The organism is Phycicoccus sp. M110.8, assembly GCF_032464895.1.
GTDB lineage: Bacteria > Actinomycetota > Actinomycetes > Actinomycetales > Dermatophilaceae > Pedococcus.
Map to the genome: position 1 here is coordinate 510,136 of NZ_JAWDIC010000001.1, position 115,343 is coordinate 625,478.

The following is a 115,343-nucleotide window of genomic DNA, read 5'->3' on the forward strand; positions in this document are numbered from 1 at the left end:
CAGGACGCGGCGGCGTGCCGCGTGTCGTCCTGCCACTGGCCCTCCAGGGGTCGATCGCGAACGGACGACGCGACCCCGGCATCCCGTCGCGTCGTGGCCCCCTGCAGCCGCGACCCACTGTAGCTGTCCGCATTTCGGGCGACCTGTCTCATGCATCGGGACCTCACTACGATCGAGCGTGCACCGCCCGTCCCCCGCGGACCCTTCGTCCGCACCGAGGAGGTCCCGTGTTCCGCAAGGTCCTGGTCGCCAACCGTGGCGAGATCGCCGTCCGAGCCTTCCGAGCCGCCACCGAGCTGGGCGCCAAGACGGTGGCCGTCTTCCCCTACGAGGACCGCAAGTCCGAGCACGTGCTCAAGGCCGACGAGGCATACCGGATCGGCGAGCAGGGGCACCCGGTCCGGGCCTACCTCGACCCGGCCGAGATCGTCCGGGTCGCCCTCGAGGCGGGCGCGGACGCGGTCTACCCCGGCTACGGCTTCCTCTCCGAGAACCCCGACCTGGCCCAGGCGTGCGCGGACGCCGGCATCACCTTCGTCGGGCCGCCCTCCCCCGTCCTGCACCTCACGGGCAACAAGGCCCGCGCCATCGCCGCCGCGAAGAAGGCCGGGCTGCCGACCCTGCGCAGCGCGCCGCCGAGCACCGACGTCGAGGAGCTGGTCCGCGGCGCCGAGGAGATCGGCTTCCCCGTGTTCGCCAAGGCCGTGGCCGGCGGCGGCGGCCGCGGCATGCGCCGGGTCGAGCGTCGCGAGGACCTGCGCGAGGCGCTCGAGGCCTGCATGCGCGAGGCCGAGTCCGCGTTCGGCGACCCCACCGTCTTCCTCGAGGAGGCGGTGGTCAGCCCGCGGCACATCGAGGTCCAGGTGCTCAGCGACGGCACCGGCTCGGGTCCCGACGGGGGCGTCATCCACCTCTTCGAGCGCGACTGCTCCGTGCAGCGACGCCACCAGAAGGTCGTGGAGATCGCGCCTGCCCCCAACCTCGACCCGGAGCTGCGGGAGCGGATGTGCGCCCACGCGGTCGCCTTCGCCCGGGAGATCGGCTACGTCAACGCCGGCACGGTCGAGTTCCTGCTCGCCCCCGACGGGCGCTACGTCTTCATCGAGATGAACCCCCGGATCCAGGTCGAGCACACGGTCACCGAGGAGATCACCGACGTCGACCTCGTGAGCAGCCAGATGCGGATCGCCAGCGGCGAGACCCTGGCCGACCTCGGCCTCGCGCAGGCCGACCTGCGCATCCGCGGCGCCGCCCTCCAGTGCCGCATCACCACCGAGGACCCGGCGAACGGCTTCCGGCCCGACACCGGCCACATCACGACCTACCGCTCCGCGGGCGGCGCCGGCGTGCGCCTCGACGGCGGCACGGTCTTCGTGGGTGCCGAGATCGGGGCCCACTTCGACTCGATGCTGGTCAAGCTCACCTGCCGCGGCCGGGACTTCCCGACGGCGGTACGCCGCGCCCGCCGCGCGCTCGCGGAGTTCCGCATCCGCGGCGTGTCGACGAACATCCCCTTCCTCCAGGCCCTGCTCGAGGAGCCCGACTTCCAGGCCGGGCGACTGTCCACGGCATTCATCGACGAGCGGCCCGACCTGCGCACGGCCCGCGTGCCGGCCGACCGCGGCACCAAGCTGCTCACCTACCTCGCGGACGTCACCGTCAACCAGCCGCACGGCCCGGGTCGCACCCGCGTCTCCCCGCGCTCGAAGCTGCCCGAGATCGACCGCTCCACTCCCCCGCCGGCCGGCGCGCGCGACCGGCTGCTGCGCGTCGGGCCCGAGCAGTGGGCCCGAGACCTGCGTGAGCAGGTGCCGGTCGGCGTCACCGACACCACGTTCCGCGACGCCCACCAGTCGCTGCTCGCCACCCGGCTGCGCACCCGTGACCTCATGCACGTCGCGCCCCACGTCGCCCGGCTCACCCCCCAGCTGCTGTCGGTGGAGGCCTGGGGCGGCGCCACCTACGACGTTGCGCTGCGGTTCCTGTCCGAGGACCCCTGGGACCGGCTGGCGGCCCTGCGCGAGGCGATGCCGAACCTGCCGCTGCAGATGCTGCTGCGCGGGCGCAACACCGTCGGGTACACGCCCTACCCGACCGAGGTCACCGACGCGTTCGTCTCCGAGGCGGCCACGACTGGCATCGACATCTTCCGGATCTTCGACGCGCTCAACGACGTCGGGCAGATGCGCCCCGCCATCGACGCGGTCCGCGCCACCGGCACCGCCGTCGCCGAGGTCGTGCTCTGCTACACCGGCGACCTGACCGACCCGGGCGAGAAGCTCTACACGCTCGACTACTACCTGCGGCTCGCCGAGCAGATCGCCGAGGCGGGCGCGCACGTCATCGCGATCAAGGACATGGCGGGACTGCTGCGTGCGCCCGCCGCCCGCACCCTGGTGACGGCGCTGCGCGAGCGGTTCGACCAGCCCGTCCACCTGCACACCCACGACACCGCCGGCGGTCAGCTCGGGACGCTCCTCGCCGCGATCGACGCGGGCGTGGACGCGGTCGACGTGGCCAACGCCGCGATGTCCGGCACGACGAGCCAGCCGCCGATGTCCTCGCTCGTGGCCGCCACCGACGGCACGCCCCGCGCCACCGGGCTGGACCTGCGGGCGGTCAACGACCTCGAGCCGTACTGGGAGGCGGTGCGCCAGCTGTACTTCCCCTTCGAGTCGGGACTGCCCTCCCCCACCGGCCGGGTGTACACGCACGAGATCCCCGGCGGCCAGCTGTCGAACCTGCGCCAGCAGGCCATCGCCCTGGGGCTGGGCGAGCACTTCGAGGCGATCGAGGACATGTACGCCGCGGCGAACCGCATCCTCGGCAACATCGTCAAGGTCACCCCCAGCAGCAAGGTCGTCGGCGACCTCGCGCTCGCGCTGGTCGGGGCCAAGGCCGACCCCGACGACTTCGAGGCCAACCCCACGGCCTACGACATCCCGGACTCGGTCATCGGCTTCCTGTCCGGCGAGCTGGGCGACCCGCCCGGCGGCTGGCCCGAGCCGTTCCGAACCAAGGCGCTGCAGGGACGCACGCCGAAGCCGCGGGTCACGGAGCTGGCCGACGCCGACCGCGAGGCGCTCAAGGCCGAGCCGCGGGCCACCCTCAACCGCCTGCTCTTCCCCGGCCCCACCGCCGACTTCCTCAGGTCGCGCGAGGCGTACTCCGACCTCGCCGTCCTGGGCACCCGCGAGTTCCTCCACGGCATCGAGGTGGGCCACGAGCACGAGATCGACCTCGAGCCGGGCAAGCGGCTGATCATCGGGCTGCAGTCCGTCTCGGACGCCGACGAGCGCGGCATGCGCACCGTCATGTTCACGATGGGCGGCCAGCTGCGACCGATCCAGGTCCGCGACACCAGTGTCAGCGTCGACGTGCGGACCGCCGAGAAGGCCGATCCGGCGAACCGCTCGCACGTGGCCGCACCGTTCGCCGGGGTCGTCAGCCTCGCCGTCGAGGAGGGCTCCACGGTCGAGGCCGGTCAGGTGGTCGCGACGATCGAGGCGATGAAGATGGAGGCGAACATCACCGCCCCCGTCGCCGGCACCGTGGGCCGGCTCGCCATCGGCACCCAGCAGCAGGTCGAGGGCGGCGACCTGCTCCTCGTCCTCGCGCCCTGACCGTCCGCCGGGCCGGTACGCACCCCTCACGCCGCTGACCTGCGGCGTCGCGAGTCCTGCAGGTTCGCGCGACCCGCGTTACGGTCGAAGGAGCACGGTCAAGAAGCGGCCGCGCGTCCGACCGGAACGACACGACACCACAGGAGTGCGACATGGGCATGGACGACAAGCTGGGCAACGCCGCGGAGCAGGCCGAGGGCAAGGCCAAGGAGGCCGCCGGCAAGGCCACCGACAACGAGCGCCTCGAGGCCGAGGGCCAGACGGACCAGGCCAAGGCCGACATGAAGCAGGCCGGCGAGAAGGTCAAGGACGCGTTCAAGAACTGACCCGACGCCGTGCCGCCCGCTCGCCCGTGCGAGCGGGCGGTGTCGTGTCCGGGGACTACCAGGAGCCGCCGCCCCCGCCGCCCCCTCCGCCGCCGGAGAAGCCGCCGCCACCGGAGAAGCCGGAGCCGCCCGAGCTCCCGGGGGTGCTGGTGAAGGTGCTGCCGGCAGAGCTGGCGAACGAGTCCATGCCGTCGGCGATGCCGCCGAACGAGCCGTAGTCGCCGCCGAGGTACCAGGTCGGCATGAGCAGGGGGTGCCCGGCCGCCGCGGCTGCCTCGGCCACCTGCTGGAAGGTCGACGCCCACTGGGAGGCGACGCCGAAGACGATGGCGTAGGGCAGGTACCGGCTGAAGACGTCCTGCGCCTCCTCCCACTTGATCTGGTTCGCCTCGGCCGTCACGAGGTACTGCTTGAAGCCCTTGGACTGCGCGAGCACGGCGCTGCCGTCGGCGGTCCGGGCGGCCATCCGCCGACCCAGGAACATCGTGATGACCCCGGCGAGCAGGGTGCCGATCGACAGCGTGTACGACGGCGAGAACGGCATGCCCGCGCCGGAGGCGATCCGCGACAGCGGTTCGTGCAGCCAGAACAGGCTGATGAACCCGGCGGCCGCGATGAGGAAGCCGAGCGACTGCCAGGTGCCCCGCTGCCGCTGCGGCGAGCGCCGGAACCAGCCGCGCTGGACGACCTCGTCGTACATCTGGGCCTGGACCTTCGTCAGCGTCGGCTTGAACCGGTTCTTCAGGTCCGAGAGGTCGACGACCTGGGCCCCGTCGTGGAAGACCCCGGCCAGCAGCTCGGCCTCGTAGATGCGCAGCGGCGTCCGGGCCTGCTCGGGAGTGGGCTCGGTGCGGGTGAGCCGCCAGTCCTTGCGGTGTCCGAGGCCGCCGTCCCCGATCTGCTCGATCCGCAGCCGGCCCCGCACCGCGAGGTCCACGAGGGTGGCGGCGACGTCGACCGTGTTGGCCGTCTCGTCGATGAGCGTGCCCACGAGCCCCGGCTGAACGCCCTCGGGTGGGGTGAACTGCACGGCCACGGTGGGGCTGGGACCGCGCACGACGGCGGCCTGCTGGCCGACGCCGGGCGTCAGGCCCGGGGTGATCCCGGCGTACTGCTCGTCGCGGCCGCGGGTCCACACCAGGACCCCCATGAGCCCGGCTGCGAGCAGGGGCAGGGTGAAGCCGGTCCCGAGGGCCAGGGCGCCCAGCGCCTTCGAGCCCTCGGCGGTCGTCACCTGGCCGTCCGGTGAGACGGTCCCCTGCCGCAGCGACGGCGTCAGGCTGCCGAACCCGTCGAGCGGCAGCGACGCCAGGATGGTCATGCCCTCGCGCGGCCGGACGGCGGGCGCCGAGAAGGTCGCCGTCGCCCCCGGGCTCCCCTGGCACCGCTGGGTCGACCCGAGCTCGCCGAGGAAGCAGTCGACCCGGTCGACCGGGCTCGGACCGGTCACGGAGGCGCTGACGTCCTCGTAGAGCTGGCTGTTCGAGGAGTCGATGAGGTTGTAGTAGAACTCCGCGTGGTCGCTGAAGCCGTTCATGACCGAGCTGAGGTGGTACTTCACGACGTAGGTCTGGGTGCCCCGGACCGTCTCGTCCGAGCGCCCGACGCGGATGGTCGCGTAGCTGCCGTTCTCGTCGATGACCCGCGTGTCCGCCGGCGCACCCGAGGGCGAGCTGGCCGACACGTCGCTGAGCGGGTACTGGCGGTAGGTGGTCGGGCTGTCCTGGTAGCCGACGCGGATCTTGACGAGGCGCTCGATCCCGTGCCGGTCCTCGCCGCTCGGGAACTGCCACGTGATCGTCTCGACCACGTCGGCGGAGCCGTCCTCCCGCAGGGTGAAGTCGACGTGGTAGCGGGTCGCCTTCTCGTCGCCCACCGCGTTCGCGGTCGCCGGCGTGAGCACCAGAGCGGCCAGGGCGAGCAGCACCGCGAGGGTGGCACCCCACCGCGTGCCCGCGCGCCGGCCCCCACCCCGGTGCCGCGTCGTCCCCCCGGCCACGGTCACCGTCCCCCCAGCCACGGTCACCGTCCCCGCGAGTGCAGGGCGCGCTCGGCGTCGCGCCGGTCCTGCCGCTCCCGCAGCGTCTGGCGCTTGTCGTACTGGCGCTTGCCCTTGGCGACCGCGAGCTCGACCTTGGCCCGTCCGTCCTTGAAGTACAGGCTCAGCGGGACGATGGTGTGGCCGGTCTCGCTGGACTTGCGCTGGAGCTTGGCCAGCTCCTCGCGGTGCAGCAGCAGCTTGCGCCGACGGCGCGGGGTGTGGTTGGTCCAGGTGCCCTCGACGTACTCGGGGATGTGCACGCCCTCGAGCCACAGCTCGTCGCCGCGCCACGCGGCATACCCGTCGACCAGCGAGGCGCGGCCCATGCGCAGCGACTTGACCTCGGTGCCCATGAGGACCAGGCCCGCCTCGTAGGTGTCCTCGATGAGGTAGTCGTGGCGGGCCTTGCGGTTGCTGGCGACCACCTTGCGCGCCTGTTCCTTGGCCACTGCTCTTCCTGTCCGTGTCGGTCCGGTGCCGCGTCGCGCGCCACCGGCGGTGCAACGCTACCGGTCCGACGAGCGGGGCCGCCCGGAGGTTTCCCCGAGCGGCCCGTCACCGGTGGCGGCGCGTCACAGCCAGCGACGCGGGTCCTTCGGTATGCCGTCCTCGTAGGTCTCGAAGTGCAGGTGGCAGCCGGTGGACTCGCCGGTCGTGCCGACGTAGCCGACGACCTGCCCGCGGCTGACGTGGCCGCCGCGGACGACGATGCGCTCCATGTGGTTGTAGGCCGTCACGAGGTCGACGCCGCGCAGGATGCCGTGGTCGATCTCGACCCGGTTGCCGTAGCCCCCGGCCCAGCCGGCCGAGATGACGGTGCCGGACGCCGCGGCCCGGATCGGTGTGCCGCAGTTGGCCGCGTAGTCGCGACCGGCGTGCAGGCGCCAGTAGTGCAGGATCGGGTGGAATCGCATCCCGAACTCCGAGGAGATCCAGCCGTCGGAGGGCGCCGACAGGAAGCCGTGCGCGCTCACCCTCGGCGCAGCCGGGACCCGCTTGTGGGCCCTGCGCAGGGCTGCGGCACGACGGGCGGCTGCGGCCTTGGCCGCCTTGGCGCGGGCGATGAGGACCTTCTGCAGGCGGGCCTGCTCCTTCTGGGCGGCGTCGAGGCTCTTGCGCTCGTTCGCCTTCTGCGCCTCGAGGGTCTTGGACTGCGCGGCCTGCTGGACGGCGAGCGCGTCGAGCTTGGCCTTGGCGTCGGCGGCCTTGGCACGGGCGTCCCGGGCCTTCGCGAGCGCGGCCTCGGCGGCCTTCTTCGCCGCGGCGACCTCCTCGCGCAGGGCGCGGATGTGCGCCTCCTGGGCGGTCGCGGCGGCGCGGGCCGTCGCCAGCCGCTGCAGTGACTGCTGCTGGACGTCCATGACCGTGTCGTTCATGGCGATGCGGTTGGCGAAGTCGTCCGGGGTCGTGGCGCTGAGCGCGACCGACAGCTGCCCCATCCCCTGGTCCTGGTAGAGCTGGGAGGCGAACCGGGCGACGCGGGTGCGGCTGGCCGAGAGCTGCGCGCGGGTCGAGCTCAGCTCGTCGACCGCGCGGGCCTCGTTGGCCTGAGCCACCTGGAGCTTGACCGCCATGTCGTCGTTGTACGCGTCGGCGGCCGAGACGTCGGCGGTCGCCTTGTCGAGCGTGGCCTGCGCGACGGGCAGGGCGGCCTGGGTGCGACGCAGGGCGAAGTAGGTGTTCTGGAGCGCGACCGAGGTGTCGTCGAGCTGCTGCTTGAGCGACTCGATCTCCTTGTCGACCTGCTTCTTGGCCTTGTTCGGGTCGGTCGCGCCCGGTGCCGCGACGGTGCCCGTCGTGGCGGTCAGCGGCACGGCGGCCGAGGGGGCGGCGATGCCGACGGAGCAGGCGACGGCGAGGCCGAAGGCGGACAGCCGGAGCCGCCGCGAGGCACGCTGAGACGGGGGGAACGCGCTCATAGGCCTCATTGGTAACACAAACCCCAGCGGTTTCGGGGGAAGCGCGACCGGGATCCTCCGGACGGCTGACGCGGGTCGGGTCAGACGCGCAGGTAGCGGCGCAGCGTCACCCAGCTGGTCAGCACGGAGACGACCAGCATGAACGCGGCCAGCCACGGCGCGACGTACCAGATGTCGCTGGTGCCCACGAGCGGCGCGTCCTGGAGGACGGCCGACACCTTGGGCAGCAGGTAGTGGGTCGTCGCCCACAACCCGGCGATGGCCAGACCCGTGCCCCCGAGCGCGGCCAGCACCGTCTCCATGACGAAGGGCAGCCGGATGGTGAAGTTCGACGCGCCGACGAGCTTCATGATCCCCGTCTCGCGGCGTCTGCTGAAGGCCGCCTGCCGGACGGTCGTGGCCATGAGGAGCACCGAGCACAGGACCATGAGCAGCGCGAGGAACAGCGAGCCGACGGTGACGACGTTCATCACCGCGAAGAGCTTCTCCAGGGTCTTCTGCTGGTCCTGGACGCGGCCCACCCCCGGTGCGCCCTCGAACGCGCTGACGACGACGTCGAACTTCTTGGGGTCGGACAGCTGCACGCGGAAGTTCTGCGGGATGTCACCGACCTGGAGGTACTCCGACAGCGGCGAGTTGCGGTACTGCTCCTTGAACCGGTCGAACGCCTGCTGCTCGGACTCGTAGTAGACGTTCTTGACCAGCGGCTTCATCTGCTCGAGCTGGGCCTTGAGGGCGTCCCGCTGCTCGGGCGTGACCGCCTTGCCCTGGCAGTTGGCGTCGACGGAGTCCTTGCCGCACATGAAGATCGAGACCTGGATGCGGTCGTACCAGTAACCCTTGAGGGTGGTCACCTGGCTCTGGGCCAGGAACCCGATGCCCATGAGGTAGACCGACACCATCGTCACGAGCATCACCGAGACGGCGATCGAGGCGTTGCGGCGCAGGCCGATCCAGATCTCGCTGAGCATGAACTGCACGCGCATCAGCGACCACCTCCGTAGACGCCCTTGTTCTCGTCCCGGACGACGTGGCCGTTCTGCAGCTCGACGACCCGCTTGCGCAGCTGGTCGACGATGTCGTCGTCGTGGGTGGCCATGACGATCGTGGTGCCGGTGCGGTTGATCCGGTCCAGCAGCCGCACGATGTCGAGGCTGGTCGTGGGGTCGAGGTTGCCGGTGGGCTCGTCGCACAACAGGATCGGCGGCTTGTTGACGAAGGCGCGCGCGATGGCGACGCGCTGCTGCTCACCACCGGACAGCTCGTGCGGGAGCCGCTTCTCCTTGCCCTCGAGGCCGACCATCTCCAGCGTCTCGGGGACGACCTGGCGGATGGCGTGGCGCGAGCGCCCGAGCACCTGCAGGGCGAAGGCGACGTTCTGGTAGACGGTCTTGTTGGGCAGCAGCCGGAAGTCCTGGAAGACGGTCCCGATCTCGCGGCGCAGGCGCGGCACCTTGCGCGAGGGCAGCCGGCCCACGTCCTGGCCGGCCACGAGGACGCTGCCCTGGGTGACCCCCTCCTCCTTGAGCACGAGCCTCAGGAGGGTGGACTTCCCCGAGCCCGACGCGCCGACCACGAAGACGAACTCGCCGCGCTCGACGTCGAGGGTGATGTCGCTCAGCGCCGGGCGGGTGGACCGCGGGTAGACCTTGCTGACGTTCTCGAAACGGATCATGCGCGGAGGGGAAGCCTTACGGGAGGGGGACGGACGGCATACCGCGCCGCACGCGGGGCGCCACGCACGACCTCCGCAGGATAGGTCGGCAACCTCCGTATGCCGCGCAGCCGCCGCTCCTCGGCGTTGCGCCGGTTTCCGGCGCGCCGGCGAGAGCGGCCCTTCCTGCCTGAGGCCAGGGGTCAGGCCTGCGCGGCCTTCTCCTGCTCCTTGCGCCAGCGGACGCCGGCCTCGATGAAGCCGTCGATGTCGCCGTCGAAGACGGCCGAGGGGTTGCCCACCTCGTACTCGGTGCGCAGGTCCTTGACCATCTGGTACGGCTGCAGCACGTAGGAGCGCATCTGGTCGCCCCAGCTGGCCTTGATGTCGCCGGCCATCTCCTTCTTGGCGGCGGCCTCCTCGGCCTGCTTCTGCAGCAGCAGCCGGGACTGCAGCACGCGCAGGGCGGCGGCGCGGTTCTGGATCTGGCTCTTCTCGTTCTGCATCGAGACGACGATGCCGGTCGGGATGTGCGTCATCCGGACGGCGGAGTCGGTCGTGTTGACCGACTGGCCACCGGGGCCCGAGCTGCGGAAGACGTCGACCTTGATCTCGTTCTCGGGGATCTCGATGGAGTCGGTCGACTCGATGAGCGGGATCACCTCGACGGCCGCGAAGCTCGTCTGGCGGCGGCCCTGGTTGTCGAACGGGCTGATCCGGACCAGCCGGTGCGTGCCGCCCTCGACCGAGAGGTTGCCGAAGGCGTACGGGACGTCGACCTCGAAGGTGGCGGACTTCAGGCCCGCCTCCTCGGCGTAGGAGGTGTCCATCACCTTGGTGGGGTAGCCGTGGCGCTCGGCCCAGCGCAGGTACATGCGCATCAGCATCTCGGCGAAGTCGGCCGCGTCGACGCCGCCGGCCCCCGCGCGGATCGTGACCACCGCCGCCCGCTCGTCGTACTCACCCGAGAGCAGGGTGCGGACCTCGAGCTCGGCCACGGCCTTCCGCAACGAGGCCAGCTCGGCCTCGGCCTCGGCCATGGTCGCCGCGTCGCCGCCGTCCTCGGTGCCCATCTCGACCAGGACCTCGAGGTCGTCGATGCGGGAGTCCATCCCGGTCACGCGCTCGTACTCGGCGTTGGCCCGGGAGAGGGCGGACGTGACCTGCTGGGCCGCCTCGGGGTCGTCCCAGAGGTCGGGCGCGGCGGACTTGGCCTCGAGGTCCTTGATCTGCGCCTGGAGGGCGTCGAGGTCGGTCACCTCGCGCACCGAGTCCATGGTGCTGCGCAGGTCCTTGATCTCCTGGGAAAAGTCGGTCGCCACGAGGGTCAAGCCTAGGGCACCTGCGTGGCGCGCCCGACCGGGCCGGACCGCGGGCGGTGGCCGTCCGTCACTCCCCCAGCCAGGACACGGCGTGGAAGACGAGCTGCTCAGGGGTGCACCTGAGGTCGAGGACGACCCCCGACTCGTCCGCCTCCAGCGGCTCGAGGGTCCGCAGCTGGGAGTCGAGCAGGCTCGCCGGCATGTAGTGCCCCTCCCGCACCGCCAGTCGCGCCCGCACGACCTCCGGCGGGCCGGCGAGGTGGACGAACTGCACGGTGGGCGGTGCGGAGCGGAGCACGTCACGGTAGGCGCGGCGCAGGGCGGAGCAGGCGATGACCGTCGAGCGGCCCTGCTCGTCCTGCTCCGACATCCAGGCCGCGAGGGCCTCCAGCCAGGGCCACCTGTCGACGTCGTCGAGCGGCTGCCCCGCCCGCATCTTGGCGACGTTGGCCTCCGAGTGGAACTGGTCCGCCTCGGCGAACACCATTCCGGTCGCGCGGGCGATGCCCTGCGCCACCGTCGTCTTGCCGCACCCCGAGACGCCCATGACGACGACGTGCCGTCGGGTCGACGCCCGGGCAGGAGCAGGCGCGGGGTCGAGGTCACCAGTCATGGACGGTGCCGTCCTTGAGCCGGTTGAAGGGCAGGTAGGCCGGCTGGTACGGGAAGCGCTCGGCCGCAGCCTGGTCGAGCGTGACGCCGAGGCCCGGCTGCTCGCCCGGGTGCAGGTAGCCGTCCTCGAAGGTGAAGCTCTGCCGGAACACCTCGTTGGTGAGGGCGCCGTGGCGCATGTACTCCTGGATCCCGAAGTTGTGGATGGCCAGGTCCAGGTGGAGGGCCGCGGCCATGCCCACCGGCGAGATGTCGGTGGGCCCGTGGATCCCGGACTTGATCTGGTACTGCGCCGCGAAGTCGAGCAGCTTGCGCATCGCCGTGATCCCACCGGTGTGCGTGACCGCCGACCGCACGTAGTCGATCAGCTGCTCGCGGATGAGGGTCTGGTAGTCCCACACCGTGTTGAAGACCTCGCCGATGGCCAGGGGCGTGATGGTGTGGGCGCGGACCAGCCGCAGCGCCTCCTGGTTCTCGGCGGGCGTGCAGTCCTCGAGCCAGAACAGGTCGTACGGCTCGAGGTCCTTGCCCAGGCGCGCCGCCTGGATGGGCGTCATCCGGTGGTGCCCGTCGTGGAGCAGGGGCAGCTCGGGGCCGAACTCGGACCGCACCGCCTCGAACACCGACGGGATGTGGCGCAGGTAGGCGCGGGTGTCCCAGTCCTCCTCCGCCGGCAGGGGTGCGCGCTGGGCGGGCTCGTAGTCGTACCGGCTGCCTTCGCTGGTCGGCTGGGCCGCGACCCCGTAGACGGCGTTGATGCCGGGGACCGAGGTCTGGACCCGGATGGAGCGGTACCCGAGCTGGAGGTGCTCGCGGATCGAGTCGAAGAGCTCGGCGGTGTCGCGTCCCGAGGCGTGCCCGTAGGCCATGATCCCCGTCCGGGAGGCACCCCCGAGCAGCTGGTAGAGGGGCAGACCCGCCGCCTGCGCCTTGAGGTCCCACAGGGCGACGTCGACCGCGGCGATCGCTGCCATGGTCACGGGGCCACGGCGCCAGTAGGCCGACCGGTAGAGGAACTGCCAGGTGTCCTCGATGGCGTGGGCGTCTCGCCCGAGCAGCAGCGGCGCGACGTGGTCGCGCAGGTAGGACGCCACGGCCAGCTCGCGGCCGTTGAGGGTGCCGTCACCCAGGCCGACGAGTCCGTCGTCGGTCGTGACTCGCAGGGTCACGAAGTTGCGGTCGGGGCTGCACACGACGACGTCGACAGCAGTGATGTTCAACGGTCACACCTTTCGGGTGGTCAGCGGTGGGCGGAGCCGGCTGCGGCACCGGCGAGGCGGTCGAGGTCGTCGCGGTGTGGCAGGCCCTCCCAGTCGCCGTGCGTGCTGACGGCGACCGCCCCCAGGGCGTTGGCGCGCTCCAGGGCGGCAGGATCGTCGAGGCCGTCGAGCAGCCCCGACAGGAGCCCTGCGCAGAAGGCGTCGCCCGCACCGATGACGTCCACGGCCGTGACCGGCAGGGCGGCGATGTCCCACCGGCCCTCCGCTCCCCACAAGGTGCTGCCGGCGGCACCGCGCTTGAGGGCGACACGGCCCACCCCGGCGGCGCGGATCGCGGAGACTGCTGCGTCCTCGGGCCCGTCGGCGACCAGCTCGAGCTCGTCCTCGGAGGCAATGAGGACGTCGACGTGGGACAGCAGCGAGCGCAGGACCTCCCGGGCCCGGTCGGAGGTCGAGAGCCGCGAGCGGCGGTTCACGTCGAGCGAGACCGCCGTGCCGGCGGCGGAGGCGACCTCGGCGGCACGGGTGACGGCCGCTGCGGCCGAGTCGGACAGCGCGGGTGTGATGCCGGTCAGGTGCAGCATCGAGGGGGCCGGGTCCAGCGCCGCCTCGGCGTCGCCCGGTCGCAGGGTCGACCCGGCAGACCCCGCCCGTCGGTACTCCACCCGGACGACGTCGGCGGTCCGCGTCTCCACGAACATCATGCCCGTGGGCGCGTCGGGGTCCTGTCGGGCGCTTCGGACGTCGACGCCCTCGGCCCGCAGCTCACGAAGGACCAGGTCGCCAAAGGGGTCCTGGCCGACGACGCCCGCCCAGGCCACCTCGTGACCCAGCCGGGCAAGTCCGATGGCGACGTTGGACTCGGCCCCCGCCAGGCGGGTCACCACCGGGGCCCCCAGGCCGAACGGACCGGCCCAACGGAACGCCACCATGGACTCGCCCAGGGTGACCACGTCCGGACCGGCGCTCACGACGCGGCCCCGGACAGTGCGGCATACCGGCGTGCACGGGCCCGCAGCGCGTCCAGGTCGCCCCCGGACGCCGCGTCTGCGACCAACGGCCCACCGACGCCCACGGCGACGGCACCGGCCGCGAGGTAGCCGGGGGCGGCATCGATCCCCACCCCGCCCACGGCCATGAAGGGCACGGCGGGGAACGGGTCCCTGAGGGCCTTGAGGTATGCCGGGCCCCCGAGCGACGCCGGGAACAGCTTCACGACGGCCGCCCCAGCGGCCATCGCCGCCCAAGCCTCGGTGGGGGTCAGCGCACCGGCCGCACACGGCACACCGCGGTCGGCCGCTGCGCGCACGGACGGCGCCACGGCAGGCGTGACGACGAAGTCGGCGCCCGCTGCCAGCGCCGCGTCGACGTCCTCCGCGGTGAGGACGGTGCCGGCGCCGAGGCGGACCTGCGGACCAGCCTTGGCGCGCACCCGGGCCACGACCTCGAGGGCGGACGGCGTGGTGAGGGCCACCTCGACGAAGCGGATTCCCTCGTCGAACAACACGAGCGCGCTCGCCACCGCCGCATCGGCGTCGCGGCCACGGATGATCGCCATCACGGTGGCGTCGGACAGCTCGCGCACGAAACGCGCGGCAGCGCCCGCGTCCGTCGCGCCCGGAGGCGTCACCATTCCGCGAACGAGCCGTCGTCGTGGCGCCACACCGGCCCGCGCCAGGCGTGCCCGCGCTTGTCCGCGGCCCGGACCACGGCCTCGTCGACCTCGATGCCCAGGCCGGGGCCGGTCAGCCGCTCGATGTGGCCCTCGACGAAGCGCAGGGGCTCGGGGTCGACCACGTAGTCCAGCACCTCGGCGCCCCGGTTGTAGTGGATGCCGATGCTCTGCTCCTGGATCAGGAAGTTCGGGGTGGCGAACCCCACCTGCAGGCAGGCCGCCAGGGCCAGCGGACCAAGGGGGCAGTGCGGGGCGAGCTGCACGTCGAAGGTCTCGGCGAGCGCGGCGATCTTGCGCACCTCGGTGATGCCACCGGCGTGCGACAGGTCCGGCTGCGCGACGGCGATGCCGGCCTGCAGGACCGGCAGGAACTCCTGGCGCGAGTAGAGCCGCTCCCCCGTGGACACCGGCGTCGTGGTCGACCGGACGAACTGACCGATGAGGTGGGAGTTCTCCGGGACGACCGGCTCCTCGAGGAAGAACGGCCGGAACGGCTCGAGCAGGGGCGCGACCCGCCGGGCGTTGGCGAGGGTGAACCGACCGTGGAAGTCGACTGCGACGTCGCGGCTGTCGCCCAGCACCTGCCGTGCGGCGGCGACCCGGGCGACGACGCCGTCGAGCTCGGCCACCGAGGCGACCGGGCTCATCCGGCCGCTGGCGTTCATCTTCACGGCGGTCAGCCCGGCCTCCACCTGCTCGGCGATGTGGTCGGCGACCTCGGCCGGCTCGTCACCGCCGACCCACCCGTAGACGCGGATCCGGTCACGGACCGGACCGCCGAGGAGCTGGTGCACGGGGGCGCCCCAGTGCTTGCCCGCGATGTCCCACAGCGCCTGGTCGAGGCCGCTCACCGCGCTGGCCAGGATCGGGCCCCCGCGGTAGAAGGACCCCTTGGTCATCACCTGCCAGTGGTCCTCGATCCGCAGGGCGTCGCGGCCGAGGATGACCTCGGACAGCTGGTCCACGGCCGTGCGGACGGTCTCCGAGCGGCCCTCGCAGGTGGCCTCGCCCCATCCGACGAGCCCGCCCTGGGTCTCGATTCGGACGAACAGCCAGCGCGGTGCGACGAGGAACGTCTCGACCTTCGAGATCGTGGTGTCCACGGCTCAGCCCTTCGTGGCGCCGGCGGTCAGGCCGGAGACGATGTACTTCTGGGTGAACAGCGCGATGACCATGATCGGCAGGGTGACCACGGTCGCCGCCGCCATCAGCCCACCCCAGTCGATGCTGGCGTAGCCGACGAAGTTGAAGATGGCGACCGGGAGGGTCTTCGTGTCGGCCCCCGAGAGCACCAGGGCGAACATGAAGTTGTTCCACGAGAAGATGAAAGACAGGATCCCGGCCGTCGCGATGCCCGGGACGGACAGCGGCAGCGTGATCTTGCGGAAGGCGCCGATCGGCGTGAGCCCGTCGACCATCGCCGACTCCTCGAGCTCCAGCGGCAGGCTGTCGAAGTAGCCCATCATGATGTAGACGACCAGCGGCAGCGCCACGAACATGTGGCTGAGGATGAGCACCGTGTACCCGCCCACCATGTGCAGGTTGGAGAACACGTAGTACCAAGGGACGAGCAGGGAGACGCCCGGGATGACCCTGGCCATCAGCACCACGAGCGCGGACCGGTTCATCGAGAACCGGCTCATCGAGTACGCCGCGGGGACGCCCAGGACGAGCGACACGGTGGTGGAGGCGAAGGCGACCCAGAAGCTGTTGACGATGAACTGGCCGTAGTCGGCCTGCTTCAGCACCTTGTCGTAGTTGACCAGCGTCGGCCGGAAGAACACCGCCTTGGAGGCGTCGTAGATGTCGACGTTCGTCTTGAACGACGCCAGCAGCATCCAGACCAGGGGTGCGAGGAGGCTCAGCACCACGACGACGAGCGCCACGACGCGGAAGACGGGGTATGCCGCGTTGCGCGGCCGGCGGTTGGGCGCCGGCGCACCGGAGGGGGCGGCGGGACCGGTTGCCGCACGGGGGCTGGCTGCGGCCTCGGCCGCGCTGGGGCTGGTGCCGGGCATCAGAGCGCTCCCTTCCGGCGGGCGGTGAGGGCCCACATCGAGCCGACGATGATGAGGAAGAAGATCACGAGGACGGCCGAGGCGATCCCGTACTCGTTGTAGTCGAAGGACAGCCCGTACGCGTAGACGTTGAGGGTCTCGACCTCGTGGTACGAGCCCCCGCCCTTGCCCTTGGTGGCGTAGAGGATGTCGAAGGTCTTGATCGCGTCGATGCCGCGCAGCAGGATCGCGATCACGACGGTGGGCATGAGCATCGGCAGCGTTACGAAGCGGAACCTCTGCCAGGCGCCGGCCCCGTCGACCAGGGCCGCCTCGTTGGGCTCGTCCGGCAGGGAGGTGAGGCCGGCGAGCAGGATGAGGACGACCATCGGCGTCCACTGCCACACGTCCATGAAGGCCGTCGTCATCAGCGCCGCCTTCTCGCTGGCGAGCCAGGGCTGCGGCGGGATGCCGAACCAGCCGATGACCTGGTTGGCGAAGCCGATGTTGGGGTCGAAGATGAGCCGCCACATCATGCCCACCGCCACGGGAGTGGCGACCAGCGGCAGCAGGATGGCCACGCGGACCCACTTCTCACCGCGGAAGGGCCGCCACAGCAACAGGGCGATGGCCATGCCGAACACGACCTCGAACAGCAGCGCGACGCCGGTGAACTCCACGGTGCGCAGCAGGGCGGGCCAGAAGCGCGACGTGTCGGAGAGGACGTCGGCGTAGTTGGCGAGCCCCACGAAGCTCTTCTCCGCGCGGACGGATCCCTCCGCGTCGGTGAGGCTGAGGTAGACCGTCCACGCGATCGGGAAGACGATCAGGACGCCGACGAACGCCATGGCGGGTCCGGCGAACAGCCACTTGCGATGGTTGTTCGCCCACCGGGCCAGGGGTGGCGTGGAGTCGTGGCTCAGGGCGCTGGCTGACATGAGGTGCTCCGGGGTGCGGTGCGGCCGGTGGCCGGCTGAGGCGGGGGTGCGGTGCGGCCGGTGGCCGGGGGCGCTGGCGCGCCCCCGGCCGCACGGTCACTTGTTCTCGTCGTCCAGGAGCTTCTGGAACGCCGAGTTGGCCTGGTCCGCCGAGGCAGACGGGTCCTTGCCGGTGATGGCGTCGACGATCGGCTGGCCCACGATCTCGCGCGCCTCCGGGACCTTCACCACGAGGGGACGGTCGTGGCCGACGCCGTTCTTGGTGCTGACGGCGATCGCCGCGGCCAGGTCCTTCGGGTAGGTCGAGGTGCCCTGGGGGTCGCTCCACACGGACGTGCGGGCCCCGGGGACGCCGGACTCCTGGTTCGCGAGGACCTGCTCCTTGCTGGTCGCCCACTGGATGAACTTCCAGGCGTTGGCCTTATTCTTGGACGCGTCGTTGATGCCCAGCGCCCACGAGGGGACGTTGTACGGCTTGGAGCCCGCCGGGCCGGCCGGGAAGGGCGCGAAGCCGACGGTGTCGGAGACCTTCGACTTGGCCGGGTCGGTGGCGTTCTTGTAGAGCGAGTCCGCCTCGGTGTAGAAGGCCGCCTTGCCCTGCGTGAAGATCGCCATGGCCTCCGGCCAGCTCATGTCGGTGCTGACGTTCTTGGGGCCGGAGTCCTTGATGAGGCCACCGTAGAAGGCGTAGGCCTTCTTGGCCGCGTCGCTGTCGACGGTCGCCTTGCCGCTCTCGTCGGCGAAGTCACCGCCGAAGCTGTAGAGGAAGCTCGAGTACTGGGTCACCGCTGCCGACTTGGCGGTCCGGGCGACGAAGCCGGCCACGCCGGGGTTCTGCGCTGCCACCTTCTGCGCGTCCGCCTTGAGCTCGTCGAGCGTGGCGGGCGGCTGGGCGATCCCGGCCTTCTTGAGCAGGTCCTTGCGGTAGTAGAGGACCTCCTGCTCGGTGATGAGCGGGACGCCGACGACCTTGCCCTTGTACGTGGTGGAGGACACCGGGCCGGACTGGAAGTCGCTCCAGTTCCAGCTGCTGTCGGACTTGACCTTGTCACTCAGGTCGGCGAGGTACTTGTTCTTGGCGAAGAGCTTCCCCTCCTGCAGGGGGCGGTACATCATCACGTCGAGGTCGCTCGACCCCGCGTTGAGCTTCACGTTGTACTGGTCCGAGAGCTGGTCCTCACCGAGCTGGGTGAGCTCGACCTTGAGGCCGGTCTGCTTCTCGAACTCCGGCAGGGCCTTCTTGAGGTTGTCGGTCCACACGTGGTTGGCCACGGTCACCCGCACGGTCTTGGAGGCCGCGCCGCCCTCGTCGGCGCTTCCGCTGCCGCCACCGCAGGCGGACAGCGCCAGGGCCGTCACCACGGCCAGAGAGGTAACGGTCACTGCTGAGGGACGTCTCACGCCTGTCTCCTTCTTCCCTGGCCGTCCCGCCGTTGGGACCGTCGCCGGACAGACTCCTTCGTCTGTCGATTCGCAGATGCTAGGCAAATACATCTGCTTTATGCAAGCCCTTGATCTCATGCGTATGCTTTATGTCATGGCGCAACCCGCAGAGGTCGACGACGACCGATCGACCCAGCCGGGACTGCATGCCCGCGTGCTCGACACCTTGGGCATGGCCATCTGCGGCGGCGTGCTGGCGCCCGGCACCGTGCTCTTCATCGACGACCTCGCCGAGCAGCACACCGTCTCACGGCCGGTGGTCCGGGAGGCCCTGCGGGTCCTCGCCTCGATGGGCCTGGTCGAGTCCCGCCGGCGGGTCGGGACGATCATCCAGCACCCCCGGGGCTGGAACGTCTACGACCCGCTCGTCATCCGCTGGCGGCTGGCGGGAGCCGGCCGGATCGGCCAGCTGCGCTCGATCACCGAGCTGCGCAGCGCGGTCGAGCCCGCGGCCGCGGGCCTGGCCGCTGAACGCGCCGAACCCCGGGAGGCCAGCGAGCTGGTCGCGCTCGCCGCGCGGATGTGGGAGGCCGGACAGGCTGGCGAGATGGACCTGTTCCTCGCGCTGGACATCGAGTTCCACCACCGTGTCCTCGCCGCCTCGCGCAACGAGATGTTCGAGCACCTGCACCAGGCGATCGCCGAGGTGCTCACCGGACGTCACGCCTACGGCCTGATGCCGCACCACCCGCACGTCGACGCCCTCCAGATGCACGTCGACGTCGCCCAGGCCATCCAGCGGCGCGACCTGGAGATGGCGCGGTCGTCCATGGTCCGCATCATGGAGCGGACCATGGACGAGACGAAGGCCATCTGGCAGGAGCAGACAGGCACCCCAGGCCCTGCCTGAGCCGAGGGTGTCGCGAGCCGCTCAGCTCGGAGCCGAGGGTGCCGCGTGCCGGTCAGCCCGTCAGAGCGGGCAGGTGTTGACCACGTCGCCGCTCGCGGGCCTCGGGAACGTCTGGTCGGCCGGGGGCTGCACCCCGCGGTCCACCCACGCGGTGAGGGCGTCGAAGCCGGACCGCGCGCACGGCAGCAGCGGGCGCAGCCTGTCGGGGAACGCGGCATACAGGCCGTCGGTGTGGGTCCCGTCGGTGATCGTGTAGTAGCGGTGCAGCGCGCCGCGCCCGGCCGAGTCGATGAGCCGGTCGTAGACGTCCGCGTCGGTCCGCGGCGGCAGCAGCGTGTCGAGCGAGCCCTGGACCGTGATGAGCGGCTTGCCGACCTTGCCGGTCAGCTGGACGCTCGCGACGGAGTCCTTCACCGACTGCGGCCGTGACGCGTAGTCGTAGTCCGCGTCGCACGCCGGGGTGCCGCTGGCGCAGAACGGCGTGCCCGCCTTGAGGTCGCCGTCGTAGGACGGGTCGAACTCCTCACGGTAGATGCGCTGGGTGAGGTCCCAGTACACCGAGTAGTGGAACGGCCACAGGAACTCCGAACCGGGGACGAACCCGGCCGCGATCATGGCGTCGTGCGCCGCCTGGTCTCCGGTCGCGGCATACGCCGGGTAGTTCTTCAGCGCGGTCGGCAGGTAGGTGAACAGGTTCGGCCCGTCCGCGCGGAACAGCGTGCCCTCCCAGTCCAGGCCCCCGTCGTAGAGGTCGGGACGGTTCTCCAGCTGCCACCGGGTGAGGTAGCCGCCGTTGGAGATGCCGAACATGAACGTCTTCGCGGGCGCCTTGGCGTAGACCTGCTTCAGGACCTTCTTCGAGGCGATCGTCAGCTGGGTGACCCGGCTGTTCCACTCCCGGACCGAGCCGCCGGGCGACGACCCGTCGTCGTGGAACTTGAGCCCGACGTTGCCCTTGTCCGTGGCTGCGAACGCGTACCCCTTGGCCAGGACGAAGTCGCTGATGATGAAGTCGTTGGCGTACTGCGCGCGGTTGCCGGGCGAGCCGCTGACGACGAGGCCGCCGTTCCAGTGGTCGGGGATGCGCAGGACGAACTGGCTGTCGTGGTTCCAGCCGTTGTTCGTGTTGGACGTCGAGGTGTCGGGGAAGTAGCCGTCGACCTGGATGCCGGGGACGCCGGTCGGGTTCACCGTGCCGGGGGCGTTGAGCCCCGCCCAGTCACTCTGGTTCGTGTGTCCGGTCTTCAGGGTCCCGGCCGTGGTGAGGTCCTCGAGGCAGGCGGTCTTCTGGACCTCCGCGCCGGGGACGCGGATCTTCGACTCGCGGGCACAGTGCGCGCCCTGCGGCTTGTCGGCGGCCGCGGGGCCGGCGGTGAGCAGCGCGGTGCCGAGGGCGAGCGCTGCGGAGGTGGCGAGGGCGGCGTACCGCCGGCGTGACGTCGTTGTCGGGCGCATGGGGGCCATCGTTCGCGTGCCGCACGGGGCGCCTCAATGTGCGGGCGGCACACACTGCTCCGGTGCGCGGTGTGCCCCTGACGTGCGGGTATGCCGTGGAGCCGGCCTGCGGCCAGCCTGCCCGCGGGGCCTTCGTCCCCCGTGCGACCACCACCCCGCGGGTAGGCTGGACGCACGAGATCGGGAGGCGCCATGGGCAGTCACCGCAAGCCGTTCCTGTGCCGGACCAACCTGCACCACCACTGGGAGTGGGCCACGACCACGGACGGCGTCGACTACGAGCGCTGTGCCCGCTGCCTGAAGGAACGGGGCGGTCCGCTGGACGACCGCCGGACCGTCGGGTCCACCGTGGTCACCAACTTCGGCAGCACGCACTGACCCTCTCGGCCGCCGAGGTCGTCCCGCGCGGCAGGCCTCGGGCCGTCAGGCGCGGCGGCCCGAGATCGTCGCGCGCGGCAGGTCTCAGGCCGTCGCGCGCAGCAGGTCGCGGGTGATCTCGAGCTGGCCGCGGTGCTGGGCCAGCTCCTCGTACACGTGCAGCAGCACCTCGCCCTGGGTGGCGTACTCGTCCCCACCCTCGGGGTGCGCGGGCGGCTGGTCGGGGCTCGCCGCCCGCACCCAGCCGGCGAAGTCGGCGCGAAGGGCGTCGGTGGCAGCAGCCAGGTCGGCGACCGGACCGGTCGCGGTGAACTCGCCGGCGCGGTCCCGTGGCACGGGCCGGTACAGGTTGATCGTCGACGCCCACGTCGCGCACACACCGAGGCAGTGCGTGAGGATCTGGACCGGGCTGTTGGCGCCCGGCAGGTCGGGCCGCCGGTTGGCGAGGTCGTCGCCGAGCTCGGTGACGATGTCACGCATCGCCACGAGCGCCTCGTCGCAGAACCGCAGGTAGACCTCCGGCGTGATCACGCGCCCTCCTCCGTCTCGTCCCCGGCGGCCTGTGCCGCCCCGTCGGCCGAACCACCGGACCCGTCCGACGACCCTCCCACCGGGGTCGCCGAGCCGGTCGCGAGCAGCTGCCGGAACCCGGCCTCGTCGAGGATGGGGCGGCCGAGCTCGCGGGCCTTGTCCTCCTTGGAGCCGGCGTTCTCGCCGACGACGACCCAGTCGGTCTTCTTCGACACGGACCCCGACGCCTTGCCGCCCCGGGCCAGGATCGCCTCCTTGGCCTCGTCGCGGCTGAAGCCCTCGAGCGAACCCGTGACGACGACCGTCATGCCGGTGAGGGTCTGCTCGACCGACTCGTCGCGCTCGTCCTCCATGCGCACGCCGTCGGCGGCCCACTGCTCGACGATCCGCACGTGCCAGTCGTTGCCCTCGCCGTCGAACCAGTCGCGCACCGCGTCGGCGATGACACCACCGACCCCCTCGACCCCGGCGAGCTCCTCGCGGGAGGCGTCGCGGATGGCCTGCATCGTGCCGAAGTGCTGCGCCAGCGCCCGGGCCGCCGTGGGCCCGACGTGCCGGATCGACAGCGCCACGAGCACGCGCCACAGCGGCTGGGCCTTGGCCTGCTCGAGGTTCGCGACGAGCCGGGCACCGTTGGCGGACAGCACCCGCCCGTCGACGACGGCGTCCTGCGGATCGGTCCTCTTCGCCGCGCGCGTGAACAGCGGCACGCGCGCGATGTCCTCCTCGCGCAGCCCGAACAGCCCGCCCTCGTCCTCCAGCACCCCGGATTCGAGCAGCGCCCCCGCGCCCTCCCAGCCCAGCGCCTCGATGTCGAAGGCGCCCCTGCCCGCCAGCCCGGCGAGCCGCTCTCGCAGCTGCGACGGACAGGTGCGGGCGTTGGGGCAGCGGATGTCCTTGTCGCCCTCCTTCTCGGGCTTGAGCTCGGTGCCGCACGACGGGCAGTGGGTCGGCATGACGAACGCGCGCTCGGTGCCGTCGCGCAGGTCGACGACCGGGCCGAGGATCTCGGGGATGACGTCGCCCGCCTTGCGGAGCACGACCGTGTCGCCGATCAGCACGCCCTTGCGTTTGACCTCGTCGGCGTTGTGCAGCGTGGCGCGCTCGACGGTCGAGCCGGCCACGACGACCGGTTCCATGACGCCGAACGGCGTCACGCGGCCGGTGCGGCCGACGTTGACGAGGATGTCGAGCAGCCTGGTGTTGACCTCCTCCGGCGGGTACTTGTACGCGATCGCCCACCGCGGCGCCCGGGACGTCGACCCGAGCCGGCGCTGGAGCCCGACCTCGTCGACCTTGACGACGATGCCGTCGAGCTCGTGCTCGACGCTGTGCCGGTGCTCGCCGTAGTACGCGACGTACTCCTGCACCTCCGCAACCGTGGACAGCACCTTGAAGTGGGTCGAGATCGGCAGCCCCCAGGCACGGAACAGCTCGTACGCCTCGGACTGCCGGGTGAGGTCGAAGCCCTCGCGGAACCCGATGCCGTGCACCAGCATCCGCAGCCCACGGCTGGCCGTGACGCGGGGGTCCTTCTGCCGCAGCGACCCCGCGGCCGTGTTGCGGGGGTTGGCGTACGGGGCCTTGCCGGCCTCGACGAGCGAGGCGTTGAGGTCGGCGAACGCCTCGACCGGGAAGTAGACCTCGCCGCGGATCTCCACCCGCGCGGGGTGGTCGGAGCCCTCGAGCTGGTGCGGGATGCCCTCGATCGTCTTGACGTTGTTGGTGACGTCCTCGCCCGTGCGGCCGTCGCCGCGGGTCAGGGCGCGGGTCAGGCGGCCGTTCTCATAGAGCAGGTTCACCGCCAGGCCGTCGATCTTCAGCTCGCACAGGTAGTGCAGGTCGGCCGTGCCGGCGTCGCGCTCGACGCGGGCCGCCCACTGCGCCAGCTCCTCGGGCGAGAAGCAGTTGTCGAGCGACAGCATCCGCTCGAGGTGGTCGACCGCCTGGAAGTCGGTGGAGAAGACCGCTCCCCCGACCTGCTGCGTCGGGCTCTCGGGCGACCGCAGCTCGGGGTACTCGTCCTCCAGCTCGTTGAGCCTGCGGATCAGCTGGTCGTACGCGGCGTCACTGATCGTCGGCGCGTCCTTGACGTGGTAGGCGAACTGCGCGGCGCTCGCCTGGTCGGCCAGGTCCGCCCACTCGTGCCGTGCCTCCTCGGGCACGACCTCGGAGACGAGGGTGTCGGGGGCAGCAGCGCTCGAGCCGTTCTCACTCACGCGCCTCATCCTGCCGCACGCCACCGACGTCCCGCCCGCGACGGCGGGCACCCGGCGCCGGGCCGGCGCGTTGTCCCGGGTGGCAGCCCCCCGGCATACGGCGGATCCGTAGCGAAAGACCGCGCGAGCAGGGAGGATGCAGCCAAACGTCCCCGACGGAGTGGAGCGCCCCCGATGACCAACATCGCCACCGACCTGACCACCACGGCCCAGCGGACCCCCGAGCAGTCGGCGATCCGCATCGACGGCAACAGCATCAGCTACGGCCAGCTCCACGCCATGGCGGCGAAGGTGGCGGGGCAGCTGCGGGCGGCCGGCGTCGAGCCCGGCGACCGGGTGGCGATCATCCTGCCGAACGTGCCGGCGTTCCCCGTGGTGTTCTACGGCATCCTGCTCGCGGGCGGCGTCGTCGTGCCGATGAACCCGCTGCTCAAGTCGGGCGAGATCGACTACTTCTTCACCGACTCGGGGGCCAAGGTGGCGTTCGTCTGGCCCGACTTCGTCGGCGAGGCGACCAAGGGAGCCCAGAACTCGGGCACCACGATCGTCGAGTGCACGCCCCTCGGCCCGGTGTCGGGCGTCCTGCCCGAGGGTGACCCGATCGCCGAGCCCACCGAGCGCGCGGACGACGACGACGCGCTCATCCTCTACACCTCGGGCACCACGGGCCGGCCCAAGGGCGCCCAGCTCACCCACTCCAACATCCACCTCAACGCCAAGCGCAGCTCGGTCGACATCCAGCACACCAGCCCCGACGACGTCGTCATGGGCTGCCTGCCGCTGTTCCACGTGTTCGGCCTCGTCGTGGGCCTGCAGGCCGCCGTCGTCGCGGGCGCGTCGCTGGCGCTCATCCCCCGGTTCGACCCCGAGAAGGCGATCGAGGTGATCGAGAAGGAGCGGGTCACGATCATGCTCGGCGTGCCGACGATGTATGCCGCGATCCTCAACCACCCGCGCTCGGAAGGGATGGACGCCTCGTCGCTGCGGGTCTGCTGCTCGGGCGGCTCGGCCATGCCGCACGAGGTGCAGAAGGCGTTCGAGGACAAGTTCGGCTGCATCATCCTCGAGGGGTACGGCCTGTCGGAGACCTCACCGGTGGCGTCGTTCAACATGCCCGACCGCGAGCGCAAGCCCGGCACCATCGGCGTCGCGATCCCCGGCTGCGAGATGAAGCTCGTCGGCATGGACGGCCAGGACGTCGGCCCCGGCGAGGGCGTCGGCGAGATCGCGATCCGCGGCGACAACGTCATGAAGGGCTACTGGAACAAGCCCGAGGCGACCAAGGAGGCGATCCCGGACGGCTGGTTCCGCACCGGCGACCTGGCGACCGTCGACGAGGAGGGCTACTACACGATCGTCGACCGCAAGAAGGACATGATCCTGCGCGGCGGCATGAACGTGTACCCGCGCGAGGTGGAGGAGGTGCTCTACCAGCACCCCGACGTCGTCGAGGCGGCCGTGGTCTCCGTGCCGGACGACCTGCTCGGCGAGGAGGTCGGCGCGGCCGTGGCGCTGCGCCCCGGCGCGACCGCGACCCTCGAGGACGTCAAGCAGTTCGTCAAGGACAACATCGCCGCCTACAAGTACCCGCGGCACATCTGGCAGGTCGAGGAGCTCCCCAAGACGGCGACCGGCAAGATCCTGCGCCGCGAGGTCAGCAAGCCCGCCGACGCCTAGGCCCGCTTGCGGGCCGGCAGTCCGATGACGACCGCCGAGCCGAGCACAACCGCGGCTCCGACGAGCTGGGGCCACGCCAGGTGCTCGTCGAGGACCGCGACGCCGAGGACGACGGACACCACGGGGATCAGGTAGGTCACCGTGGTGCTCACCGTCGCGCCCGCGCCCCGGACGACGTCGAACTGGAGCATGTACGCGAGCCCGGTGCCGACGACACCCAGGGTGAGGACGGCGAGCAGCGGCAGCACCGAGCCCCCGCCCGACGGGTCGGCGTGCCCTGACCACAGCGCGGCGTACGCGTCGCGGTGCAGCAGCCACCAGACCAGCAGCACCGGCACCATGAGGGCGGTCCCGACCAGCAGCAGGGCCGTCGGCATGGAGAGCCCACCCAGGTCGGCCTTGCCGAGGAACCGCCGGTTGTACGTCCAGCCGAGGCCGTAGCAGGCCCCGGCGACCAGCGTCATGCCGAAGCCGAGCAGGTCCGGGCGTCCGGCCGACTCCCACGGCTGCATGATGACGACGACCCCGACGAACCCGAGCAGCACGGCGGCCAGCTTGCGCGGCGAGAGCCGGTCGGCGGGCAGCAGCAGCAGCGCGAAGAACACGGCGGCCAGCGGGGTCGTGGCGTTGCCGATGCCCGCCAGGGCGGAGGAGACCCGTTCCTCCCCCGCGGCGAAGAGGCTGAACGGGAGCGCCGTGAGGAAGACACCCGACACGGCCAGGTGACCCCACACGCGCGGCTCGCGGGGCAGCCGGCCACCCGTCACCGACACCAGCCCGAGCAGGGTCAGCGTGCCGGCGAGGATCCGCAGCCCCGAGATCTGCAGGGGCGCCATCGTGCGGAGCCCGACCTTCATGAGCAGGAAGCTCGAGCCCCAGATGAGGGCGAGGAGGAGGTACTTGGCCTGCCAGGGCACCCGCGGCGGGGCCGGCGTGGTCGTGTCGGGGGTGCGGGGTGGGGCGGCGACGGTGCTGCTCACGCGGGCGTCAACTCTCGGCTCGTTCGGACCATTCCGCGGCCACGTCGACCGCTGCACGGGTAACGCGCCAGGCCCCCTCCGGTGTGAGCCCCGCCAGCCCGCAGGCCGGGGTGGCGACGAGCTCGCCCAGGCCGGCGCGCGGCATACCGGCGTCGGTCCAGCCGCGCTCGACGGCGGCTGCCGCCGCGCGGGCCGTGCCCGAGCCGTCGGTGGGCAGGCACCCGGGCCAGACGGCGACACCGGACTCCACCGTCGCGGCGAGGGACTCCCAGCGCTGCGGGGTGAGGGTGGTCGTGTCGAGCGCGATGGCGGCCGTGCCGGTCTGGCGCAGCAGCGGCAGCGGTATGCCGGGGTCGCAGCAGTGCACGACCGTCGCCACGCCCTCGGGGGCGGCGGTGAGGACGTCGCGCAGGCCGGTGGCCACGACCTGGGGGTCGACCGCGCGCAGGTGTCCGTAGCCGCTCGCCGTGCTCAGCCGGCCCGCCAGCACCGCGGGCAGCGACGGCTCGTCGACCTGCAGGACGAGGCGGGCACCGGGCACGAGCGCCTGGACGCGGGCGAGGTGCACGCGCAGGCCCTCGACCAGGGACCCGACGAGGTCGCGGACCGCGCCCTCGTCGGACACGGCCTTCTCACCGCGGTTGAGCTCGACGGCTGCGGCCAGCGTCCACGGGCCCGTCGCCTGCACCTTGAGGTCGCCCTCGTAGCCGTCGAACGCCTCGGCGAGCTCGTCGAGGTCCTGGCGCAGGTAGGCGGCGGCCCGCTCGGCGTCGCGGCCGGGCCGGTCGACGAACCGCCAGCCCGACGGCTGCAGGTCGACCGGCATCTCGACGAGCAGGGCCGCGCCGCGGCCCACCATGTCGGCGCCCGGACCGCGTGCCGGGAGCTCGGGCAGGTAGGGCAGGTGCCCGTCGCCGAGGATCTCGCGGACGCCCCTGAGGGCCTCCCGGACGTCGGTGCCGGGAAGGGATCCGATGCCGGTCGCGCGTGCCACGGGCCGAGGCTACCGACGGCCACCGACGGAACCCGGCTCGGGTGGTCGCAGCGCCGACCATGGGCGAGAGAGGGTGGGGAGCCGGTGGCTTCTCGCGCACTCTGCGTTGCCCCAGCTCCGGGGGCACCGCAGAGCCCCCGGACGTCACGGACCGTGGCGGTCGGGCGTCAGGCGCCCGCCGGTCCGGCGGCGTCGTGCTGGGCCACCAGCCGCTTGGGGGCGACACAGCGCCAGGCGTCCTCGACGACCTGCTCGACGCGGTCCCAGTCGACGTCCTCGACATCGAGCCACGCGCCGACCCAGCCGCGGTGGCCGACGTACGGCGGGCGGAGCCACCGGTCGGGGTCCTCGGCGACCAGTGCCTCCTGCACGCTGTCCGGGGCAGCCGCCCAGATCGCCACGCGGTCGTCGTGGTGCCGGTCCGCCGCCATGACGAACGCCCTGCGACCCCCCGCGAACCAGGTCGCCTCGCCGTGGGACGTGCGCTCCTCGGTGCCCGGGAGGGCGAGGCACAGCGCCCGCACCCGCGCCAGCGGCGACCCGTCACCGATGGTGCGGTCGGGCACCTCCGGACGGCCCGGCATACCGGCTCTCAGCGCTCGAGCCAGGACTCGGCGATCGTGGCGGACCCGACGACCCGAGTCCCTTCGTAGAGGACCACGGACTGGCCCGGAGCCACGCCGCGCAGCCGTGACCCGAGCCGTACCTGCACCTCGTCGCCGTCGGCCCAGGCCGTCGCCGGCACCTCCTCGCCGTGCGCCCGGACCTGCGCTCCCACCTCGACCACGCCCTCGGGCGGCGTGCCGCACCAGCGTGCGTGGTCGCCACGGATGGCGTCGACGCCCAGGAGCTCGGCGGTGCCGATGGTGACCCGGTTGTCGGCGGTGTCGACCCCCACGACGTAGCGGGGGGTGCCGTCGAGGGAGGACCGGTCGAGTCCCAGCCCACGGCGCTGCCCGACGGTGTACGCGTAGGCGCCGGTGTGCGTGCCGACGACGGCTCCCGTCGTGGCGTCGACGACCTCACCGGGCTGCTCCCCCAGCCGCGAGGCGAGCCAGCCCCGGGTGTCGCCGTCGCTGATGAAGCAGATGTCGTGCGAGTCCGGCTTGTTCGCGACGTAGAAGCCGCGCTCGCGCGCCTCCTCGCGGATCTGCGGCTTGGTGGTGTCGCCGAGGGGGAAGAAGGCCCGGGCCAGCTGGTCGGCGTCGAGCACGCCGAGGACGTAGGACTGGTCCTTGGCCGCGTCGACGGCCCGGTGCAGCTCGCGGGTGCCGTCCGGCCGCTCGACGACCTGGGCGTAGTGCCCGGTGGCCACCGCGTCGAAGCCGAGCGCGAGCGCCTTGTCGAGCAGGGCGGCGAACTTGATCTTCTCGTTGCAGCGCAGGCACGGGTTCGGGGTGCGGCCGGCGGAGTACTCGGCGACGAAGTCCTCGACGACGTCGCGGCGGAACCGCTCGGCCATGTCCCAGACGTAGAACGGGATGCCCAGGACGTCGGCGACACGGCGGGCGTCCCCGGCGTCCTCGATGGTGCAGCAGCCGCGCGCGGACTCGCGCAGGGTCGCGGCCGACTGCGACAGGGCCAGGTGGACGCCGACGACCTCGTGGCCGGCGTCGAGCATCCGGGCGGCAGCGACCGCCGAGTCGACCCCGCCCGACATGGCGGCGACGACGCGCATCAGCCCGTCCACCCGCTGGCTCGACGAGCGCGCTCGACCGCCGTCGGCAGGGCTGCCAGCACCGCGTCGACGTCCGCGTCGGTCGACGTGTGCCCGAGCGTCAGCCGCAGCGCACCACGGGCCCGCTCCTCGGACAGTCCCATGGCCAGCAGCACGTGGGACGGCCTCGGCACGCCGGCCTGGCACGCCGACCCCGTCGAGCACTCCACCCCGGCGGCGTCGAGCAGGTACAGCAGCGAGTCGCCCTCGCAGCCGGGGACGAGCAGGTGGGCGTTGCCAGGCAGCCGACCGGTGGCGTCGCCGGGCTCCCACGCTCCCCCGACCGTGATGCCGTACCCGAGGTCGAGCGCCCCCTCGAGGAGCCGGTCGCGCAGGGCCACCAGCCGCTGCGCCTCGACGTCGAGCTCGGCCACCGCCTCCTGGGCCGCGACGGCGAACGCCCGGATCGCCGGGGTGTCGAGGGTGCCGCTGCGGACCTGCCGCTCCTGCCCACCACCGAACGTCAGGGGTGTGAGGACCGCGTCGCGGCGGGCCACGAGGGCGCCGACGCCGACGGGGCCGCCCAGCTTGTGTGCCGTGACGGTGAGCAGGTCGACGCCGCTGGCGGCGAAGTCGACGGGCACGTGGCCGACCGCCTGCACCGCGTCCGTGTGCACGGGTATGCCGTGCTCGTGCGCCACCGCGGCGATCTCGGCCACCGGCTGCACGGTGCCGACCTCGTTGTTGGCCCACATCACCGTGACCAGCGCGACGGACCCCGGGTCGTCGCTGATCGCCGCGCGGACGGCCTCCGGGCGCACGACCCCGAGCTCGTCGGGCTCGACCCACGTGACCTTGGCGCCCTCGTGGGCCACCAGGTGCTCGACGCAGTCGAGGACGGCGTGGTGCTCGATGCCGCTGGCCACGATGCGCACGCGGGCGGGGTCGGACTCGCGGCGGGCACTGAAGGTGCCCGCGACCGCGAGGTTGTCCGACTCGGTGCCGCCCGAGGTGAAGACCACCTCCGAGGGGCGGGCGCCGAGGGCCCTGGCGAGCTGCTCCCGCGACTCCTCGACGACCCGGCGCGCACGCCGGCCGGCGGTGTGCAGCGAGGAGGCGTTCCCCGTGACCTGCAGCTGCTCGGTCATGGCCGCGAGGGCCGACGCCCGCAACGGCGTCGTGGCGGCATGGTCGAGGTAGGCGGTCACCCGCAAAGTTTACGGGTCGACCGCTCAACCTTCCGGTCGGCGTGGGCGTCGGGTACGGCAGCCGCGCACGCGGCAGACTTCGGCGCAGGGGGTGTGGCGGTGGGCCGGCGGGGGCCCGGGCACGCCGGCGATCGAGTCGCCCGGCTTTGCCCGGTCTTTACCCGGTGCGTCCGTAACCGGGTGCAGAGGGCTTCGTTGGGCCCGGTAGAGGGACCATCAACAGCGCTGGTCCCGCTCCGGAAGGGATCCCATGCGCACGCTCACGACGTCCCGCACGACCCTCGTGGCAGCAGCCGCCTCCTGTGCCCTCGCCTCCGTGCTGGCAGCGACACCCGCCTCCGCCGGGCTGCTCCCCACGGGCCAGGCCCTCGCGCCCGTCCAACCCTGGCTCAGCGACCAGCTCGGGCTGCTCAGCGCAGCCACCCCGACGACCGTGCTGGTCCACGGCACCGACACGGCGGCCGCGACGAACGCCGTGCGGGCGGCCGGGCTGCGGCAGGTGACGACGTTCCGCAGCATCGGCGTCGTCGTGGCGACCGGCCTGCCCGCCCAGGTGCAGGCGGTGCGCGCCCAGCCCGGCGTCACCTACGTCGAGGGCAACCAGCCGATCACCATGAACCTCGCGACCGCGAACCGGGCCACCCGGGGCGACGAGGCCCGCACCACCCTCGTCGGTGCCGACGGCGGCAGGCTCGACGGCAGGGGCGTGTCCGTCGCCGTCATCGACTCCGGCGTCGACCCCTCGCACCCGTTCCTGAAGAACCCCGACGGCAGCTCTGCCGTCGTGAAGAACCTCAAGATGGTCTGCGAGCCGCTGACCGAGAGCCTCTGCGCACCGGTCGACGCGGGCCCCGCCGACACCGACCTGCTCTCGGTGGGCGGCCACGGCATGCACGTCAACGGCATCGTGGCCGGCCGCGACGTGACCCTCTCCGACGGCACGAGGATGCACGGAGCCGCTCCCGGCTCGAGCCTGGTGTCGATCAGCACCGGCGCCGCCCTGTTCATCATCGGCGCCGACGCCGCCCTCAACTGGGTGCTCGAGAACCACGCGGCCCCGTGTGGGGCGGGCGTTCCGGCCAGCACCTGCCCGCCCATCAAGGTGACGTCGAACTCCTACGGCCCCAGCGGCGGTGGCGCGTTCGACCCGAGCTCGGCCACGGTCAAGCTGCAGCGCGAGCTGGTCAAGCAGGGCGTGGTCACGGTCTGGGCCAACGGCAACGACGGCGGCGACGGCTCCGCGAGCCTGTCGAACCCGCCCGGCATGGACCCCACCCCCGGCATCATCTCGGTCGCGTCCTACAACGACCAGGACACGGGCACCCGGGACGGCACGGTCTCCGACTTCTCCTCGCGCGGCAGGCGCGGCGACCAGTCGACCTACCCCGACATCTCCGCGCCCGGCGAGAACATCACGTCCTCCTGCCGGATCTACCTGCCCGTCTGCAGCACCGGCCTGGACCCGACGGACGGTGGCGACTACAACACGATCTCCGGCACCTCGATGGCCACGCCGATGATCTCGGGCATCGTCGCCCAGCTGTTCCAGGCCGACCCGGGCGCGACCCCCGCACAGGTCGAGGCCGCGATCGAGTCGACGGCGTACAAGTACGCGAACGGGGCGCCCTACGAGCCGGGCACCAACGGCACGACGAGCTTCGACAAGGGCCACGGCCTGGTCGACGTCGTGGCCGCCGCGAACGCGATCCGCTGACAGCCCAGCGGCATCGCCGCGGAGCCCCCGGACCCGTGAGGGGGATCCGGGGGCTCCGTCCGTGACGAGGGCTGTCAGCCCTTGGCGGCCTGCACCTTCTCGGTGGCCTGCGGGAGGACCTGGAAGAGGTCGCCCACGACGCCGAAGTCGACGAGCTCGAAGATCGGCGCCTCCTCGTCCTTGTTGACGGCGACGATCGTCTTCGAGGTCTGCATGCCCGCCCGGTGCTGGATGGCGCCGGAGATGCCGCACGCGACGTACAGCTGGGGGGACACCTGCTTGCCGGTCTGGCCGACCTGCGAGGTGTGCGGGTACCAGCCGGCGTCGACCGCGGCGCGCGAGGCACCCACGGCGGCACCGAGGCTGTCGGCGAACGCCTCGACCGGGGAGAAGTCGCCGCCGGTGCCGCGGCCACCGGAGACCACGATGGCGGCCTCGGTGAGCTCGGGACGTCCGGTGGACTCCTTGGGCTTGGACTCGGTGATCGTCGCGGCCTTGGCCACGTCGGAGATGGCCACGTCGACGACCTCGTCGGCGGCCGCACCCGCGGCCTCCTCCGGGGCGGCCGAGTTCGGCTTCACCGTGATGATGGGCGTGCCCTTGGTGACCGTGGCCTTGACGGTGTACGAACCGGCGAAGACCGACTGGGTGGTGGACACGCCGCCACCCTCGCCCGCCTGCACGTCGACGGCGTCGGTGATCAGGCCGGACTCGGTCTTGATCGACAGCCGCGCCGCGATCTCCTTGCCGGCGCTGTTGCTCGGGATGAGCACTGCGGCCGGGGAGGTCTTCTCGACGAGCTGGGCGAGCACCTCGGCCTGCGGGGCGACGAGGTGGCCCGTCACGTCCGCGGACTCGACGCGGTACACCTTCTCCGCGCCGTACTTCGCGAGGGTCTCCCTGGCGGCGTCGAAGCCGTCGCCGACGAAGACCGCGGAGGGCTCGCCGAGGCGGCGGGCGATGGTCAGGAGCTCGGCGGTCGTCTTGCGAACGGTGCCGTTCGCGTGGTCGACCAGGACGAGAACTTCAGCCATGGGTATCTGGTTTCCTTCCTGCTGGTCCGGCCGGCTCAGACGAACTTCTGGGCGGACAGGAACTCCGCGAGCTTGGTGCCGCCGTCGCCCTCGTCGGTGACGATCTGGCCCTGCTCGCGCGGGGGGCGCTGGGTGAACGACTCGACCTTGGTCCAGGCGGCCTCGAGGCCGACCTGCGAGGCGTCGACGCCGAGGTCGGCGAGGCTCCACTCCTCCAGCGGCTTCTTCTTGGCCGCCATGATCCCCTTGAACGAGGGGTAGCGCGGCTCGTTGATCTGGTCGGTGACCGACACGAGCGCGGGCAGCGAGGCGGTGATGGTCTCGGACGCGGCGTCGCCGTCACGGCGGATCGTCACCGAGCCGCCGTCGACGGTCAGCTCCGAGGCGAAGGTGACCTGCGGGAGGCCGAGGCGCTCGGCGAGCATCGCGGGGACGACGCTCATCGTGCCGTCGGTCGAGGCCATGCCGGTGAGGACGAGCTCGGGGTTGCCGCCGGTGATCTTCCTGACGGCCTCGGCGAGGACGAGCGAGGTGGCGGGGGCGTCCGAGCCGTGGATGGCGTCGTCCTTGACGTGGACGGCCTTGTCGGCACCCATCTGCAGGGCCTTCTTGAGCGCGTCGGCGGCCTGGTCGGGGCCGACGGTCACGACGGTGACCTCACCCTCGCCGGCCTCGACGATCTTCAGGGCCTCCTCGACGGCGTACTCGTCGAGCTCGGACAGCAGCCCGTCGACACCGACCCGGTCGGTCGTGTTGTCGGACTCGTTGAACGTGCGGTCGGACTGTGCGTCCGGCACGTACTTCACGCAGACGACGATGTTCATGCGCTGATCGTCCTCTTCCATGTGGGAGCGAAAACTGGTCAGGTGCCATCCTTACAGCCCGCACCGGGTTTCCCCACGCGGGAGGCGCGTGACGCTCACCACGGGTGGGCGCGGGACCCCGCAGGAGGTGATGGTGGACACACCGCTGGCCCTCACCGGCGAGCGCACATCGCCGGGGATCTGGCACGAGAACTACTGGTTCCGCCGCCACGAGGTCGTCTGCGCCGCCGTGCCCGGCCTGCTGCCCTGCACGCCCGCCGTCGTCCTCGACGCCGGCAGCGGTGAGGGGTATGCCGCTGGCCTCCTGCGCTCCGCGTGGCCGGACCTGCGCGTGGTCGGCGTCGACTACGACGCGTCGGCGTGCGCGCACGCCGCACGCCACCACGGCGGGCCGCACACGGCATACCTGCGTGGCGCCCTGACGTCGCTCCCGCTCGCCGACGCGACGGTCGACGCCACCGTCTCGCTGCAGGTGCTCGAGCACATCTGGACGCCACGGGAGTACGTGCGCGAGCTGGCGCGCGTGACCCGCCCGGACGGCGCGCTCGTGCTGTCGACGCCCAACCGGACGACCTTCTCCCCCGGGCTGGGGCGGCACGAGGCGCCCCCGAACGCGTACCACTGCCGCGAGTACGACGCCGAGGAGCTCGCCACCGAGCTGGGGCGCTGGCTGCCCGGCCACGAGGTGACCCTGGCCGGACTGCACCACGGGACCAGGCTGCGCACGTGGGAGGCGGCCCACGGGCCCGTCCCTGACGCCGTCGCCGGGGACCCCGGGCTGTGGCCCGGCCCCGTGCGGGACCTCGTGGCATCGGTGACGGTCGACGACTTCGTCCTCGGCCCGGCGGACGACGACTGCCTCGACCTCGTCGCGGTGCTGAGCCCGGCGTGACGGTCAGCCCTCGTTCGTCGGGCGCCGACGTCCCGCCTTGACCTGGCCGCGCTGCTTCTTGGCGTCGAGGCGTCGTCGTCGCGAGCCCGCCGTCGGCCGGGTGGCCCTGCGCGCCGCCGGACCGGGGAGCGCCGCGTCGCGCAGCAGCGTCACCAGCCGTTGCCGGGCTGCCACTCGGTTGCGTCGCTGCGCCCGGTGCTCGGAGGCGACGACCAGCAGCCGGCCGCCGACGAGGTGCGGCGCGAGGCGCGCCAGCATGCGCTCACGGACCGCGTCGGGCAGCGCGGCCACCGCGGCCGAGGCTGCCGGGTCGAACTCCAGCTCGACCCGGCTGTCCGTGGTGTTGACGCCCTGGCCGCCGGGGCCGGAGGCGCGCGAGAACCGCTCGACCAGCTCTCCCGCGTCGATCCGCATCCCGAGCGGCAGCCCGGGACCCGGCGGGACCGACAGGGCGGCGCCCGGCTGGGGTCGGCCGCCCGTCGCGCTGCTCACGGACCCCACTCCACCACACGCCGCGCCGCCTGACCTCGCAGGACGCCACGGCCGCGCGGGCGCCCCGTGGCGGTGCGGCACACTGGCTGGTCATGACGTCGGCCGTGCCGGGTGCCTTCTGCCTCGTGCTGCACTCGCACCTCCCGTGGCTGCCGGGGCACGGCGTCTGGCCGCTCGGTGAGGAGTGGCTGTTCCAGGCCTGGGCCGAGTCCTACGTGCCCCTCGTGGCGGAGCTGGACTCCCTTGCCGCTGAGGGACATCGCGACGTCCTGACCCTCGGGGTGACGCCCGTCCTCGCGGCCCAGCTCGACCACCTTCGGATGCGCGCGGAGACCGCGACGTGGGTGGGGCTGTGGGAGCAGCGGGCACGCGAGCTCGGCTTCGACCGGGACGCCACGCGGCGCGACGCCGCACAGCGCGAGTACGCCGCTGCGAGCCGTTGCGCGGAGCTGCTCGAGACGCGGTGGCCGGCGGGTGGGTCCCCGGTGCTGCGGGGCCTGCGCGACGACGGCGTGGTCGAGTTGCTCGGGGGGCCGGCCGCCCACCCGATCCTCCCGCTGCTCCAGCCCGAGTTCGTTACCACGTCCCTCGGTGCCGGGCTCGACGACGCGGTCTGGCGCCTCGGGGAGCGGCCGGCCGGCGTCTGGCTGCCGGAGTGCGCGTGGGCCCCGCACCTGGCCGGCGACCTCAGGTCGGCGGGGGTCCGTCACTTCCTCGTCGACGAGCAGACCGTCAGGGACGCCGGTGGCCACCCCCACGGTGCGTGGCGGGTCCGGGGCACAGACCTGCTGGCCGTCCCGCGCGACCTCGACGTCACCAACCTGGTGTGGTCCTCCCGTACGGGCTACCCGGCGGCGGCCGACTACCGGGACTTCCACGCACGGGAGGAGTACACGGGCACGCGGCTGTGGGCGATCACCGCACCCGATGTCGGCGTGGAGTCCAAGCGGCCCTACGACCCGCAGGCCGCGCTGGCCCAGGTGGCCCGGGACGTCGAGCACTTCGTCGCCGCCGTCCGCAGCCGGCTGGAGTCGGTGGCCGAGGAGACGGGCGCTGCCGGACTGGTGGTCGCGGCATACGACACCGAGCTGTTCGGCCACTGGTGGCACGAGGGGCCGGCGTTCCTGGGGGCGGCGGTCCGCGCCCTGCGCGACGCAGGGGTGCGTGTCACCACCGTCGCCAAGGCGCTCGACGACGGCCTGGTCGCCGGTGAGCTCGACCTCGGCCCGGGGTCCTGGGGCGCGGGCAAGGACTTCTCGGTGTGGGCCGGGCGGCAGGTGCGCGACATCGCCCACGAGAACGAGTGGGTGCAGCGCCGGTGGCTCGACCTCACCGCGCGCGAGCGCGCCGCAGGGCGCCTGGGGGTCCGCAGGCCGGACCTCGACCAGCTCCTCACGACCCTCTTCCACGCGCTCTCCAGCGACTGGGCGTTCCTGGTCACCCGCGGCCAGTCGGTCGACTACGCCCGGCGCCGCGCCGAACGGCACCGCCGCGACTTCCACGAGCTCGCGCAGCTCGTGCAGGACGGTCGCCGCGACGAGGCGCGGGAGGCGGCGTCACGACTGGCCGCGCGGGACGGGGCCTTCCCCGCCCTCGACGCGCGCACCCACATCGCCGGCTGACGTCAGTGGCCGGTGCCGTCGTCGCCGCCGTCGCCGTCGCCGGCCGGTGACGTCGCCGTCCGACGTCGCCTCGCGCCGGAGCCGCCTCAGGCCTGGGCGACGGGCAGGCGCACCTCGACCCGCCCTCCCCCACCGGGGGCGGCCTTCGCGGTGACGGTGCCCTGGTGGCGCAGCACGACGTCGCGCACGAGCGACAGCCCGATGCCGAAGCCGTGCTCGCTGCTGCTGGTACCCCGCACGAACCGCTCGAAGACGCGCTCGGAGTCCCCGGCCGTGAACCCGGGCCCGTCGTCGTCGACCGTCACGACGACCACAGGCGCCCCGCCCGCGGTGCCGCCGGCCCAGCTCTCGGCCGTCCGCACACCGAGCACGACCCGGCTCTCGGCGTGCCGCAGCGCGTTGTCGACGAGGGCGTCCACGGCCCGGCGCAGCGCCGGCTCCGCCCCGCGCACGGGCGGCACCTCGCCCACGTCCAGCCCGAGCGTCCGCTGCCGTTGCTCGGCCAGGACCTCGTTGCGGGACGCCACGTCCCGGGCGAGGGCGGCGAGGTCCACCAGCTCCCCGGACTCGGGCGACTCGTCGAGGTCGGCGGCGGCCAGCAGGTCCTCGACCACGTCGGCCAGGCCGGTGGCCTCCCGGCGCAGCAGGGCGACGTCGGAGGCCAGGCGCGACCACTCCTCCTGCTCCACGTCCGCGGAGCGGGCCCGGTCCGTCGCGAGGCGGCGCTGGACGAGGTCGGCGCGCAGCGCGATGCGGGCCAGCGGGGTGCGCAGCTCGTGGCTGGCATCGGCGACGAACCGGCGCTGCCGGGTCAGCGCCTGCTCCCAGATGCCGACCGCCCGGCGGGCCAGGCGCGTGCCCAGCCACAGGGCGACCGCCCCGGCGCCGACCGCGGCCAGCAGCAGGCCTACCAGCAGCCGGTGGCGCTCCCCCTCGTAGGGGCCCAGCTCGACCCCCGCCTGCACCACGACGCCGCGGCGGACCGCGGTCATCGTCTGGTACTCCCGCGAGCCTGCCTGGAGCTCGGTCACGCGGGCCTTCGGCAGCCTGCGGGCGGCCTCGACCTGCGACTGCTCCTCCAGCGCCTCCTCGGGCGCCCCCGTCGTGGCGGTGCGGCTGCCGGAGGCGTCCACCTTCACGACCCACGTCCCGGCAGGCAGGCCCTCGGTCGGGGTCGTGGCGACCAGCTCGCGCAGCTGGGAGTCCAGGTCGCGCCGCTGGCCCACGAGCACGACGCCGAGCACGACGAGGCCGGCGACCGCCACCCCCGCGAGGGCCCCGCCCAGTGCTTGGAGCGAGATGAGCCGCCGGGCGCGCGCCCGGTCGGCCCCCTCGGCGGTCACTGGAACTGGCCGGCGCGGTACCCCACGCTGCGCACCGTCCGGACGGCCTCGGCCCCGAGCTTGCGCCGGACGGAGTAGACGAAGGTGTCGATGAGCGAGGCGCTGTTGGAGCCGGGCGAGATCACGTCGCGCAGCTCCTCGCGGCTGAAGACGCGCGAAGGACGTCGCCCGAGCTGGGCGAGCAGCGCGGTCTCGCCGGGGGTGAGCTCGACGACCGTGCCGTCGGGCCGCGTGGCGCGCTGGCCCTCGATGTCGAGGGCGCCGGAGCCGAAGGGGACGGTGGGGGCCGCGTCGAGGTGGCGCCGCATGAGCGCACGCACCCGGGCGAGCAGCTCGTCGACCTCGAACGGCTTGACCAGGTAGTCGTCCGCGCCGCCGTCGAGGCCCTCGACCCGGTCCCGGACGGTGCCGTGGGCGGTGAGGACGAGGGCCGGCGTGGTGAGGCCCCGGCTGCGCAGGCGGCCGATGAGCTCGACGCCGTCGCCGTCGGGCACCCGGCGGTCGACGAGCATGAGGTCGTACGTGTGGGTGAGCGCCGAGTGCAGGGCCGACTGCAGGGTGCGCACCGGGGTGACGTCCCACCCCTCGGTGGTGAGCACCTCGGTCAGCATGCCCGCGAGGTCGGCGTCGTCCTCGAGCAGCAGCAGCCCCGGTCGGGCGGTCGGGTCGTCCTGCACGCTCCCCACTATGTCAGCCCGCGCCGGGACCTCGCCGGGGGGAACGGGGCTCAGCCCTCGTCACCGCCGCCGGAGCGGGCCGCCGGCGTGCCGTGCCAGACGGCGTTGGCGCCGCTGTGGCCGATGCGCACGACCTGGACGAGGGTGGCCACCGAGGCCAGCCCCACGGCGGCGGCCACGGCGATCGTCGCCACGCCCCGCGTGCCGCGGCGGTGCAGCACGGACAGCACGACCACGAAGAGCGCCAGCACGGCCATCAGCGGGAGCAGGCTGTCGGCGAGCTCGGCGTGCTGCTCGACGAGCGCGCTGTGCGGGACCGAGCGCTCGAGCCCCTCGCCGCTGTCGGTGGCGACGGGCACGAGGGCCAGGGCCACGAGCGCGGTCGCCGGCGTCGCCCAGCGGGCCCAGTGCCGGAACCGCGGCGAGGCGGCGGAGGCAAGGCCGAGCAGGCAGGCGAGCGGCACGAGGACGACGACCGCGTGCACGACGAGGGGGTGGGTCGGCAGGCCGAAGATCGTGGGGGGCACGGGAGCTCCTTGGGTGTGCGGACAAGGTCTGCCTCGACCGTTCCAGCCGTTTCTCAAGGCCATTTCAAGGGTGCGGGTGGGCTGTCCTTCCCTGACCGCCCCCTACCGTTTCTTGACCACCCGGCCCGGTATGCCGGCCACGACCGACCGCTCGGGGTACGTCCCGCGCGCCACCGCAGAGGCCCCGACGACGCTGTGGTCCCCGATGAGGGTGCCCCGGGTGACGACGACCTTCGTGCCGAGCCAGACGTCGTCACCGATGCGCACCGGGGACTTCACGATCCCCTGGTCCTTGATCGGCACGTCCAGCCTCTCGGTGACGTGGTCGAAGTCGCAGACGTACACGTCGTCGCCGAACAGGCAGGTGCGGCCGATGGAGATGTCGAGCCAGCAGTTGATGGTGTTGCGGATGCCGATGACGGACTTCTCGCCGATGCGCAGCGTCCCCTCGTGGGCCCGGATCCGGGCGTGCGCGCCGACGTGCGTGTACGCACCCACGACGAGCCGGGCATACCCCTCACGCACCTCGAACCGCACGTCCGGGCCGATGAAGCACGGCCCCTCGAACCGCAGCGACGGGTACCGCGCGCTGGCCCGCGCCATCCGCAGGTAGGACAGCAGGTGGTGCCGGGTGAACGCGCGGTGTCGCAGCGCCCAGACCACCCAGCCCAGCCACGCCAGGGGCCGGGGCAGGCCGAACGGCGTGCCCTCGCCGTGCTCGGCGGGCGACATGTCGGCGTTCGCGGCCTCGGACATCGTCGGGCTCGGTCAGGAGGGCTTCACGCCGGTGATGCCGACGTTGTAGAAGAACCGGGCCGGCACGGCGCGCGCCAGGACGCGGTCGACCGCGGACAGCCGCTTCCACGAGCCGTACGCGAATATCGCCCAGCCCCAGCCGAGTGCACCGGGCTTCACCGCCGCCTCGAACGTCCGGACCGGCCAGCCGAGGAACGCGGCGGTCAGCTCCTCGGTGCGCGTGCGCACGTCGAGGGCCCCGGCTCGCCTCGCCATGGCCGCGAGGTCGCCCGGGTCGAAGGTGTGCAGGTCGACGACGGCCTCGAGGGCGGCGGCCCGGGAGGACTCGTCGAGCGCCTCGCGGTCCTTGGCCCAGGTGTCGCGCAGCGGTGGCAGGTGCGTGATGGTCGTCGTGGCCTTCCACGTCAGACGACCGAGCTGGCGGGCGTACCAGTCGCCGATGGTGGTGGGCTCCCCCGCGACGACGAACCGGCCGCCCGGCTTGAGCACGCGCAGCATCTCGCGGAACGCGGCCTCGACGTCGGGGATGTGGTGGATGACCGCGTGGCCCACGACGACGTCGAAGGTGTTGTCGTCGTATGGGATCCGCTCCGCGTCGGCGACACGGCCCTGCACCGTGAAGCCCAGGGCCTCCGCGTTCGCCTTGGCCGCCTCGACCATGCCCGGCGACAGGTCGGTGACGTGAACCTCGTCGAGGACACCCGCCTGCTTGAGGTTGAGGGAGAAGAAGCCGGTGCCGGCCCCGAGCTCGAGCGCCGTGGCGTACGGGTGCGCCTCGGGCACCGCACCGACGATCGCCTCGAAGCGGTCCCGGGCGTACTCGACGCAGCGCTCGTCGAAGGAGATCGACCACTTGTCGTCGTAGGTCTGCGCCTCCCAGTCGTGGTAGAGCACCTGGGCGAGCTTGTTGTCCTCGTATGCCGCGGCCACCATCTCCGCGGTCGCGTCCACCACGGGCGCGGGGTCGGCCGGCACTAGCGGCCCTCGAATTTTGCCTTGCCCGGACCGTTCTCGACGAAGGACGTCATGCCGATCTCGCGGTCCCGCGTGGCGAACAGGCTGTGGAAGAGCATCCGCTCGATCTCGAGGCCGGTCTCGAGGTCGACCTCGAGGCCACGGTCGATGGCCTCCTTGGCCGCCCGGATCGCCACGCTCGCCCCGCCGACGTACGGCTCGAGCCTCGCGCGCGCCGCGGCATACACGTCCTCGGCCTCGACGACCTCGTCGACGAGGCCGATCGACAGCGCCTCCTCGGCACTGACGAAGCGCCCCGAGAACACGAGGTCCTTGGCCTTCGCCGGGCCCACGAGGCGCGCCAGGCGCTGGGTGCCGCCGGCGCCCGGGATGACGCCGAGCAGGATCTCGGGCTGGCCGACCTTGGCGTTGCGCGCGGCGACCCGGAAGTCGCACGCGAGCGCCAGCTCGAGGCCGCCGCCGAGGGCGTACCCGGTGATCGCGGCGACCGTCGGCTTGGGGATGCGCGCGATGGAGCGGGCGAAGTCCTGGAGCCGGTGGGAGTACTCGGCCATCTCGGCGTAGGACTTCTGCGCCATCTCCTTGACGTCGGCACCCGCGGCGAAGACCTTCTCGCCACCCCACACGACGACGCCGTACACGTCGGAGCGCTCGGTGACCTCGCGGGCCAGGCCCATGAGGGCGTCGGCGACCTCGGCGTTGAGGGCGTTCATCGGCGGGCGGGCAAGGCGGATGGTCGCGAGGCCGCCGTCGACCTCGAGCGAGACGAGGTCGCTCATGCGGGGTCGCCGTCCGGGGCGGGCTGGCCGGCACCGGGGCCACTCGCTCCCCCGTCGCCGCCCATGATCCGCTCGTGCCACAGCTGCACACCGGTGAGGACGAGCTGGATCGCGATGTTGACCAGCGCGGGGACGTCGCTGTTCTGGTCGACGATGTGCTCGCTGGTCACGACGAGGGTGTCGTTGGCGAGGCCGCACTTGACGCTGTTCATCTGCAGGGTGATCTCGTTGCAGGTGGCCAGCCGGGTCAGCGGGTCCGACGGGACGGCGTCGCTGATCGCCCACTGCCCGAACACGCGCATGATCTGGAAGTCGCCCTCGGTGCAGCGCACGAACAGCTGCTGCTCCTGCACGGTGAAGGCGACGTCGCCGTCGCCGTCGACGTTCGGTGCGACCCCCAGGTCGATGAGGGCGTCCAGCACCCGGCCGCGGAGCGGGTGCTCACCGGGCGGCGGGGGGAAGTTGGGCAGGGCGGTCGGGTCGCTCATGGGGTCAACCGTAACCAGTGCCTAGGCTGAGGGCCATGGCGCCTGCCACGCTCACGCGTGACCTTCCTCCCACCCTCGGGATGACCCTCCTCGACGGTGGCGCGGACTTCGCCGTCTACGCCGGTCACGCCGAGTCCGTGGAGGTCTGCCTGTTCGACGAGGGCGACACCGACGGCAGCACCGAGCGCCGGATCCCCCTGACCCAGCGCACCCACGGCATCTGGTTCGGCTTCCTGCCGGGCGTGGGGCCGGGGCAGCGCTACGCCCTGCGCGCCGACGGCCCGTGGCGGCCCGCCGAGGGGCTGCGGTACAACCCGGCCAAGCTCCTGCTCGACCCGTACGCCCGCGCCATCGAGGGCGACGCGACGTGGGACCCCAGGGTCTTCGGCCACCAGGTCGACGGCCACCTGCGCGGCGACGACGTCCTCCGGTCCCGCCTCGACAGCGCGGGCGCGGTGCCGCGGTGCGTCGTGGTCGAGGACCGCTTCGACTGGGGCGACGACCGGCACCCCCACGTCCCGCTGGCCGACTCCGTCGTCTACGAGGCGCACGTGAAGTCGATGACGCGGCTGCACCCCGACGTCCCCGAGCACCTGCGCGGCACGTATGCCGGACTGTGCCACCCGTCCGTCGTCGCCCACCTCAAGGAGGTGGGCGTCACCGCGGTGGAGCTGCTGCCCGTGCAGGCGTTCACCACCGAGCCCGACGTCGCACGACGGGGGCTGGTCAACCACTGGGGCTACAACACCCTGGGCTTCTTCGCCCCGCACGCCGCGTACGCCTCCACCCCCGACCCGCAGGGCGCCCTGGACGAGTTCAAGGGCATGGTGCGGCTGCTGCACGCCGAGGGCATCGAGGTGATCCTCGACGTCGTCTACAACCACACCGCCGAGCAGTCCTCCCGCACCGGGGCCTCCCTGTCCTGGCGCGGCCTGGACAACCGCGCCTACTACCGGCTCGACGAGCGCGGGCAGGACATCGACGTCACCGGCTGCGGCAACACCCTCGACCTGCGGCACGCCATGGTCTGCCGGATGGTGCTGGACTCGCTGCGGTACTGGGTGCAGGAGTGCCACGTCGACGGCTTCCGGTTCGACCTCGCGGTCGCGCTCGGTCGCGGGCGCACCGACGACTACGACCCCGACCACCCGTTCCTCGTGGCGCTGCGCACGGACCCCGTCCTGTCGCGCGTCAAGCTCGTCGCCGAGCCGTGGGACGTCGGGATCCACGGCTGGCGCACCGGGCAGTTCCCGCCCCCGTTCTCGGAGTGGAACGACCGCTTCCGCGACACGGTGCGCACGTTCTGGCTGCAGGACCTCGGCGCCCAGGCCTCCGGGCACGACGCCGGTCACGGCGTGCGCGAGCTGGGAACCCGGCTGGCCGGCTCCCAGGACCTGTTCGGGGCGCGCGACCGCGGACCCGTCGCCTCCGTCAACTATGTCGCCGCGCACGACGGCTTCACCGTCGCCGACCTGACCCGCTACAACGCCAAGCACAACGGCCCCAACGGCGAGGGAAACCGCGACGGCAGCGACGGCAACCGCTCGTGGAACCACGGGATCGAGGGGTATGCCGAGGCGGGCGCGACCCCCGCGGAGCTGGCCGCCGTCGAGGTGGTGCGGCGCCGGTCCATGCGCAACCTGCTCGCCACGACCCTGCTCGCCACCGGCGTGCCGATGCTGGGCGCCGGCGACGAGCTGGGCCGCACGCAGGGCGGGAACAACAACCCCTACTGCCAGGACAACGAGATCTCCTGGGTCGACTGGGACCTCCAGCCGTGGCAGCGCGACCTGCTGCGGACGACGGCGTTCCTGAGCCGGCTGCGGGCCCAGCACCCGGTGCTGCGGCAGCGCACCTTCTTCACCGGCCGCGAGGTCCACGAGGACCGCTCGACCGACCTGGCCTGGTTCGACGTCGACGGCGTGCCCATGGACAGCAGCCGCTGGGAGGACCCCGGCACCCGGACGCTGTCGATGTACCTCGGCGGGGCGTGGCTGGGACAGCGCTCCCTGCTCGTGGTGCTGCACGGCGAGGCGTCGGACGGCAAGGTGACCCTGCCGTCGCCACCCGGCCTCACGGCATACGAGCTGCTCTGGGACTCGGCCGACGAGGCGCCCGGGGAGCCGGGGCCGCCCCTGGCGCCGGGGCCGGTCGAGGTGACCGGGAGCAGCATGCGGGTCTACCGGGCACTGGACGAGACCTAGCACCCGGCGCGCCGTCGCCCGGTCGCGTCGTCGCCCCGGGCGTCACCAGCGACGGGGTCAGCACCGGACGCCCGCGGTGACTCGTGCCCGACGGCGCGGCATGAAAGGGTGCAGCGTGATCGAGATCCTGACCCCCTCCGAGGTGGCCCGTGCCCGGGAGACCGGCGCGCTCGTGGCCGACATCCTGCAGGACCTGAAGGCCCGCGCCACGGTCGGGACGAACCTGCTCGAGATCGACCAGTGGGCACGCGAGCGCATCGACGCCGCCGGGGCGCTGTCCTGCTACGTCGACTACGAGCCGTCGTTCGGGCGGGGCCCGTTCGGCCACCACATCTGCACCTCGGTCAACGACGCCGTCCTGCACGGGCTGCCGCACGACCGCACCCTCGCCGACGGTGACCTGCTCAGCCTCGACCTGGCGATCTCGCTCGGCGGCGTCGTCGCCGACTCCGCGATCAGCTTCGTCGTCGGCGACCGGCGTCCGGACGGGGCGCTGGACCTCATTGCCGCGACCGAGCAGGCGCTGTCGGCCGCCATCGCGGAGGTGCGGCCGTGCGCCAGGGTCGGCGACCTCTCCCACGCCATCGGTGAGGTGCTCACCGGGGCGGGGTACCGCGTCAACACCCAGTTCGGCGGGCACGGCGTGGGGTCGACCATGCACCAGGACCCGCACGTGGCCAACTCGGGCCGGGCAGGCCGCGGCTACACCCTGCGCCCGGGCCTGCTGCTGGCGCTGGAGCCGTGGGTCATGGCAGACACCGACCGGCTGGTGACCGACGACGACGGGTGGACCCTGCGCAGCGCCACCGGGTGCCTGACCGCGCACAGCGAGCACACTGTGGCCGTCACCGACGACGGCGCCGAGGTCCTGACGCTCCCCCGCTGAGCGTCAGTGGACCGAGGCGAGCAGCACGCCGACGCCCACGAACAGGCCGCCGAAGATGCGGTTGAGACGGCGCTGCCCCGACGGCGTGCGGGTCATCCGGCGCAGCCCGCGGGCGGCCACGGCGAAGACGAACCACATCACGAGCACGTCGACGACCACCACGGTGGCGGCCAGCACGCCGTACTGCGGCAGCACGGGCCGCGACGGCCGGATGAACTGCGGCGTGAAGGCCAGGAAGAACACGACGGCCTTGGGGTTGGTGAGGTTGACCAGCACCCCCTGCCGGAACATCTGCCACGCCGTCATCCGCACCACGGGCGCCTCGGCGTCGACCGCCTCGGGCCGCGCGAGCAACTGGCGGACGCCGAGGTACACGAGGTAGGCGGCACCGGCATACCGGATCACCTCGAAGAGCATGTGCGACTCGGCGACCAGCACGCCCACCCCGGCGGCCACGACCGCGATGTGCACGAGCAGCGCCAGCTGCTGGCCGAGGATGCCCCAGATCGACCGGGTCCAGCCCACGCCGATCGAGTTGGTCATGGTGTTGATCGCGCCGGCTCCGGGGGTCAGCGAGATGAGCACCGCCGCCCCCACGAGGGCGAACCACACCGACCACGACACGGCCCGGATCCTATGTCGGGCCCGAGGGGGCCGACCGGGCGGTCTGACCCGTGGGCAGGCAGTCACCCCGCACCCGGACGAGGCGCCGTCGCCGGACGGGGCAGGAGTGCTGGACCGGCGACCGACCGGGGACGAGGATCGCGGCATGGGCGAGCCGCCGGAGCTGCTGGTCGCGGACGCCGCGGCCTGGCGCCGGTGGCTGGACGAGCACCACGACACGACACCCGGCGGCGTGTGGCTCGTGCTGTGCCGGCCGGGGGCCGCCGCACCGACGCGGCTGGCCTACGCGGAGGCACTCGACGAGGCGCTCTGCCAGGGCTGGATCGACGGCGGGCTGAGGAAGCGGGACGACGCGACACACCGGGTGCGGTTCACGCCCCGCCGGAGCCGCGGGCCGTGGTCGAGGCGCAACGTGCAGAACGCCGAGCGGCTGCTCGCCGAGGGCCGGATGCGGCCCGCCGGCCTGGCCGAGGTGGAGCGGGCGAGGGCCGACGGCCGGTGGGAGCGCGCCTACGGGGGCGACGTGCCCGCCACCGTGCCGGACGACCTGCGTACCGCGCTGCGGGCGTCACCCCGGGCGCAGGCGACCTGGGACGTGCTCACCCCCACGAACCGGCACGCGATCGTGTTCCACGTCGGCGAGGCCCGGCGGCCCGGGACCCGGGCCCGCAGGATCCGTCAGTTCGTGGAGATGCTGGCGCGCGGTGAGACGCCGATGCCGCAGGGGAAGCGGCCGCGCCGGCCGTGAGGCGGCCTGCTCCCGCAGGAGTACGCGCGATGACGCCTCCGGGCGGACGCGTCGGGGCCCGTCGAGGGCGACCGTGGGAGGTACCGGCACCCGCGACCCCAGGAGACGACCATGGACACCACCACGACACCGTTCCGGTTCGGCCTCGTCGGCATGCCACGGTCGGGGCCGGCCTGGACGGAGCTGGCCCGCCGCGTCGAGGACCTGGGGTTCGACAGCCTCCTGGTGCCCGACAACCTGGCCGCCACGAGCGCGGTGGTCGCCTGCACCGCCGCGGCGTCCGTGACCACGGCGCTCGTCGTCGGGCCCTACGTGCTCGCCGCCCCACTGCGCACCCCCGGCCTCGTCGCCGCCGACGCCGCCGCCCTCCACGCCCTGTCGGGCGGGCGCGTCGAGCTCGGCCTCGGCGCGGGCCGACCCGACGCCGAGCGGGAGGCTGCGGAGCTGGACCTGCCCTTCGGCTCCCCCGGGGCGCGGGTGCGCCGCCTCGAGCGCACCATCGAGTGCGTACGCGAGCGCACCCCCGACGTCCGGGTCACCGTGGCTGCTGCCGGGCCCCGGATGCTCGCCCTGGCAGGGAGGACCGCGGACGTCGTCGCACTCGGCGCCACGCCGTTCGCGGACGAGGCCGCCCTCGCCGCGATGGCCACGACGGTCCTCCGGTCAGCGGGCGACCGTGCCCGGGACCTGGTGCTCAACGTCAACCTCGTCGCCGTCGGCGACCGGGTGCCGCCGTGGCTCGAGCAGCGCATGGGCCTGACCATGACGGCACTGCGCGAGGCGGGGGCGGCCACGTACCTCAGCGGCGGCACCGACGAGATGGTCGACACGCTCGAGCGCCGGCGCGCGACGACCGGGGTGTCCTACGTGTGCGCGGGGACCGACCACGCGGACGTGCTGGCCCCCGTCGTGGAGCGTCTGCGCGGTCGCTGACCTGCCGGACCCGTCCAGCCGCGTCGGCCGCGCGTCAGCCGCGCGTCGTGGGTCGCCCGGTCCCCCGGACAGCGGTATGCCGCGTGCGCAGGGCGCGCACGCGGCATACCGACGGGGTGGGAAGGCGGGTCAGGCGTTGACGACCAGCCCCAGCTCGCTGGTGCTGGCCAGCCCGGCGTGCCTGGGCAGGATCCGCACGGTGTAGCCGAACGACCCGGTCCGCGAGAGCGCGAAGTCGCCCGCGAACTGGTGCCGGCCGCCCTCGTAGGACTCGACGAAGTCCAGCGACTTCACCTCGACGTCCTTGAGCTCGTCGCTGTCGCGGGCGGTGCCGTGCACCACCTGGACGTCGACGTCCGCGGGGTCGAGCCCGTCGAGCGAGACGTACGCGCGCACGTGCAGCGTCTCGCCGATCTGCGGGCTGTCGCCGACGCCGGAGGACTCCACGTGGTCCACGCGGACGTTCGGCCACGCGGCCGTGACCTTGGCCTTGTAGGCCGCGAGCTCGCGGGCGCCGACGAAGGTGTCGCCGTTGAGCGCCCACCCCGCCCGGGCCGCGGGGCCGTAGAGCTGGGTGGTGTAGTCGCGCACCATCCGGCTCGCGAGGACCTTCGGGCCCAGCGTCTGCAGGGTGTGCACCATCATCCCGAGCCAGTTCTGCGGCAGCCCGTCGGCGTCACGGTCGTAGAACCGCGGCGCGACGACGGTCTCGATGAGGTCGTAGAGCGCGGCGGCCTCGATGTCGTCGCGGCGGTGGGCGTCCTCGACACCGTCGGCGGTCGGGATGGCCCAGCCGTTCTCGCCGTCGTACCACTCGTCCCACCAGCCGTCGAGGATGGAGAGGTTGAGCCCGCCGTTGAGGGCGGCCTTCATGCCCGATGTGCCGCAGGCCTCGAACGGGCGCAGCGGGTTGTTCAGCCACACGTCGCAGCCCGGGTAGAGGTACTGCGCCATGGCGATGTCGTAGTTGGGCAGGAAGACGATCCGGTGGCGGATCTCCGGGTCGTCGGCGAAGCGCACCATCTGCTGGATGAGCTGCTTGCCGGTCTCGTCGGCGGGGTGCGACTTGCCGGCGATGACGAGCTGGATCGGGCGCTCCGGGTCGAGCAGGAGGCGCTTGAGCCGCTCGGGGTCGCGCAGCATGAGGGTGAGCCGCTTGTACGTGGGCACGCGGCGGGCGAAGCCGATGGTCAGCACGTCGGGGTCGAGGATGTCGTCGACCCAGCCGAGCTCGGCCGGGCTGGCGCCGCGCTTCTTCCACGACGAGCGGGTGCGCCGGCGGGCCTCCTGGACGAGCTGGGCGCGCATCTCGCGCTTGGTCTCCCAGATGGCCTGGCGGGGGACGTCGGAGATGCGGTCCCAGGCGTGGTCGCGCTCGATGTCGGTGGTGCCGAGGTGCTTGGCGGCGAGCTCGTAGACGCGGCGGTCGACCCAAGTGCCGGCGTGGACACCGTTGGTGACGCTCGTGATCGGCACCTCGTCGTCGTCGAAGCCGGGCCACAGGCCGTCGAACATCTCGCGGCTGACGACACCGTGCAGCTGGGAGACGCCGTTGGCCCGCTGGCCGAGGCGCAGGCCCATGACGGCCATGTTGAAGATGCCGGCCTGGCCGCCGGGGTAGTCCTCGGCGCCCAGGGCGAGCAGGCGCTCGATCGGCACGCCGGCGACGGCGTTGTCGCCGCCGAAGTGCAGCTCGATGAGGTCGGCGCCGAACCGGTCGATGCCGGCCGGGACGGGGGTGTGCGTGGTGAACACGGTCGCCGCACGCACGGCCTCGAGCGCCTCCTCGGAGGACAGGCCGGCCTGCTGGGTCAGCTCGTGGATGCGCTCGACGCCGAGGAAGCCCGCGTGGCCCTCGTTGGTGTGGTAGACGTCCGGCGCCGGGGCCCCGGTGAGCCGCGACCACAGGCGCAGCGCGCGCACGCCGCCGATGCCGAGGAGCATCTCCTGCTGGAGGCGCTGCTCGCCGCCGCCACCGTAGAGGCGGTTGGTGATGTCACGGGCGGCCTCGTCGTTCTCCGGCACGTCGGAGTCGAGCAGGAGGAGCGGGACGCGGCCGACCTGGGCGCGCCACACGTGGGCGTGCAGCTCCCGGCCACCCGGCAGGTCCAGGGTGATGACGCACGGGGTGCCGTCGTCCTCGCGCAGCAGGCTGAGCGGCAGGCCGTCGGGGTCGAGGACCGGGTAGGTCTCCTGCTGCCAGCCGTCGCGGTTGAGGCTCTGCTTGAAGTAGCCGGTCTTGTAGAAGAGGCCGACGCCGACGATCGGGACGCCGAGGTCGGAGGCGGTCTTGAGGTGGTCGCCGGCGAGGATGCCCAGGCCGCCGGAGTACTGCGGCAGCACCTCGGTGATGCCGAACTCGGGGCTGAAGTAGCCGATGGCCTGGGGGGCGCGCCGGCCCTTGTCGTCGGCCTCCTGGCCCTCGGCCCACGCCTGGTACCAGCGGGGCTCGGTGAGGTACTCGTCGAGGTCGGACTTGGCGGCTGCGACGGCGGCGACGAAGTCGTGGTTGCCGGCGAGGTCGGCGAGCTCCTGGGGGGACAGGGCCGACAGGAGGCGCACCGGGTCGTGGCGGACCTTGGCCCACCGGTCGGCGTCGATGCGCTGGAACAGGTCCCGGGTCGGGGGGTGCCACGACCACCGCAGGTTGCTTGCGAGGTCGCCGAGCGCTGCAATGGGCTCGGGCAGGACGGTACGGACGCTGAAGCGTCGGATGGCCTTCACGAGGGGCCATCCTAAGCCCTCGGGGCCCCATCCTTGTTGGTTTCTTGCAGAACTTTCACGGGATTTCAGCGGCACGCCCCTGGCCTGCGCAAAGACGTCCACCGGGCGCCGCGAACATGTGCCCGGCGGGCGAACCGAGTAGCGTCAGGCGCGTGACTGCGACCCCCCGAGCAACCACATCCCCCACCCCCGCCGCGCCGTCCGCCGGCGCCCCGGGGACGACCCGGGCGGCAGCGTCCAAACCCCCGCTTTCCACCCCGCCGCAGCGCCCGGTCGGCCGCATCCCGGTCCAGGACGTGCGCCCGTGCGTGGACAACGGCGCGCGGCCGGCGGCGAGCGTCGTCGGCGAGGAGCTCACCGTCTCCGCCACGGTCTTCCGCGAGGGCCACGACGCGGTCAACGCCTCGGTCGTGCTCACCTCCCCCACCGGGGCCGAGACCCTCGTGCCCATGACCCTCGTCAACCCGGGGCTCAACGCGTGGGAGGCGGTCGTCGCACCCGCGGAGCTGGGGCTGTGGAGCTACCGGGTCGAGGGCTGGTCGGACCCGTACGCCACGTGGGACCACGACGCCTCGATCAAGGTCGCCGCGGACATCGACTCCGAGCTCATGCTCGAGGAGGGCGCGCGGGTGCTGGAGCGCGCGCTGGCCGAGGTCGAGCGCCCCGCCGCCGCGCGGACCCTGCTGGAGGACGCCGTCACCGCCCTGCGCGACACCCGGCGCCCCCCGCAGGCACGCCTGCACGTCGGGACGGACCCTGCGGTCCGCACCGAGCTCCACGACCGCCCCCTGCGCGACTTCGTCAGCCAGTCCGCCGACCTGCCCCTCCTGGTCGAGCGGGAGCGGGCCCTCTACGGCGCCTGGTACGAGATCTTTCCGCGCTCGGAGGGCGCGGTGCAGGACCCGGAGACCGGGGCGTGGACGTCCGGCACGCTGCGCACCGCCGCGAAGCGCCTCCCCGCCATCGCCGACATGGGTTTCGACGTCGTCTACCTGACCCCCATCCACCCGATCGGCACGACCGCGCGCAAGGGCCCCAACAACACCCTGGACGCCGGGCCCGACGACCCGGGCAGCCCCTACGCCATCGGCTCGCCCGACGGCGGGCACGACGCCATCCACCCCGACCTCGGGACCTTCGAGGACTTTGACGCCTTCGTCGCGCGCGCCGAGGAGCTCGGCCTCGAGGTGGCCCTGGACATCGCCCTGCAGTGCTCCCCCGACCACCCGTACGTCACCAGCCACCCCGAGTGGTTCACGACGCGCGCCGACGGCACCATCGCGTATGCCGAGAACCCGCCGAAGAAGTACCAGGACATCTACCCGCTCAACTTCGACAACGACCCTGCCGGGGCGTATGCCGAGGTGCGCCGGGTCATCCAGGTGTGGATCGACCACGGGGTCAAGATCTTCCGCGTCGACAACCCGCACACCAAGCCGGTCGAGTTCTGGCAGTGGCTCATCGAGGACGTCGCGCGCGACCACCCGGACGTCATCTGGCTGGCCGAGGCGTTCACCAAGCCCGCGATGATGCACACCCTGGCCAAGGTCGGGTTCCAGCAGTCGTACACGTACTACGCCTGGCGCAACCAGAAGTGGGAGCTCGAGGAGTACGTCCGCGAGCTGGCGGGCGACGCGGCGGCATACATGCGCCCGTCGTTCTGGCCGACCACGCACGACATCCTCACGCCCTACATGCAGTTCGGCGGCCCCGCCGCGTGGAAGCTGCGGGCGGCCCTGGCCGCGACGCTCGTGCCGACCTACGGCATCTACGCCGGGTACGAGCTGATCGAGCACGTGGCGCGCCCCGGCGCGGAGGAGCAGATCGACAACGAGAAGTACCAGTACAAGAACCGCCACTGGGAGGACTACGAGCCCGGCGGCCCCAAGGAGGGGCAGTCGCTCGCCGGCTACCTCACGCGGCTCAACGAGATCCGCCGCGCGCACCCGTCACTGCACTGGCTGCGCAACATCACCTTCCACCACGTGGACGACGAGAACATCATGGCGTTCTCCAAGCGCCGCGTGCTGGCCGACGGCACCGAGGACGTCGTCGTGGTCGTCGCCAACCTCGACCCGCACAGCACGCGCGAGTCGATGGTCCACCTCGACATGCCGGCGCTCGGGCTCGGGTGGCAGGACCAGGTGGCCGCCCACGACCTGGTCACCGACCAGTCCTGGCAGTGGGGGGAGAACGTCTACGTGAGACTGGGTCCGGAGACCGAGCCCGTGCACGTCGTCGAGATCAGGAGGTTCTGATGCAGGGTCTCAACCTCAACCAGCCCGGCCTCAAGCACGACCCCGAGTGGTTCAAGACGGCCGTGTTCTACGAGGTCCTCGTCCGCGGCTTCGGCGACTCCAACGGGTCCGGGGCCGGGGACTTCACCGGGCTCATCAACCGGCTCGACTACCTGCAGTGGCTCGGCGTCGACTGCCTCTGGCTGCCGCCGTTCTACGCCTCGCCGCTGCGCGACGGCGGGTACGACATCGCCGACTACACCGCGGTGCTGCCCGAGTTCGGGACGCTGCCGGACTTCCAGGAGCTCGTGTCGCAGGCGCACGCCCGCGGCATCCGGATCATCACCGACTTCGTCATGAACCACACCAGCGACCAGCACCCGTGGTTCCAGGCGTCCCGCTCGGACCCGGAGGGGCCGTTCGGCGACTTCTACGTGTGGTCCGACACCGACGAGAAGTATGCCGACGCGCGCATCATCTTCATCGACACCGAGGTGTCGAACTGGACCTTCGACCCGGTGCGGCGCCAGTTCTTCTGGCACCGCTTCTTCTCCCACCAGCCGGACCTCAACTTCGAGAACCCCGCCGTCCACGAGGCGATGTTCGACGTCGTCCGGTTCTGGATGGACATGGGCATCGACGGCTTCCGGCTCGACGCGGTCCCCTACCTCTACGAGGAGGAGGGCCACAACGGCGAGAACCACCCCAAGACGCACGAGTTCCTCGCCAAGCTGCGGCGGATGGTCGACGAGGAGTACCCGGGCAGGATCCTGCTGGCCGAGGCGAACCAGCCGCCTGCGGACGTCGTCGACTACTTCGGCACCGAGGAGTCGCCGGAGTGCCAGATGTGCTTCCACTTCCCGGTCATGCCGATGCTCTACTACTCGCTGCGCGAGGAGAAGGCCGCGCCGATCATCGACGTCCTGGCCGACACCCCGCCCATCCCGCAGGGCGCCCAGTGGGGCACGTTCCTGCGCAACCACGACGAGCTGACGCTCGAGATGGTTACGCCGGAGCAGCGGGCGGCCATGTACGGCTGGTACGCCCCCGACCCGCGCATGCGCGCCAACGTCGGCATCCGGCGACGCCTCGCCCCCCTGCTCGACAACAGCCGGGCCGAGATCGAGCTCATCCACGCGCTCCTGCTCTCGCTGCCCGGGTCGCCGTGCCTCTACTACGGCGACGAGATCGGCATGGGCGACAACATCTGGCTCAACGACCGCGACTCGGTCCGCACCCCGATGCAGTGGACGCCGGACCGCAACGCGGGCTTCTCCACGACCGACCCCGGCAAGCTCTACCTGCCGGTCATCTCCTCGCTCGTCTACCACTACAACAACGTCAACGTGGAAGCCCAGATGGCGCACAGCTCCTCGCTGCTGCACTGGGTCAAGGCGATGCTGGAGATCCGCCGCCACCACCCGGTGTTCGGGCGGGGGAACTTCGAGGTCTGCCCCAGCGACAACGAGGGCGTGCTGTCCTACCTGCGGGTCGAGTGGGCCGGCGAGGGCGACGCGCAGGACACCGAGGCCGTCCTGTGCGTCAACAACCTCACCAGTCGGCCGCAGGCGACGACGATCAAGGTGCCCGAGGAGTTCAAGGGAGCCCAGACGACCGACCTGTTCGGTGGCCTCGGGTTCCCCAAGGTGTCCGACGACGGCACCATCACCCTGACCCTCGGCTCCCGCGACTTCTTCTGGCTGCGACTGGCCCCGGCGGCTGCCCGTGGCTGAGATCCACACGTCCGCCTCGCTGTCGCCGACCAAGCTGGAGCTGCTCGCCGGCTGGATGGGACGGCAGCGGTGGTATGCCGCCAAGGGCAGCACCCCGCGCCTGCGCAAGCTCTGGTCGTGGCGCCTCGACGACCCCGCGGGGCAGGTGGGGATCGAGACCATCCTCGTCGTCGACGAGGCCGGTCCCGCGCCGGTGCTCTACCAGGTGCCCCTCACCTACCGCGCCGCTCCGCTCGAGGGCGGTCAGTCGGCCCTGGTCGGCACGACGGAGCACACGGTCCTGGGCCGCCGCTGGGTGTACGACGGGCCGCACGACCCGGTGTACGCCGCCCAGCTGCTCGAGCTGGCGCTGGGCCGGGCCGTCCCGCAAGCCGGCTCGCAGTCCGACACCGTCGAGCCCGACGTGGTCGGTGAGCGACACCGGTCGTGGACGCAGGAGGTGACGCTGCGCGGCTCGCGCGTGCTGTCCGGCGAGCAGTCCAACACCTCGATCGTGTTCGACTGCGTCGACGCCGACGGCGCCCCGAAGCCGTTGATCTGCAAGGTCTTCCGCATGCTGCACGACGGTGAGAACCCCGACGTGACGGTGCAGGGCGCCCTCTCCGAGGGCGGCTCGACGCGGGTGCCTGGCATGGTCGGCGCCGTGTCGGCACGCTGGCCCTCGCCCGTCGAGGGCGGTCAGTCCGCTGCCGGTCACCTGGCCTTCGCCCAGGAGTTCTTCCCGGGCACCGAGGACGCGTGGCGCGTCGCGCTGCGGGCCATCGGCGCCGGCGAGGACTTCACGACGCCCGCACGCGACCTCGGGGCCGCGACCGCCGAGGTGCACGACCTGCTGGCACGGGTGCTGCCGACCGAGCCGGTGACGGAGGCGGCCATCGCCGACGTCGTCGCCGGGATGCGGGCGCGGTACGTCGCGGCCGCCTCCGAGGTGCCGGCCCTGGCCGCCTTCGAGCACCGGATCGCATCGGTCTTCGACCGGGCCGTCAACGCGCCCTGGCCCCGGCTCCAGCGCATCCACGGCGACTACCACCTCGGGCAGGTCCTGCAGGTGGCCGGTCGCGGGTGGGTGCTGCTCGACTTCGAGGGCGAGCCGCTGCGGCCGCTTGCCGAGCGCAGCCGCCCCGACCTCGCGATCCGCGACGTGGCGGGCATGCTCCGCTCGTTCGACTACGCCGCCGGGTCGTGGGAGCAGTCCCATCCCGGCAGGAGCGCCCGCGACTGGGCCGCCGCCACGCAGGCCGCCTTCCTCGACGGGTATGCCACGGCGGCCGGGACCGACCCCCGCGACAACCCCGCACTGCTCATCGCGTTCCAGCTCGACAAGGCCCTCTACGAGGTGGTGTACGAGGCACGAAACCGCCCACCGTGGCTGACCATCCCGACCGCCGCAGTGGCCCGACTGCTCGACGACGCACGAAGGGACCTGGCATGAGCCCCAAGTTCGGCAAGAACAAGAAGGACCCGAAGGACCCGCAGGCCGGCAGCACGCCTGCCACAACTCCCGGCGACCCGACGCAGGCCACGCCTGACGCGCCCCACCTGGACACGTCCCAGGCGCCGGCGGCGCCGTCGACCCACCCGGACCCGGAAGCACCCGAGCCGGGCCGGGTGACCGAGCCTCCGGCCAGCCGGGAATCCACCCCGGCGACGAGCCAGGTGACCGAGGCGCCCGCGAGCCCGGAGCCCCGACCCGGCCAGGTGACCGAGCCGCCCGTGAGCCGCGAGCCCGAGCCGGTCCCCGTGCCGGCCACGCCGCAGGAGGCCATCCGCGCCTTCATCGACGGCCGCCACCAGCAGCCGCACGACCTGCTGGGCCACCACCTCGAGCCCGAGGGCCTGGTGGTGCGCGCCTTCCGGCCGTTCGCGGCCTCGGTGGCCGTCCGCTTCGCCGACGGCGAGCAGGTGGCGATGGAGCACGAGTCCGACGGCGTGTGGCGCGGCCTGCGCCCCGGCGCCACGCAGACCCAGGACTACCGCCTGCTCGTCGCCTACGGCGACGGCATCGAGCACGTGCAGGACGATCCCTACCGGTTCGCCCCCACGCTGGGCGACCTCGACCGGTACCTCATCGGCGAGGGACGGCACGAGCAGCTGTGGACCGTCCTGGGCGCCCACGTCCGCGAGTACGGCGGCCCGATGGGCACGGTGGTCGGCACGTCGTTCGCCGTGTGGGCCCCTCGCGCCCAGGCCGTCCACGTCGTCGGCGATTTCAACGGCTGGGACAACCGCACCCACCCGATGCGCCTGCTCGGCGAGTCCGGCGTCTGGGAGCTCTTCGTCCCCGGCGTCGGTGACGGTGCCCTCTACAAGTTCATGGTCCGCGGGGCCGACGGCCGCGTGCGCGAGAAGGCCGACCCGATGGCGCGGTCGACCGAGCTGCCCCCCGGACGGGCGTCGCGGGTCGAGCAGTCGCGCTACGACTGGCAGGACGAGGACTGGCTGCGCCACCGCACCGGGAACGACGCGCACGCCGCGCCGATGAGCGTCTACGAGGTGCACCTGGGCTCGTGGCGCAAGGGGCAGTCCTACCGCGACCTCGCCGAGCACCTGGTCAACTACACCCGCGACCTGGGTTTCACCCACGTCGAGTTCATGCCGGTGATGGAGCACCCGTACCCGCCGTCGTGGGGCTACCACGTCACCAGCTACTACGCGCCCAGCGCGCGGTTCGGGACGCCGGATGACTTCCGCTACCTCGTCGACCGGCTGCACCAGGCCGGGATCGGCGTCATCCTCGACTGGGTGCCGGGCCACTTCGCGACCGACCCGTGGGCGCTGGCGCAGTTCGACGGGCTGCCGCTGTACGAGCACCCGGACCCCCGCAAGGGCTGGCACCCCGAGTGGGGCTCGTACATCTTCGACTTCGGCCGCCAGCAGGTGCGCAACTTCCTCGTGGCGAATGCCGTGTACTGGCTCGAGGAGTTCCACGTCGACGGCCTGCGAGTCGACGGCGTCGCGTCGATGCTGTACCTCGACTACGCCCGCCGTGACGGCGAGTGGATCCCGAACGTGCACGGGGGCCGCGAGAACCTCGAGGCGGTGGGCCTGCTCCAGGAGGCCAACGCCACGGCATACAAGCGGGTCCCCGGCATCGTCACGATCGCCGAGGAGTCCACGTCCTGGCCGGGGGTCACCAAGCCGACCGACGCGGGCGGCCTCGGCTTCGGGCTGAAGTGGAACATGGGCTGGATGAACGACTCCTTGCGGTACCTCAAGGAGGACCCGGTCCACCGGCAGTACCACCACAACCTGCTGACGTTCTCGCTCATGTACGCCTACAGCGAGAACTACCTGCTGCCGATCAGCCACGACGAGGTCGTGCACGGCAAGGGCTCGCTGCTGCGCAAGGTGCCGGGCAGCCGGTACGACCAGCTGGCGACGGTCCGCGCCTACCTCGCGTACATCTGGAGCCACCCCGGCAAGCAGCTGATCTTCATGGGCACGGAGTTCGCCCAGGAGGCCGAGTGGGCCGACGGCCGCGAGCTCGACTGGTGGCTGCTCGACCACGCGGCCCACTACCGGGTGCACAACCTGGTCAAGGAGCTCAACCGGGTCTACAAGGAGAGCCGGGCCCTGTGGGCGCTGGACTCGGACTCGGCCGGGTTCGAGTGGCTCAACGCCAACGACAACGCCGGCAACACGTACTCCTACCTGCGGTTCGGGACCCCTGACCGGCAGGGCGACGTGCTGGCAGTGGCCGTGAACTTCGGCGGCATCTCCCGTGACCCGCTGCGCCTGGGTGTCCCCCGGGCGGGCCGCTGGAAGGTCGTGCTCGACACGAGCGGGTTCGACGAGTTCGGCACCGCCAGCCAGGCCGGGGTCGAGCTGGAGGCGCAGGAGGTGCCGGCCGACGGCCAGCCGTACTCCGTCGAGGTGACGGTGGCGAAGCTGTCCGCCGTCTACCTCGCGCCGGTCGAGGAGGAGAAGGTGACCACGCCATGAGCGACCCGCGCGCCGGCCAGCCGGCCCAGCCGTCCGACCTCGTCGACGTCCCGCACCTCGTCACGGCCTACTACACGCTGCAGCCGGACCCGCAGGACGTCGACCAGCAGGTGGCGTTCGGGACGTCGGGGCACCGCGGGTCGAGCCTGCGGACGGCGTTCAACGAGGCGCACATCCTGGCCACGACGCAGGCGATCTGCGACTACCGGGCGGCGCAGGGCTACGACGGGCCGCTCTTCATGGGGCGTGACACCCACGGCCTGTCCGAGCCGGCGTGGGCCTCGGCGCTCGAGGTGCTGGTCGCCAACGACGTGACCGTCCTCGTCGACGACCGTGACGGCTACACGCCCACGCCGGCGGTGTCGCACGCGATCATCCGGGCCAACGACGGGCGGACGACGGGCAGCGGCCTCGCCGACGGCATCGTCGTCACGCCGTCTCACAACCCGCCCACCGACGGCGGGTTCAAGTACAACCCGCCGCACGGTGGCCCGGCCGACTCCGACGCCACCAAGGTCATCGCCGCCCGCGCCAACGAGCTCATCGCCGGCGGGCTGGCGGACGTCAGGCGCGTGCCCTTCACGCGGGCCCGTGCCGCAGCGGGTGCGTACGACTTCCTGGGCACCTACGTGGACGACCTGCCGAGCGTCGTCGACGTGGCCAGGATCCGTGAGGCGGGGATCCGCATCGGGGCCGATCCCCTGGGCGGGGCGTCCGTGGCGTACTGGGGCGAGATCGCGGACCGGCACGGCCTCGACCTGACCGTCGTGAACCCGCTCGTCGACCCGACCTGGCGCTTCATGACGCTGGACTGGGACGGCAAGATCCGGATGGACTGCTCCTCCCCCTCGGCCATGGCCTCGCTCATCGCCCGCAAGGACGAGTACGACCTCGCGACGGGGAACGACGCCGACGCCGACCGGCACGGGATCGTCACGCCGGACGCCGGCCTGATGAACCCGAACCACTTCCTGGCCGTGGCGATCCAGTACCTCTTCGGGGGGGCGCGCGCGGACTGGCCGCAGGGTGCCGCGATCGGCAAGACGCTGGTCTCGAGCTCGATGATCGACCGCGTGGCTGCCGACGTCGGCGGCCGGCTCGTCGAGGTGCCCGTGGGCTTCAAGTGGTTCGTCCCCGGGCTCATCGACGGCAGCTTCGGCTTCGGGGGCGAGGAGTCGGCGGGCGCGTCGTTCCTGCGCCGCGACGGCCGGGCGTGGACGACCGACAAGGACGGCATCCTGCTGGCGCTGCTCGCGTCCGAGGTCCTCGCCGCCACGGGGAAGACCCCCAGCGAGCACTACCGCGAGCTGGTCGCGCGGCACGGCGACCCGGCGTACGCCCGCATCGACGCCCCGGCGAACCGCGAGCAGAAGGCCAAGCTGGCCGCCCTCTCCCCCGGTGACGTCGCCGCCGACAGCCTCGCGGGAGAGCCGATCACGGCCAAGCTGACCGATGCACCCGGCAACGGGGCAGCGATCGGCGGCCTCAAGGTGACGACGGAGAGCGCGTGGTTCGCGGCCCGCCCGTCCGGCACCGAGGACGTCTACAAGATCTATGCCGAGTCGTTCCGCGGGCCCGAGCACCTGGCGCAGGTGCAGGCCGAGGCCCGCGAGGTGGTGGGCGCGGCGCTCGGCGGCTGACGCTCGTCGTGGGGTGCCGTGTCGACTGTGGCCCGGCGCCCGGACCAGCGAGCCGGCGGGTTCGGCGCGCTGAGCGGGCGGTCGGCGTGCCGGCTCCACCAGTAGGTGGTGAGCTGGAAGGGCTCGACCCGCCTGTGCGCGGGGAAACGGCGCCCGGCGAGGTCGCGGTACGCGTCGAGCTCCGTCACCACCGCGTCGCGCGGTCCCGTGCGCTCGGCACCCTCGGTTCCCGTGCACTCGGTGCCGTCGGGTCCCGCGCCCTCGGCGTCGTCGGGTCCGGCGCGCTCCGCGTCGTCGGGTCCCGCGCCCACGGTGAGGGTGACACCCAGCCCGGGTAGTGCGGCCAGCCACGCGTGGACCGATGCAGGGAGTTCCGCGGCCTCGAGCCTGCCCACCAGCGACTTGGACACCCCCGCCTGGCGAGCCAGCTCGCGCTGCGAGAGCACACGCCGTGCCCGCGTCAGTCGCACCTGTCGTGAGATCTCGGCCGCGAGGTCGTCCGGGTCCATCCGCCCACGGTGCCCTGCCCGCCCGCGGTTCGCGGGGACAGCCCGCGGGGCTGTGGATGCCGCTCTCGCGAGACCGGGCCTGTGGACGACGGGGTCCGTCCCCCGGGGGGAAGGCGCGCGTGCCGGTCCGCCCTCCGTCCTGGCCGTCGCACGCGCGCTATGCGTTGCCCCGGCCCGTGGGGCAGCGCAGCGCGGGGACAGGTCCCGCGCGCACTATGCAATGCCCCGGCCCGTGGGGCAGCACAGCGCGGGGACAGGTCCCGCGCGCACTATGCAATGCCCCGACCCGTGGGACAACGCAGCGCGGGGACGGCCCCCGCGCGCTATGCGTTGCCCCGGCCCGTGGGGCAGCGCAGCGCGGGGACGGCCCCGCGCCCACTATGCGTTGCCCCGGCCCGTGGGGCAGCGCAGAGCAGGGACAGGCCCCGCGCGCGCTATGCGTTGCCCCGGCCCGTGGGGCAGCGCAGAGCAGGGACAGGACCGGCGTCCGCATCGACCCACCCTCCGCCCCTGGCCGCCGCACGCACGCTCTGCCCTGCCCCTGTCCCTGGGGCAATGCATAGTGCGCGCACCTTCCTTTCCCCTCCAGATCCTCGTGGGCTTCGATCCGGCACGCGCCCGTGTCGCGCCGTGTCCAGCGCGCGACTCACCGACCGCGGCGAATTCGGAGGGGTCCTCCGGAATTAAACGGAGGGTTGCTCCGTTGTACGGGACATGACGACGCGCCAGAGCCCCCGAACCGTGACCCGCCCCTCCTCCTTCCCGCGCTCCGGTGACCATGGCCCCAACCTCGCGACGCTCGACCAGCTCCGAGGACTGCGCCGCCCCCGTCTGATGACGCCGGAGGCGCGCCGCCACCAGGTGCCGCAGGAGTGCAGCGCCTGCTGAGCCCCCCGCTCGAGCGACGCACGTGCGCGCCGACGGCCCGGACACCACACGGTGTCCGGGCCGTCGTGCGTTCGCCGGCGGTCGAGGTCCGGCTCGCGCCATCGGTGCGTCGACCCGTCCCCGGCCCTCCCCCCTCAGCCGGTGACGGCCGGTGCCGGGCCGCCCACCACCGCCTCGTCGGCGCGGGAGGCGCCTGAGCCGAGCCGCGAGCGCTCGTCGGCCACCCACAGGCGCGTGAGGCCGCCGAAGTGCCCCTCGAACCGCTCCCACTCGTGCGGCGGGTACGTCTGCTGGATCGTGCTCGTCAGCAGCGACCGGAACGCGTCCGAGTCCACCCACTCCAGCACCAGCTCGTCGACGTGCCCGAGGGCGGCGTCGCAGAACTCCCGGTAGCGCTCGGTCTCGAAGTGCTCGTCCGCCAGCCGCTGGTAGGCCGCGAGCTTGCCCTGGTAGTCCAGGTCCGGGTCGTCGGCCACGGCGAACCACGGGTCGGTGTCCACCTGGGTCCGAGCGCGCCGGTCCGTGGCCACGCAGAACACCGACCACTTGAGCAGCGCCTTCATCGCCCACGGAAAGTAGTAGTGCAGTGAGGTCACGGCGACGTCGGGACACGCGTTCGCGTAGTCGATCGGGTAGACCACCCCGTCCTTGACGAGCATCTCGCACGAGTTGAACTCCCACCGGAAGAAGGAGTTCACCGTCTGGGCGATGGTGATGGCCTCGCTGCCCACCGCCTCGGAGAGGAAGCCGTGCTCCACGGCATACCGCCCGTGCATGGGTTCGTCGGGACGGAACTTCATCACCATCGTCTCGGGCCCGATCGTCAGCGCCCGCGCGAACACCTCGAACCCGTCGACCGCCTTCTGCAGGTGCATGAGCATCTCGCCGGAGTCGTTGTAGGCGGCGTGCAGGTCGTCGCGGTCCTTGATCATCGAGACACCGCGCCACGCCCCGCCGTCGAACGGCTTCATGAACATCGGGTACCCCAGCTCCTCGGCGATCTCGTCGAGGTCGAAGGACTTGTTGTACTTCGAGGACGTGAACGCCCAGCGCACGTTGTCGATGGGGTTCTTGTAGGGCACGAGGACCGTCTCGGGGACGTTCATCCCGAGCCGCAGCAGGGCGCAGTACGCCGAGTGCTTCTCCATGGACTGGAACGTGAACGGGCTGTTGAGCAGGTACACGTCGTCCATGAGCGCGACCTTCTTGAGCCACTCGCGCGGGTGGTAGTACCAGTGCGCCAGCCGGTCGATGACCAGGTCGTGGCGCGGCTTGTCGCGCAGGTTGAACGGCTCGATGGTCACGCGCTCGGTGGTGACCCGGTGCTGCGTGCCGTCCGGCCCGGTCACCGTCCCGAGCCGCTCGACGAGGGACTCGAACGCCGCCGGCCAGTCGCCCTCGGCACCGAGCAGGAGTCCGATCAGGTGGTTCCGTGAGGAGGACATGCGCCCATACTTGCGGCTGGTCGCCGATGCCGAAAGTGGAGACGGCGGCCCCCGCCCGGTGGGGCGAAGGGCCGCCGAGGTGGCTCCGTACGTCAGAACAGGGCGGACATCAGCGCGGTGCGCGCCTTGCGCACGCGCTCGTCGTGGGACCCCACGACGGCGAACAGCTCCAGCAGGTGGGCGCGCGCGGCCTCCCGCTCGTCGCCGCCCGTGGCGCGGACCAGGTCGATGAGGCGCAGGAAGGCGTCCTCGACGTGGCCGCCGAGGACGTCGAGGTCGGCGACCAGCGTCTGGGCGGCGACGTCGTGCGGGTGCTCCGCCGCGGCCGCACGGGCGGACTGCAGGTCGGCGCCCTGGGTGCGCTGCATGAGCCCGACCTGGGCGAGCCCGAGCTGGGCGTCGGCGTCGGCGGGGTCCTGCTTGAGCGCTGCGGTGTATGCCGCGGCGGCGGCGTCGAGGTCGCCGCGCTCGATGGCGTCGTACGCCTCCTGGTGGAGCGGGGGAAGCGGCGGCTCCTCCCCCTCCTCGGCGCTGCCGACGGCCGACACGTCGACCCGGCCCGCGACGCCGTGCTGGACGGCCAGGCCGAGGAACTCGTCGAGCACCTGGCGCAGCGTGGCCTCGGCCTGCACGCCGGCGAACATCGGGACCGGCTGGCCCTGGACCATCCCCATGGTCACCGGGACGCTCTGCACCTGGAACGCGCGCAGCAGCGTGGGGTTCGCCTCGACGTCGATCGACACGACCTGGAACCGGCCCTCGTACGAGCCGGCCACGGACACGACGGTGTCGAGGTAGGCGCGGGACTCGGGCAGGCGGGCCGCCCACAGCACGAGCAGCAGCGGGACGCTGACCGAGGCGTTCGCGATCTCCTGGAAGTTCGCGTCGGTGCCCTCGACGACGACTCCGCTGCGTCCGGGCACGCCCGGCGTGGCGGCCGCTGGGCCACCTGCCGACGAGCCCGTGGACGCGGTCGAGGTCGACGCGGCGGGGGCCGCTGCGCTCTGCAGACCCGACAGGTCCACCGCTCCTCGCACAACACCGGGGTTCGGCTGATCAGTCATGCCGCCGATTCTTCCCCACCCGGACCGGGACCGCCCAGCCGCCCCGGTCTCAGGAGCCCTTCGCGGAGGACAGCACCTCGTCGACGGCGACCATCTTCGCCTTGCCCTGGGCGGGCACGGTGAAGACGACCATCTCGTACGTCTGCAGCTGCGCGCTGCGGGTCAGCGTCTTCTTGCGCACCAGCTTCTGGAAGTCGGCACTCGCCGTCAGCGACTTGCCGCCCTTGCTCAGGGTGATCGCGTCGGTGCGCTGCATCAGGGCGAACACGAGCGCGCCACCGTCCTTGAGCCGGATGGCGGTCGTGCCCTCCTGCGGCACGTGCTTCTGGGTCAGCGTGGCGAGCTTGCCGAACGACTTGGCCTGGGCCGCGGCGTTCGCCCGGACGGCGAGCGCGAACGGGTCGCCCGTCTCCACGTCGGGGGCCGGGGACGCCTTGGGGTACGCCAGCGCACCGGCATACTCCTGGACCAGCTTGTCCGGCGCGACGGACAGGTCCGCGCCGTCGGTGACCAGGGGCGACCCGCTGCGCAGCGAGTCCAGCGCCGCCACGGTCGCCCCGGGGTGCATCCGGGCCGACGCCGCGAGCTTGAAGGGTGTCGTCGGGTCGGGTGACGTGAGCAGGTTCAGCTCGGTCGCACCGTCCTTGTCCGCGGTCTGCACGACCATCACGCGGGGCCACGCGGTGCCCCGCGAGACGGCCAGCACCTTCGGCGGCGCGCTGCGGGTCAGGGGCGCGTCGGCGGCCGAGGAGCCCTCCTCGCTCTTGGCCGCCGCCTCGGCGACGGCCAGTGCGCTGCCGGTGAGCGCCTGCTTGCGCAGGGTGTCGGCCTTGTCGCCCGTGGCGCGCGAGGCCTCGTCTGCCTGGTCGAGGACGCGGGTGGCGATCTGCTCGGCCGTGTCCGGCGCGATCGGGGCGGTGGTCGTGACCTGGGGCGGGGCGTCGTGGAGGCCGACGACGGCCTCGGCGGCGCCGCACCCGGCGAGGGCCAGCGCGAGGGCAGCGCCGGCCAGGACCTTGGGGGTGGGGGTCATGCCGTCACCTCCGGAGCGGGGTCGGTGGCGTCCTCCCTGGACGCCGGGACGTCTGTCTCGTGCTCGTCGTGCGGGTCGACCGCGGGGGCGCCGTCCGTGCGGTCGGCGCCCTCGGCGGCCCCGCCTGAGGAGCGCCGCCACGTGCCGATGAGCCCCACGGCACCGACCGCGGCGAGGATGAGCCCGACGAGGGCCGTCAGCAGGCTCTGGGCGAACCACGTGCCCCGGCTGATGGTCAGCGTGACCGACGTGACCGTGCCACCGCCGGGCGCGGTCACGACCAGCGCCTCGGGCGCGTCGCCCTGGTCGACCTCGACGTGCGCGTGCCCCTTGCCGGACACCGTCTGGCGCCACACGTCGGCTCCGGCGAGGTCCGCGGCGGGGGCGCCGCTGCCGGAGGTGGTCTTCGCGAGAGACCACGTGCTCACCCGGGAGCCGGTGATGCTGGTGTGCTCGGCGCTCCCGACGACGGCCCTGGCGTCGGACGGTGAGGTCCGGCCGATCCAGACCTGGCCCCCGTCCTTCGTCGTGGCGGTCACGTCCACCGGGTCGTCGACCCGGTTGAGCACGCTCGGCTCCAGCACCACGACACCGGTGCCGGGCGCGGCGCGGAACGTCGCGCTCCCCGAGGTGCCGAGGTGTGAGGTGAACCACGCGCCCACGACGAGCAGCACGAGCCCGATGCCTGTCAGCGCGGCCAGGAGCACGCGTTTGGCCAGGATGGACACAGTACGGATTCCTTTACGTGAGACGGCCGGCGCGGGAGGCGTCCCCACGGCCGGCATTCCCACCACCATGACCCAACGCCCCCGACGAGGACAAATCCTCATCCCCTGAAATCGGGACATCAGTGGCATGATCGCCGGGATGACCGCACGAACCCGACACGGCAGGGCCAGGCGCCCCGGGCGGCCCCGCGAAGAGGCGACGGAGCAGGCCATCACCGATGCCGCCCGCGAGGTCCTGGCCGCCAAGGGCGTGTCCCGGATGTCCATGGAGCACGTCGCCGCCAAGGCCGGTGTGGCCAAGAGCACCCTCTACCGCCGGTGGCCGTCGAAGGTGGAGCTCGCCGTGCACGCCGTCGCAGTCCAGTTCGACGAGATCGAGGTCGGGGACCACGGCTCGCTCGCCGCCGACATGCGCGCCGGGATCGAGCAGGCCGCGACCCTGCTGCGCGACCCGTCCACGGGCGGGGCGTATGCCGCGCTGCTGGCGGAGTCCGCCCGCGACCCCGACGGGGTGGGCGTGCAGGTGCGCGAGTCGCTCTCGACCCGGCTGCACGCGCTCGTCGCGACGTCGGTCGAGCGCGCCATCCGGCGAGGCGAGATCCGACCCGAGATGGTCGACGTCGACCTGCTCGCCGACATCGTCGTCGGGTCGGTCATGCACCGGGCCCTGGTCACCGGCGAGCCGGACGCCGCGTTCGTCGACGCCCTCATCGAGCTGCTCGCCGACGTCGCCTGGGCCCGGCTCCACCGCGCCCAGAAGCAGGCGGCGGCAGCCGCGGCCGACTGAGGCACACGGCATACCGCCGCCACACCGCCGACGCGGCGGCCTTGTGGGTCAGAAGCGGGCGGGCTCCCGGTAGACGCCCCACTCCTCGCGCAGGGCGTCGCAGATCTCGCCCAGGGTGGCCTCGGCCCGCACGGCGTCGAGCATGGCCGGGACCATGTTCTCGGTGGTGCGGCTGACCTCGAGCATGCGGGCGACGGCGGCGGTGACGGCCGCCTCGTCGCGGCCGGCCTTCCGGTCGGCGAGCAGGGCCACCTGCTCCCGCTCGACCTCGTGGCTGACCCGCAGGATCTCGAGCTCGTGGCTGACGCTGCCGGTGTGCGTGTTGACGCCGACGACCTTCTTGTCGCCCTTCTCGAGCGCGACCTGGTACTGGAAGGCGGCCTCGGCGATCTCGCTCATGAACCAGCCCTCCTCGATGCCGCGCAGGATGCCGCGGGTCATCGGCCACCGGGCGCCGTCGGCCACGCCGGTGTTCTCGCGCATGACGGCGGCGAGCTGCTCGGTGTCCTTCGACGTCAGGTCGCTTCCGCCGAGGGTGAGGATCCGGTCGAAGATCTTCTCGGCCTCGGCCTCGATCTTGTCGGTGAGCGCCTCGACGTACCAGCTGCCGCCGAGCGGGTCCGCGACGTTGGTGACGCCGGTCTCGTCCATGATGACCTGCTGGGTGCGCAGGGCGATCTCCGCGGCCTGCTCGGTCGGCAGGGCGAGGGTCTCGTCGAGGGCGTTGGTGTGCAGGCTGTTGGTGCCGCCGAGGACGGCCGCGAGCGCCTCGACCGCGGTGCGGACGACGTTGTTGTACGGCTGCTGGGCGGTGAGGCTGACGCCCGCGGTCTGGGTGTGGAACCGCAGCCACTGGGCCTTGTCGGTCTTGGCGCCGTAGACGTCGCGCATCCAACGCGCCCAGATGCGGCGGGCGGCGCGGAACTTGGCGACCTCCTCGAAGAAGTCGACGTGGCTGTCGAAGAAGAAGGACAGGCCCGGCGCGAAGGTCTCGATGTCGAGCCCGCGCGACAGGCCCAGCTCGACGTAGCCGAAGCCGTCGGCGAGGGTGAAGGCGAGCTCCTGCGCGGCCGTCGAGCCGGCCTCGCGGATGTGGTAGCCGGAGACCGACAGCGGCTTGTACGCGGGGATCTTCTCGGCGCAGTACTCCATGAGGTCGCCGATCAGGCGCAGGTGCGGCTCGGGCGCGAACAGCCACTCCTTCTGGGCGATGTACTCCTTGAAGATGTCGGTCTGCAGCGTGCCGTTGAGGACGCCGAGGTCGACGCCCTGGCGCTCCGCGGCGACGAGGTACATGCAGAACACGGGCACGGCCGGGCCGCTGATCGTCATCGACGTCGTGGTCTCGCCGAGGGGGATGTCCTTGAACAGGACCTCCATGTCGGCGGCCGAGTCGATGGCGACGCCGCAGTGGCCGACCTCGCCGAGGCTCATCGGGTCGTCGGAGTCGCGGCCCATCAGCGTGGGCATGTCGAACGCGACGGACAGCCCGCCGCCCCCGCGCTCGAGGATCATCTTGTAGCGCTCGTTGGTCTGCACGGCGTTGCCGAACCCGGCGAACTGCCGGATCGTCCACGTGCGCCCGCGGTAGCCGGTCGGGTACAGGCCGCGGGTGAACGGGAACTCCCCCGGCCACCCGATCGACTCGGGCACCTCGGAGCCGTCGGCCGGGCCGTAGACCGGGTCGACCTGCATCCCGGACAGCGTCGTGAAGTCGGCGTCCCGCACCTGGCCCTTGGCCTGCGCGGCGTCGTAGCGGGCCTGCCAGCGGGCGGCCCCGGACTGCTCGGGAGTGGTCTGCGTCATACCGCGCAATTTACTAGGACGTCCTAGTAACCACCAACACGGCTCGGCGCATGCCGCCTCTCGCCCCTCCCCCGGCCGGCAAGACGGCGGTTGCGCGGCAAACCACGCGTTGTTGTCCCGCGGGTTGCCGCGCAACCGCCGTTTTGCGAGGCGTATGCCGTGGGGCTTGGTCAGGCGTCGAAGTCGTGGGCGCCGACGCGGACCTTGCGCAGGAGCTCGAACAGCTGCTCGTGCTCGGCGGCGCTGAGCATGCCGAGGCCGAAGCGCATGCCGACGAGGTCCGCCGTCGCCGCCTCCATGGCGTCGCGGCCGGCGGGGGTGATGACCGCGAGCGTGCCCCGCCCGTCCTCGGGGTTGGGCACCCGCTCGACGAAACCCTGGGCGTCGAGCCGCTGCACGATGTTCGTCGCGCTCGTCGGGTGGACCATGAGCCGCTGCCCGATCTTGCTCATGCCCAGCCGCCCGTCCCGGCTGAACGCGAGCAGCACCAGCGCCTCGTACCGGGCGAAGGTCAGGCCGTGCCTGGCGCAGACCGCGTCGTAGTCGGTGATGAGCAGCTGCTGCACGCGCATGATCGACGTGGCGCTCGCCATCGCGACGGGCTGGGACGACCGCCCCCACCGGCGGGTCCACAGCTGCGCGGCCCGGGTGATCGGGTCGAACGGCAGGCGGATCGGCTTGGGCACGGTGGCAGGGTAGTGCGCTGGTCAGCGGGGCAGGCGGACCGTCTCACAGCGTCCGTCGTCGAGTCGCAGCTCGCCGTCGGCCTCCTCGGCGGCCTCGGGGTCGTTCGTCGCCATGACCACGATCGCGCCGCGTTCCGCCTCGGCCCGCAGCAGCCCCAGGACCCGCTCGCGGTTGTCGTGGTCGAGCTCGCTCGTGGGCTCGTCGGCCAGGAGCACCCGTCCGCGCAGCGCGAGGCCCCGTGCGACCGCGACCCGCTGCTGCTGGCCACCGCTGAGCTCCTCGGCGAGGTGGCTCCCCGACTCCTCGAGCCCGACCGCGGCGAGCGCCTCCTGCGCGCGACGGCCTGCCTCGTCGGCGGGCACGCCCTTGGCGAGCAGCGGCAGGGCGACGTTCTCGTGCGCCGTCAGCAGCAGGGCCAGCGCACTGCCCTGCGGGATGACCTCGATGCCGAGCACAGCCGCCCCGGCCCGGTCACCCACCACGTCCTCCCCCAGCCGGACGGCGCCCTCCGCCTGCACGGCCCCGGCGAGCGCCCACAGCAACGAGGACTTCCCAGCGCCGGAGTGGCCGGTCACCGCGATGAACTCGCCCGAGTACGCCTCGAAGCTCGCCGCGTCGACGGCCACGGTGGAGCCGTACCGCACGGTGACCGCCGCCACCTCGAGCGGCGGGACCTCGACCCGCTCGTCGAGGCCGGCGGCGTGCAGCGCCTCACCCATGTCGGCCACCCCCACCCTCGGGCACCAGCACCCACGTCCCGTCCTCGGTGCGGTGCACCCGCACGAGCGCTCCCGGCGGGAACGCCGCCACGGCCGCCGGCGGCAGCGGCAGCGAGCCGTCGGCCGCCACGACGGCATACTCCTCGCCGGCCCGGCCCTCGCCGCCCACCCGGCCGTCGCGGATGGTCACGGTGCGCGGCAGGCGCGCGGCGACCTCGGGGTCGTGGGTGACGACGACGATGGTCGTGCCCCACTCCCTGTTGACGCGGTGCAGGGCGTCGAGGACGACGTCGCGGGAGGTGTGGTGCAGCTGGCTGGTCGGCTCGTCCCCGAGCAGCAGCCCGGGCCGGCTGGCGAGGGCCACCGCGAGCGCGGCGAGCTGGAGCTGGCCCGGAGGCAGTGACGGCAGCGGCGCGGTGGCCTCGCGGTCCAGCCCCACCAGCTCCAGCACCTCACCCACGGCGGGCACGTCGCGCCCCGCCTTGAGCGCCGACCGCTGGGCGAACTCGACGTTCTGCCGGGCGGTGAGGTACGGCAGCAGGTTCCGCGCGGCGCCCTGCAGGACCAGCCCCACCTCGGCGGCCCGGAAGGCGTCGAGCTCGGCCTCCGTCATCGTCGACAGCTCGTGGTCGCCGACGAGGACCCGCCCGGCGCTGGGACGCATGAGACCCCCGAACAGGGTCAGCAGGGTCGACTTGCCCGCACCGGACGGCCCCAGGAGCCCGACGACCTCGCCGGGGTGGACGACCAGGTCGACGCCGGACAGCGCCGCGACGTCGTGGCCCTCGGCGCGGTAGATGTGCACCAGCCCGCGCGTCGAGACCTGCAACCCGCGCCGGGCCGACGTCTCCGCACCCCTGTCGGTCGCCATGGCGGTCACAGCACCCTCCCGTTGCGAGCTCCTCGGCCGTCCGGTCCTCGCTCCGCTGCGATCCTCCGGCTGTCGTCGCTCACAGGCTCTCCCTCACCCTCTGCAGCGTGATCCGCCGTCCGGCGCCACGGGCCGCCAGCCAGCCCACCACCACGAGGACGACCGCTCCGGCCACGGCAGCCGCCAGGACCACCCCTAGGGCCGGCGCCAGCTCCAGCGGCGGCACCGGTGTCGCGTCGTCGTCGAACAGCGGCAGCAGCGGCATGGCGAGCAGCGAGCTGACCGCGCCGCAGACGAGCCCCACGACCGACCCGATCGCGACGAGGACGACCTGCTCGCGGACGAGCGCCTGCCTCAGCACGGGCAGCCTGACCCCGGACATGTGCAGCGCTGCCATGTCGCGCGCCACGGTGCGCCACCCCGTCACCGTCATGACGATGACGACCAGCGCAGCGAGCAGGATGCCCATGGCCCCGGTGAAGACCGCCAGCCGCAGCCCCTGCGCCGAGGCCGCGTGGTCGAGGCGCTGCTTGGACTCGGTGTACCGGTGCGTGCCGATGACGCCGATCGCCCGCGCCCCGAGCGACTGCGTCACGGCGGCGGCGTCGGCCGGGTCGCGGAGCCAGACCGAGAGCGTCCCGGTGTCCGCGAGCTGGCCGCCGAGCCGCGCCAGGGTCTCGTAGTCGACCAGCACGCCCTTGGCGCCGAGCAGCGGAAGCGTGGCGACCTTCTGCGTCGACGCGACCCGGATCGGCGCACCGTTGAGACCTGCTGCGTCGAAGGACTCCGCCGTGCCGCCCGGGGGCACGTCACCGGCGAGCAGCCCCGGCACGACCGCAGGCACGTCCGCATGGGTGATGGTGACCGAGAAGCCGCTGTTGACGATGCTCAGGCCGAGCGAGTCCGGTCCGGCGCTGCTCAGCTCCATCCGGTCCGGGGTGTTGTCCGACGGCGGGAGGTACGGGTTCCACTGCGAGGGGTCGCCGAGGCGCAGCGACGTGCCGTCCACCCCGAGGCCGGTGATCGTGAGGGTGCCCGTGACCTGCGAGGCGAGCGGGTCGGTCTTGCGGAACTCGAGCCCGTCGAGCCTGCACCCGTCGGGGCAGAGCAAGGGTGCGTCAAGCCGGGCCGTGCCCTTGCCCGAGAGGGGGACCAGCGCGATCACGCGCGTGAGCCGCTCGCCCTCGGCGGTGGTCACGGCGACGCGCAGCTCGGAGGGGTCGCCCAGCGGCTTCACCTCCACCGGGGGCCTCGGCTGGCCCGACTGGCCCGTCGGCGGGTCGATCGTCTTCACGGGCGGCGTCTGCAGGTCCCACGCGATCCGGCCGGTCACGCGGTTCCCGCGGAGCTCGACGGTGGGCACGTCCGGGGGTGCGAGCGCACCGGTCCGGTAGGCGTCACCCGGCGGCGCGAACGCCACGGAGTCGAAGGACCGGGAGACGACCGCCAGGGTGGCTGTGGAGTCCGCGTCCACGCGGCGGATCACGGCGACCGGCGTCGCCCGCTGACCGGTCGGGTCCGCCTTGCGCACGGCAGCGAGCAGCGTGGCCGGGTTGCGGCTGTCGGTGACGAGCGTCATCGGGGCGCCGGAGAGCACCTCGGCACGCGCCTGCCAGTTCCGGTCCCCCACCGCCACCGCGTTGGCCGCGAACACGGTGAGGGCGACCGCGACGCTCACGACGGTGACGACCTTGCGCGGGCCGGCGCGGCGCTCGAGGCCGTATGCCGTGAGGGCGTGGCCCACCCGCCCACGGTGCTGGTTGCGGCGCCCGGCCGCCCTTGCCACGGGGACGACCACCCGGGTCGCCACGAGCCCGGCCGCGAGCGCGACGAGGGTGGGGGTGAGCAGGGCGAGCGGGCCCTCGAGCGTGCCGGTCGCCAGGCCGACGACCCCGAAGGTCGCGAGGGCCACGGCGAGCACGTCCACGATGCCGACGGCCCGCGACCGCTCGGGCGCCACTCGCCGCAGGAGCGAGGAGACGGTGAGCCGCTGCACCGGCCTGGCCGCGAGCCAGATCGCCACCCCGCAGGCCACCGCTGCGACGACGAGCGCTGCGAACGCCTGCCAGGGCACCTCGAAGGGCACCCCGTCCGGCAGCACGAACCATCGCGCCGCACTCGTCAGCAGCAGGGCGAACCCGAACCCGAGCGGCAGTCCGAGGGCGGCGGTGAGCGCCAGCTCGCCCATGACCAGGCGGCCGGCTCCCTCGCGGCTGCGCCCTCGCAGCCGGGCCAGCGCCACCTCCGGCCGGCGCTGCTCGACCGCGGCCTGGGCCACGAGCAGGAGGATCGCGGCCGCGAGCAGCCCGAGCTGGGCCATGAGCAGCGGCACGATCACGCGCAGGCGCGACTGTCCGACCCGCAGACCGTCGATGAGCTCGGGCAGCTGCGTGGTCACCAGGGCACCGGGCACCCCGCCCGTCTTGGTCATGCGGTCGGCCAGGATCCGCTGCACCTCGTCGAGGTTGCCGAGCGTGAACAGGTCGCGGTTCAGCGGCAGCGTCAGGCTCGCCTGGGCCGTGCGCCAGCGGGGGTCGAACGTCTCCTCGGTCGTGACGAAGTCGTCGACGGCCGGGATGAGGTCCTGCCCGATGGCCAGGAGCGTGCCGGACTTGCCGTCGAGCTGCTCGGTCATCCAGTAGCCGGCGTCGGGGACGACCTCGTAGGCACCCACCACGACGAGCTTGGCGAAGGCGAGCCGGCCCACGGCCTCGGACCCCGGGATGGCCGACTCGAACACCTTCCCGATCGGCCACTTCCAGGCGGCGAGGTCCTTGGCAGACACCAGGATCTCGTCCGCGGCGGCGGGGCAGCGACCGACGGTGAGCCGCAGGTGCTCGCAGCTACCGTCGCGCGACAGGATCGTGACCGGCGAGGGCTTGAGTCCCTTGCGCGGGATGATGTCGAACGGCTGGGACACCTGCCCGATGCCGCCGGAGTAGAGCCGCTTCAGGCCGGGCTGGACGTTCCCCTCGAGGTCCTGGCTGCCGAAGTCAGGGTTCGCCGGGTTGCGACCCGCACGTACGGTCAGGGCCGTGTCGACGGCGGAGGCCTCCCCCACCGCCTGCCTCAGCTGGGCCTGCTCGAGCGCCCGCTGGTAGAGCGGCGCGACGACGGCGCAGGTGGCGATGAGCGCGGACAGCAGGACGAGGACGAGCGCCTGCGCCCGGCGGTAGCGGATCGCCGCCCACATGCTGTCGTCGCCCTCCCCGGTGCCGAACGAGTTCCCCGCCCGACCCTAGGGGGACTTCCTGCGGCCGAGGGCTACGTTCCGGCAACGATTTGCGGCGCCCGTGGCCACCGACCGCAAGGCTCTCCAAATGTTTCCCACAACGCCCCTCCGGGCGCAGGGGGCCGGTAGCCTGACACGTCACGTGCGAGTGCAGGGAAGCGCGAACACAACCATGCACCGCAGAGGACGGCTCATGTCAGGTAGGACCAAGGCGATCATCACGAGTGTGGTGACGGCGGCAGCCGTCGTCCTCTGCCTCGGCTCAGCGCCGGCACAGGCAGTGGCGCACCCCGCGGACGCCACCGCCGCCTCTGACTGGAGTGGCGACGGCAGGGCCGACATCGTCGCGCCGACGACAGATGGCCGCCTGTGGCTGTATGCCGGCGGAGGCAACGGCGGTTTCACCGGCGCCCGGACCGCGATCGGTACCGGCTGGAGCTCCCGGGACCAGATCCGCATGGTCGGCGACTTCGACGGCGTTGCCGGCACCGACATCATCGCTCGGCAACCCTCGACGGGTGCCCTGTGGCTGTACTCCGGGAACGGCGCGGGAGGATTCCGCTCGTACCAGGTCATCGGGAGTGGTTGGCAGATCTTCAGCCAGATCTTCTCCCCCGGAGACTGGGACGGCGACGGTCACGCGGACCTGCTCGCCATCGTCAAGAGCGACGGCTCGCTCAGGATGTACCGAGGCAACGGCTCCGGCCGCTTCCTCGGGATGCGCGTCATCGGCTCCGGGTGGTCCCGCTACGACGGGCTCATGACGACCGGCGACTTCGACGGCGACGGCCTCCCGGACTTCTTGGCGCGCAACACGGCCACCGGCGAGCTGCGGCTCTACCGCGGCGACGGGGCGGGGGGCTTCGCCGCCACGAAGGTCGTGGGCACCGGCTGGAAGGGCTTCACGGCCCTGCTCGGCCTCGGGGACTGGTCGGGAGACGGCCACAGCGACGTCCTGGCACGTCTCGCGGACGGCTCGCTGAGGATGTACCGGGGTGACGGACGAGGTGCCTGGATCGCCCCCTACCCGATCATCGGCACCGGCTGGAACGCCATTCGGCTGCCCGGCGAGACGACCGGCAGCGCCCCTCCCTCGGCCGGCACCGTCTGCTCCAACCCCTACTTCACGACGAGCAGCTCCAACGGCGGCGTCACCGACCACGGGTACTACGTGCACAACAACCTCTGGAACGCCGCCAAGTACCCCGGCACCAAGGGGACGACGCAGGTCTGCTCCTACCACTCGTGGAACCACATCGGGACGGCGAGCAACACCAACGGCAACGGCGAGGTCAAGACCTACCCGAACGTCCACAAGGACTACTCCGGCCGGACCATCTCGAGCTTTTCCCGCCTCACGTCGTCGTTCGCGGCCACATCGCCGGGCCGCGGGATCTACAACGTTGCCTACGACCTGTGGCTCAACGGTGTGCCCAACGACGAGGTCATGATCTGGACGGACAACTACAGGCAGGTTCCGGCCGGGTCCCGTTTCGCCTCCGGAGTGAGCCTCGGCGGCCACACCTGGGACGTCTACGCCACGAGCGGTAACGGGTACATCGCCTTCGTGCCGTCCAACGGTGCCCGACTGACGTCGGGAACCGTCGACATCAAGGCGATGCTGGGCTACCTCGTGGCACGGGGGCGCGTGGCCTCCAGCGCGACGGTCGACCAGATCTGCTATGGCGTGGAGATCGTGGACACCGGGGGCAGCTCCGCCACCTGGAAGTTCACCAACTTCTCCATCACCGACTCCTGACTCCCGCGGCCGGAGCCAGCACCGACACGACCGGTGCAGGACCGGGCCGTCCGCGCCAGGCCCGTGTCGACGCGCGACACCAGGGTCAGCCCCGGCGCTCGATGGCGGCCTCGAGCCGCTCGAGCTTGCCGGTGAGCTCACCGGCATACCCCTCGCGGATGTCGGCCTTGAGCACGAGGCTGACGCGCGGGCCGAAGGCGGCCACGGCGTCGACCGCTGCCTTGACCACGGCCATGCACTCTTCCCACTCCCCCTCGAGGGTGGTGAACATCGAGTCGGTGCGGTGCGGCAGGCCGGACTCGCGGACGACGGAGACGGCGGCGGCGACCGCCTCGCTCACGGAGCCGGCGGAGTCGGCGGCGACGGACGGGGCGACGGAGAACGCGACGAGCATGGCCCCACCGTATGCCGCGTGCCTGCGTCCCCGTCGCACGGGCGCCCGAAGTCCCGGACTTCGGGGTTCCCCACGCCCGTTCGGACCGAAGTCCCAGACTTCGGGGCTCCCGACTCCCTTCCGGACCGAAGTCCCAGACTTCGGGGCGGCGGAGCTGCCTGTCAGGCGTCGAGGTGGCGCTGGAAGGACATCAGGACCTCGACCTTGCGGAAGCCCAGCTCGACGTTGACCCCGACCATGTGGGCGTTCTGCTCCGCGTTGCAGGTCTGGATCCGCTTGGCCTGTGGCGCGAACCGGGCCAGCTCCTGCAGGCCCCGGGCCTTGACCGCCATGCCCAGCCGGTGGCCCCGGTGCTCGCGGCGCACGAGGGTGCCCCACTGCATGACCTCGTCGGGGTCGTCCGCGCTGACCACGAGGTCGTTGTAGCCAACGACCTGGCCGTCGGGCGCGATCGCGACGGTGTGGAGCATGGTGCGGCCCTGCCGCTCAAGCCGGCCGAGCTCCTCGGCGTAGGTCTGGGGGCTCAGGGCCTCCTCCTCGAACTCGATCTCACCGGTCGGCGCATCGACGGCGAGCTGGTTCCAGCAGGCGCAGTACGACTCGCGCAGCTCCTCGGGCAGACCGCCGACGAACGACTCGACCCGGTACCCCTCGTGGTGCCGGGCGGCGTCGGCCGCGAGGGCGTCCAGGCGAGCGGCGTCGACCGGCAGGTCGAGGATGCGTCGCACCTCGGTGTTGGCGTACGTGTAGCCGTGCCGCTGCGCGAAGCGGACGTAGCCGTGGTCCTCGCGCTCCCCGTCGGGGACGTTGACCTCGACGAGCACGGTGCGGCGGCCCTCCTCCCCGGTGCGCTCGGCGATGCGCTCGGCGAGGGCGCTGCCGACTCCTCGGCCGCGCCACGCCGGGTCGACGTCGACCTCGGCCCAGGTGAACTGCGTGTTGTCGAGCAGGGGGAACCACAGCAGCGCGAACCCGGCGACCTGGCCGTCGACGAGCGCGACGTAGGGCTCGGCCCGCTCCACCGTGTTCTCCGACCGCAGCTGGACGGCCATCTCGCGCACCGACCACGTCTTGGCCCAGGGCCGTTCGTGCAGGCAGGACGCCTTGCGCGCGGCGTGGGCGGCGGCGAGCTCGCCGTCGTCCGCGAGGTCGAGCAGGCGCACGACGACACCGATCTCGGGGCCGCCGGCGGTGCCGGGGCCGGGGACGGTCGAGGACGCCGTGCGGGGCGAAGTCGTCGTGGCCATGGCTCGAGTGTCCGGCGGCCCTCGCCTGTGCGGCAAAGGGTTTTCGAGCAGCTCAGGCGAGCTCGGGGCGTCCTCGGTGCTGCGCCCACTCGACGTCGAGGACGGACATGACGACCGCGTCGACCCACTCGCCGTCGAACCGCAGTGCGTCCCGGCACACCCCCTCGGTGACGAAGCCGGCCTTCTCGTACGCCCGCTGCCCGCGGGGGTTGAAGGCGTAGACCTCGAGGCTGACCCGGTGCAGGCCCAGTGCCTCGAACGCGTGCCGCAGCACCAGCCGGGTGGCCTCGGTGCCGAGCCCGCGGTCGCGGCCGTCCGGACCCAGGAGGATGCGGAAGTTGCAGGAGGCGTTCTCCTCCTCCCACTCGTTCAGCACGACCTCACCGACGACGCGGCCCGTCGCGCGGTCGACGACGGCCAGGTCGAGCCGGTCCTCCTGGTCGTTGCGCGTGCCGTACCAGTCCCGCAGGACCACCTCGTCCGGGACCGCCCCCGCCTCGTCGCTCGAGTGGACCGAGCCGGTGAGCCGGCCCACCTCCGGGTCCCGGATCGCCTCGGCCATGGCCTCGAGGTCGTCCTCGTCGAACGGCCGCAGCACCACGAGGTCGCCGGTCAGCGTGGGCTTGTCGGCGAAGGTCGTCGTCGGCGGGAAGGTCGTCATGGCCCGCAGTCTCACGGACCTGGGCGCACGGCAGCCAGCCGTTTGTCGACCGAAGCGGTGGTCCCGTCACCGGTCGGAGGCGCGACCCGTCAGCGGCCGGTGAGGGCGGCGAGGTGCGCGTGCACGAGCGCGACGGTGGCGGCTCCCTCGCCGCTGGCCGACGCGACGCGCTTCATCGACCCGGCGCGCAGGTCGCCCGCGGCATACACACCGGGGACGGTGGTCTCGAGCGCGGCCGGCGGACGCCCGCCGGTCCAGCGCTCCATCGGCACCTCTCGGCCGGTGTAGACGAAGCCGCGCTCGTCGCGGGCCACGACCTCGGGGAGCCAGTCGCTGCACGGGTCCGCGCCCAGCAGGAGGAACAGGCCGCCGGCCTCGAGCCGCTCGCGCCCGCCCGGGCCCTCGAGCTCGAGCCACTCCAGGTGGGTCTCGCCGCCGCCGTCGACGACCCGCGTCCCGGTGAGCACCGTGATGGGCGGCGTGGCAGCGATCTCGCGCACGAGGTAGTCGGACATCGTCTCGGCGAGGCTGTCGCGGCGCACGACGATGGTAACGCTGCTGGCGTACCGGGCGAGGTAGACGGCGGCCTGGCCGGCCGAGTTCCCGCCGCCGACGACGAAGACCGGCCGCCCCTCCATCTCGCGCGTCGCACTCGTCGCCGCGCCGTAGTACACGCCGAGGCCCACGAGCTCCTCGAGCGACTCGATGCCGATGCGGCGGTACTGCACGCCCGTGGCGACGAGCACCGCCCTCGCCCGCAGCGAGCCGCCCTCGGTGTGGACGACGTGCGGCTCGCCGGGGGCGGCTGCGGGCTCGATCGACTCGGCCGGGACGCCGGTGTAGATGCGCGCGCCGAAACGGGTGGCCTGGAACCGGGCGCGCTGCGCGAGCCGCATGCCGGAGATGCCGCGCGGGAAGCCGAGGTAGTTGCGGATCAGCGAGCTCGTCCCGGCCTGGCCGCCGACCGCCTCGGCCTCGAGCACGACGGTGTCCAGCCCCTCGGAGGCGCCGTAGACCGCCGCTGCCAGGCCGGCCGGTCCGGAGCCGACGATGACGAGGTCGACCACGTCGTCGGTGTCGACGGACTGCGGCGACCCGTAGACGAGGCGGGCGACCTGCTGCGCGGTGGCCGCCTCGAGGACCGCCCCACCGATGACGCCCGACGTCACGACGGGGTATGCCGGTGCGGCGCCGCCCTGCACGGACGGCAGGCCGGCGAGCACCTCGCGGGCAGCCGCGTCGTCGGGCGAGTACAGCCGGTGCGGGATGCCCATCCGGTCGAGGAAGTCACGGATCCGCGAGGTCTCGGCCGTGCCGGCGCCGTCGATGATCCGCACGCCCTCGACCTCGGGCGTCGACGCCGTCCAGCCCCAGTCCGACAGGTACTCGGTGACGGCGGTGTGGAACTCCTCGTCCCGCGCGCCCTGCGGGATGAGCAGGTAGGTGTCGAACTTGCCGCGGGCCAGGGACTCGCGCAGCTTCGGCAGCGACAGGCCGTACGCGTCGCGGGTGGTCAGGCAGATGCGCCGGGCGGTGGGCAGGATCCGGTGCAGCTCGGCCAGGAGCCGCAGCCCGCTGTCGACCCCGGGCACCTGCCACCCCACGCCGAGCAGGGCGACCGGCTGGCCGGCCTGCTGCATCCGCGCGGCGGCCTCGCGTGCCTCGTCGGCGCTCTCGACGCAGACGACCTCGTAGTCCCGGGCGTAGCGCTGGAACTCGCTCGTGACGGTGGGGCACTGCTCCGGCTCGACGGCCAGGAGCAGTGCAGGGCGTGGACGGGCCGGCTCGCTCATGGTGTCCCGCCTCCCGGGGTCATGCGGCCTCGCTAGACCTGCGAGTCCGAGTCGATGAGCCACGAGTCGCTCTTGCGGACGACCGTGAGCACGTGGTTCTCGTTGCTGGTCCTGCCGTCCTTGGTCTTGAACGTCAGGGCGACCCGCACCTCGCCGGCCTTGGCGTCGGCCGAGGTCTTGCCGACGTCGACCTTGTCGATCGTCGACCAGAACTGCTCGTAGCCGTCGCGGCCGCCGGCGGATGCCTGCATGGTCGGCGTGAGCTCGGCCCACGTCTGGTCGCGCTTGTCGGCCTGGGTGACGTCCGCGTAGTAGGTCTTGACGAAGTCCGCGAGCGCCTTGTCGTCCTTGGCCGAGGACGTCGTGGTGGTCGTCGTGGTCGACGGGGTGGTCGTCGTGCTGCTCGAGCTGCTGCTGGAGGAGCTCGACGAGGAGGACGAGGACGACGGCGTCTCGGTCTTCGCAGGAGCCGTCACGGTGGTCGTCGTCGGCGTCTGCGGGGTGTTGCTGCCGAAGCCGTCGGTCACGGCGTACAGGACCGCCAGCAGGAGCGCCACGACCGCGAGGATGCCCACGAGCCAGAGCAGGGCCTTGTTCCCACCCCGGTCGTCACGGTCGTCGCGAGGGCCGCGCGGCCCCGCGGGCGGGACCGGGCCGGCCGGGTACGGCTCGGGCTCCACGGCATACGGGGCGGCGACGGGTGCCTGCTCCATCCGCTGGGTGCCCTCGACCGGTTCGGCGATGAGCTCGGTGGCGGCGGCCCCGGCCCCCACGGCCGCGGCGGCTCCGGGGATCGCCCCCGCGGGCAGCGCCAGCGTGGTGTCGCCGTCGGCGACCCGGCGCAGCCGCTCGCTGGCGGTGGACATGTCCCAGCGACGGGCCGGGTCGTGCTCCATCATCGCCGTGATCGCGCCCGCCAACGGCCCGGCGTGCTCCATCGGGCGCGCCTCCCCGTTGGCGATGGCCTGCAGCGTCGCGAGCGGGTTCGCGTTCGGCTCGTACGGCGGCTGGCCCTCCACCGCGTAGTAGAGGGTCGCGCCGAGAGCCCACACGTCGGAGGCCGCCGTCGGGTCCCCACCCCGCGCCAGCTCGGGCGAGAGGTAGCCCGGGGTGCCCGTCATGAAGCCGGTCTGCGTGAGCTGGTCGTCGGCGTGCGCGCGGGCGATGCCGAAGTCGCTGATCTTGGGGGTGCCCGAGCCGTCCATGAGGATGTTCCCGGGCTTGATGTCGCGGTGGACGATGCCGCGCTCGTGCGCGCGGGCCAGTGCCCCGGCGACCGCGGCACCGATGCCGGCGACCGTGGTGGCCGGCAGGGCGCCCTCGTCGCGGATCTGCTCCGCGAGGCTCTGCCCCTGCACGTACTCCATGACGAGCCAGTGCGTGTCGTCCTGGTCGACGACGTCGAAGACCCCCACCGCGTTGGGGTGGTTGAGCGAGGCGGCGATCCGCGCCTCGCGCATGGCCCGCGCCTGCGCGGCCGGGTCACCCGGCAGGGAACCGATCTGCTTGACCGCGACCTCGCGGCCGAGGACGGTGTCACGGCACAGCCACACGGTGCCCATCCCGCCGCTGCCGATGGCACGCAGCACCTCGTAGCGTCCGGCGATCACCTGGGGCGGCACAGGGTTCCTTTCCGTCGGGTCCGGGGATCACCCTATTGCCCGGGGCGCCGTCGTCCACACCTCGGCCCTGGGTGGTCAGCCCAGCGCCGCGACCACCTGGTCGGCGGCGGTGTAGGGGTCGGTGCGCCCCTCGACGACCGCGGCGGCGAGCTCATCGACGCCGTTTCCGTGGCGCAGGTCGCCCATCTTCTCGCGCAGGGACTTGATCGCGATGGACTCGATCTCGTCGCCGGCACGGCGGATCCGGCGCTGGCGCAGCGTGCCGTTGCCTTCCATCCAGGACCGGTGCTTCTCGATCGCCTCGACCACCTCGTCGACGCCCTGGCCCTGTGCCGCAACGGTCTTGATGACAGGCGGCCGCCACAGGCCCGGCTCGGTGCGGTCCCCGAGGCTGATCATGTGCCGGATGTCGCGCACCGTGGCGTCGGCGCCCTCGCGGTCGGCCTTGTTGACGACGAAGACGTCGCCGATCTCGAGGATGCCCGCCTTCGCGGCCTGGATGCCGTCGCCCATGCCGGGCGCGAGCAGCACGATCGTCGTGTCGGCCAGACCCGCGACCTCCACCTCGGACTGCCCCACCCCCACGGTCTCGACCAGCACGACGTCGCAGCCGGCGGCGTCGAGCACGCGCAGCGCCTGCGGCGTCGTCCAGGACAGTCCGCCGAGGTGGCCGCGGCTGGCCATCGAGCGGATGTAGACCTGGGGGTCCAGGGCGTGGTCCTGCATGCGCACGCGGTCACCGAGGAGCGCGCCGCCGGAGAACGGCGACGAGGGGTCGACGGCCAGGATCCCGACGCGCTTGCCCTGCTCGCGGTATGCCGTGACCAGCGCGTTCGTCGACGTGGACTTCCCGACGCCCGGGCTGCCGGTGATGCCGATGACGTGCGCGTTCCCCGTGTGGGGGGTCAGCGCCGCCATCACCTCGCGCAGGGCGGGGTGGGCGTCCTCGACCAGCGAGATGAGGCGGGCGACGGCCCGGGGCGAACCTGCCCTGGCCGACTCGACCAGGGCAGGGACGTCGACGGTGCGGGGAGCCAAGCGGTGTCCTCCGAGCGGGAGCGGTGTCGGGCCGGCGCGAACCGGGCTCAGGCCTGCGGGACGCGGATGACGAGGGCGTCGCCCTGGCCGCCGCCGCCGCAGAGTGCGGCCGCACCGACGCCGCCGCCACGGCGCTTGAGCTCCAGCGCGAGGTGCAGGGCGATCCGGGCGCCGGACATGCCGATGGGGTGGCCGAGCGCGATGGCGCCGCCGTTGACGTTGACCTTGTCGAGGTCGATGCCGAGCTCCTTGGCCGACGCGAGGCCGACGGCGGCGAACGCCTCGTTGATCTCGACGAGGTCGAGGTCGGCGGGCGTGATGCCCTCCTTCTCGCACGCCTTGACGATGGCGCGGGCGGGCTGCTGCTGGAGCGTGGAGTCCGGGCCGGCGACGACGCCGTGGGCGCCGATCTCGGCGAGCCAGGAGAGTCCGAGCTCCTGCGCCTTGGCCTTGCTCATGACGACGACCGCGGCGGCGCCGTCGCTGATCTGCGAGGCGGTGCCGGCGGTGATGGTGCCGTCCTTGCTGAAGGCAGGACGCAGCTTGCCGAGGGTCTCGGTCGTGGTGTCGGCGCGGATGCCCTCGTCGGTCCTGAACTCGATCGGGTCGCCCTTGCGCTGCGGGATCGAAACGGGCACGACCTCGTCGTCGAAGAGGCCGTCCTTCCACGCGCGCGCGGCGAGCTGGTGGCTGCGGGCGCCGAACTCGTCCTGCTGCTCGCGGGTGAACTGCTGGTCACCGCTGTTCGCCTGCTCGGTCAGCAGGCCCATCGCCTGGTCGGTGAACGCGTCCCACAGGCCGTCGAAGGCCATGTGGTCGCGCATCGTCACGTCGCCGTACTTGTAGCCCTCGCGGGACTTCTCCAGCAGGTGCGGGGCGTTGGTCATCGACTCCTGGCCACCGGCGACGACGATGTCGAACTCGCCGGCGCGGATGAGCTGGTCGGCCAGGGCGATCGCGTCGATGCCGGACAGGCAGACCTTGTTGATGGTCAGCGCCGGGACGGTCATGGGGATGCCGGCCTTCGCGGCGGCCTGGCGGGCGGGGATCTGCCCGGCGCCGGCCTGCAGGACCTGGCCCATGATCACGTAGTCGACCTGCTCGGGCGCGACACCCGACTTCTCGAGCGCGCCCTTGATGGCGACGGCGCCGAGGTCGGCCCCGGAGAAGTCCTTGAGCGAGCCGAGCAGCCGGCCCATGGGGGTGCGGGCACCCGCGACGATCACCGACACCGTGCGGTCAGGCGAAGTTGTCATGACGAAAGGCCTCCAGCGCCGTTGGGGAACAACCTCCAGCCACTCTAGTGCGGCTCCCCGGGGGCGGGACCGCGCGGTCGGGTGGCGCTGACCACACCCGCGGCCCCCGCGGGGTGGGCTCGCGGCATACCCGCCCGGTCGCCCTCGTCGCCGCGCGAGCGGTGACCCTCGTCGCTACTTGAGCGTGCCCTGCGAGAGGGAGCCCTGGAGCTGGCGCTGGGAGAAGATGTAGACCACGAGCACCGGCACGATCGTGATGACCACGGCGGCGAAGAGCTGGCCGAAGTCCACGGCATACCCCGCCTGGGAGGCGAACCGCGCCATGCCCTGCGACAGGACGTAGTTGTCCTCGTTGGTGTTGAGGGCGACGGGCAGCAGGAACTGGTTCCACAGGCCGAGGAAGTTGAAGATCGCGATGGCGACGATCCCGGGCCGCGCCATGGGGAGCATGACCTGGGCGAAGGTGCGCCACTCCCCCGCGCCGTCGAGCTCGGCGGCCTCGGCGATCTCCTGCGGCAGCGCCCGGAAGAACGGGAAGAGGAAGAACACCGTGAACGGGAAGGCGAACGCGACGTAGGTGGCGATGAGGCCGGGCAGCGTGTTGAGCAGGCCGGTGTTCTTCAGGACGAAGAACAGCGGCACGATCGCCAGGAAGATCGGGAAGGTCAGGCCGGCGAGGATCAGGTAGTAGACGATGCCGCTGCCGGGGAACGGGTAGCGGGCCAGGGAGTATGCCGCGGCCGAGCCCAGGACCATGACGAGCACCAGCGCCGAGGTCACGACGATGACCGAGTTGAGCATGTACCGGCCGATGTGGGAGTCGTTCCACGCGCCGATGTAGTTGTCGAAGCTCCAGTGCTGCGGCAGCGCCAGGGGCGAGGAGAAGATCTCGCCGGTCGTCTTCCACGAGGAGAGGAAGACCCAGACCAGCGGCAGGATCACGATGATCGACCACAGCGTCAGGACGACGTGCGAGACCACCGTCACGGTGCGGTCGCCCGTGGACAGGGGCGAGGCGGTCGGGGCGGCCGCGGCCTCGGGAGCCTGGGTGCGCGGGGTCCGCGGCGGGTTCGCGACGCTCATCAGCGGTCCTTCCCCTTGGTGAGTCGGTTGACGAGGAAGACGATCGCCGCGAAGAGCAGCGTCAGCACCGCGAGGACGACACCCATGGCGCTCGCGAGGCCGAACTGGCCTTTCTTGAACGCGGTGTTGAACAGGTCCTGGGTCATCGTCAGGGTGGAGTTCTGCGGGCCGCCGCTGGGGTTGAGGGCGGCCATGTAGACGAAGGCGTCGAGGGCGAGGATGCCGAGGTAGATGTAGGCCGTCTGCACGGTCTCGCGCACCATGGGGATCGTCACCATCATCGTCATCCGGAACCGGCCGGCCCCGTCGACGCGGGCCGCGTCGTACAGCTCGGCCGGGATGCCCTTGATGGCCGCGATGAACAGCACCATGTAGAAGCCGACGAAGCCCCAGATGATGACGAACATCGTCACCGGCATCGCGGTGCTGACCTCGCCCAGCCAGGCGAAGGACTTGAAGTGGTCGAGGCCGACGCCGGTCAGCAGGCCGTTGACCAGGCCGGCCGACGGGTCGAACATCTGCGACCAGATGAGGCCGATGACGATGGCCGGGATCGTGTAGGGGAAGAACGAGACGATCCGGTAGAACGACGAGCGCGACAGGCCACGGACGGAGCCCGTGCTGGAGCCGCCGACGGTGACCATCGTCGCGAGCGCCAGCGACAGCACGATGGTGCCGAGCGGCACGACGATCGCGAGCAGCAGGTTGTTGCGGACCGCCTTGAGGAAGATGTCGTCCTGCAGCAGCGCCTTGTAGTTGTTGATGCCGACGAACTGGAAGGTGTCGGAGAAGCCGCTCCAGTTGGTCAGGCTGTAGATGAACGCCTGGACGAACGGCCACAGGACGAACACCGCGTAGAACGCGAACGGCAGGCCGAGGGTCACGAAGACGAAGATCCGGCGGGACATCGGCATCCGTCGGCGCCGGCGCTTGGCGGCCGCGGCCACTGCCGTCGACGGGGCTGAGGGGACGACTGCGCTCATGGTGGCCTCTCGATCAGGTTGCGGTCAGGCGACGGCCCGGCCCGGCGCGGTCCCCACGGGGGTTCCGCGCCGGGCCGGGCGGGACGTCACTTGACCTCGACCTTCTTGACCGACGGGTCGTTGGCGACCTTGTCGGTGGTCTTCTGCAGCTGGCTGGTCAGCGCCTTGGCGTCGATCTGGCCGGCGAGGAAGGCGTTCCACGGCACGAGCATGTCCTGGTTCATGCCGTAGACGTCGACGAAGTTCCAGGTGAACACGTCGGAGCCGGCGCCCTTGAGCATCGCGCCCTGCGACTGCAGGGCGGTGGACCCGAAGCCGTCCGCCGGGACCGTGTCCTTGACGATGGTCGGGGACAGCTTGGTCTTGGCGAAGTTGGTCGCGGCCTCCTTGGACAGCATGGTCCGCAGGAGCTCCTTGCCACCGGCGACGTTCTTGGCCTTGCTCGGCACGATGAAGGGCTCACCGGCCGCGGAGTGCAGCGCGGTGTACGGCATCTTGGAGCCGGAGGTGAGGGTCATCTCCGGGGCGCCGGTCATCTTGAAGTCGGCCTTGGTCTGCTTCTTCATCTCGTTCTCGATCCACGAGCCCGAGGGGTAGAGCAGGGCGGCCTGGTCGTTCGACCACTGGGCCTGCGCCGCGGTGAACTGGGTGCCGCCACCACCGGGCTTCATGTAGCCCTTCTTGACGATGGTCTCGAGGGCCTTGAACACACCCTGCACGGCCGGCTTGGACCAGCAGTCGGGCTTGAGGTTCTCCAGCGACAGGCGGACGTCGTCGCCGCCCTCCTTGATCGCCGAGGCGATCGCGAGGGTCTGGTAGTAGGTCGCGGCCTCCTTGCCCCAGAGCATGAGGTACTTGCCCTTGGCCTTGGCCTTCTCGCCGAGCGCGATCGCCTCGTCCCACGTCTTCGGCGGGGTCCAGCCGTTCTGCTCGAACAGCGACGCCGAGTACCAGATCGCGTACACGGTCTGGACGTAGTTGATCGCGATCAGCTTGCCGTTGATCGTGCCGGGGGCCTCGACACCGGGGTACAGGGTGTCCGAGATGGTGGTGCCCTCGAGGTTCTTGGCCGCGAACACGTCCTTGAGGTCCTCGAGCTGGTCGGCGATGGTGTTGAGGCCGATCGCGTTGGCGCCCGAGTTGTCGATGAGGTCCGGCGGGTTGCCGCCGACGAACCGCGGCTGCAGCTCCTGGGCGATCTGGGTCGAGGGCTTGACCGTGACCTTGCTGCCGGACTGGTTCTTCTGCATGACGTCGGCCGCGAAGGTGACGTAGTCGTAGCCGTACCCGCCGTTGAAGATCACCGCCTCGACGGTGGACTTGTCGGCCATGCCGAACGGGTTCTTGTCGCTCTTGGTCCCGCCTGCGGCCGAGCTGCTGCTGGAGCTTCCCCCGCCACCGGTGGCACACCCCGCCAGCGCGCCTGCCGCCGGCAGGGCCAGGCCTGCCGCGAAGGCCAGGCGCAGAATCGTGCGCCGCTCGACCTGCTCACCACGTAGATCCATCAGTTTTCCCTACCTCCACGTATCGGCTGACCGCCATTGGCCACCGCTCGGCATGATCCCCACATCGTGGTGCGCGTGATTGGTTGTGTCAATAACATTGACAGAACCAATCAATATCGATCAGGGTGCGCTCATGCCAGACACCCCCCGACCGGCGCGTGTCCGTGTCCTCTCGCTCCCCGTGCGCGGCTCTCTCCCCGGCCCGGAAGGACAGCTGCCGCCACTGAAGCACGTGCGTCGCAGCGTCGTCCCGAGGCTCGCCGAGGCGGCGTCGGCGCAGATGCGCGAGCGCGTCGGCCGGGGCCGGCTGGGCAGCCCGCTGCCGTACGGCATCCAGAGCGACTACGACCGGGACACCACGGACCTCGAGGTGCCGGCGCTCGAGCTGTCCAACGGGCTGGTCACGGCGACCGTGCTGCCGGGCCTCGGCGGGCGCGTCTGGTCGCTGGTCGACCACACCCGCGACCGGGAGCTGCTCTTCGTCAACCCGCGGCTGCGGTTCGCCAACTTCGGCCTCACCGACGCGTGGTTCGCCGGCGGCATCGAGTGGAACCTCGGGTCCACCGGCCACACCACCCTGTCCTCGCGCCCGGTGCACGCCGCCGTGGTCGAGGGCCCGGACGGCCCGGTCGTGCGCCTGTGGGAGTGGGAGCGCACGCGCGACCTCGTCATGCAGGTGGACCTGCGGCTCGACGGCACCCGCCTGCTCGCCTCGACGCGCGTCGTCAACCCCGACCCCGAGCCCAAGCCGCTCTACTGGTGGACGAACATCGCCGTGCCCGAGACGCCGGGGACGCGCGTGCTCGTGCCCGCCACGCACGCGTGGCGCACCGACTACACGGGGATGCTGGACCGGGTCGACGTGCCCTTCCCCGACGGCGACGTCGACATCAGCCGGCCGCAGGCATCGACGTATGCCGCGGACTACTTCTACGAGGTCGCCGACCAGCAGGGGCGGCTGGTCTGCGCCGTCGAGCCCGACGGGCGGGGTCTCGCCCAGACCTCGACCGGCGAGCTCACGGGTCGCAAGCTCTTCCTGTGGGGCACCGGGCCGGGTGGGCGGCGCTGGCAGGAGTGGCTGAGCACCCCCGAGACCCGCTACCTCGAGATCCAGGCCGGCGTCTGCCAGACCCAGCTCGAGCACGACGTCATCGACGGCGGCGCGACGAGGTCGTGGACCGAGGCGTTCGTCGCGGTCGACCTCGACCCGGCGCAGGCCGGCGGCGAGTATGCCGCGGCGTCCGAGTCCGCGCGGGCCGCCGTGCACGCGACGGTGCCGCCGGCGGAGCTCGAGGAGCTGCACGCGCGGTGGCTGGCGGAGGTGGCCGAGCTCCCGCCGGGCGAGCTGGTGCAGACGGGCTCGGGCTGGGGGCACGCCGAGCTGGTCCTGCGTGGCCAGGAGGCGCCCGCTGGGCTGGCCTTCCCTGCCGTGCAGGACGCGAGCGCCCCACTGGCACGGTTCGCGGCCGGGGACCGTGCTGCGCTGGACGACGTGCCGGCCGACGCGCCGACCATCCCGCCGGTCTCGACGCGGTGGACGCCTGCCTTTGCCGCCGCCGACGACGGTGCGGCGGACGCGGGTGAGGCGGGCGACGACGCCGTCGCTGAGACGAAGGCGGCCGCCCGTACGACCCGTGCGGGCACGCGCACCGGGTGGTGGCTGGCCTACGCACTCGCCGTCGGGCACCACGCCCGCGGCGAGCTCGACGCCGCCCGCGCGGCATACGAGCGCAGCGTCCGGATCCGTCCCACGGCACCGGCACTGCGGGGACTCGCGGTGCTGGCGACGGACGCCGACGAGGCGGACTCGCTCTACGCGCGGGCGGTCGGGCTGGCGCCGCACGACCGGCAGCTGTGGACCGAGCGCCTCGCGGCGCTGCTCGCGGCGGAGCGGCCGGACGCGCTGGTGGAGGCGGCGCAGGGCATGCCCGAGGACCTGCGCGGGCACGGGCGCACGCAGCTCCTGCTCGCCCAGGCGCTCGTCGCGCGCGGCGACCACGAGGCCGCGCTGGAGCTGCTCGACACCCTGGAGGTGCCGGACCTCGCCGAGGGCGACATCCCCACCGCCGAGCTGTGGCACGTGCTGCGGCCGGGCGAGCCCGTGCCGGAGCGACTGGACTTCCGGATGTCACGGGAAGCCTAGGGCGGCAGCGGTCAGCTGGGGCGGAGCGCGGTCAGCCGGGGCGGAGCGCGGTCAGCCGGGGCAGAGCGCGGCCGGCCGGTGCGGAACCCGGTCAGCTGGGGCGGAGCTCGGCCGGCAGCTCGATGCCGTGCTCCTGCGCGTAGCGGACGATGTTCGGCATGATGACGGCCGCCTGGGCCCGGGCCTCGGGCGTGGGTGTGAACGCGACGTACTGGCCGCCGGCGTACTGCACGGGCGTGTGGCCCGGCTGGATGACGAAGGCGTCCCCGACCGAGTAGACCTCCTCCGTGCCGTCGGCGGCCCGGATGCCGAACTTGCCCTTGATCACGTACCCGACGTGGTGGGCCTGGCACAGGTCGCCCTCGGCGCCGCGGTAGAACGGCGCGAGGTCCAGGTCCGTGAGCGTGCGCTCCATCGAGACGGTCCAGCCGTCGATGTCCTGCTCGTACGTCTCGAGGTAGCCGGGGATGTGCAGGTGCGTGGCCCGCTCCTTGGACATGGTCGTCATGACGTCTCCTTCGTCGGCAGTCCCTGCACTCGGCGCGGTGCGCCGCTCCCACCACGCTGTTCCGGCACCCCCGGGGGTCACAGGGGCCAAGGTCCTTGGGGCAACGCTGGGCGCGGAGTTCCGCCTAGGGAGCCGGCTCGAGGTCGGCCCGCGCCCGGGACTCGACCGTGATCGTGACCGAGCTCCCGAAGGCGTCGAGCAGCGGCCCGACGAAGGGCAGGTCGGCCTCGCCAGTGAGCCGGACGACCGCCGTCTGCCCGTCGGGGCTGCCCGTACCGGCGGACACCTGCCAGGCCCGCATGGCCGGCGGCAGCGGACGCTCGGCGAGGTAGTCCGTGGCCGTGCGGCGCACGGTGTCGTCGCTCACCGCGACCGCGTCGTCGAGGCCGGACCGGTAGGCCCCGAGGTCCAGGGAGTCGGCCGCGTCGAGGGCAGCGCCGTCTGCGGCGTCGAGGAGCCGGACACGGGACAGCTGCGCCGAGGTCACCGCCACCGTCCCCATGATCAGCAGGGCCGCCACGAGGGTGTACCCGAGGATGAGCAGGGTCACCTGTCCGGACTCGCCTGCGGCGCTGCGCCGACGGAGGCGCGCGCGGGCGTCGCGCAGGAGCCGAGCGCGCCGACCGGTGGCGCTCACGGCGCGCCCCCGACCCGTGGCGCTCATGGCGCGCCCCGGAAGCGGTCGACCACCGCCACGTGGCTGGCGGTGACCGGGACCTCGAGCGGGACGACGTCGCGGGCGAACGCCGGTACCAGCGGCAGGGGCACGGTCACCGTGGCCTGCATGGTGATCCGGCCGTCGGGACGCAGGCACGGGTCGCCGTCGCAGCTCATGCTCAGCACGCCGTCCCCAGCGAAACCCTGGTCCTCGAAGGCGATCCGGGCAGCGGCGTCGGCCCGGGGTCCGGCGTCCTGCTGTCGCTGCGCCGTCACGTACGCCCGGCCCGCCTCGCGGACGGCGGCGGACGCGGCATACGACCCGGCCTGCAGGCGCGCGAGCACCATGACGAGGTAGATGAGCGGCACCATCATGAGCACGGCAAGGAACACGAACTCGACCAGGGCACTTCCGCGTTCACCACCCGCCCGGAGCCGGGCGGCGACGCGTACGCGCAGGCGGGACAGCACGAGTCGCGGACGCAGCGTCACTGGCTCTCCTCGAAGGCACGGCCGACGACGTCGAGCCCCGTGTCGGGGCCGAGCGGCCCCAGGACGGGCAACGGCGCCACGACGCGGACCACGACCACCGACACCCCGTCGGCCTGGCCGACCGACACCGAGACGTCCCGGGCGAACCGCGGGGACAGCGACTGCGAGATCAGCTCGCGCGCACGGTCGGCACCGACGCCGGGGTCGACGTCCGCGCGCGCGCCGAAGCGCGCCCCCTCGGAGGCACAGGACACGAGCGTGTTGCGCACGTGCAGCGCCAATCCGAGCTGGAACACGGCCAGGAACAGCACCGTGACCACGACCCCGACCAGGACGAAGTCCACGACGGCTGCCCCGCCCTCGCCACCACGCGGGTGGAGCGGGTGGAGCGGGTGGAGCGGGTGGAGGCGGCGGCCCCGGCGCGAGCCGGCCACGCGTCGGGGCACGGTCAGCCCGTGACGCTGGACATCGCGCGGTGGAACATGGCCTCGAGCTCGTTGCCGGCGACCTTCCAGAGGACGGCGACGAGCCCGGCGGTCATCAGCGTGATCATGACCCAGCCCGGGACGTCGCCGCGCTCCCCACGGCGCACGACGTCGGTGAGGGCCCACTGCGTGCGCAGCAGGGCCTTGGCGAGGACGGTCATCGGTCTTCCTTTCGTAGCGGCTGTCAGGGCGGCTGTCGTCGCGACAGCGCCTCAGATCGAGAAGCGCAGGAACGCGAATCCCGGGTAGACGGCGAACAGGACGGTGACGGGAAGGACGAGGAAGACGACCGGGACCATCATCGCGATCTCCTTCTTCCCGCCGGCCTCCATCACGGCCCGGCGGCCGGTCTCACGGACGTCCTGGGCCTGCGCGCGCAGCACGTCGGCGAGGGGCGTCCCCCGCTCGACGGCGATGATCATCCCGTCGACGAACCGGGCCAGGCTGGTGAGACCAGTGCGGTCGGCCAGGCCCTGGAGGGCGGTCGGGAGGTTCGCGCCGGCGCGGGCATCGGCCAGGCAGCGCGCGAGCTCTGCGGACAGCTCGCCGTGGGACAGGCGGCAGACGCGCTCGAGGGCGCCGACCGCGCCCTCCCCGGCGCCGACCGCGAGGGCCAGCAGCTCGGCGACGGTGGGGAACTCCGCGAGCATCCGCTGCTCGCGCCGTTCCGCCTCGCGGGTCAGCCAGCGGTCCCGGGCGACGACCCCTGCCCCCGCGCCGCAGAACGTGACGACGACCGACGGCACGACCGAGCCACCCTCACCGAGCCACATCACCGCTCCGGCCACCGACCCCAGCACGAGGCCACCGGCACCCCAGAGCACCTGCTCGGCGCGGAACCGCTCGACCTCGGGGTTGCGCCCTGCCCGCAACAGGCGGCGGCGCACCGAGCCTGCCCCGCCGAGCACCTGCTCGAGGCGGGCACCCAGCCCGGCGACGACGGGCCGGGCGAGCTCGGCCAGGGCGCTGCCGCCACCGACCTGGCGGGTGGTCAGCAGCCGGGACGGCCGGGGCGCGTCGCGCAGGTAGGGCAGCAGGCGGTCGTCGAGGGTGGCGCGGCGGTTGAGGGGCAGCCCCTTCCAGACGAGGACGAGGCCCAGCGCGAGGACCGCCCCCAGGAGCGCTCCGGGCCACGACACGAGGTGCTCCGGCGCGGTCACCGCAGCACCCGCTCGTCCTCGGGGAGGCGCCCGATGTGGAGCATGAGCCGGTATGCCACGAGGGTCACGGCCGCGCCCGCGGCGAGGACGAGCGCACCTGTGGTGGTGCTGTAGGCCGAGATCGACTCCGGCCGGGTCGCCAGCATCGCGAGGACCACCCACGGCGCGGCCACCGCGAGCCGGGCGGCGTTGACCGTCCAGCCCTGCCGCGTCTCGAGCTCGGCCCGGGTGCGGGCGTCCTCGCGAAGGAACGTCGACAGGGTGCGCAGCAGGCGGCCGAGGTCGCTGCCACCCACCTCCCGGGCGATGCGCAGGGACTCCACGAGCCGGTCCCCGACGGGGTCGCTGAGGCGCTCCTTGAGCCGGTCGAGGCAGTCCTGGAACCGGCCGGTCGTGCGGTAGTCCTCGGCGAACGCGGCGAAGGCAGGTTGCAGCTCCTCCGGCCCGCGCCGCCCCAGCTGGCCCAGGGCCTCGGGCAGGGCGAGCCCGGCCCGCACGCCGGAGGCGATGTTGTCGACCGCGTCGGGCCACAGCTCCCGCAGGCTCGCCCGGCGGCGCCGGGCCCGCGACCGCACGAGGGCGAGCGGCGCATACCCCGCCATCAGCGCGAAGCACAGCGCGACCGGCGCCACCGACGTGGTCGCGAGCACGAGCAGCAGGACGACCACGAACGCCACGGCGCACCCCGTGACCAGGCTGCGCGGACCCACCGACTCGTACCCGGCCTGCACCAGCTCGTCGCGCAGCCGGTCCCCCACCGTCGTGCGTCGCGGACCGGTGCGGACCGGCTCGGACGGCACCCACATCGACCACCACACGCAGAACAGGCCACACCCGAGCAGCAGGCCCACGAGGATCCCGGTCACGTCAGTCCCTCCCCAGCAGGGCCGCGAGGTCGTAGCCCGCACGCCGGAACCGCTCGGGGTGCGGCGGGAAGCCGTCGGCCCTGCGCAGGACGCCGTCACGCTGGCTGAAGATGTCGGCCGTCTCCACGACGTCGCCCTCGACCCGGCCCGGGACCGCCACGACCTCACGGACGCGACGCACGCCGTCGTGCTCGAGGGCGACGTGGACGACCAGGTCGATCGACCCCGCCACCGTGGGGACGACGAACCGGCTGCCGACGTTCTCCCCCGCCAGGAGCGGCAGCGTGCACATCTTCGTGATGGCCTCGCGGGCGCTGTTGGCGTGGATGGTGCACATGCCGGGGAGCCCGCTGTTGAGGGCGATCAGCAGGTCGAGGCTCTCCGCCTGGCGGACCTCGCCGACGATGATGCGGGAGGGCCGCATCCGCAGCGCCTCCTTGACGAGCCGTCGCAGCGGGATCTCGCCGGTGCCCTCGAGGCTCGGCTGGCGGCACTGCATCGACGCCACGTCGCGCAGGGGGATCTTGAGCTCGAACACCTCCTCGCACGTGACGACGCGCTCGCGCGGGGGGATGGCCGAGCTGAGGCAGTTGAGCAACGTGGTCTTGCCAGCCTGCGTGCCGCCGGCGACGAGGACATTCAGCCCGGCCGCGACGGCGGCGCCGAGGAAACGGGCGCACTGCGGCGTCAGGGTGCCGAGCCCCACCAGGTCGTCGAGGTGGCTGGCCCGCACGACGAACTTGCGGATGTTGACCGACCAGTGGCGACGGGTGATGTCGGGGATCACGACGTGCAACCGGGACCCGTCGGGCAGCACGGCGTCGACGAACGGACTCGACAGGTCGACCCTGCGCCCGCTCGTCTTGAGCATCCGCTCGACGAGGTCCTGGACGAGGTCGGGCGTCAGGAACGTGGTGGTCAGCTCGGCCACGCCACCACGGGCGATGAAGACCTTGGTGGGCTCGTTGATCCAGATCTCCTCGACCTCGGGGTCGTCGAAGTACGGCTGGAGCGGGCCGTACCCGGCCACCGCGTCGAGCACCGACTTCACGGCGTCCTCGACGTTGGTCAGGGAGGGCAGGCCGCCGTGGAGCGAGCGCTCGTCGTAGTCGGCCACGGCCTCGCGCACGAGCCGGTCGAGCTCGCGCACGTCGCGCGCCGGGTCCAGGCCGGAGCGGCGGATCAGCTCACGGACCTCGGACTCGACGGTGGTCACGGCATCCACCCAGGACTCCCCCCTTCGCCGTCCGGGTATCCCGCCAACCCCCTGGCGTGGGTCCCTCCTCGGACCTTCCGGACGTACGCCGCATGTTAGGGCGGATCGCCGCGGACCGCCTCAGGTCATCCACAGGCGGTGGAGGAGCACCGAGCCGTGCCCGGTCGCGCACCTAGCGTCGGGCCATGCGCCTTCGCCTCACCGTGTCCGTCCAGGACACCGGACATGCGCCGTCCACGCACGAGCTCGAGGTCGAGGCCGTGTCCGGCTGCACCGCCGGCGAGCTGGCGCGGGCGCTCTCCACGCACCTCGGCGTGGCCGGCGACGACCTGTCCAGTCGCGGCCGGCCGGTGCCCTCGTCGTCGCTGGTCGGGGTGGCGCCCCTCGTCGACGGCGCGGCCCTCACGCTCGATGGCGCGCGGACCGCGGGCGAGCACCGGCCCGCACCGCGCAGCCCGGTGCAGCTGTCCGTGGCGCACGGTCCGGACGCCGGGCGCACCCTGGAGCTCCAGCCCGGCACCCTCACCATCGGCCGCTCGCGCGACGCCGACATCTGCCTGGACGACCCGGGGCTGTCCCGCGTGCACGCCGAGCTGCACGTGTCCTCCGACGGGGTCCAGGTCGCAGACCTCGGCTCCACCAACGGCACCCGCCTCGACGGGGAACGGCTGGGCGAGGGCCCGCGCACCGCCCGGTCCGGCGCGCTCGTCACGGCGGGTGCATCGGTGCTCCGGCTGGGCCCGGCTCCGGACGTCCCCGCCACCACCCGACCCAGGCCGGACGGCACGACCGCGGTCAACCGTCGCCCCCGCGTGCTCGACCCCGCCGTCCCCACCGCGATCGCCCTGCCGGCCCCGCCCGACGCGCCCCGCCGCATCCGCGTCCCGTGGGTGGCCATGCTCCTGCCCATCCCGTTCGCCGCGGCGATGGCCGCCTTCTTCGGGCCGATGATGCTCGCCTTCGCCGTGATGGGTCCCGCGGTCATGGCGGGGACGACCCTGACCGACCGGTTCGGCGCGCGCCGCCGGTATGCCGAGGAGTCGGCACAGCACGCGCGCCGCCTGGCCGAGGCGCTGGCCCGCGTGGACGAGGTCGCCGGGCAGGAGGCTGCGGAGCTGCGACGCGCCCATCCCGACCCGGCTGCCGTCCTGGCCACGGCGTGCGGCCCGACCGCCGGGATCTGGGAGCGCCGCCGCCACGACCGCGACTTCCTGCGGATCTCGCTCGGGACGTGCGACCGGCCGTCCGGCACCCGCGTCATCCGGCCGCAGGGAGACGCGGGTCCCGACCACGTCGTCCTCACGGGGGTGCCGAGCGTGCTGGCATGGCCCACCGTGGGCACGGCCGGCCTCTGCGGTGCACGCGAGCACGTCCTCGGGCTGGCCCGCTCCGTCATCGGGCAGGTCGCCACCCTGCACTCGCCGGCAGACGTGCGGCTGACCCTGCTCACCGACGAGGAGCACGCCACGGACTGGGAGTGGATGGCGCGGCTCCCCCACCTGCGTGGCGACGACGGCGCGCTGCGTGACGGGGCCCTGGCCGTCGGACGCGCCGAGGCGACCCTTGTGGTGTCCCGGCTCGGCGAGCCGGCGGCGGCCGGGCGGCGCCACGGCGGAGCGTCGCCCGGCGAGAGCCACCACGGTCCGTGGACGGTGCTCGTGGTGGACGGCGGCGCAGACCTGGCGGAGGTCCCCGGCCTCGCCGAGGTCCTCGCACAGGGAGCGGCCGCGGGCCTGGTCGCGCTGGTGCTGGCGCCGGAGCGTGGCGCCCTCCCTGCGGGGTGCGCAGCCGTCCTCGACCTCGCCCGACCGGCCCTCCCGCGGCTCGAGCTCCCGGGCACCGAGCAGCAGCACGTGGTGGTCGACCGCGTGGGTGCGTGGTGGGCCGACCGCCTGAGCCGGGGGCTGGCGCCGCTGCGCGACGCCACCCCCGTCGCCGGCGACGCAGCCCTGCCCGAGCACCTGTCCCTGGCCACAGCCCTCGGGACGGACACGTGGGACGCCGCCGCACTCGCGGCCCGGTGGGAGGCCGACCCCGCCGTCACCGCGGTACCCGTCGGAGCAGGCCCCGACGGCGCGCTGGTCCTGGACCTCGCGGTGGACGGCCCCCATGCGCTGGTCGGTGGTACCACCGGGGCCGGCAAGTCCGAGTTCCTGCGCACGCTGGTCGCCTCCATGGCGGTGCACTCCCGACCTGACCGGCTCTCGCTCGTGCTGGTCGACTACAAGGGCGGGGCCGCCTTCCGCGAGTGCGCGGACTTCCCCCAGGTGAGCGGGCTCGTCACCGACCTCGACGAGCACCTCGCCGACCGAGCGCTCGCCTCGCTGTCGGCGGAGCTGAAGCGGCGCGAGCAGGTGTTGCACGCGGCGGGTGTCCCGGACTTCGCGGCATACCAGCGTCACCAGGCCTCCAGGGCCCAGCCGCTGGCCCGGCTGGTGGTGGTGGTCGACGAGTTCCGGGCCCTGGCCGACGAGCTGCCCGCGTTCGTCGACGGCATGGTGCGCTTCGCGGCCCTGGGCAGGTCGCTCGGCGTGCACGTGGTCCTGGCCACCCAGCGACCGGCGGGGGTCGTGACGGCCGACATCAAGGCCAACGTCAACCTGCGCATCGCGCTGAGGATGCGCGACGACACCGAGTCCCAGGACGTCGTCGGCACCACCGAGGCGGCGCGGATCCCGCCCACGTGCCCCGGTCGGGCGCTGGTCTCGGCCGGCGGCGCAGCGCCCGTTCCCTTCCAGGCCGCCCACGTGGGCGGGCCCGCGCCGTCACCGCCGTCGAACGGCATCCGGGTCCGCGACCTCCGGCTGGGGCGACCCGTGGGCCCGGCACGCGAGCCCGTTCGTGCCACCAGCGTCGCCACCCGCCCGACCACGGTCCACGTGGGCTCCCCACCCGGCTCCGCGGGTGCGGATGCCGACGGCGAGGGTCCGACCGAGCTGGAGGTCCTCGTGCAGGCAGCCCGGGGCGCCGCCCACCGTCTCCAGGTGCCCCCGGCTCCCCCTGCTTGGCTGCCGCCGCTGCCGGACCTGCTGCAGCTGCCGCCGCCGGCAGTGCGACGGCAACCCGGGACCGCCGTGGTGCTGGGAGTGGCCGACCGTCCCGGCGACCAGGCGCAGGAACCCTTCACCGTCGAGCTCTCGTCCCCCGGCCACTGGGCGTTCGTCGGCGCCGGCGGGAGCGGGCGCACCACCGCGCTGCTCGGACTGGCGTCGACGGCGACCGCGCAGCTCCCACCGCGCGACCTGCACGTGTATGCCGTGAGCGGCGGCTCGCTCGCGGGCGTCGAGGGCCTCCCCCACTGCGGCGCGCACGTGTCCTGGGACGACCTGCCTCGTCTGCACCGCCTCGTCGAGAGGCTTGCGGAGTCGATGGCGGGGCGCCGGGCGGACCTCGCGGCGACCCGCCACTCGTCCATGGCTGCCTGGCGTGCCGCCGCTCCGAGCGAGGTTCCGCCGGACGTCCTCCTGCTGCTCGACGACTGGGACCTGTTGCAGGGCCGCACGGACGAGGTGTCGGCCGGCGGTCTCAGCGACCGCCTGCTGGCCCTGCTGCGGGAGGGCGATGGCGTCGGCCTGACGGCGGCCCTCACCGGCGGGCGCTCGCTGCTCGTCGGGCGGACGGCCACCGCCGCACCCCACCGCGTCCTCCTGCGGCAGGCGGACCCGGCAGACGCACTCCTGGTCGGCTTGAGCCCCAAGGTCCTGCCGCGGCACCAGCCCCCGGGGCGGGGCGTGCTGCCCGACGGGACCGAGGTCCAGCTCGCGGTGCCAAACCCGTGGCAGCCGGCCGAGGGCGAGCCGGGGGCCACGCCTCGACCGCCGATCCGGATCGCCCCCCTCCCGGTCCAGGTCGCCGCCGCGGAGGTCACCGTGGAGGACGGTCGGGTCGCGGGTGCTGCCCCGACCGGCGACGCGTGCGAACAACCTGCAGGCTCGGCGCGCCGACTCCTCGCCCTGGGCCTGGGTGGGGACGAGGGCGCAGTCGTCGGGCTGGACCCCGACCGGCACGGCCGTCGCTGGTTGGTGTGCGGAGCGCCCCGCAGCGGGGTCACGACCGCGCTGCAGCTCGTCACCCAGAGAGCAGCCGCACAGCGTCGCCGGGTCGCGGTCGTGGGCAGCGTGCTGGCCTCGAGGGCTCCGGAAGGGGTGGTCGTCGTCGACCCGCTGGACCCACGACCGCTCGTCGACCTGCGTCGAGCCGTTCGCGACCTGGTCGTCGTCGTCGACGAGGCGCACACCCTGGTCGACACCCCCGTCGACCCCGTCCTGCGCGAGATCTCGGCCCTTGTCGAGCGTGACCACGGACTGCTCGTGTGCGGCGCCGATGCCGGTGCGCTCGCAGCCCAGTACCGCGGGCCAGCGGTCGAGGTCGCGCGTCACCGCACCGGCCTGCTGCTCGGCCGCTGCGGGCCGGTCGAGTCGGACCTGCTCGGCGTTCGTCCTGTTGCGGGCGGCCCGTGCCCACCCGGCCGGGGAGTCCTCGTCATCCGGGGCACGGCCGTCCCGATCCAGCTGGCGGACCCGGGCACCCCCTGAGCGGCCGGACGGCGCCCCTCCGCGGGGGGTGCCCGAGCTGCCCGCAGCCACCCCCGGTGAAGGTTGTCCCGGACAGGTTCCACCCGGAGATCCCGCTGCAGCCGTCAAGGATGGTGTGGACTGCAGGCAGGAAGGGGGGAACCGATGAGCGCCTTCGCGGACGCCCACATGCGCTGACCCTAGGACGTGGGCGAAGGTCAGGCGGCTCGGTCCCTGGTGTCGGCCCGGGCTGCGGCCACGACACCGAGGACGCCCACGACCGCCAGCGCGAGCGCGAGCACCCCTCGCCCGGCCTGGAACAGGGACCAGGCGACCGGCAGCAGGAGGACGTTCCACACGATCGTCGGGGTGTTGGGCCAGTTCGCGCCCTGCAGCCAGCCACGGCCCAGCACGCCGAGGAGAACGGCGAACACGGCGATGAGCACGATCGACATCACCACCCTCGTCGGGTCGTCACCGGCCCCCTGCGCCAGCTCCCAGAGGTAGAAGGCGCAGAACCCGAGCAGCACGAGGGCCTGCAGGCCGCAGAGGGCGGCCGCGAGGAGTCGGAACGGGTCGCGCCGCGAGGGGGCGGACGCGGGTGCGGCAGCAGGGGGGACGTCGCTCACGCGGCTCACAGTACGACCCGGCGACCCGCCGTCTGGTGCGCTCGCACTAGGCAGGCCGCTGCATCTGTCCGCGATGTGAGCAAAACCTCACCGTCACAAGCCGGTTACTTGCCGGCAACCCTCCACAAATGCCCCCACGTCTGTGAGGCTGGAACAGAAACGTGGGTGTTGCCGTTGGCACAGGTGCCCCTACACCTCCACAATGGACCCCGCACGCGTTTCTGCCTGCGCCAAAATCGGACGGCAACACCTCCGGGCGCCGGCGAGCACGACCCCAGCACACCCCGCAACGAAGCGGCCGTGCCGTGTGGTCCGCATCCTGGGCCGCGCGCCCCGGACCCGCTACACCCCCTGCATCACAAGGAGCACGATCTTCATGGACTGGCGCGACCGCGCTGCCTGCCTCGACGAGGACCCCGAGCTGTTCTTCCCCATCGGGAACACCGGCCCGGCCATCCTCCAGATCGAGGAGGCCAAGGCTGTCTGCCGTCGGTGTGAGGTCATCGACACCTGCCTGAAGTGGGCGCTGGAGTCCGGCCAGGACGCCGGTGTCTGGGGTGGCATGTCCGAGGACGAGCGTCGCGCCCTCAAGCGCCGCAACGCTCGCGCGCGCCGCGCCGGCTGAAACCCCCCGCCGCGCCGGCTGAAACCCCCTGTTGGTCCTGCTGCCGGCCGCAGCCCTAGCCCCGCCCACGGAGACGAGAGGCCCCCGCGGCTGACGCGACCGCCGCGGTCAGCCGCCGTCGCGGCCCAGGGGACGCAGCCTGGCCACCAGCCGGACCCGCGTCCCCCGCGGCTCGGCTTTCTCCCAGATGATCCGGCCCCGCAGGTCCTGCACCAGCGAGGTGACGATCTGGGTCCCGAGGCCCGAGCCGCCGGGCCGGAAGCCCTCCGGCAGGCCGATCCCGTCGTCGGTGATGGTGACGGTCAGCAGGTCGTCCCCCTTGTCGTCGGCGGACCGCTGCGCCTCGACGGTGATGGTGCCGCCCCCGGCGGGGGCCAGACCGTGCTCCACGGCGTTCTGCACCAGCTCGGACAGCACCATGGCCATGGCCGTGGCGTCCTCCGCGCGCACCATGCCGAAGGACCCCTCGACCCGTGAGGTGATCGGCTCCTCGGCCTTGGCCACCTCGGTGATGGCCTGCAGCCCCCGCACGGCGATGTCGTCGAAGTCGACCGTCTCGTCGAACCCCTGGCTGAGCGTCTCGTGCACGAGCGCGATCACGCCGACCCGCCGCACGGCCTCCTCGAGCGCGACGCGGCCCGTCTCGCCCTCGGGCAGGCGCCGGGCCTGCAGCCGCAGCAGCGCCGCCACGGTCTGCAGGTTGTTCTTCACCCGGTGGTGGATCTCGCGGATCGTCGCGTCCTTGGTCATCAGCTCCTGCTCGCGGCGCCGCAGCTCGGACACGTCGCGCAGCAGCAGGAGCGCCCCCACCCGGTGACCCCCTTCGGTCAGCGGGATCGCGCGCATCGAGACGCTCACCCCGCGGCTCGTGACCTCGGTGCGCCACGGAGCCCGGCCGGTGACGACGACGGCCAGCGACTCGTCGACCGGCGACTCGTCGCGCAGCAGGTCGGCCACGACCTTGGCGAGCAGCTCGCCGATGACGTCCCCGACGTGGCCGAGGCGGTGCACGGCCGACAGGGCGTTGGGGCTGGCGTAGGTGACGATCCCGTTGACGTCGAGTCGGATGACCCCGTCACCGACCCGGGGCGCGCCGCGCCGCTGCCCTGTCGGGGCCGACACGTTGGGGAACTCCCCGGCCGCGATCATGCGGGCGAGGGAGTCGGCGAGCGCCTGGTAGGTCAGCTCGAGCCGGCTGGGGGTGCGCATGGCCGCGAGGTTGGTGTGGCGGGTGATGACGGCCAGCGCCCGGCCGTCCTTGACGACCGGGATCGCCTCCTCGCGCACGGGCATGTCGTCGCGGAAGATCGGGTCCTTCTGCCGCACGATGCGCCGGTCGAGGTAGGCCTGGTCGAGCAGCGACTGCCGTCCACGGTGGGTGCGGCGACCGACGACGTCCTCGAAGAACACCATCTGCCCCGTCGTGGGGCGGACGTGGGCCACGGCCAGCCACCCCTCGAGACCACCCGGCACCCACAGCACGAGGTCGGCGAAGGACAGGTCGGAGATCAGTTGCCAGTCCCCCACCAGCAGCTGCAGCCACTCGACCTCCTGCGGGGCGAGGTCGGTCGAGGAGGAGAGGACCTCGTTGAGGGTGGCCACGCGCAGAGCCTAGCCAGCGACCGCAGCCGCGCCCGCGGGTGTATGCCGCCGGCTCAGTCCAGGTGCACGACGTCGCCGACGGCGACGGTCCCCGGGCGCAGGACCTCCGAGTACACCCCGGCGCAGAGGTCGTGCTGGTCGCTGACGGTCTTGAGCATCCCCGGCCGTGCCGGCAGGTCGACCTGCGCGACGCCGACCATGCGGCACCGCTCGATCGGCTCGAGCACCCGCAGGCGCACCCCGCCGACCGTGAGCTCGCGGCCCACCCAGGCGTCCTCGGCATACGGCTCGGTGGTGGTGACGACGACGTTCGCGCGCAGGTGCCGCGGGTCGAGCGGCCTGCCGTCGCCCTCGTGCCGCCCGAGCTCGACCAGGGTCGCGGTGCCGACGAGGGAGACGCTGCCCGCGTCGAAGTGCGGCGTGGTGGTCTCCCTGCGCACCGCGACCGGCTCACCGAAGAGACCGCTGAGCCGCTCGTCCGCCTCCGGCGACCCCGCCACCACCCTGGTCCCGTCCGGGAGCCGGAGGTGCACCACGTCGCCGGCCATCCACGACTCGAGCTCGAACACCGGGTCCATCCGGCGGAACCGGCGGGAGTGCTTGCCCGACGCCAGCTTGCCGGCGACGTCGTAGATCGCGTACCCGCGGTCGCCGACCACGCCACGGTCCTCGACCTCGAGCGAGGAGCATGGCTCGGCACCCGTCGCCTTCACCGGGAACCGTTGCAGGGAAACGACTTCCAGCGCAGCGAGCCCCTGCGCCGACGTCAACCGCTCCGCCCTCTCCGTCACGTGGACGCAGCGCCGGAGCGGATGACCGAGCGCAGGGTGCGCAGGGCCACCGACAGGGCGGCGATGTTGGGCTTGTCGAGCCGCTCGATCCCGTGCAGCGCGGCCTTGGCCCGGGTCAGCGACTCGGCGTTCGCGTCGGCCCACTGGGCGTACCGCTTCGCCGGCTCCGCACCCGTCGTCGACGCGTCGATCACGCTGCGCACCAGGCTCTCGAGCACGGCATACAGGTCGTCGCGCAGGGCACCGCGGGCCAGGGCGTCCCAGCGGTCGTCACGCGGCAGGTTGGTGACGCGGCTGAGCATGCCGTCGATGCCGAACCGCTCCGACAGCACGAAGTACAGCGGCGCCACGTCGGCCGGCGACTCCTCGGTGTCGGTGCAGATGTCGACGATGTCGAGCAGCGAGAACTGGTCGAGCAGGCTCGCGGCGCGCATCGCCAGCGCCTCCGGCACACCGGCCTTCTCCAGCCCGGCAGCGTTGCGCTGCAACCGCTTCAGCTCCGCACCCTGCAGCAGCTCGGGGATCCGCGGCGCGAGCTCGGCGACGACCGCGCCGAAGCGGGCCACCTCCCCCGCGACGTCGAGCCGCGAGGGGCGCGAGGTGAGGAACCACCGGATCGCGCGGTCGATGAGGCGCCGGAACTCCAGGTAGAGCCGGCTCTGCACGTCCGTGGAGACGACGTTGTCGAGCGCCTCGACCTGGGCCACGAAGGACGGCAGGTCGAAGATCTCGCGGGCCACGACGAAGGCGCGCGCGATCTGCTCGGGCGTCGCCCCGGTCTCCTCCATCGCCCGGAACGCGAAGGTGATGCCTCCCCGGTTCACCATCGAGTTCACGACCGAGTTGGTGATGATCTCGCGGCGCAGCGGGTGCTGCCCGAGCTCGGCGGCGAACTGCTCGCGCAGTGCCGGCGGGAAGTAGTCGGTCAGCGTCTGCTGGAACCACGGGTCGTCGGGCAGCTCGGTCGGGAGCAGGTCCTCCTTGAGCGCCAGCTTGGCGTAGGCGACCAGGACCGAGAACTCCGGCGACTTCAGGCCTTCGCCCGCCGCGAACCGGCGGTCGATCTCGGAGTCGCTCGGCAGGAACTCCAGTCCGCGGTCGAGGTCTCCGCGCTCCTCCAGCCAGTGGATGAGCCGCTGGTGCACGGGGAGCATGGGGTGTTCCTGGGCCCTGGCGTTGCCGAGCAGCACGTTCTGCTCGTAGTTGTGGCGCAGCACCTGGCGGGCCACGTCGTCGGTCATCGAGGCCAGCAGCGAGTTGCGCTGCTTGAGCGTCATGTCGCCGCCCCGCACCTGCTCGGTGAGCAGGATCTTGATGTTGACCTCGTGGTCGGACGTGTCGACGCCTGCGGAGTTGTCGATGGCGTCGGTGTTGACGCGAACTCCGTTGCGGGCGGCCTCGATCCGACCCAGCTGGGAGAGCCCGAGGTTGCCGCCCTCGCCCACCGCCTTGACCCGCAGGTCCGCGCCGTCGACGCGGATCGCGTCGTTGGCGCGGTCGCCGATGTCGGAGCTCGACTCGCCGGCCGCCTTGACGTAGGTGCCGATGCCGCCGTTCCAGAGCAGGTCGACCGGCGCGAGCAGGATCGCCTTCATCAGCTCGGCCGGTGTCATCGAGGTCACGCCCTTGGGCAGCCCGAGCGCCTCGGTCATCTCCGGGGTGATCCGGATGGCCTTGAGGGTCCGCTCGAAGACGCCGCCGCCGGCCGAGATCAGCGACCGGTCGTAGTCCGCCCAGGAGGACCGGGACAGCTCGAAGAGCCGCTTGCGCTCCGGGTAGGACGTCGCCGCGTCCGGGCTCGGGTCGACGAAGATGTGCCGGTGGTCGAAGGCGGCCATGAGCCGGATGTGCTCCGACAGCAGCATGCCGTTGCCGAACACGTCGCCGGACATGTCGCCGATGCCGACGACGGTGAAGTCCTGCGACTGGGTGTCGACGCCCATCTCGCGGAAGTGGCGCTTGACCGACTCCCAGGCACCGCGGGCCGTGATGCCCATCGCCTTGTGGTCGTAGCCCGCGGAGCCGCCCGAGGCGAACGCGTCGTCGAGCCAGAAGCCGTAGGACTGGGCGACGCCGTTGGCGATGTCGGAGAACGTCGCCGTCCCCTTGTCCGCGGCGACGACGAGGTAGGAGTCGTCCGGGTCGTGGCGGACCACGGACGGCGGCGGCACGACCTCGCCGCCCTTGCGGTTGTCGGTGAGGTCGAGCAGGCCGGAGATGAACACCTTGTAGGACTCGATGCCCTCGGCCAGCCACGCGTCGCGGTCGACCGACGGGTCGGGCAGCTGCTTGGCGTAGAACCCGCCCTTGGAGCCGGTCGGCACGATGACGGCGTTCTTGACCATCTGCGCCTTGACCAGGCCGAGGATCTCCGTGCGGAAGTCCTCCCGGCGGTCCGACCAGCGCAGGCCGCCGCGCGCCACTGGACCGAACCGCAGGTGCACGCCCTCGACCCGCGGGCTGTAGACGAAGATCTCGAACTGCGGCCGCGGGGCCGGCAGGTCCGGCACCTTGGTGGGGTCGAGCTTGACCGACACGTACGGCTTCGGCCGGCCGTCGTCGTCGACTTGGTAGAAGTTCGTCCGCAGGGCCGCCGTGATGACGCCCAGGAAGGCCCGGATGATGCGGTCCTGGTCGAGCGAGCTCACGTCGTCCAGCCCGGCGGTGATCGCCTCGACGACCTCCGCCTCGGCGGCCGCGCGCTCCTCGCCGGCCCCACCGGCATACCGGCTGGGGTCGAAGCGGGTCTCGAAGAGGGACACGAGCTTCCCGGCCAGCCCGAGGTTCTGCACCAGGGCGCTCTCGACGTAGTCCTGCGAGAACGTGGACCCCGTCTGGCGCAGGTACTTCGCGACGGTGCGCAGGATGACGACCTGCCGCCAGGTGAGCCCGGCACCGAGCACGAGCGCGTTGAACCCGTCGCTCTCCGCCCGGCCCTGCCAGACCGCGCCGACCGCGTCCTGGAACAGCTCACGCAGCCGGTCGCGGCCGCCCTCCCCCGTCCACACCTTGTCGTTGCGGACGCGCAGCCCGAAGTCGTACACGTACAGCGTGACCCCGTCACTGCGCTCGATCTCGTAGGGCCGCTCGTCGACGACCTCGACGCCCATGTGCGTGAACATCGGCAGCACCTGGGTCAGCGACAGCGGGCTGCGGCGGTAGAGCTTGAACCGGCGCTCGTTCGCGGGCGCGCCCGGCTCCTGGTACATGTTCAGGCCGGTCGCGTCGTCGTCGGCCAGGCCCTCCATCTGGCGGATGTCCGCGACGCCGACCCGCGGGCTGAAGTCCTCCTTGTACGCCTCGGGGAAGGCCCGTCCGTAGAGCCCCGCGAGCCGGGCAGCGGCCTCCTCGCCGTGCTCGGTGCGCGCCGCCTCGCCGAGGTCCTCCTCCCACGTGCGGGTGGCGTCGACGAGCTGGCGCTCGAGCACCGACTCGTCGACGTCGGGGATGGACGCGCCGGAGGGCACGCGCACGACGAAGTGCAGCTGGGCGAGGACCGACTCCGACACCCTCGTCGTGTAGTCGACGCTCGCCCCGGCGAACGCGCGCCGCAGGATGGTCTCCATCTTGAGGCGGACGGCCGTGTTGTAGCGGTCGCGCGGGATGTAGACGAGGCAGGACACGAACCGGCCGAACCGGTCGCGGCGCAGGAACAGCTTGGTCTTGCGGCGCTCCTGCAGGTGCAGCACGTCGGTCGCGTTGTCGAGGAGCGTCTCCTCGTCGGTCTGGAACAGCTCGTCCCGCGGGTAGTTCTCGAGCACCTCGAGCAGGTCCTTGCCCGAGTGCGAGTCGGGCAGGTACCCGCTGCGCTCGAACACGGCGTCGACCTTGTCGCGCAACACCGGCACCCGCGTGACGGACTCGGTGTAGGCGCTGGAGGTGAACAGGCCGAGGAACCGCTTCTCCCCGGTGACCTCGCCCTCGGCGTCGAACTGCTTGACGCTGACGTAGTCGAGGTAGGTGTTGCGGTGCACCGTCGCCCGCGAGTTGGCCTTGGTGATGATGAGCAGCTCGCGCGCGCGGGCGACCTGGCGCGCCTGCTCCGAGAGCAGCACGCCCTCGCCGGTGGGGTCGTACCGCAGCAGGCCGAGCCCGGTGCCGTGCACCGCCTGGAGCCGGTCGGCGTCCACGCCGCGGTGCAGGGCGTACTCGCGGTACCCGAGGAACGTGAAGTGGTTGTCGGACAGCCAGTCGAGGAGCTGGCGCGCCTGCCCGACCTCCTCGTCCGGTATGCCGTGCGGCGGCTCGGTGTCGAGGTCGGCGGCGACCTGCCGGCAGGCGGCGCGCATCTTGGGCCAGTCCTCGACGGCCTCGCGCACGTTTCCCAGCACGCGGCGCAGGTTCTCGGCGATGCGCTCGCGGCTCTCGGGGTCGCTGTCGCGGTCGACCTCGAGGTGCATCCACGACTCCCGCACCTGGCCGAAACCACCGGCCGCGGCACCGTTGCCGTTGCCGTCGAGCAGCACCTCCTCCAGCTCGCCGGCAGCGTTGCGGCGGACCGTCATCGCCGGGTGGACCACGAGGTGCACCACGCGGTCCATCCGCAGCAGCTCGGAGCTCACGGAGTCGACGAGGAAGGGCATGTCGTCGGTGACGACCTGGATGACGGTGTGCCCGCTGGTCCAGCCCTGCTCCTCGACCTCGGGGTTGAAGACGTCGACGGTCGCCGTGCCCACGGGCCGGTGCTGGGCCAGCTCCCGGTGGGCCAGCGCGGCGCCGAGGATGTCCTCCGGGGCCCGGGCCAGGAGGTCCTCGGTGGCGACGTGCCGGTAGTAGCTGCGCAGGTACGCCTCGACCCCCTCACCGCCCGCGTGGTCGGCCCGCTCGGCGGCGGTGTGCAACAGCTGCTGACGAGACTGCTCCAGCGACCCAGACATGTCGGTCGGCTTCATCCTCACGTGTCGATGTGCGCATGGGGTCACGCCGTCGTGCACCCGTGACCCGAGACTATCGCTGCGCGCGGGTGTCGACGCACGACGGTGCGAACCCGCCGGTAGGGCGCCTCCCGACCTCCTGCCGCCGGCCTCCGGCGGCGTGTCCGTGCAGGTCAGGGATGCGGAACCGGCCAACCGGTGGTTGGCTGTTCCCACCCCCTACAGTGGATGAAAGGAAAGTCCCTGTGATCATCCTCGGCATCATTCTGCTGATCATCGGCCTCGTGGCCTCGATTTCCATCCTGACGACCATCGGCATCATCCTGATCGTCGTCGGCCTGATCCTCTCCCTCCTGGGCGCCACCGGCCGCGCCATCGGTGGACGAAAGACCTGGTACTGACGAAGCGGGCTAGAGGCCCGCACGCGACGACGACCCCCGGCTGCCTTGTGGGCAGCGCGGGGGTCGTCCGCATCAGGGTCACTACAGTGGCCGTATGCCGCGGACGCCGGTTCCCCCGGACCCCCTCGCCGCGCTCGGCGCGGCCCTCGAGGACGTCCGCGGCGCGGCCCGGGAGGGCGCCGACGAGGTCCTCTCGCACTACCCCGAGCTCGGCGACCGGGAGACGCAGTCGACGCTCGAGGCCTACCTCGACCAGGTCGCCGACCTGCTCCGCGAGGTCGAGGCGTCCTGCGGCGACCTGTCCGACCGGGTGCGGCTCGGCGGGGGCCGCGGCCGTCGGCCTGCAGCCGCCGACGGGTCGGCACCGCTGCACACCGCCCGGAGCCGGCCGTGACCGTGGCCGGCGACCCCGCCTCCTGCTCCCTGCTCGGCTCGACCCTGCGCCAGCTGGCGGCCCGCCTGCGCGCCGACCAGCGCCGCCTGCACGCGGCCGTGGACCCGGCCGACGCCCCGAGGCCGGCGGCATCCGTGGTCCGCGCCCGGCGACGGGCCGCGCAGCTGGCCGGCTCCCTCGCGGTGGCGGTGGCCGAGCTCGACCAGGTCGGGTCGGCGCTGCAGGCACACTCCAGCGACCTCGCCGAGGCCCTGTCCGACGCCAGGCAGCTGCTGGACCGGGCGGCGGCCGCCGGGCTCGAGCAGAGGTCCGGACGGCTGGCACCCCGATGGGGTGTGGCCGGGGTGGCCGACCCCCGCGCCACCACGGCCCAGGACGACCTGCGCTCCGAGCTGCAGGACCGGCTCGACTCGGTCGAGTCACTCCTGCGCACCCGCCGCGCCCGCCTGGCCACGACACTGCGCAGGTCGGGCGACCTGCTCGCGACCCACGCCGAGGTGCTGCGCCGATGACCGACATCGATCTCAACGCCGACCTCGGTGAGTCGTTCGGGCGCTGGCAGCTCGGCGACGACGAGGCGATGCTCGACCTCGTGACGAGCGCGAACGTCGCGTGCGGGTTCCACGCCGGCGACCCCGCCACCCTGCTGCAGACCTGTGTCGCCGCTGCCGAGCGCGGCGTCGTCGTCGGGGCCCAGGTCGGCTACCACGACCTCGCCGGCTTCGGTCGCCGGTTCGTCGACATCGACCCGGCCGACCTCGTGGCGGACGTCGTCTACCAGGTCGGCGCGCTGCAGGGGCTCTGCGCCGCAGCGGGCACGCGGGTGGCCTACGTCAAGCCGCACGGCGCCCTGTACAACGCCGTCGTCCACCACGAGGCGCAGGCCGAGGCAGTGGTCCAGGCGGTCCGCCGCATCGACGACGAGCTGGTGGTGCTGGGGTTCCCGGGCTCGGCGCTGCTGTCGCTCGCCGAGGAGGCCGGGCTGCGGACCGCGACCGAGGCCTTCGCCGACCGCGGCTACACCTCCGACGGCCGCCTGGTGCCGCGCAGCCACGCGGGTGCGGTGCTGCACGACCCGCAGGTCGTCGCCGCCCGGGCCGTGCGGATGGCCGTCGAGGGGGTGGTCGAGACGGTCGACGGGTCGACCGTGGAGGTGCGCGCGCAGTCGGTCTGCGTCCACGGCGACTCCCCCGGCGCGGTCTCGCTCGCGACCGAGGTCCGCCGGTCGCTGGAGTCGGCCGGCATGCGGCTGGCTCCGTTCGTCGACGGCACGGGCTGATCGCCGGTGCGCGTCCTCCCGTCGGGGCCACGGGCGGTGCTCGTCGAGTGCGCCGACCTCGACGAGGCCCTGGCCCTGCACCGGCTCCTGTGGGAGCACGACCGCCCCACGGGCCTCGTCGACGCCGTCCCGGGGGCGCGGACGCTCCTGCTCGTCGCCGCCTCGGCGCGGCACCTGCCGGCCCTGCGGTCCCGGGTCGAGGACGTCGACGCCTCACCGCTCGCCGGGGCTGCGACCGACCGTGCGCAGGCCGCGCGTCACGGGCTCGGCCACGAGGGACCGCCAGAGGTCGTAGTACCCGTCCGGTACGACGGCCCGGACCTGCGCGACGTGGCCGACCACACCGGTCTGACGACGGAGGAGGTCGTCGCCGCCCACACCGGCAGGCCCTGGACCGTGGGTTTCGGCGGATTCGCCCCCGGCTTCGCCTACCTCGCCGGCGGCGACCCCCGGCTCGAGGTCCCGCGCCGGGGCGAGCCGCGGACGCGGGTGCCTCCCGGCGCGGTGGGGCTGGCCGGCCGGTTCAGCGGCATCTACCCCCGCTCCTCCCCGGGCGGTTGGCAGCTGATCGGGCACACCGACGTCGTCCTGTGGGACCTCACCGCCGACCCGCCCGCGCTGCTGCGGCCGGGGATGCAGGTGCGCTTCGTCGACGCCGGTCGAGGCGACCACACGACCTCGACGTCGGCGCCACGGTCCCGGCAGGCGGCGGGCCCACCAACCACCACGGCACGGACGGCAACCACGGACACGGCCCCGGGCGAGGTCACGGCCACGTCCGGGACCACGCGGCGTGCCCACCTCGAGGTGCTCGAACCGGGACCGCTCGCCCTGCTGCAGGACTCCGGTCGCACCGGTCACGCCGGGGTCGGTGTCGGCCCCTCCGGTGCTGCCGACCGCCGCGCCCACGCCCTGGGCGCCCGGCTGCTGGGGCAGGACGCCGACTGCGCGGCGGTCGAGGTGCACGCGGGCGGGTTCGCCGTGCGCGCGCACGGCGGCGTCACGCTGGCCCTCACCGGGGCCGCCACGGCAGCCACCGTCGACGGCACACCCGTGGCCCACGCCGCCCCGTTCCACCTCCCCGGCGGGTCGGTGCTCCGGCTGCCCGCACCGGAGCGGGGCCTGCGCACGTACGTCTCGGTCCGGGGAGGCTTCGACGTCCCCGCAGTCCTGGGCTCGCGGTCGACGGACACGCTGTCGGGCCTGGGCCCCGAGCCGCTCGCGCCGGGGACCCTGCTGCCGGTCGGCCACGCCGCGGGCCACCCCACGGTCGATGTGGCACCCCACCCTCCGCTGCCCTCGGGGACCCTCGTCCTCGACGTCGTGGCCGGCCCGCGCACCGCCTGGCTGGCCGACGCCGAGGCGCTCGTCCGCGGCGAGTGGACGGTCGGGTCCGCCAGTGACCGGGTGGGCGTGCGGCTGGCGGGTGAGCCCCTGCGACGACCTGCGTCCCTCGAGGGTCGGGAGCTGCCCAGCGAGGGGGTGGTCCGTGGCGCCGTGCAGGTCCCTGCCGACGGCCAGCCCGTCGTGTTCCTCGCCGACCACCCCGTGACCGGCGGCTACCCGGTCGTCGCGGTCCTCACGGACACGGCCCAGGACCTGCTCGCCCAGGCCGTCCCCGGCCAGCCGGTCCGGCTGCGCTGGTCGCGAGCCTGAGGGCCGGCGCCGCTAGGGTTGGGCGCGCCTGCACGCCCCGAGACCACAGGAGCCCGCATGAAGATCGCCCGGACCCTCGAGTACGCCGCCACCCCGGACGAGGTGTTCGCCGTCCTCGCCGACGTCGCCTTCCAGGAGGCCAAGTGCGCGGCGACCGGGGCGATCTCCTACACCGCCTCGGTGACGGCGGAGGGCGACGCGACGGTCATCCGCACCGAGCGTGAGCTGCCCGCCGACGGCCTGCCCGACTTCGCCAGGTCCATGGTCGGCAACACCCTCAAGGTCGTGGAGACCCAGACGTGGCAGGCCGCCGGGGCCGACGGCGCCCGCACCGGTACGGTCGCGATGACCGTGCCCGGTGCCCCGATCACGCTCAAGGGGACGCTCGCGCTCGAGTCCGGCGGGCCCGGCACCGTCGAGCACCTCGACGGCGACCTCAAGGCGAGCATCCCGCTCGTCGGCGGCAAGATCGAGAAGGCCGCCGCCCCCGCGATCGAGGACGCCATCACCATCGAGGGCAAGACCGCCCACGAGTGGCTGGCCCGCTAGGACAGACGGCTCGACCGCCGGGGCGACCGGCCACGGCATACGCGAAAGGCCCGGAAACCGTTGCGGTTCCGGGCCTTTCGCGTGTGCGCTGAGCCTCAGCCCATGTGCGGGTAGGCGTGGTTCGTCGGCGGGTTGAAGGTCTCCTTGATGGAGCGCGCGCTGGTCCACCGCAGCAGGTTCTGCGCGGCACCGGCCTTGTCGTTGGTGCCCGACGCGCGTCCACCACCGAATGGCTGCTGGCCGACCACGGCGCCGGTCGGCTTGTCGTTGACGTAGAAGTTGCCGGCTGCGAAGCGCAGGCGCTCGGTCGCGTCGGCGATCGCCACGCGGTCCTGGGCGATGATCGAGCCGGTGAGGCCGTACGGGGCGAACGACTCCATCTGGTCGAGCACCTTGTCGAACTGGCGGTCGGGGTAGACGTGCACCGACAGGATCGGGCCGAAGTACTCGGTGCGGAACGACTCGTCGCTGGGGTCGTCGATCTCGAGGATCGTCGGCCGCACGAACCAGCCCTCGCTGTCGTCGTACGTGCCACCGGCGACGACCTCGACCCCGGCCGTCGCGTGCGCCCGGTCGATCGCCGCCGAGTGCTTGCTGAACGCCCGCTGGTCGATGACCGCACCCATGAAGTTCGACAGGTCGGTGACGTCGCCCTGGCTCAGGCCCTCGGTGACGGAGACCAGGTCGGCCTTGATCTTGCGCCACAGCGAGCGCGGGACGTAGGCGCGCGAGGCGGCCGAGCACTTCTGCCCCTGGTACTCGAACGCGCCGCGGATCATGGCCGTGCGCAGCACGTCCGGGTCGGCCGACGGGTGGGCGAGGATGAAGTCCTTGCCGCCGGTCTCGCCGACGAGGCGCGGGTAGGTGCGGTAGCTCGGCAGGTTGGCGCCGACCTCCTGCCACAGGTGCTGGAACGTCGGCGTCGACCCGGTGAAGTGAATGCCGGCGAGGTCGGGGTCGGCGAGCGCGACCTTGGAGACGTTGATGCCGTCGCCGGTCACCATGTTGATGACGCCGGGCGGCATGCCGGCCTCCTCCAGCAGCGACATGGTCAGCTGCGCGGCGAACTGCTGGGTCGGGCTCGGCTTCCACACGACGGTGTTGCCCATGAGCGCCGGGGCGGTCGGCAGGTTGCCCGCGATGGCGGTGAAGTTGAACGGCGTGATCGCGTAGACGAAGCCCTCGAGCGGGCGGTGGTCGGTGCGGTTCCAGATGCCCTTGGAGTTCGCGGGCGGCTGCTCGGCGAGGATCTGGCGGGCGAAGTGGACGTTGTAGCGCCAGAAGTCGATGAGCTCGCAGGCGGCGTCGATCTCGGCCTGGTACGCGGTCTTGGACTGGCCGAGCATCGTGGCCGCGTTGAGGTGGGCGCGCCACGGGCCGGAGAGCAGCTCGGCCGCCTTGAGCAGGATCGCGGCGCGGTCGTCGAAGGACAGGGCGCGCCAGCCCGGGGCGGCGGCCTTCGCGGCGTCGACGGCGGCCTGCGCGTCGGCGAGGGTCGCGTTGCGCATGGTGCCGAGGAGCTTGCGCTTCGCGTGCGGCTGCCGGACCTCGATCTTGCGACCGCCACCCATGACCCGCTTGCCGTTGATGGTGTGCGGCAGGTCGATGGGGTTACCGCCCAGCTCGGCGAGGGCCACCTCGAGCGACGCACGCTCGGGACTCCCGGGCGCGTAGTCGAGCACGGGCTCGTTGATCGGGGCGGGCACCTGGGTGACGGCATCCATGGCGGGCGGGGCTCCTCGGGGTCGCGTCGGAGATGGGGACCTCCCCGTGCTGCCGGGAGGGCGCACCTATGGTGTCACGTATGCCGAGTACCGACGACAGTGCAGAGCTCGCCTACCGCTGGGCCGGCCCCGCGGACCCGTCGACGCCGACCGTCGTGCTGCTGCACGGGCTGGGCGACTCCGGCGACTGCTGGCCCGACGCCGTCCGCCGGTGGTCCCCCACCTACCGCGTCGTGGGCGTCGACCTGCTGGGCCACGGGCGGTCACCGCGCTTCACGCCTGCGCAGCTCACGTCAGACGACCCGATGGAGGCGATGTGTGCCGCCGCCGAGGCCACCGTGGTCCACCTTGCCGCCGACCACGGCGGTCCGGTGGTCCTCGTGAGCCACTCGATGGGCGGCGGGATCGCGGGCGCGCTGGCGGCCCGGCGCCCGGACCTGGTCGGCGCCGCCGTCCTGGAGGACCCGGCGTGGCGGGACCCGCAGTACCGCGTGCAGCCTGCCGAGGTCGTGCGCGAGCGGGTCGCCGAGTGCCGGGCGTTCGCGGACGACCCGAGGGGGTCACGCGAGCAGGGCCGCGCGGACAACCCGACCTGGCCCGAGGCCGAGCTCGACCCGTGGGTGAAGTCCAAGGCGCAGGTCGACCTCGACTTCCTCGGGCTGGGCATCGCCAACCTGGTGCAGCCCTGGGACGAGGTCGTCGCCGCGATCGAGGTGCCGACGCTGGTCCTGCTCGCCGAGCAGGGCGGCCCCGTGCTGCCCGAGGTGCGCGAGCGCGCGGCACGGATCGCCAACGCCCACCTGGACATCCGGGTCGTCGAGGGGGCCGGGCACTGCATCCGTCGCGACCGGCCCGACGCCTACCACGCCCTGGTCGACCCCTTCCTCGCCCGGCACACCTGACCCGCACACGGTCGCCCGTACTGTCGCCGCCCCGGGTCTTTGCGCGATCACAGCGGTCAGGACCGCCGGGATCGCGCAAAGACCCGGGGGGGGTGCGCTCAGAGGAGGCGCAGGACCTCGTCGAGCTCGGTCACGTCGTACCAGAGCAGGTCCTCCATGCCCTGGTCCCCGGCCGTCTCGTCGACGTGCAGCGACACGACGAGCCGCAGCGGCACCGGCGCGGTGATGCTGACGGCGCCGAGCCCGTCGCGGG

General features: G+C 72.7%; 98 protein-coding genes (2 of these 98 only partly in view). 29 read left to right on the forward strand and 69 right to left on the reverse strand.

The annotated features are described in order from the left end of the window. On the reverse strand, nt 1-36 hold the 5' portion of the coding sequence (locus tag RKE38_RS02500) for a hypothetical protein (protein ID WP_316005875.1). 366 nt of this gene lie to the left of the window's left edge; the window shows 36 of its 402 coding nt (coding positions 1-36); it begins with the start codon at nt 34-36; its stop codon lies off the left edge, out of view. A 191-nt stretch (nt 37-227) separates the two neighbouring features. On the opposite strand from RKE38_RS02500, the gene RKE38_RS02505 reads away from it, so the two are divergent. Further along, a complete protein-coding gene (locus RKE38_RS02505; RefSeq protein ID WP_316005876.1) occupies nt 228-3,623 on the forward strand; it encodes a pyruvate carboxylase in 3,396 nt (1,131 codons plus the stop codon). 152 nt (nt 3,624-3,775) lie between these two features. Continuing rightward, nucleotides 3,776-3,949, forward strand: coding sequence for a CsbD family protein (locus RKE38_RS02510; RefSeq protein WP_310149027.1), 174 nt, complete (start codon nt 3,776-3,778; stop codon nt 3,947-3,949). Between the two features lie 55 nt (nt 3,950-4,004). Here RKE38_RS02510 and RKE38_RS02515 read toward each other — a convergent pair whose 3' ends face one another. From RKE38_RS02515 to RKE38_RS02580, 14 genes are all read right to left on the reverse strand, one after another. Further along, a complete protein-coding gene (locus RKE38_RS02515; protein WP_316005877.1) occupies nt 4,005-5,969 on the reverse strand; it encodes a DUF2207 domain-containing protein in 1,965 nt (654 codons plus the stop codon). 2 nt (nt 5,970-5,971) lie between these two features. Next, entirely contained in the window at nt 5,972-6,439 is a 468-nt protein-coding gene (smpB, locus tag RKE38_RS02520; RefSeq protein ID WP_316005878.1) for an SsrA-binding protein SmpB, read from the reverse strand. A 123-nt stretch (nt 6,440-6,562) separates the two neighbouring features. Further along, nucleotides 6,563-7,909 carry a peptidoglycan DD-metalloendopeptidase family protein gene (locus tag RKE38_RS02525; protein WP_316005879.1) on the reverse strand — a complete coding sequence of 449 codons (1,347 nt, stop codon included), beginning with the start codon at nt 7,907-7,909 and terminating at the stop codon, nt 6,563-6,565. 80 nt (nt 7,910-7,989) lie between these two features. Continuing rightward, nucleotides 7,990-8,895, reverse strand: coding sequence for a permease-like cell division protein FtsX (gene ftsX / locus RKE38_RS02530; protein WP_316005880.1), 906 nt, complete (start codon nt 8,893-8,895; stop codon nt 7,990-7,992). Next, nucleotides 8,895-9,584 (reverse strand): cell division ATP-binding protein FtsE, encoded by a 690-nt coding sequence (ftsE, locus tag RKE38_RS02535; RefSeq protein ID WP_316005881.1) that lies wholly within the window; start codon nt 9,582-9,584, stop codon nt 8,895-8,897. Before ftsE ends, ftsX begins: the two co-directional genes overlap by 1 nt. Nucleotides 9,585-9,766: 182 nt before the next feature. After that, a complete protein-coding gene (gene prfB / locus RKE38_RS02540) occupies nt 9,767-10,885 on the reverse strand; it encodes a peptide chain release factor 2 (RefSeq protein ID WP_316005882.1) in 1,119 nt (372 codons plus the stop codon). Between the two features lie 67 nt (nt 10,886-10,952). Continuing rightward, nucleotides 10,953-11,498 (reverse strand): gluconokinase, encoded by a 546-nt coding sequence (locus RKE38_RS02545; protein ID WP_316005883.1) that lies wholly within the window; start codon nt 11,496-11,498, stop codon nt 10,953-10,955. Beyond that, nucleotides 11,488-12,717 (reverse strand): D-mannonate dehydratase ManD, encoded by a 1,230-nt coding sequence (gene manD / locus RKE38_RS02550; RefSeq protein WP_316005884.1) that lies wholly within the window; start codon nt 12,715-12,717, stop codon nt 11,488-11,490. Before manD ends, RKE38_RS02545 begins: the two co-directional genes overlap by 11 nt. Before the next feature lie 20 nt (nt 12,718-12,737). Then, a complete protein-coding gene (locus tag RKE38_RS02555) occupies nt 12,738-13,688 on the reverse strand; it encodes a sugar kinase (protein WP_316005885.1) in 951 nt (316 codons plus the stop codon). Beyond that, nucleotides 13,685-14,302, reverse strand: a complete 618-nt coding sequence (locus tag RKE38_RS02560; protein ID WP_316005886.1) for a bifunctional 4-hydroxy-2-oxoglutarate aldolase/2-dehydro-3-deoxy-phosphogluconate aldolase — start codon at nt 14,300-14,302, stop codon at nt 13,685-13,687. Before RKE38_RS02560 ends, RKE38_RS02555 begins: the two co-directional genes overlap by 4 nt. Before the next feature lie 41 nt (nt 14,303-14,343). Further along, complete coding sequence (dgoD, locus tag RKE38_RS02565; protein ID WP_316005887.1) at nt 14,344-15,495, reverse strand: galactonate dehydratase; 1,152 nt, start codon at nt 15,493-15,495, stop codon at nt 14,344-14,346. Between the two features lie 3 nt (nt 15,496-15,498). Next, nucleotides 15,499-16,410, reverse strand: a complete 912-nt coding sequence (locus tag RKE38_RS02570) for a carbohydrate ABC transporter permease (RefSeq protein WP_316005888.1) — start codon at nt 16,408-16,410, stop codon at nt 15,499-15,501. Further along, nucleotides 16,410-17,327: a sugar ABC transporter permease gene (locus RKE38_RS02575; RefSeq protein ID WP_316005889.1), complete on the reverse strand. Its 918-nt coding sequence runs from the start codon at nt 17,325-17,327 to the stop codon at nt 16,410-16,412. Before RKE38_RS02575 ends, RKE38_RS02570 begins: the two co-directional genes overlap by 1 nt. Nucleotides 17,328-17,423: 96 nt before the next feature. Continuing rightward, on the reverse strand, nt 17,424-18,728 hold the full coding sequence (locus RKE38_RS02580; protein WP_316005890.1) for a sugar ABC transporter substrate-binding protein: 1,305 nt from the start codon (nt 18,726-18,728) through the stop codon (nt 17,424-17,426). A 136-nt stretch (nt 18,729-18,864) separates the two neighbouring features. Between RKE38_RS02580 and RKE38_RS02585 the strand changes: the two genes are divergently transcribed. After that, complete coding sequence (locus tag RKE38_RS02585) at nt 18,865-19,620, forward strand: FadR/GntR family transcriptional regulator (protein WP_316005891.1); 756 nt, start codon at nt 18,865-18,867, stop codon at nt 19,618-19,620. A gap of 60 nt (nt 19,621-19,680) precedes the next feature. On the opposite strand, the gene RKE38_RS02590 is transcribed toward RKE38_RS02585, so the two are convergent. Continuing rightward, a complete protein-coding gene (locus tag RKE38_RS02590; RefSeq protein WP_316005892.1) occupies nt 19,681-21,075 on the reverse strand; it encodes a tannase/feruloyl esterase family alpha/beta hydrolase in 1,395 nt (464 codons plus the stop codon). Between the two features lie 192 nt (nt 21,076-21,267). Here RKE38_RS02590 and RKE38_RS02595 point away from each other — a divergent pair, with 192 nt between their 5' ends. Continuing rightward, nucleotides 21,268-21,453 carry a hypothetical protein gene (locus tag RKE38_RS02595; RefSeq protein ID WP_316005893.1) on the forward strand — a complete coding sequence of 62 codons (186 nt, stop codon included), beginning with the start codon at nt 21,268-21,270 and terminating at the stop codon, nt 21,451-21,453. A gap of 84 nt (nt 21,454-21,537) precedes the next feature. Here the strand turns inward: RKE38_RS02595 and RKE38_RS02600 are convergent, their stop codons facing one another. Continuing rightward, nucleotides 21,538-21,984 carry a DinB family protein gene (locus RKE38_RS02600; RefSeq protein ID WP_316005894.1) on the reverse strand — a complete coding sequence of 149 codons (447 nt, stop codon included), beginning with the start codon at nt 21,982-21,984 and terminating at the stop codon, nt 21,538-21,540. Continuing rightward, nucleotides 21,981-24,212, reverse strand: coding sequence for an NAD-dependent DNA ligase LigA (gene ligA, locus RKE38_RS02605; RefSeq protein WP_316005895.1), 2,232 nt, complete (start codon nt 24,210-24,212; stop codon nt 21,981-21,983). Before ligA ends, RKE38_RS02600 begins: the two co-directional genes overlap by 4 nt. Before the next feature lie 165 nt (nt 24,213-24,377). Between ligA and RKE38_RS02610 the strand changes: the two genes are divergently transcribed. Then, a complete protein-coding gene (locus RKE38_RS02610; RefSeq protein ID WP_316005896.1) occupies nt 24,378-25,880 on the forward strand; it encodes a long-chain fatty acid--CoA ligase in 1,503 nt (500 codons plus the stop codon). Here RKE38_RS02610 and RKE38_RS02615 read toward each other — a convergent pair. The 5 genes from RKE38_RS02615 to RKE38_RS02635 all read right to left on the reverse strand — a co-directional run bounded on the left by RKE38_RS02615 (nt 25,877) and on the right by RKE38_RS02635 (nt 30,719). Further along, on the reverse strand, nt 25,877-26,860 hold the full coding sequence (locus RKE38_RS02615) for a DMT family transporter (RefSeq protein ID WP_316005897.1): 984 nt from the start codon (nt 26,858-26,860) through the stop codon (nt 25,877-25,879). The two genes, RKE38_RS02610 and RKE38_RS02615, sit on opposite strands and share 4 nt — an antisense overlap. Nucleotides 26,861-26,867: 7 nt before the next feature. After that, entirely contained in the window at nt 26,868-27,854 is a 987-nt protein-coding gene (locus RKE38_RS02620) for a methionine synthase (protein ID WP_316005898.1), read from the reverse strand. 167 nt (nt 27,855-28,021) lie between these two features. Continuing rightward, nucleotides 28,022-28,438, reverse strand: a complete 417-nt coding sequence (locus RKE38_RS02625) for an MmcQ/YjbR family DNA-binding protein (RefSeq protein ID WP_316005899.1) — start codon at nt 28,436-28,438, stop codon at nt 28,022-28,024. Between the two features lie 8 nt (nt 28,439-28,446). Then, nucleotides 28,447-29,532, reverse strand: coding sequence for a tRNA 2-thiouridine(34) synthase MnmA (mnmA, locus tag RKE38_RS02630; RefSeq protein WP_316005900.1), 1,086 nt, complete (start codon nt 29,530-29,532; stop codon nt 28,447-28,449). Then, complete coding sequence (locus tag RKE38_RS02635) at nt 29,532-30,719, reverse strand: cysteine desulfurase family protein (protein WP_316005901.1); 1,188 nt, start codon at nt 30,717-30,719, stop codon at nt 29,532-29,534. Before RKE38_RS02635 ends, mnmA begins: the two co-directional genes overlap by 1 nt. Nucleotides 30,720-30,969: 250 nt before the next feature. On the opposite strand from RKE38_RS02635, the gene RKE38_RS02640 reads away from it, so the two are divergent. Next, complete coding sequence (locus tag RKE38_RS02640; protein WP_316005902.1) at nt 30,970-32,433, forward strand: S8 family serine peptidase; 1,464 nt, start codon at nt 30,970-30,972, stop codon at nt 32,431-32,433. A 74-nt stretch (nt 32,434-32,507) separates the two neighbouring features. On the opposite strand, the gene RKE38_RS02645 is transcribed toward RKE38_RS02640, so the two are convergent. Further along, nucleotides 32,508-33,467 (reverse strand): electron transfer flavoprotein subunit alpha/FixB family protein, encoded by a 960-nt coding sequence (locus RKE38_RS02645; protein WP_316005903.1) that lies wholly within the window; start codon nt 33,465-33,467, stop codon nt 32,508-32,510. A gap of 35 nt (nt 33,468-33,502) precedes the next feature. After that, complete coding sequence (locus RKE38_RS02650) at nt 33,503-34,291, reverse strand: electron transfer flavoprotein subunit beta/FixA family protein (RefSeq protein ID WP_316005904.1); 789 nt, start codon at nt 34,289-34,291, stop codon at nt 33,503-33,505. A gap of 88 nt (nt 34,292-34,379) precedes the next feature. On the opposite strand from RKE38_RS02650, the gene RKE38_RS02655 reads away from it, so the two are divergent. Next, nucleotides 34,380-35,183, forward strand: a complete 804-nt coding sequence (locus tag RKE38_RS02655; protein ID WP_316005905.1) for a class I SAM-dependent methyltransferase — start codon at nt 34,380-34,382, stop codon at nt 35,181-35,183. Nucleotides 35,184-35,186: 3 nt separating this feature from the next. Here RKE38_RS02655 and arfB read toward each other — a convergent pair whose 3' ends face one another. Then, nucleotides 35,187-35,597, reverse strand: a complete 411-nt coding sequence (gene arfB / locus RKE38_RS02660; RefSeq protein ID WP_316007583.1) for an alternative ribosome rescue aminoacyl-tRNA hydrolase ArfB — start codon at nt 35,595-35,597, stop codon at nt 35,187-35,189. Between the two features lie 170 nt (nt 35,598-35,767). On the opposite strand from arfB, the gene RKE38_RS02665 reads away from it, so the two are divergent. Continuing rightward, on the forward strand, nt 35,768-37,297 hold the full coding sequence (locus RKE38_RS02665) for a 1,4-alpha-glucan branching protein domain-containing protein (protein ID WP_316005906.1): 1,530 nt from the start codon (nt 35,768-35,770) through the stop codon (nt 37,295-37,297). A gap of 86 nt (nt 37,298-37,383) precedes the next feature. Here the strand turns inward: RKE38_RS02665 and RKE38_RS02670 are convergent, their stop codons facing one another. The 7 genes from RKE38_RS02670 to RKE38_RS02700 all read right to left on the reverse strand — a co-directional run bounded on the left by RKE38_RS02670 (nt 37,384) and on the right by RKE38_RS02700 (nt 42,842). Next, nucleotides 37,384-38,640, reverse strand: a complete 1,257-nt coding sequence (locus tag RKE38_RS02670; RefSeq protein WP_316005907.1) for a HAMP domain-containing sensor histidine kinase — start codon at nt 38,638-38,640, stop codon at nt 37,384-37,386. Then, entirely contained in the window at nt 38,637-39,317 is a 681-nt protein-coding gene (locus RKE38_RS02675) for a response regulator transcription factor (RefSeq protein ID WP_316005908.1), read from the reverse strand. The genes RKE38_RS02670 and RKE38_RS02675 overlap by 4 nt, the downstream gene beginning before the upstream one ends. A 50-nt stretch (nt 39,318-39,367) precedes the next feature. After that, complete coding sequence (locus RKE38_RS02680; RefSeq protein WP_316005909.1) at nt 39,368-39,844, reverse strand: DUF2231 domain-containing protein; 477 nt, start codon at nt 39,842-39,844, stop codon at nt 39,368-39,370. Between the two features lie 102 nt (nt 39,845-39,946). Beyond that, complete coding sequence (locus RKE38_RS02685; RefSeq protein WP_316005910.1) at nt 39,947-40,600, reverse strand: acyltransferase; 654 nt, start codon at nt 40,598-40,600, stop codon at nt 39,947-39,949. Between the two features lie 12 nt (nt 40,601-40,612). After that, on the reverse strand, nt 40,613-41,575 hold the full coding sequence (locus RKE38_RS02690; RefSeq protein WP_316005911.1) for a methyltransferase domain-containing protein: 963 nt from the start codon (nt 41,573-41,575) through the stop codon (nt 40,613-40,615). Continuing rightward, entirely contained in the window at nt 41,575-42,354 is a 780-nt protein-coding gene (locus RKE38_RS02695; protein ID WP_316005912.1) for an enoyl-CoA hydratase/isomerase family protein, read from the reverse strand. Before RKE38_RS02695 ends, RKE38_RS02690 begins: the two co-directional genes overlap by 1 nt. Further along, the gene (locus RKE38_RS02700) at nt 42,351-42,842 is read right to left on the reverse strand and encodes a T3SS (YopN, CesT) and YbjN peptide-binding chaperone 1 (protein WP_316005913.1); all 492 of its coding nucleotides are present in this window, start codon (nt 42,840-42,842) and stop codon (nt 42,351-42,353) included. Before RKE38_RS02700 ends, RKE38_RS02695 begins: the two co-directional genes overlap by 4 nt. A gap of 35 nt (nt 42,843-42,877) precedes the next feature. Between RKE38_RS02700 and glgX the strand changes: the two genes are divergently transcribed. Then, nucleotides 42,878-45,046, forward strand: a complete 2,169-nt coding sequence (gene glgX, locus RKE38_RS02705; RefSeq protein ID WP_316005914.1) for a glycogen debranching protein GlgX — start codon at nt 42,878-42,880, stop codon at nt 45,044-45,046. Between the two features lie 115 nt (nt 45,047-45,161). After that, nucleotides 45,162-45,932 carry a type I methionyl aminopeptidase gene (map, locus tag RKE38_RS02710; RefSeq protein ID WP_316005915.1) on the forward strand — a complete coding sequence of 257 codons (771 nt, stop codon included), beginning with the start codon at nt 45,162-45,164 and terminating at the stop codon, nt 45,930-45,932. 3 nt (nt 45,933-45,935) lie between these two features. Here map and RKE38_RS02715 read toward each other — a convergent pair whose 3' ends face one another. After that, nucleotides 45,936-46,556, reverse strand: coding sequence for a LysE family transporter (locus tag RKE38_RS02715; protein WP_316005916.1), 621 nt, complete (start codon nt 46,554-46,556; stop codon nt 45,936-45,938). A gap of 145 nt (nt 46,557-46,701) precedes the next feature. On the opposite strand from RKE38_RS02715, the gene RKE38_RS02720 reads away from it, so the two are divergent. Next, the gene (locus RKE38_RS02720; protein WP_316005917.1) at nt 46,702-47,304 is read left to right on the forward strand and encodes a YdeI/OmpD-associated family protein; all 603 of its coding nucleotides are present in this window, start codon (nt 46,702-46,704) and stop codon (nt 47,302-47,304) included. Nucleotides 47,305-47,415: 111 nt separating this feature from the next. Continuing rightward, a complete protein-coding gene (locus RKE38_RS02725; protein ID WP_316005918.1) occupies nt 47,416-48,237 on the forward strand; it encodes an LLM class flavin-dependent oxidoreductase in 822 nt (273 codons plus the stop codon). Nucleotides 48,238-48,366: 129 nt separating this feature from the next. Here RKE38_RS02725 and glgP read toward each other — a convergent pair whose 3' ends face one another. Next, the gene (gene glgP, locus RKE38_RS02730; RefSeq protein WP_316005919.1) at nt 48,367-50,961 is read right to left on the reverse strand and encodes an alpha-glucan family phosphorylase; all 2,595 of its coding nucleotides are present in this window, start codon (nt 50,959-50,961) and stop codon (nt 48,367-48,369) included. Between the two features lie 116 nt (nt 50,962-51,077). Here glgP and RKE38_RS02735 point away from each other — a divergent pair, with 116 nt between their 5' ends. From RKE38_RS02735 to pgm, 5 genes are read left to right on the forward strand one after another with little or no spacing between them, the layout of a single operon-like run. After that, nucleotides 51,078-53,219: an alpha-1,4-glucan--maltose-1-phosphate maltosyltransferase gene (locus RKE38_RS02735; protein ID WP_410055423.1), complete on the forward strand. Its 2,142-nt coding sequence runs from the start codon at nt 51,078-51,080 to the stop codon at nt 53,217-53,219. Beyond that, nucleotides 53,219-54,931 (forward strand): maltose alpha-D-glucosyltransferase, encoded by a 1,713-nt coding sequence (gene treS / locus RKE38_RS02740; RefSeq protein ID WP_316005921.1) that lies wholly within the window; start codon nt 53,219-53,221, stop codon nt 54,929-54,931. Before RKE38_RS02735 ends, treS begins: the two co-directional genes overlap by 1 nt. Continuing rightward, nucleotides 54,924-56,363: a maltokinase N-terminal cap-like domain-containing protein gene (locus RKE38_RS02745; protein ID WP_316005922.1), complete on the forward strand. Its 1,440-nt coding sequence runs from the start codon at nt 54,924-54,926 to the stop codon at nt 56,361-56,363. The genes treS and RKE38_RS02745 overlap by 8 nt, the downstream gene beginning before the upstream one ends. After that, nucleotides 56,360-58,873 (forward strand): 1,4-alpha-glucan branching protein GlgB, encoded by a 2,514-nt coding sequence (gene glgB, locus RKE38_RS02750; RefSeq protein WP_316005923.1) that lies wholly within the window; start codon nt 56,360-56,362, stop codon nt 58,871-58,873. The genes RKE38_RS02745 and glgB overlap by 4 nt, the downstream gene beginning before the upstream one ends. After that, nucleotides 58,870-60,513, forward strand: a complete 1,644-nt coding sequence (pgm, locus tag RKE38_RS02755) for a phosphoglucomutase (alpha-D-glucose-1,6-bisphosphate-dependent) (RefSeq protein ID WP_316005924.1) — start codon at nt 58,870-58,872, stop codon at nt 60,511-60,513. The genes glgB and pgm overlap by 4 nt, the downstream gene beginning before the upstream one ends. Here the strand turns inward: pgm and RKE38_RS02760 are convergent. From RKE38_RS02760 to RKE38_RS02780, 5 genes are all read right to left on the reverse strand, one after another. Further along, a complete protein-coding gene (locus RKE38_RS02760; RefSeq protein ID WP_316005925.1) occupies nt 60,426-61,022 on the reverse strand; it encodes a helix-turn-helix transcriptional regulator in 597 nt (198 codons plus the stop codon). The two genes, pgm and RKE38_RS02760, sit on opposite strands and share 88 nt — an antisense overlap. A gap of 1,022 nt (nt 61,023-62,044) precedes the next feature. Next, nucleotides 62,045-63,355, reverse strand: a complete 1,311-nt coding sequence (locus tag RKE38_RS02765; RefSeq protein WP_316005926.1) for a hypothetical protein — start codon at nt 63,353-63,355, stop codon at nt 62,045-62,047. 92 nt (nt 63,356-63,447) lie between these two features. Beyond that, complete coding sequence (locus tag RKE38_RS02770; RefSeq protein WP_316005927.1) at nt 63,448-64,419, reverse strand: tetratricopeptide repeat protein; 972 nt, start codon at nt 64,417-64,419, stop codon at nt 63,448-63,450. Nucleotides 64,420-64,468: 49 nt separating this feature from the next. Beyond that, nucleotides 64,469-65,452 (reverse strand): hypothetical protein, encoded by a 984-nt coding sequence (locus RKE38_RS02775; protein ID WP_316005928.1) that lies wholly within the window; start codon nt 65,450-65,452, stop codon nt 64,469-64,471. Next, nucleotides 65,449-66,180: a hypothetical protein gene (locus RKE38_RS02780; protein ID WP_316005929.1), complete on the reverse strand. Its 732-nt coding sequence runs from the start codon at nt 66,178-66,180 to the stop codon at nt 65,449-65,451. Before RKE38_RS02780 ends, RKE38_RS02775 begins: the two co-directional genes overlap by 4 nt. Before the next feature lie 139 nt (nt 66,181-66,319). Here RKE38_RS02780 and RKE38_RS02785 point away from each other — a divergent pair, with 139 nt between their 5' ends. Then, the gene (locus tag RKE38_RS02785) at nt 66,320-66,967 is read left to right on the forward strand and encodes a TetR/AcrR family transcriptional regulator (RefSeq protein ID WP_316005930.1); all 648 of its coding nucleotides are present in this window, start codon (nt 66,320-66,322) and stop codon (nt 66,965-66,967) included. A gap of 48 nt (nt 66,968-67,015) precedes the next feature. Here the strand turns inward: RKE38_RS02785 and RKE38_RS02790 are convergent, their stop codons facing one another. From RKE38_RS02790 to RKE38_RS02810, 5 genes are all read right to left on the reverse strand, one after another. After that, complete coding sequence (locus tag RKE38_RS02790; protein ID WP_316005931.1) at nt 67,016-68,773, reverse strand: methylmalonyl-CoA mutase; 1,758 nt, start codon at nt 68,771-68,773, stop codon at nt 67,016-67,018. Nucleotides 68,774-68,943: 170 nt separating this feature from the next. After that, entirely contained in the window at nt 68,944-69,459 is a 516-nt protein-coding gene (locus RKE38_RS02795) for a MarR family winged helix-turn-helix transcriptional regulator (RefSeq protein WP_316005932.1), read from the reverse strand. A gap of 21 nt (nt 69,460-69,480) precedes the next feature. Continuing rightward, complete coding sequence (locus RKE38_RS02800; protein WP_316007584.1) at nt 69,481-70,179, reverse strand: ABC transporter ATP-binding protein; 699 nt, start codon at nt 70,177-70,179, stop codon at nt 69,481-69,483. After that, nucleotides 70,172-71,050, reverse strand: a complete 879-nt coding sequence (locus RKE38_RS02805) for an ABC transporter ATP-binding protein (RefSeq protein WP_316005933.1) — start codon at nt 71,048-71,050, stop codon at nt 70,172-70,174. Before RKE38_RS02805 ends, RKE38_RS02800 begins: the two co-directional genes overlap by 8 nt. Before the next feature lie 79 nt (nt 71,051-71,129). Then, the gene (locus RKE38_RS02810) at nt 71,130-74,243 is read right to left on the reverse strand and encodes an FtsX-like permease family protein (RefSeq protein WP_316005934.1); all 3,114 of its coding nucleotides are present in this window, start codon (nt 74,241-74,243) and stop codon (nt 71,130-71,132) included. Nucleotides 74,244-74,475: 232 nt separating this feature from the next. On the opposite strand from RKE38_RS02810, the gene RKE38_RS02815 reads away from it, so the two are divergent. Next, nucleotides 74,476-76,041, forward strand: a complete 1,566-nt coding sequence (locus RKE38_RS02815; RefSeq protein WP_316005935.1) for an FG-GAP-like repeat-containing protein — start codon at nt 74,476-74,478, stop codon at nt 76,039-76,041. An 85-nt stretch (nt 76,042-76,126) separates the two neighbouring features. Here RKE38_RS02815 and RKE38_RS02820 read toward each other — a convergent pair whose 3' ends face one another. The 10 genes from RKE38_RS02820 to ngcE all read right to left on the reverse strand — a co-directional run bounded on the left by RKE38_RS02820 (nt 76,127) and on the right by ngcE (nt 87,623). Then, nucleotides 76,127-76,435, reverse strand: coding sequence for an MTH1187 family thiamine-binding protein (locus RKE38_RS02820; protein WP_316005936.1), 309 nt, complete (start codon nt 76,433-76,435; stop codon nt 76,127-76,129). A gap of 161 nt (nt 76,436-76,596) precedes the next feature. Then, nucleotides 76,597-77,682, reverse strand: coding sequence for a GNAT family N-acetyltransferase (locus RKE38_RS02825; RefSeq protein ID WP_316005937.1), 1,086 nt, complete (start codon nt 77,680-77,682; stop codon nt 76,597-76,599). 52 nt (nt 77,683-77,734) lie between these two features. Continuing rightward, nucleotides 77,735-78,343: a GNAT family protein gene (locus RKE38_RS02830; protein WP_316005938.1), complete on the reverse strand. Its 609-nt coding sequence runs from the start codon at nt 78,341-78,343 to the stop codon at nt 77,735-77,737. Between the two features lie 89 nt (nt 78,344-78,432). Next, on the reverse strand, nt 78,433-80,136 hold the full coding sequence (locus RKE38_RS02835) for an FAD-dependent oxidoreductase (RefSeq protein WP_316005939.1): 1,704 nt from the start codon (nt 80,134-80,136) through the stop codon (nt 78,433-78,435). 32 nt (nt 80,137-80,168) lie between these two features. Next, nucleotides 80,169-81,758 carry a serine/threonine-protein kinase gene (locus RKE38_RS02840; protein WP_316005940.1) on the reverse strand — a complete coding sequence of 530 codons (1,590 nt, stop codon included), beginning with the start codon at nt 81,756-81,758 and terminating at the stop codon, nt 80,169-80,171. Nucleotides 81,759-81,833: 75 nt separating this feature from the next. Then, nucleotides 81,834-82,796: a methylmalonyl Co-A mutase-associated GTPase MeaB gene (meaB, locus tag RKE38_RS02845; RefSeq protein WP_316005941.1), complete on the reverse strand. Its 963-nt coding sequence runs from the start codon at nt 82,794-82,796 to the stop codon at nt 81,834-81,836. A gap of 47 nt (nt 82,797-82,843) precedes the next feature. Continuing rightward, the gene (locus RKE38_RS02850; protein WP_316005942.1) at nt 82,844-84,052 is read right to left on the reverse strand and encodes an acetyl-CoA C-acetyltransferase; all 1,209 of its coding nucleotides are present in this window, start codon (nt 84,050-84,052) and stop codon (nt 82,844-82,846) included. A gap of 174 nt (nt 84,053-84,226) precedes the next feature. Next, on the reverse strand, nt 84,227-85,135 hold the full coding sequence (locus RKE38_RS02855) for a carbohydrate ABC transporter permease (RefSeq protein ID WP_316005943.1): 909 nt from the start codon (nt 85,133-85,135) through the stop codon (nt 84,227-84,229). Further along, a complete protein-coding gene (locus RKE38_RS02860) occupies nt 85,135-86,118 on the reverse strand; it encodes a sugar ABC transporter permease (protein WP_316005944.1) in 984 nt (327 codons plus the stop codon). The genes RKE38_RS02855 and RKE38_RS02860 overlap by 1 nt, the downstream gene beginning before the upstream one ends. 86 nt (nt 86,119-86,204) lie before the next feature. Further along, the gene (gene ngcE, locus RKE38_RS02865) at nt 86,205-87,623 is read right to left on the reverse strand and encodes an N-acetylglucosamine/diacetylchitobiose ABC transporter substrate-binding protein (protein WP_316005945.1); all 1,419 of its coding nucleotides are present in this window, start codon (nt 87,621-87,623) and stop codon (nt 86,205-86,207) included. Between the two features lie 133 nt (nt 87,624-87,756). On the opposite strand from ngcE, the gene RKE38_RS02870 reads away from it, so the two are divergent. Next, nucleotides 87,757-89,766: a DUF5107 domain-containing protein gene (locus tag RKE38_RS02870; protein ID WP_316005946.1), complete on the forward strand. Its 2,010-nt coding sequence runs from the start codon at nt 87,757-87,759 to the stop codon at nt 89,764-89,766. 91 nt (nt 89,767-89,857) lie between these two features. Here RKE38_RS02870 and RKE38_RS02875 read toward each other — a convergent pair whose 3' ends face one another. The 8 genes from RKE38_RS02875 to RKE38_RS02910 all read right to left on the reverse strand — a co-directional run bounded on the left by RKE38_RS02875 (nt 89,858) and on the right by RKE38_RS02910 (nt 95,159). Continuing rightward, nucleotides 89,858-90,274: a hypothetical protein gene (locus RKE38_RS02875; RefSeq protein ID WP_316005947.1), complete on the reverse strand. Its 417-nt coding sequence runs from the start codon at nt 90,272-90,274 to the stop codon at nt 89,858-89,860. A gap of 124 nt (nt 90,275-90,398) precedes the next feature. Further along, nucleotides 90,399-90,911, reverse strand: coding sequence for a pilus assembly protein TadG-related protein (locus RKE38_RS02880; RefSeq protein WP_316005948.1), 513 nt, complete (start codon nt 90,909-90,911; stop codon nt 90,399-90,401). Between the two features lie 23 nt (nt 90,912-90,934). Beyond that, nucleotides 90,935-91,423, reverse strand: coding sequence for a pilus assembly protein (locus tag RKE38_RS02885; protein WP_316005949.1), 489 nt, complete (start codon nt 91,421-91,423; stop codon nt 90,935-90,937). Then, nucleotides 91,420-91,869: a TadE/TadG family type IV pilus assembly protein gene (locus RKE38_RS02890; RefSeq protein ID WP_316005950.1), complete on the reverse strand. Its 450-nt coding sequence runs from the start codon at nt 91,867-91,869 to the stop codon at nt 91,420-91,422. Before RKE38_RS02890 ends, RKE38_RS02885 begins: the two co-directional genes overlap by 4 nt. Nucleotides 91,870-91,871: 2 nt before the next feature. Then, nucleotides 91,872-92,069: a hypothetical protein gene (locus tag RKE38_RS02895; RefSeq protein WP_316005951.1), complete on the reverse strand. Its 198-nt coding sequence runs from the start codon at nt 92,067-92,069 to the stop codon at nt 91,872-91,874. A gap of 51 nt (nt 92,070-92,120) precedes the next feature. Continuing rightward, the gene (locus RKE38_RS02900; protein WP_316005952.1) at nt 92,121-93,068 is read right to left on the reverse strand and encodes a type II secretion system F family protein; all 948 of its coding nucleotides are present in this window, start codon (nt 93,066-93,068) and stop codon (nt 92,121-92,123) included. Continuing rightward, nucleotides 93,065-93,934 (reverse strand): type II secretion system F family protein, encoded by an 870-nt coding sequence (locus tag RKE38_RS02905; RefSeq protein WP_316005953.1) that lies wholly within the window; start codon nt 93,932-93,934, stop codon nt 93,065-93,067. The genes RKE38_RS02900 and RKE38_RS02905 overlap by 4 nt, the downstream gene beginning before the upstream one ends. A 1-nt stretch (nt 93,935) precedes the next feature. Beyond that, complete coding sequence (locus tag RKE38_RS02910; protein WP_316005954.1) at nt 93,936-95,159, reverse strand: CpaF family protein; 1,224 nt, start codon at nt 95,157-95,159, stop codon at nt 93,936-93,938. A gap of 176 nt (nt 95,160-95,335) precedes the next feature. Between RKE38_RS02910 and RKE38_RS02915 the strand changes: the two genes are divergently transcribed. Beyond that, on the forward strand, nt 95,336-99,685 hold the full coding sequence (locus tag RKE38_RS02915) for an FtsK/SpoIIIE domain-containing protein (protein WP_316005955.1): 4,350 nt from the start codon (nt 95,336-95,338) through the stop codon (nt 99,683-99,685). A 197-nt stretch (nt 99,686-99,882) separates the two neighbouring features. On the opposite strand, the gene RKE38_RS02920 is transcribed toward RKE38_RS02915, so the two are convergent. Further along, nucleotides 99,883-100,293, reverse strand: coding sequence for a hypothetical protein (locus tag RKE38_RS02920; RefSeq protein WP_316005956.1), 411 nt, complete (start codon nt 100,291-100,293; stop codon nt 99,883-99,885). Between the two features lie 376 nt (nt 100,294-100,669). On the opposite strand from RKE38_RS02920, the gene RKE38_RS02925 reads away from it, so the two are divergent. Then, the gene (locus tag RKE38_RS02925) at nt 100,670-100,918 is read left to right on the forward strand and encodes a WhiB family transcriptional regulator (protein WP_310149287.1); all 249 of its coding nucleotides are present in this window, start codon (nt 100,670-100,672) and stop codon (nt 100,916-100,918) included. 108 nt (nt 100,919-101,026) lie between these two features. On the opposite strand, the gene RKE38_RS02930 is transcribed toward RKE38_RS02925, so the two are convergent. The 3 genes from RKE38_RS02930 to RKE38_RS02940 are packed head-to-tail and all read right to left on the reverse strand — an operon-like array spanning nt 101,027 to nt 108,188. Then, complete coding sequence (locus tag RKE38_RS02930; RefSeq protein ID WP_316005957.1) at nt 101,027-102,520, reverse strand: sensor histidine kinase; 1,494 nt, start codon at nt 102,518-102,520, stop codon at nt 101,027-101,029. A gap of 53 nt (nt 102,521-102,573) precedes the next feature. Beyond that, entirely contained in the window at nt 102,574-103,311 is a 738-nt protein-coding gene (locus RKE38_RS02935; RefSeq protein WP_316005958.1) for an MOSC domain-containing protein, read from the reverse strand. Then, nucleotides 103,308-108,188, reverse strand: a complete 4,881-nt coding sequence (locus RKE38_RS02940; RefSeq protein WP_316005959.1) for an NAD-glutamate dehydrogenase — start codon at nt 108,186-108,188, stop codon at nt 103,308-103,310. The genes RKE38_RS02935 and RKE38_RS02940 overlap by 4 nt, the downstream gene beginning before the upstream one ends. Nucleotides 108,189-108,430: 242 nt before the next feature. Between RKE38_RS02940 and RKE38_RS02945 the strand changes: the two genes are divergently transcribed. From RKE38_RS02945 to RKE38_RS02970, 6 genes are all read left to right on the forward strand, one after another. Further along, nucleotides 108,431-108,586 (forward strand): DUF6131 family protein, encoded by a 156-nt coding sequence (locus tag RKE38_RS02945; protein WP_310149296.1) that lies wholly within the window; start codon nt 108,431-108,433, stop codon nt 108,584-108,586. A gap of 94 nt (nt 108,587-108,680) precedes the next feature. Then, nucleotides 108,681-108,980 carry a hypothetical protein gene (locus RKE38_RS02950; RefSeq protein ID WP_316005960.1) on the forward strand — a complete coding sequence of 100 codons (300 nt, stop codon included), beginning with the start codon at nt 108,681-108,683 and terminating at the stop codon, nt 108,978-108,980. Further along, on the forward strand, nt 108,977-109,492 hold the full coding sequence (locus RKE38_RS02955; protein WP_316005961.1) for a hypothetical protein: 516 nt from the start codon (nt 108,977-108,979) through the stop codon (nt 109,490-109,492). Before RKE38_RS02950 ends, RKE38_RS02955 begins: the two co-directional genes overlap by 4 nt. Continuing rightward, nucleotides 109,489-110,259 carry a 5-oxoprolinase subunit PxpA gene (locus RKE38_RS02960; protein WP_316005962.1) on the forward strand — a complete coding sequence of 257 codons (771 nt, stop codon included), beginning with the start codon at nt 109,489-109,491 and terminating at the stop codon, nt 110,257-110,259. Before RKE38_RS02955 ends, RKE38_RS02960 begins: the two co-directional genes overlap by 4 nt. Nucleotides 110,260-110,265: 6 nt before the next feature. Then, complete coding sequence (locus RKE38_RS02965) at nt 110,266-111,915, forward strand: 5-oxoprolinase/urea amidolyase family protein (RefSeq protein WP_316005963.1); 1,650 nt, start codon at nt 110,266-110,268, stop codon at nt 111,913-111,915. A 57-nt stretch (nt 111,916-111,972) separates the two neighbouring features. After that, entirely contained in the window at nt 111,973-112,464 is a 492-nt protein-coding gene (locus RKE38_RS02970) for a DUF2505 domain-containing protein (protein ID WP_316005964.1), read from the forward strand. Nucleotides 112,465-112,559: 95 nt separating this feature from the next. Here RKE38_RS02970 and pruA read toward each other — a convergent pair whose 3' ends face one another. Continuing rightward, nucleotides 112,560-114,188, reverse strand: coding sequence for an L-glutamate gamma-semialdehyde dehydrogenase (gene pruA, locus RKE38_RS02975; RefSeq protein ID WP_316005965.1), 1,629 nt, complete (start codon nt 114,186-114,188; stop codon nt 112,560-112,562). 80 nt (nt 114,189-114,268) lie between these two features. On the opposite strand from pruA, the gene RKE38_RS02980 reads away from it, so the two are divergent. Beyond that, nucleotides 114,269-115,090: an alpha/beta hydrolase gene (locus tag RKE38_RS02980; RefSeq protein WP_316005966.1), complete on the forward strand. Its 822-nt coding sequence runs from the start codon at nt 114,269-114,271 to the stop codon at nt 115,088-115,090. 98 nt (nt 115,091-115,188) lie between these two features. Here RKE38_RS02980 and RKE38_RS02985 read toward each other — a convergent pair whose 3' ends face one another. Beyond that, on the reverse strand, nt 115,189-115,343 hold the 3' portion of the coding sequence (locus RKE38_RS02985; protein ID WP_316005967.1) for a DUF6912 family protein. 268 nt of this gene lie beyond the right edge of the window; 155 of the gene's 423 nt are visible here — the last part of the coding sequence; its start codon lies off the right edge, out of view — the gene reads right to left on this strand; its stop codon occupies nt 115,189-115,191.

Bases quoted from the DNA above. Each gene is read 5' to 3' on its own strand.
- RKE38_RS02510 (WP_310149027.1), top strand. From the start codon at position 3,776: ATGGGCATGGACGACAAGCTGGGCAACGCCGCGGAGCAGGCCGAGGGC.
- RKE38_RS02525 (WP_316005879.1), bottom strand. From the start codon at position 7,909: ATGAGCGCGTTCCCCCCGTCTCAGCGTGCCTCGCGGCGGCTCCGGCTG.
- ftsX (WP_316005880.1), bottom strand. From the start codon at position 8,895: ATGCGCGTGCAGTTCATGCTCAGCGAGATCTGGATCGGCCTGCGCCGC.
- ftsE (WP_316005881.1), bottom strand. From the start codon at position 9,584: ATGATCCGTTTCGAGAACGTCAGCAAGGTCTACCCGCGGTCCACCCGC.
- RKE38_RS02545 (WP_316005883.1), bottom strand. From the start codon at position 11,498: ATGACTGGTGACCTCGACCCCGCGCCTGCTCCTGCCCGGGCGTCGACC.
- RKE38_RS02570 (WP_316005888.1), bottom strand. From the start codon at position 16,410: ATGCCCGGCACCAGCCCCAGCGCGGCCGAGGCCGCAGCCAGCCCCCGT.
- RKE38_RS02575 (WP_316005889.1), bottom strand. From the start codon at position 17,327: ATGTCAGCCAGCGCCCTGAGCCACGACTCCACGCCACCCCTGGCCCGG.
- RKE38_RS02585 (WP_316005891.1), top strand. From the start codon at position 18,865: ATGGCGCAACCCGCAGAGGTCGACGACGACCGATCGACCCAGCCGGGA.
- RKE38_RS02590 (WP_316005892.1), bottom strand. From the start codon at position 21,075: ATGCGCCCGACAACGACGTCACGCCGGCGGTACGCCGCCCTCGCCACC.
- RKE38_RS02595 (WP_316005893.1), top strand. From the start codon at position 21,268: ATGGGCAGTCACCGCAAGCCGTTCCTGTGCCGGACCAACCTGCACCAC.
- ligA (WP_316005895.1), bottom strand. From the start codon at position 24,212: ATGAGGCGCGTGAGTGAGAACGGCTCGAGCGCTGCTGCCCCCGACACC.
- RKE38_RS02610 (WP_316005896.1), top strand. From the start codon at position 24,378: ATGACCAACATCGCCACCGACCTGACCACCACGGCCCAGCGGACCCCC.
- RKE38_RS02625 (WP_316005899.1), bottom strand. From the start codon at position 28,438: ATGCCGGGCCGTCCGGAGGTGCCCGACCGCACCATCGGTGACGGGTCG.
- mnmA (WP_316005900.1), bottom strand. From the start codon at position 29,532: ATGCGCGTCGTCGCCGCCATGTCGGGCGGGGTCGACTCGGCGGTCGCT.
- RKE38_RS02640 (WP_316005902.1), top strand. From the start codon at position 30,970: ATGCGCACGCTCACGACGTCCCGCACGACCCTCGTGGCAGCAGCCGCC.
- RKE38_RS02645 (WP_316005903.1), bottom strand. From the start codon at position 33,467: ATGGCTGAAGTTCTCGTCCTGGTCGACCACGCGAACGGCACCGTTCGC.
- RKE38_RS02650 (WP_316005904.1), bottom strand. From the start codon at position 34,291: ATGAACATCGTCGTCTGCGTGAAGTACGTGCCGGACGCACAGTCCGAC.
- arfB (WP_316007583.1), bottom strand. From the start codon at position 35,597: ATGCGGATCGACGCGGGAGAGCTGGTCGAGCGGTTCTCGCGCGCCTCC.
- RKE38_RS02665 (WP_316005906.1), top strand. From the start codon at position 35,768: ATGACGTCGGCCGTGCCGGGTGCCTTCTGCCTCGTGCTGCACTCGCAC.
- RKE38_RS02685 (WP_316005910.1), bottom strand. From the start codon at position 40,600: ATGTCCGAGGCCGCGAACGCCGACATGTCGCCCGCCGAGCACGGCGAG.
- RKE38_RS02695 (WP_316005912.1), bottom strand. From the start codon at position 42,354: ATGAGCGACCTCGTCTCGCTCGAGGTCGACGGCGGCCTCGCGACCATC.
- RKE38_RS02700 (WP_316005913.1), bottom strand. From the start codon at position 42,842: ATGAGCGACCCGACCGCCCTGCCCAACTTCCCCCCGCCGCCCGGTGAG.
- glgX (WP_316005914.1), top strand. From the start codon at position 42,878: ATGGCGCCTGCCACGCTCACGCGTGACCTTCCTCCCACCCTCGGGATG.
- RKE38_RS02720 (WP_316005917.1), top strand. From the start codon at position 46,702: ATGGGCGAGCCGCCGGAGCTGCTGGTCGCGGACGCCGCGGCCTGGCGC.
- RKE38_RS02725 (WP_316005918.1), top strand. From the start codon at position 47,416: ATGGACACCACCACGACACCGTTCCGGTTCGGCCTCGTCGGCATGCCA.
- RKE38_RS02735 (WP_410055423.1), top strand. From the start codon at position 51,078: ATGTGCCCGGCGGGCGAACCGAGTAGCGTCAGGCGCGTGACTGCGACC.
- treS (WP_316005921.1), top strand. From the start codon at position 53,219: ATGCAGGGTCTCAACCTCAACCAGCCCGGCCTCAAGCACGACCCCGAG.
- glgB (WP_316005923.1), top strand. From the start codon at position 56,360: ATGAGCCCCAAGTTCGGCAAGAACAAGAAGGACCCGAAGGACCCGCAG.
- pgm (WP_316005924.1), top strand. From the start codon at position 58,870: ATGAGCGACCCGCGCGCCGGCCAGCCGGCCCAGCCGTCCGACCTCGTC.
- RKE38_RS02760 (WP_316005925.1), bottom strand. From the start codon at position 61,022: ATGGACCCGGACGACCTCGCGGCCGAGATCTCACGACAGGTGCGACTG.
- RKE38_RS02765 (WP_316005926.1), bottom strand. From the start codon at position 63,355: ATGTCCTCCTCACGGAACCACCTGATCGGACTCCTGCTCGGTGCCGAG.
- RKE38_RS02770 (WP_316005927.1), bottom strand. From the start codon at position 64,419: ATGACTGATCAGCCGAACCCCGGTGTTGTGCGAGGAGCGGTGGACCTG.
- RKE38_RS02775 (WP_316005928.1), bottom strand. From the start codon at position 65,452: ATGACCCCCACCCCCAAGGTCCTGGCCGGCGCTGCCCTCGCGCTGGCC.
- RKE38_RS02785 (WP_316005930.1), top strand. From the start codon at position 66,320: ATGACCGCACGAACCCGACACGGCAGGGCCAGGCGCCCCGGGCGGCCC.
- RKE38_RS02790 (WP_316005931.1), bottom strand. From the start codon at position 68,773: ATGACGCAGACCACTCCCGAGCAGTCCGGGGCCGCCCGCTGGCAGGCC.
- RKE38_RS02800 (WP_316007584.1), bottom strand. From the start codon at position 70,179: ATGGGTGAGGCGCTGCACGCCGCCGGCCTCGACGAGCGGGTCGAGGTC.
- RKE38_RS02805 (WP_316005933.1), bottom strand. From the start codon at position 71,050: ATGGCGACCGACAGGGGTGCGGAGACGTCGGCCCGGCGCGGGTTGCAG.
- RKE38_RS02810 (WP_316005934.1), bottom strand. From the start codon at position 74,243: ATGTGGGCGGCGATCCGCTACCGCCGGGCGCAGGCGCTCGTCCTCGTC.
- RKE38_RS02815 (WP_316005935.1), top strand. From the start codon at position 74,476: ATGTCAGGTAGGACCAAGGCGATCATCACGAGTGTGGTGACGGCGGCA.
- RKE38_RS02820 (WP_316005936.1), bottom strand. From the start codon at position 76,435: ATGCTCGTCGCGTTCTCCGTCGCCCCGTCCGTCGCCGCCGACTCCGCC.
- RKE38_RS02825 (WP_316005937.1), bottom strand. From the start codon at position 77,682: ATGGCCACGACGACTTCGCCCCGCACGGCGTCCTCGACCGTCCCCGGC.
- RKE38_RS02830 (WP_316005938.1), bottom strand. From the start codon at position 78,343: ATGACGACCTTCCCGCCGACGACGACCTTCGCCGACAAGCCCACGCTG.
- RKE38_RS02835 (WP_316005939.1), bottom strand. From the start codon at position 80,136: ATGAGCGAGCCGGCCCGTCCACGCCCTGCACTGCTCCTGGCCGTCGAG.
- RKE38_RS02850 (WP_316005942.1), bottom strand. From the start codon at position 84,052: ATGACAACTTCGCCTGACCGCACGGTGTCGGTGATCGTCGCGGGTGCC.
- RKE38_RS02855 (WP_316005943.1), bottom strand. From the start codon at position 85,135: ATGAGCGTCGCGAACCCGCCGCGGACCCCGCGCACCCAGGCTCCCGAG.
- RKE38_RS02860 (WP_316005944.1), bottom strand. From the start codon at position 86,118: ATGAGCGCAGTCGTCCCCTCAGCCCCGTCGACGGCAGTGGCCGCGGCC.
- ngcE (WP_316005945.1), bottom strand. From the start codon at position 87,623: ATGGATCTACGTGGTGAGCAGGTCGAGCGGCGCACGATTCTGCGCCTG.
- RKE38_RS02870 (WP_316005946.1), top strand. From the start codon at position 87,757: ATGCCAGACACCCCCCGACCGGCGCGTGTCCGTGTCCTCTCGCTCCCC.
- RKE38_RS02875 (WP_316005947.1), bottom strand. From the start codon at position 90,274: ATGACGACCATGTCCAAGGAGCGGGCCACGCACCTGCACATCCCCGGC.
- RKE38_RS02895 (WP_316005951.1), bottom strand. From the start codon at position 92,069: ATGACCGTCCTCGCCAAGGCCCTGCTGCGCACGCAGTGGGCCCTCACC.
- RKE38_RS02915 (WP_316005955.1), top strand. From the start codon at position 95,336: ATGCGCCTTCGCCTCACCGTGTCCGTCCAGGACACCGGACATGCGCCG.
- RKE38_RS02925 (WP_310149287.1), top strand. From the start codon at position 100,670: ATGGACTGGCGCGACCGCGCTGCCTGCCTCGACGAGGACCCCGAGCTG.
- RKE38_RS02940 (WP_316005959.1), bottom strand. From the start codon at position 108,188: ATGTCTGGGTCGCTGGAGCAGTCTCGTCAGCAGCTGTTGCACACCGCC.
- RKE38_RS02950 (WP_316005960.1), top strand. From the start codon at position 108,681: ATGCCGCGGACGCCGGTTCCCCCGGACCCCCTCGCCGCGCTCGGCGCG.
- RKE38_RS02960 (WP_316005962.1), top strand. From the start codon at position 109,489: ATGACCGACATCGATCTCAACGCCGACCTCGGTGAGTCGTTCGGGCGC.
- RKE38_RS02970 (WP_316005964.1), top strand. From the start codon at position 111,973: ATGAAGATCGCCCGGACCCTCGAGTACGCCGCCACCCCGGACGAGGTG.
- pruA (WP_316005965.1), bottom strand. From the start codon at position 114,188: ATGGATGCCGTCACCCAGGTGCCCGCCCCGATCAACGAGCCCGTGCTC.
- RKE38_RS02980 (WP_316005966.1), top strand. From the start codon at position 114,269: ATGCCGAGTACCGACGACAGTGCAGAGCTCGCCTACCGCTGGGCCGGC.